Annotated in this window: 93 protein-coding genes, 4 pseudogenes and 1 riboswitch (2 of these 98 running past the window's edge); of the genes and pseudogenes, 72 read left to right on the top strand and 25 right to left on the bottom strand. The window is 71.1% G+C overall.

The window, feature by feature from the left end:
* The 7 genes from OG413_RS02205 to OG413_RS02175 all read left to right on the top strand — a co-directional run.
* On the top strand, positions 1-717 hold the 3' portion of the coding sequence (locus tag OG413_RS02205) for an Ig-like domain-containing protein (RefSeq protein WP_266802664.1). It extends 528 nt beyond the left edge of the window; only the last 717 of its 1,245 coding nucleotides appear in the window; its start codon lies off the left edge, out of view; the stop codon is at positions 715-717.
* Positions 718-806: 89 nt separating this feature from the next.
* Entirely contained in the window at positions 807-1,574 is a 768-nt protein-coding gene (locus tag OG413_RS02200; protein ID WP_266802662.1) for an enoyl-CoA hydratase/isomerase family protein, read from the top strand.
* Between the two features lie 250 nt (positions 1,575-1,824).
* Complete coding sequence (locus tag OG413_RS02195) at positions 1,825-2,340, top strand: ATP-binding protein (RefSeq protein ID WP_266802660.1); 516 nt, start codon at positions 1,825-1,827, stop codon at positions 2,338-2,340.
* Between the two features lie 395 nt (positions 2,341-2,735).
* Entirely contained in the window at positions 2,736-3,551 is an 816-nt protein-coding gene (locus tag OG413_RS02190) for a polysaccharide deacetylase family protein (protein ID WP_266802658.1), read from the top strand.
* A complete protein-coding gene (locus OG413_RS02185; RefSeq protein ID WP_266802656.1) occupies positions 3,551-4,750 on the top strand; it encodes a YncE family protein in 1,200 nt (399 codons plus the stop codon). Before OG413_RS02190 ends, OG413_RS02185 begins: the two co-directional genes overlap by 1 nt.
* Before the next feature lie 109 nt (positions 4,751-4,859).
* Positions 4,860-5,075, top strand: coding sequence for an EF-hand domain-containing protein (locus OG413_RS02180; RefSeq protein ID WP_073727097.1), 216 nt, complete (start codon positions 4,860-4,862; stop codon positions 5,073-5,075).
* 138 nt (positions 5,076-5,213) lie between these two features.
* Entirely contained in the window at positions 5,214-6,221 is a 1,008-nt protein-coding gene (locus OG413_RS02175; protein ID WP_266809827.1) for a CopD family protein, read from the top strand.
* Positions 6,222-6,375: 154 nt separating this feature from the next.
* Here OG413_RS02175 and OG413_RS02170 read toward each other — a convergent pair whose 3' ends face one another.
* From OG413_RS02170 to OG413_RS02160, 3 genes are all read right to left on the bottom strand, one after another.
* Positions 6,376-7,836 carry a carboxylesterase/lipase family protein gene (locus OG413_RS02170; protein WP_266802653.1) on the bottom strand — a complete coding sequence of 487 codons (1,461 nt, stop codon included), beginning with the start codon at positions 7,834-7,836 and terminating at the stop codon, positions 6,376-6,378.
* A gap of 8 nt (positions 7,837-7,844) precedes the next feature.
* Positions 7,845-8,429 carry a hypothetical protein gene (locus OG413_RS02165; protein WP_266802651.1) on the bottom strand — a complete coding sequence of 195 codons (585 nt, stop codon included), beginning with the start codon at positions 8,427-8,429 and terminating at the stop codon, positions 7,845-7,847.
* A gap of 162 nt (positions 8,430-8,591) precedes the next feature.
* Positions 8,592-10,085, bottom strand: coding sequence for a long-chain fatty acid--CoA ligase (locus OG413_RS02160; protein ID WP_266802649.1), 1,494 nt, complete (start codon positions 10,083-10,085; stop codon positions 8,592-8,594).
* Positions 10,086-10,248: 163 nt separating this feature from the next.
* Here OG413_RS02160 and OG413_RS02155 point away from each other — a divergent pair, with 163 nt between their 5' ends.
* Positions 10,249-11,643, top strand: coding sequence for a CdaR family transcriptional regulator (locus tag OG413_RS02155; RefSeq protein ID WP_266802647.1), 1,395 nt, complete (start codon positions 10,249-10,251; stop codon positions 11,641-11,643).
* On the opposite strand, the gene OG413_RS02150 is transcribed toward OG413_RS02155, so the two are convergent.
* Both OG413_RS02150 and OG413_RS02145 read right to left on the bottom strand, forming a co-directional pair.
* Positions 11,636-13,945: an N-acetylmuramoyl-L-alanine amidase gene (locus OG413_RS02150; RefSeq protein ID WP_266802645.1), complete on the bottom strand. Its 2,310-nt coding sequence runs from the start codon at positions 13,943-13,945 to the stop codon at positions 11,636-11,638. The genes OG413_RS02155 and OG413_RS02150 overlap by 8 nt on opposite strands.
* A 302-nt stretch (positions 13,946-14,247) precedes the next feature.
* A complete protein-coding gene (locus tag OG413_RS02145; protein ID WP_266809825.1) occupies positions 14,248-15,225 on the bottom strand; it encodes a terpene synthase family protein in 978 nt (325 codons plus the stop codon).
* Between the two features lie 711 nt (positions 15,226-15,936).
* Between OG413_RS02145 and OG413_RS02140 the strand changes: the two genes are divergently transcribed.
* Positions 15,937-17,031 (top strand): 3-deoxy-7-phosphoheptulonate synthase, encoded by a 1,095-nt coding sequence (locus tag OG413_RS02140; RefSeq protein ID WP_266802643.1) that lies wholly within the window; start codon positions 15,937-15,939, stop codon positions 17,029-17,031.
* A 45-nt stretch (positions 17,032-17,076) separates the two neighbouring features.
* On the opposite strand, the gene OG413_RS02135 is transcribed toward OG413_RS02140, so the two are convergent.
* Positions 17,077-18,291, bottom strand: coding sequence for a cytochrome P450 (locus OG413_RS02135; protein ID WP_266802641.1), 1,215 nt, complete (start codon positions 18,289-18,291; stop codon positions 17,077-17,079).
* Positions 18,292-19,182: 891 nt separating this feature from the next.
* Here OG413_RS02135 and OG413_RS02130 point away from each other — a divergent pair.
* Complete coding sequence (locus tag OG413_RS02130; RefSeq protein ID WP_266802639.1) at positions 19,183-19,437, top strand: hypothetical protein; 255 nt, start codon at positions 19,183-19,185, stop codon at positions 19,435-19,437.
* Between the two features lie 335 nt (positions 19,438-19,772).
* Here OG413_RS02130 and OG413_RS02125 read toward each other — a convergent pair whose 3' ends face one another.
* From OG413_RS02125 to gcvT, 4 genes are all read right to left on the bottom strand, one after another.
* Entirely contained in the window at positions 19,773-21,155 is a 1,383-nt protein-coding gene (locus OG413_RS02125; protein WP_266802637.1) for an L-serine ammonia-lyase, read from the bottom strand.
* Between the two features lie 153 nt (positions 21,156-21,308).
* A complete protein-coding gene (gene glyA, locus OG413_RS02120) occupies positions 21,309-22,568 on the bottom strand; it encodes a serine hydroxymethyltransferase (protein WP_266802635.1) in 1,260 nt (419 codons plus the stop codon).
* A gap of 18 nt (positions 22,569-22,586) precedes the next feature.
* On the bottom strand, positions 22,587-22,964 hold the full coding sequence (gene gcvH / locus OG413_RS02115) for a glycine cleavage system protein GcvH (RefSeq protein ID WP_266802633.1): 378 nt from the start codon (positions 22,962-22,964) through the stop codon (positions 22,587-22,589).
* A gap of 100 nt (positions 22,965-23,064) precedes the next feature.
* Positions 23,065-24,180: a glycine cleavage system aminomethyltransferase GcvT gene (gcvT, locus tag OG413_RS02110; protein WP_266802631.1), complete on the bottom strand. Its 1,116-nt coding sequence runs from the start codon at positions 24,178-24,180 to the stop codon at positions 23,065-23,067.
* Between the two features lie 156 nt (positions 24,181-24,336).
* Positions 24,337-24,434, bottom strand: a riboswitch (glycine riboswitch).
* Positions 24,435-24,591: 157 nt separating this feature from the next.
* On the opposite strand from gcvT, the gene OG413_RS02105 reads away from it, so the two are divergent.
* The 11 genes from OG413_RS02105 to OG413_RS02055 all read left to right on the top strand — a co-directional run bounded on the left by OG413_RS02105 (position 24,592) and on the right by OG413_RS02055 (position 36,683).
* Positions 24,592-25,266 (top strand): AAA family ATPase, encoded by a 675-nt coding sequence (locus OG413_RS02105; protein ID WP_266802629.1) that lies wholly within the window; start codon positions 24,592-24,594, stop codon positions 25,264-25,266.
* 207 nt (positions 25,267-25,473) lie between these two features.
* Positions 25,474-26,244: an enhanced serine sensitivity protein SseB gene (locus OG413_RS02100; RefSeq protein ID WP_266802627.1), complete on the top strand. Its 771-nt coding sequence runs from the start codon at positions 25,474-25,476 to the stop codon at positions 26,242-26,244.
* 251 nt (positions 26,245-26,495) lie between these two features.
* Positions 26,496-27,260, top strand: coding sequence for an enhanced serine sensitivity protein SseB C-terminal domain-containing protein (locus tag OG413_RS02095; protein ID WP_266809824.1), 765 nt, complete (start codon positions 26,496-26,498; stop codon positions 27,258-27,260).
* Between the two features lie 412 nt (positions 27,261-27,672).
* The gene (locus OG413_RS02090; RefSeq protein WP_266802625.1) at positions 27,673-28,665 is read left to right on the top strand and encodes an ABC transporter permease; all 993 of its coding nucleotides are present in this window, start codon (positions 27,673-27,675) and stop codon (positions 28,663-28,665) included.
* 44 nt (positions 28,666-28,709) lie between these two features.
* Positions 28,710-30,470: an ABC transporter substrate-binding protein gene (locus OG413_RS02085; RefSeq protein ID WP_266802623.1), complete on the top strand. Its 1,761-nt coding sequence runs from the start codon at positions 28,710-28,712 to the stop codon at positions 30,468-30,470.
* A gap of 92 nt (positions 30,471-30,562) precedes the next feature.
* On the top strand, positions 30,563-31,573 hold the full coding sequence (locus OG413_RS02080) for an ABC transporter permease (protein WP_266802621.1): 1,011 nt from the start codon (positions 30,563-30,565) through the stop codon (positions 31,571-31,573).
* Positions 31,570-32,685 (top strand): ABC transporter ATP-binding protein, encoded by a 1,116-nt coding sequence (locus tag OG413_RS02075; RefSeq protein ID WP_266802619.1) that lies wholly within the window; start codon positions 31,570-31,572, stop codon positions 32,683-32,685. The genes OG413_RS02080 and OG413_RS02075 overlap by 4 nt, the downstream gene beginning before the upstream one ends.
* Before the next feature lie 5 nt (positions 32,686-32,690).
* Entirely contained in the window at positions 32,691-33,944 is a 1,254-nt protein-coding gene (locus tag OG413_RS02070) for an ABC transporter ATP-binding protein (protein ID WP_266802617.1), read from the top strand.
* An 18-nt stretch (positions 33,945-33,962) separates the two neighbouring features.
* Positions 33,963-34,634: a trimeric intracellular cation channel family protein gene (locus OG413_RS02065; RefSeq protein WP_266802615.1), complete on the top strand. Its 672-nt coding sequence runs from the start codon at positions 33,963-33,965 to the stop codon at positions 34,632-34,634.
* Between the two features lie 85 nt (positions 34,635-34,719).
* Positions 34,720-35,613 carry a thioesterase family protein gene (locus tag OG413_RS02060; protein WP_266802613.1) on the top strand — a complete coding sequence of 298 codons (894 nt, stop codon included), beginning with the start codon at positions 34,720-34,722 and terminating at the stop codon, positions 35,611-35,613.
* 86 nt (positions 35,614-35,699) lie between these two features.
* Entirely contained in the window at positions 35,700-36,683 is a 984-nt protein-coding gene (locus OG413_RS02055) for a YafY family protein (protein WP_266802611.1), read from the top strand.
* A 106-nt stretch (positions 36,684-36,789) separates the two neighbouring features.
* Here OG413_RS02055 and OG413_RS02050 read toward each other — a convergent pair whose 3' ends face one another.
* Positions 36,790-37,458 carry a TetR family transcriptional regulator gene (locus tag OG413_RS02050; RefSeq protein WP_266802610.1) on the bottom strand — a complete coding sequence of 223 codons (669 nt, stop codon included), beginning with the start codon at positions 37,456-37,458 and terminating at the stop codon, positions 36,790-36,792.
* Positions 37,459-37,572: 114 nt separating this feature from the next.
* Here OG413_RS02050 and OG413_RS02045 point away from each other — a divergent pair, with 114 nt between their 5' ends.
* The 3 genes from OG413_RS02045 (at position 37,573) to OG413_RS02035 (ending at position 39,597) form a co-directional block, all read left to right on the top strand.
* Positions 37,573-37,728, top strand: a complete 156-nt coding sequence (locus tag OG413_RS02045; RefSeq protein WP_266802608.1) for a hypothetical protein — start codon at positions 37,573-37,575, stop codon at positions 37,726-37,728.
* A gap of 52 nt (positions 37,729-37,780) precedes the next feature.
* Entirely contained in the window at positions 37,781-38,275 is a 495-nt protein-coding gene (locus OG413_RS02040) for a DUF4190 domain-containing protein (protein WP_266802606.1), read from the top strand.
* 152 nt (positions 38,276-38,427) lie between these two features.
* Complete coding sequence (locus tag OG413_RS02035) at positions 38,428-39,597, top strand: cysteine desulfurase family protein (RefSeq protein WP_266802604.1); 1,170 nt, start codon at positions 38,428-38,430, stop codon at positions 39,595-39,597.
* Between the two features lie 33 nt (positions 39,598-39,630).
* Here OG413_RS02035 and OG413_RS02030 read toward each other — a convergent pair whose 3' ends face one another.
* Positions 39,631-40,329 (bottom strand): N-acetylmuramoyl-L-alanine amidase, encoded by a 699-nt coding sequence (locus OG413_RS02030; protein ID WP_266802602.1) that lies wholly within the window; start codon positions 40,327-40,329, stop codon positions 39,631-39,633.
* Between the two features lie 61 nt (positions 40,330-40,390).
* Here OG413_RS02030 and mnmA point away from each other — a divergent pair, with 61 nt between their 5' ends.
* Positions 40,391-41,524, top strand: coding sequence for a tRNA 2-thiouridine(34) synthase MnmA (gene mnmA / locus OG413_RS02025; RefSeq protein ID WP_266802600.1), 1,134 nt, complete (start codon positions 40,391-40,393; stop codon positions 41,522-41,524).
* A 79-nt stretch (positions 41,525-41,603) separates the two neighbouring features.
* Here the strand turns inward: mnmA and OG413_RS02020 are convergent, their stop codons facing one another.
* Positions 41,604-42,425 carry an alpha/beta fold hydrolase gene (locus OG413_RS02020; protein WP_266802598.1) on the bottom strand — a complete coding sequence of 274 codons (822 nt, stop codon included), beginning with the start codon at positions 42,423-42,425 and terminating at the stop codon, positions 41,604-41,606.
* A 123-nt stretch (positions 42,426-42,548) separates the two neighbouring features.
* On the bottom strand, positions 42,549-42,893 hold the full coding sequence (locus OG413_RS02015; RefSeq protein ID WP_266802596.1) for a DUF427 domain-containing protein: 345 nt from the start codon (positions 42,891-42,893) through the stop codon (positions 42,549-42,551).
* A 95-nt stretch (positions 42,894-42,988) separates the two neighbouring features.
* On the opposite strand from OG413_RS02015, the gene OG413_RS02010 reads away from it, so the two are divergent.
* The 16 genes from OG413_RS02010 (at position 42,989) to OG413_RS01935 (ending at position 65,297) form a co-directional block, all read left to right on the top strand.
* Positions 42,989-43,528 (top strand): TIGR00730 family Rossman fold protein, encoded by a 540-nt coding sequence (locus OG413_RS02010; protein ID WP_266802594.1) that lies wholly within the window; start codon positions 42,989-42,991, stop codon positions 43,526-43,528.
* 46 nt (positions 43,529-43,574) lie between these two features.
* A complete protein-coding gene (locus tag OG413_RS02005; RefSeq protein ID WP_266802592.1) occupies positions 43,575-44,264 on the top strand; it encodes an SDR family oxidoreductase in 690 nt (229 codons plus the stop codon).
* A 35-nt stretch (positions 44,265-44,299) separates the two neighbouring features.
* Positions 44,300-45,325, top strand: coding sequence for a methionine synthase (locus OG413_RS02000; protein ID WP_266802590.1), 1,026 nt, complete (start codon positions 44,300-44,302; stop codon positions 45,323-45,325).
* 32 nt (positions 45,326-45,357) lie between these two features.
* Complete coding sequence (gene ligA / locus OG413_RS01995) at positions 45,358-47,553, top strand: NAD-dependent DNA ligase LigA (RefSeq protein WP_266809822.1); 2,196 nt, start codon at positions 45,358-45,360, stop codon at positions 47,551-47,553.
* Positions 47,554-48,030: 477 nt separating this feature from the next.
* Positions 48,031-50,238 (top strand): bifunctional diguanylate cyclase/phosphodiesterase, encoded by a 2,208-nt coding sequence (locus OG413_RS01990; RefSeq protein WP_266809821.1) that lies wholly within the window; start codon positions 48,031-48,033, stop codon positions 50,236-50,238.
* A gap of 184 nt (positions 50,239-50,422) precedes the next feature.
* Entirely contained in the window at positions 50,423-50,719 is a 297-nt protein-coding gene (gatC, locus tag OG413_RS01985) for an Asp-tRNA(Asn)/Glu-tRNA(Gln) amidotransferase subunit GatC (protein ID WP_003966094.1), read from the top strand.
* A 5-nt stretch (positions 50,720-50,724) separates the two neighbouring features.
* Positions 50,725-52,227 (top strand): Asp-tRNA(Asn)/Glu-tRNA(Gln) amidotransferase subunit GatA, encoded by a 1,503-nt coding sequence (gatA, locus tag OG413_RS01980; RefSeq protein ID WP_266802588.1) that lies wholly within the window; start codon positions 50,725-50,727, stop codon positions 52,225-52,227.
* Positions 52,224-52,463, top strand: a complete 240-nt coding sequence (locus OG413_RS01975; protein WP_266802586.1) for a hypothetical protein — start codon at positions 52,224-52,226, stop codon at positions 52,461-52,463. Before gatA ends, OG413_RS01975 begins: the two co-directional genes overlap by 4 nt.
* A 16-nt stretch (positions 52,464-52,479) precedes the next feature.
* Positions 52,480-53,988 (top strand): Asp-tRNA(Asn)/Glu-tRNA(Gln) amidotransferase subunit GatB, encoded by a 1,509-nt coding sequence (gene gatB, locus OG413_RS01970; RefSeq protein WP_266802584.1) that lies wholly within the window; start codon positions 52,480-52,482, stop codon positions 53,986-53,988.
* Positions 53,989-54,118: 130 nt separating this feature from the next.
* Entirely contained in the window at positions 54,119-55,363 is a 1,245-nt protein-coding gene (locus tag OG413_RS01965) for an SLC13 family permease (protein WP_266809819.1), read from the top strand.
* A gap of 151 nt (positions 55,364-55,514) precedes the next feature.
* Entirely contained in the window at positions 55,515-57,626 is a 2,112-nt protein-coding gene (locus OG413_RS01960; RefSeq protein ID WP_266802582.1) for a phosphocholine-specific phospholipase C, read from the top strand.
* 303 nt (positions 57,627-57,929) lie between these two features.
* The gene (locus OG413_RS01955; RefSeq protein WP_266802580.1) at positions 57,930-60,149 is read left to right on the top strand and encodes an MMPL family transporter; all 2,220 of its coding nucleotides are present in this window, start codon (positions 57,930-57,932) and stop codon (positions 60,147-60,149) included.
* Between the two features lie 127 nt (positions 60,150-60,276).
* Positions 60,277-60,831 carry a GNAT family N-acetyltransferase gene (locus tag OG413_RS01950; RefSeq protein ID WP_266802578.1) on the top strand — a complete coding sequence of 185 codons (555 nt, stop codon included), beginning with the start codon at positions 60,277-60,279 and terminating at the stop codon, positions 60,829-60,831.
* 61 nt (positions 60,832-60,892) lie between these two features.
* Complete coding sequence (locus OG413_RS01945; protein ID WP_266802576.1) at positions 60,893-61,552, top strand: hypothetical protein; 660 nt, start codon at positions 60,893-60,895, stop codon at positions 61,550-61,552.
* 240 nt (positions 61,553-61,792) lie between these two features.
* Complete coding sequence (locus OG413_RS01940) at positions 61,793-61,966, top strand: hypothetical protein (RefSeq protein ID WP_266802574.1); 174 nt, start codon at positions 61,793-61,795, stop codon at positions 61,964-61,966.
* Positions 61,967-62,153: 187 nt separating this feature from the next.
* Positions 62,154-65,297 (top strand): helix-turn-helix transcriptional regulator, encoded by a 3,144-nt coding sequence (locus OG413_RS01935; protein WP_266809817.1) that lies wholly within the window; start codon positions 62,154-62,156, stop codon positions 65,295-65,297.
* On the opposite strand, the gene OG413_RS01930 is transcribed toward OG413_RS01935, so the two are convergent.
* The 3 genes from OG413_RS01930 to OG413_RS01920 all read right to left on the bottom strand — a co-directional run bounded on the left by OG413_RS01930 (position 65,294) and on the right by OG413_RS01920 (position 67,998).
* The gene (locus OG413_RS01930) at positions 65,294-65,629 is read right to left on the bottom strand and encodes a DUF6191 domain-containing protein (protein ID WP_266802572.1); all 336 of its coding nucleotides are present in this window, start codon (positions 65,627-65,629) and stop codon (positions 65,294-65,296) included. The genes OG413_RS01935 and OG413_RS01930 overlap by 4 nt on opposite strands.
* Positions 65,630-65,708: 79 nt before the next feature.
* Positions 65,709-66,866: a sorbosone dehydrogenase family protein gene (locus tag OG413_RS01925; RefSeq protein WP_266802570.1), complete on the bottom strand. Its 1,158-nt coding sequence runs from the start codon at positions 66,864-66,866 to the stop codon at positions 65,709-65,711.
* Positions 66,867-67,041: 175 nt separating this feature from the next.
* Positions 67,042-67,998 (bottom strand): aldo/keto reductase, encoded by a 957-nt coding sequence (locus OG413_RS01920; protein ID WP_266809815.1) that lies wholly within the window; start codon positions 67,996-67,998, stop codon positions 67,042-67,044.
* Positions 67,999-68,195: 197 nt separating this feature from the next.
* Between OG413_RS01920 and OG413_RS01915 the strand changes: the two genes are divergently transcribed.
* The 9 genes from OG413_RS01915 to OG413_RS01875 all read left to right on the top strand — a co-directional run bounded on the left by OG413_RS01915 (position 68,196) and on the right by OG413_RS01875 (position 82,208).
* The gene (locus OG413_RS01915) at positions 68,196-69,146 is read left to right on the top strand and encodes a 2-hydroxyacid dehydrogenase (protein ID WP_266802568.1); all 951 of its coding nucleotides are present in this window, start codon (positions 68,196-68,198) and stop codon (positions 69,144-69,146) included.
* Between the two features lie 445 nt (positions 69,147-69,591).
* Complete coding sequence (locus OG413_RS01910) at positions 69,592-72,420, top strand: bifunctional diguanylate cyclase/phosphodiesterase (protein ID WP_266809813.1); 2,829 nt, start codon at positions 69,592-69,594, stop codon at positions 72,418-72,420.
* A 217-nt stretch (positions 72,421-72,637) separates the two neighbouring features.
* On the top strand, positions 72,638-74,509 hold the full coding sequence (locus tag OG413_RS01905; RefSeq protein WP_266802566.1) for an acetolactate synthase large subunit: 1,872 nt from the start codon (positions 72,638-72,640) through the stop codon (positions 74,507-74,509).
* Between the two features lie 22 nt (positions 74,510-74,531).
* On the top strand, positions 74,532-75,059 hold the full coding sequence (gene ilvN, locus OG413_RS01900; protein WP_073727039.1) for an acetolactate synthase small subunit: 528 nt from the start codon (positions 74,532-74,534) through the stop codon (positions 75,057-75,059).
* A 116-nt stretch (positions 75,060-75,175) separates the two neighbouring features.
* Positions 75,176-76,177, top strand: coding sequence for a ketol-acid reductoisomerase (gene ilvC / locus OG413_RS01895; protein WP_266802563.1), 1,002 nt, complete (start codon positions 75,176-75,178; stop codon positions 76,175-76,177).
* 296 nt (positions 76,178-76,473) lie between these two features.
* Complete coding sequence (gene serA / locus OG413_RS01890; RefSeq protein WP_073727037.1) at positions 76,474-78,066, top strand: phosphoglycerate dehydrogenase; 1,593 nt, start codon at positions 76,474-76,476, stop codon at positions 78,064-78,066.
* Between the two features lie 255 nt (positions 78,067-78,321).
* Positions 78,322-80,859 carry a Tox-REase-5 domain-containing protein gene (locus OG413_RS01885; RefSeq protein WP_266802560.1) on the top strand — a complete coding sequence of 846 codons (2,538 nt, stop codon included), beginning with the start codon at positions 78,322-78,324 and terminating at the stop codon, positions 80,857-80,859.
* Between the two features lie 69 nt (positions 80,860-80,928).
* Positions 80,929-81,651 (top strand): hypothetical protein, encoded by a 723-nt coding sequence (locus tag OG413_RS01880; protein WP_266802559.1) that lies wholly within the window; start codon positions 80,929-80,931, stop codon positions 81,649-81,651.
* On the top strand, positions 81,648-82,208 hold the full coding sequence (locus OG413_RS01875; RefSeq protein ID WP_266802557.1) for a hypothetical protein: 561 nt from the start codon (positions 81,648-81,650) through the stop codon (positions 82,206-82,208). The genes OG413_RS01880 and OG413_RS01875 overlap by 4 nt, the downstream gene beginning before the upstream one ends.
* Before the next feature lie 124 nt (positions 82,209-82,332).
* On the opposite strand, the pseudogene OG413_RS01870 reads toward OG413_RS01875, so the two are convergent.
* Positions 82,333-82,416 (bottom strand): annotated as a pseudogene (locus OG413_RS01870) (TetR/AcrR family transcriptional regulator); the annotation flags it as partial.
* Positions 82,417-83,041: 625 nt separating this feature from the next.
* Here OG413_RS01870 and OG413_RS01865 point away from each other — a divergent pair.
* Positions 83,042-83,557 (top strand): EF-hand domain-containing protein, encoded by a 516-nt coding sequence (locus OG413_RS01865; RefSeq protein WP_266802555.1) that lies wholly within the window; start codon positions 83,042-83,044, stop codon positions 83,555-83,557.
* 490 nt (positions 83,558-84,047) lie between these two features.
* Here the strand turns inward: OG413_RS01865 and OG413_RS01860 are convergent, their stop codons facing one another.
* Positions 84,048-85,196 carry a CdaR family transcriptional regulator gene (locus tag OG413_RS01860; protein ID WP_266802553.1) on the bottom strand — a complete coding sequence of 383 codons (1,149 nt, stop codon included), beginning with the start codon at positions 85,194-85,196 and terminating at the stop codon, positions 84,048-84,050.
* A 181-nt stretch (positions 85,197-85,377) separates the two neighbouring features.
* Here OG413_RS01860 and OG413_RS01855 point away from each other — a divergent pair, with 181 nt between their 5' ends.
* Together OG413_RS01855 and pruA are read left to right on the top strand one after the other, a co-directional pair.
* On the top strand, positions 85,378-86,304 hold the full coding sequence (locus OG413_RS01855; RefSeq protein ID WP_266802551.1) for a proline dehydrogenase family protein: 927 nt from the start codon (positions 85,378-85,380) through the stop codon (positions 86,302-86,304).
* A gap of 51 nt (positions 86,305-86,355) precedes the next feature.
* Positions 86,356-87,987, top strand: coding sequence for an L-glutamate gamma-semialdehyde dehydrogenase (gene pruA, locus OG413_RS01850; protein ID WP_266802549.1), 1,632 nt, complete (start codon positions 86,356-86,358; stop codon positions 87,985-87,987).
* Between the two features lie 223 nt (positions 87,988-88,210).
* Here pruA and OG413_RS01845 read toward each other — a convergent pair whose 3' ends face one another.
* On the bottom strand, positions 88,211-88,924 hold the full coding sequence (locus OG413_RS01845) for a nitroreductase family protein (RefSeq protein ID WP_266802547.1): 714 nt from the start codon (positions 88,922-88,924) through the stop codon (positions 88,211-88,213).
* 197 nt (positions 88,925-89,121) lie between these two features.
* Here OG413_RS01845 and OG413_RS01840 point away from each other — a divergent pair, with 197 nt between their 5' ends.
* Positions 89,122-90,213, top strand: coding sequence for a S1 family peptidase (locus OG413_RS01840; protein WP_266802545.1), 1,092 nt, complete (start codon positions 89,122-89,124; stop codon positions 90,211-90,213).
* 67 nt (positions 90,214-90,280) lie between these two features.
* Here the strand turns inward: OG413_RS01840 and OG413_RS01835 are convergent, their stop codons facing one another.
* Genes OG413_RS01835 through OG413_RS01825 form a run of 3 tightly spaced genes read right to left on the bottom strand, consistent with a single transcriptional unit; the run spans position 90,281 to position 92,918 of the window.
* The gene (locus OG413_RS01835) at positions 90,281-91,486 is read right to left on the bottom strand and encodes a 1-acyl-sn-glycerol-3-phosphate acyltransferase (protein ID WP_266809812.1); all 1,206 of its coding nucleotides are present in this window, start codon (positions 91,484-91,486) and stop codon (positions 90,281-90,283) included.
* Positions 91,487-91,488: 2 nt separating this feature from the next.
* Positions 91,489-92,349: a phosphatidate cytidylyltransferase gene (locus tag OG413_RS01830; protein ID WP_266802543.1), complete on the bottom strand. Its 861-nt coding sequence runs from the start codon at positions 92,347-92,349 to the stop codon at positions 91,489-91,491.
* On the bottom strand, positions 92,346-92,918 hold the full coding sequence (locus OG413_RS01825; RefSeq protein ID WP_266802541.1) for a CDP-alcohol phosphatidyltransferase family protein: 573 nt from the start codon (positions 92,916-92,918) through the stop codon (positions 92,346-92,348). Before OG413_RS01825 ends, OG413_RS01830 begins: the two co-directional genes overlap by 4 nt.
* Before the next feature lie 99 nt (positions 92,919-93,017).
* Here OG413_RS01825 and OG413_RS01820 point away from each other — a divergent pair, with 99 nt between their 5' ends.
* From OG413_RS01820 to OG413_RS01810, 3 genes and pseudogenes are all read left to right on the top strand, one after another.
* The gene (locus OG413_RS01820) at positions 93,018-93,557 is read left to right on the top strand and encodes a GNAT family N-acetyltransferase (RefSeq protein ID WP_266802539.1); all 540 of its coding nucleotides are present in this window, start codon (positions 93,018-93,020) and stop codon (positions 93,555-93,557) included.
* A gap of 172 nt (positions 93,558-93,729) precedes the next feature.
* Positions 93,730-94,005, top strand: a pseudogene (locus OG413_RS01815) (LysR substrate-binding domain-containing protein); the annotation flags it as partial.
* A 222-nt stretch (positions 94,006-94,227) separates the two neighbouring features.
* Positions 94,228-94,359 carry a hypothetical protein gene (locus OG413_RS01810; protein WP_266802537.1) on the top strand — a complete coding sequence of 44 codons (132 nt, stop codon included), beginning with the start codon at positions 94,228-94,230 and terminating at the stop codon, positions 94,357-94,359.
* A gap of 137 nt (positions 94,360-94,496) precedes the next feature.
* Here the strand turns inward: OG413_RS01810 and OG413_RS01805 are convergent, their stop codons facing one another.
* Positions 94,497-96,077 carry a metallophosphoesterase family protein gene (locus tag OG413_RS01805; protein ID WP_266802535.1) on the bottom strand — a complete coding sequence of 527 codons (1,581 nt, stop codon included), beginning with the start codon at positions 96,075-96,077 and terminating at the stop codon, positions 94,497-94,499.
* A gap of 130 nt (positions 96,078-96,207) precedes the next feature.
* On the opposite strand from OG413_RS01805, the gene OG413_RS01800 reads away from it, so the two are divergent.
* The 7 genes from OG413_RS01800 (at position 96,208) to cimA (ending at position 104,848) form a co-directional block, all read left to right on the top strand.
* On the top strand, positions 96,208-97,251 hold the full coding sequence (locus OG413_RS01800) for a 3-isopropylmalate dehydrogenase (RefSeq protein WP_266802533.1): 1,044 nt from the start codon (positions 96,208-96,210) through the stop codon (positions 97,249-97,251).
* A 258-nt stretch (positions 97,252-97,509) separates the two neighbouring features.
* Positions 97,510-98,613: a branched-chain amino acid aminotransferase gene (locus tag OG413_RS01795; RefSeq protein ID WP_266802531.1), complete on the top strand. Its 1,104-nt coding sequence runs from the start codon at positions 97,510-97,512 to the stop codon at positions 98,611-98,613.
* Positions 98,614-98,778: 165 nt separating this feature from the next.
* A complete protein-coding gene (ureA, locus tag OG413_RS01790) occupies positions 98,779-99,597 on the top strand; it encodes an urease subunit gamma (RefSeq protein WP_266802529.1) in 819 nt (272 codons plus the stop codon).
* Positions 99,597-101,279, top strand: a complete 1,683-nt coding sequence (locus OG413_RS01785) for an urease subunit alpha (protein ID WP_266802527.1) — start codon at positions 99,597-99,599, stop codon at positions 101,277-101,279. Before ureA ends, OG413_RS01785 begins: the two co-directional genes overlap by 1 nt.
* Positions 101,280-101,288: 9 nt before the next feature.
* Positions 101,289-102,314, top strand: coding sequence for an agmatine/peptidylarginine deiminase (locus tag OG413_RS01780; RefSeq protein ID WP_266802525.1), 1,026 nt, complete (start codon positions 101,289-101,291; stop codon positions 102,312-102,314).
* A gap of 5 nt (positions 102,315-102,319) precedes the next feature.
* The gene (locus OG413_RS01775) at positions 102,320-102,931 is read left to right on the top strand and encodes a TetR/AcrR family transcriptional regulator (protein WP_266802523.1); all 612 of its coding nucleotides are present in this window, start codon (positions 102,320-102,322) and stop codon (positions 102,929-102,931) included.
* A gap of 309 nt (positions 102,932-103,240) precedes the next feature.
* A complete protein-coding gene (cimA, locus tag OG413_RS01770; RefSeq protein ID WP_266802521.1) occupies positions 103,241-104,848 on the top strand; it encodes a citramalate synthase in 1,608 nt (535 codons plus the stop codon).
* A gap of 152 nt (positions 104,849-105,000) precedes the next feature.
* Here the strand turns inward: cimA and OG413_RS01765 are convergent.
* Positions 105,001-106,473, bottom strand: a pseudogene (locus tag OG413_RS01765) (glycoside hydrolase family 30 beta sandwich domain-containing protein); the annotation flags it as partial.
* 324 nt (positions 106,474-106,797) lie between these two features.
* Here OG413_RS01765 and OG413_RS01760 point away from each other — a divergent pair.
* The 8 genes and pseudogenes from OG413_RS01760 to OG413_RS01725 form a co-directional block, all read left to right on the top strand.
* Positions 106,798-107,772 (top strand): LacI family DNA-binding transcriptional regulator, encoded by a 975-nt coding sequence (locus tag OG413_RS01760; RefSeq protein WP_266802519.1) that lies wholly within the window; start codon positions 106,798-106,800, stop codon positions 107,770-107,772.
* A gap of 213 nt (positions 107,773-107,985) precedes the next feature.
* Positions 107,986-109,662: an ABC transporter substrate-binding protein gene (locus tag OG413_RS01755; protein WP_266802517.1), complete on the top strand. Its 1,677-nt coding sequence runs from the start codon at positions 107,986-107,988 to the stop codon at positions 109,660-109,662.
* Between the two features lie 19 nt (positions 109,663-109,681).
* Positions 109,682-110,737, top strand: coding sequence for an ABC transporter ATP-binding protein (locus OG413_RS01750; RefSeq protein WP_266802515.1), 1,056 nt, complete (start codon positions 109,682-109,684; stop codon positions 110,735-110,737).
* Positions 110,734-111,714, top strand: coding sequence for an ABC transporter permease (locus tag OG413_RS01745; RefSeq protein ID WP_266802513.1), 981 nt, complete (start codon positions 110,734-110,736; stop codon positions 111,712-111,714). The genes OG413_RS01750 and OG413_RS01745 overlap by 4 nt, the downstream gene beginning before the upstream one ends.
* Before the next feature lie 5 nt (positions 111,715-111,719).
* Positions 111,720-112,712 (top strand): ABC transporter permease, encoded by a 993-nt coding sequence (locus tag OG413_RS01740; protein WP_266802511.1) that lies wholly within the window; start codon positions 111,720-111,722, stop codon positions 112,710-112,712.
* Positions 112,709-113,746 (top strand): ABC transporter ATP-binding protein, encoded by a 1,038-nt coding sequence (locus tag OG413_RS01735; protein WP_266802509.1) that lies wholly within the window; start codon positions 112,709-112,711, stop codon positions 113,744-113,746. The genes OG413_RS01740 and OG413_RS01735 overlap by 4 nt, the downstream gene beginning before the upstream one ends.
* A 108-nt stretch (positions 113,747-113,854) precedes the next feature.
* The gene (locus OG413_RS01730; RefSeq protein ID WP_266802507.1) at positions 113,855-115,276 is read left to right on the top strand and encodes a GH1 family beta-glucosidase; all 1,422 of its coding nucleotides are present in this window, start codon (positions 113,855-113,857) and stop codon (positions 115,274-115,276) included.
* Between the two features lie 20 nt (positions 115,277-115,296).
* Positions 115,297-115,343 (top strand): annotated as a pseudogene (locus OG413_RS01725) (discoidin domain-containing protein) (its annotated part continues 451 nt past the right edge of the window); the annotation flags it as partial.

The raw sequence follows: 115,343 nt of genomic DNA, 5'->3' as shown, positions 1-115,343 counted from the left end.
ATCCACTTCACCCGGGGCATCACCGACCCGGACGCCGTGAAGAACGCGATCAAGGTGACCGCGGAGCCGGCCGTCGAGATCGCGGGCCACTGGTTCGGCAACGACCGTCTCGACTTCCGCCCGGAGAATTACTGGGCCGCGGGCACCAAGGTGACCGTGGAGCTCGACCTCGACGGCGTCGAGGGGCGGCCGGGCGTCTACGGCAAGCAGGCCAAGACGGTGAAGTTCACCATCGGCCGCAGCCAGGTCTCCACGGTCGACGCGAGTTCGCACCGGATGAAGGTGGTCCGGGACGGCAAGCAGATCAAGGACATCCCGATCTCCGCGGGCGCCCCGGCGACGACCACGTACAACGGGCAGATGGTCATCAGCGAGAAGCACAAGGTGACCCGGATGAACGGCGACACGGTCGGCTTCGGCGGGGAGTACGACATCAAGGACGTGCCGCACGCGATGCGACTGTCCACGTCGGGCACCTTCCTCCACGGCAACTACTGGGGCAGCTCGGGCATCTTCGGTACGACCAACACCAGCCACGGCTGTGTCGGACTGCGCGATGTGCGCGGCGGCTACGACGGCCAGACCCCGGCCGCGTGGTTCTTCAACAAGTCACTCATCGGCGACGTGGTGATCGTGAAGAACTCCAAGGACAAGACGATCGCTCCGGACAACGGCCTCAACGGCTGGAACATGGACTGGTCGGAGTGGACCAAGTAGGTCCCCGTCACGAAGAGAGTTGAGCGGGCCCGGTGCTGTGACCAACAGCACCGGGCCCCTCCGCGTTAGCGACGGTTAACCTGCTCCCCATGACCGTAACCCTCGAAGTACGCGACAACGTCGGCACGATCCGGCTGGACCGGCCGCCGATGAACGCCCTGGACATCGCCGTCCAGGACCGGCTGCGCGAGCTGGCCGACGAGGTGGCCCGGCGCGACGACGTGCGCGCCGTCATCCTCTACGGCGGTGAGAAGGTGTTCGCGGCGGGCGCGGACATCAAGGAGATGCAGCGGATGGACCACCCGGCGATGATCGTCCGGTCCAAGGCGCTCCAGGACTCCTTCACCGCCGTCGCCCGCATCCCCAAGCCCGTCGTCGCCGCCGTCACCGGCTACGCGCTCGGCGGCGGCTGCGAGCTGGCGCTCTGCGCCGACTTCCGGGTCGCGGCGGACAACGCCAAGCTCGGCCAGCCCGAGATCCTGCTCGGTCTGATCCCGGGGGCCGGCGGCACCCAGCGTCTCGCCCGGCTGGTCGGCCCGTCCAAGGCCAAGGACCTCATCTTCACCGGTCGTCAGGTGAAGGCGGACGAGGCCCTGGCGATGGGGCTGGTGGACCGTGTGGTGCCCGCCGGCGAGGTGTACGAGCAGGCGCACGCCTGGGCCGCCCGGCTGGCGAAGGGCCCCGCGCTGGCGCTGCGCGCCGCGAAGGAGGCGGTGGACGGCGGACTGGAGACGGACATCGACACCGGGCTCACGATCGAGCGGAATTGGTTCGCAGGTCTGTTCGCCACGGAGGACCGCGAGCGCGGTATGCGCAGCTTTGTGGAGGAGGGTCCGGGCAAAGCCAAGTTCCTCTGATCGAAAGCCAGTTGGGTACGCAGGGGCGACGGTTCATTCGTGCGAGCGGATTATCCGGGCCTTAAGGCAGCCTTAAGTCCCGGACGCCCTCGGTAGCGGTATTTCCCGGTCGAGGGTGCGTTCTCCCAGCTCAGCGGGGTTGTGCGCGGTGACATCTTGCCTTTGGCATATGCCAATACACCCCTTCGGAATGATGCATTCCGGGGGGCGGATTCCCTCGGAACGGCCCCGGAATCCGTCGTGTGCGGCCATGATGGTGGACATGGCGGGCCTGGAGGGTGTGGAACAGCCGCGACCGTGCAGCAACGCGGCCGCGGCGCGCTTGACGTCGACCGTTGAGGACGAACAGGCGTTCAAAGCGCTGGAGTTGTTCGGAAATCCGACCGAGGGTGAGGTCCGGCTGCCCTCGCGTCCGGAGTCCGCGGCCACCGCCCGCCGGCTCACGTCCTGTGTGGTGCTGCGCCAGTGGGCGCTCTCGCCGCAGACCGCCGAGTACGCGGTCCTGCTCGTCTCGGAGCTCGTCGGCAACGCGGTACGGCACACCGGCGCCCGGGTCTTCGGGCTGCGGATGCTGCGCCGCCGCGGCTGGATCCGGATCGAGGTGCGCGACCCCTCGCGCGGGCTGCCCTGCCTGATGCCCGTGCGCGAGATGGATGTCAGCGGGCGCGGTCTCTTCCTGGTCGACAAGCTCTCCGACCGCTGGGGGGTGGATCTGCTGCCGCGCGGCAAGACCACCTGGTTCGAGATGCGGATCTCCGACCGCTGACACACAGAAGCCCCCGGTCGGCCGTGGTGCGGCGCTGCGGGGGCTTCTGTGGGAGGCCGTGAAATGGGGGGTGTTCTCACGGCCGCTTATGACGACCTGGCCCGGGTCAATGGGGGTCGTGACACCGACTATGGCAGACGGGCGACCCCGGCGCCAAAGTCGCATTTCTCTTCATTCTCGACATAACCGGACAGTTCATAGGTGAATCGTAGGTGTGTTGAGTCACTCGCCTGGTATTTAGTGAATCCTTATGGCGTCCGATGAATGATTCATAGACCGTCCAGAGGGTCGGTCAATCGGTATATTTCGCACATTTCGCCTCTACTGTGATGCGGGGATCCGCCGTCCTGCCGGACAGCCGGATCCGTCACGCCGATCCCGCGAGGTGGACGTGCATGAACGGTCGCGAATCACCGGTGCGCCGCCGGGAAGCCCTGCGCGCGGGCGCCGGGGCGCTCACGGCGGCAGCGCTCGCCGCAGGCTGCGCGGACGGCGGGGACGGCGCACCCCGCGCGCCCGCCGCCCGCCCCGCCGCCACTCCCGTCCCCGCCGCGAGCCCGGCGAAGAACGCGCAGAACGCCGCGGCCCCCGCACCCCGCCGCTTTCCGGGGCAGCCGGTCCAGGTGACCCACGGCCCCCGCGACCGGGCCCGTGTCGCGCTCACCTTCCACGGGCAGGGTGACCCCGCCGTCGCCGAGTCCGTACTCGCCGCGGCCGAACGGGCCGGGGCCCGGATCACCGTGCTCGCCGTCGGCAGCTGGCTCGACGAGCACCCCGGCATGGCCCGCCGCATCCTCGACAGGGGCCATGACCTCGGCAACCACACCGAGCACCACCTCGACATCAACGCGATGGGCGAGAGCGAGGCGTACGCGGAGATCACCGCCTGCGCCCGGCGCCTGCACCGGCTCACCGGGTCCATCGGTACCTGGTTCCGCCCCTCGCGCACCCAGTACGCCACCCCGCTCGTCCAGCGGCTCGCCCGCCGGGCCGGTTACCCCCACGTCCTCTCGTACGACGTGGACTCCCTCGACTTCACCTCGCCCGGCGTCGCGGCCGTCACCCGCAAGGTCGCCGGGGAGATCCGCAACGGGTCCGTGGTGAGTCTGCACTTCGGCTACGCGGACACCGTCGCCGCGCTGCCGCTCCTCCTCACCGAAATCGACCGGCGCCGACTGCGCGCGGTGACCACCACGGAGCTGTTGACCTGATGCCTCCCCTCAGCCGCACCACCACCACTACCGCCGCCACCGCCCTGCTCGGGGGCCTCCTCCTCGTCGCGCTCGCCGCCTGCGGCACTCCCGCGGACCGGGAGAGTCCCCGGGCGCGGAACACCGAGGCCGCCGCGCCCGGCGAACCGGTCCGCGCCGCGGCCCCGCCGTCGCTGCCCGGTATGCCCCCCGTGCTCGACCCGAAGGACGTCTACGCGGCCGACCGGGCGGGCAAGCTGGCCCCGGCCGTCAAGAACTTCCCGCCCCGCGTGTACGTCCCCAACACCAGCTCCAACACGGTGTCGGTGATCGACCCGAAGACGTACAAGGTCATCGAGACCATCCCGGTCGGCAACCAGCCGCAGCACGTGGTGCCGTCGTGGGACATGAAGACGCTCTGGGTCAACAACGACCTCGGCGACAGCCTCACCGCCATCGACCCGGCCACCGGGAAGGCCGGCCGGACCGTCGAGGTCTCCGACCCGTACAACCTCTACTTCACCCCGAACGGCAAGTACGCCATCGTCATGGCCTCGATGGACCGCGAGCTGGTCTTCCGGGACCCGCGGACCATGGACCGGGTCAAGACGGTCCCGGTGACCTGCGCGGGCGTCAATCACGCCGACTTCTCGGCGGACGGCCGGTACTTCATCGTCTCGTGCGAGTTCTCCGGCGAACTCCTCAAGGTCGACACGGAGAAGATGAAGGTCGTCGGTCAGCAGAAGCTGCCGCTGAAGGGCGCGATGCCGCAGGACGTCAAACTCTCCCCGGACGGGAAGACCTTCTACATCGCCGACATGATGGCGCACGGCATGTGGGTGCTGGACGGGCTGAAGTTCACCGCCCCGAAGCTGCTGCCCACCGGCAAGGGCTGCCACGGGCTCTATGTCAGCCGCGACTCCAAGGAGATGTACATCTCCAACCGGGGCGAGGGCTCCGTCTCCGTCTTCGACTTCGCGCGGAACGAGCTGACGAAGAAGTGGCATCTGCCGGACGGCGGCAGCCCCGACATGGGCGGCGTCTCCGCCGACGGCAAGGTGCTGTGGCTGTCGGGGCGTTACGACGCCGAGGTGTACGCGATCGACACCAGCAGCGGCAAGCAGCTCGCCCGTATCCCGGTCGGCAGCGGGCCGCACGGACTCGCCGTGTACCCGCAGCCGGGCCGCTACTCGCTCGGCCACACCGGCATCTTCCGCTGAACCGGCCCGGCAACGGCGACCGCCGCCGTCGCGCCCCGGCCGCCGCACGGGTCGCCGGGGCAGCCCGATAATCTGACCCCGACAGTTGGCATGACGAAGGGGCGGAACAGTGGCGGACATCGAGTCGGCGCGCAAGGCATTCGAGCGGTTCGACCAGGACGGCGACGGCCGGATAACGGCGACCGAGTACAAGAGCGCCATGGCGCAGCTGGGCGACCCCTACGTCACCGAGACGGTGGCGCAGGCGGTCATCAACTCCCACGACACGAACGGTGACGGCCGGCTCAGCTTCGACGAGTTCTGGGCAGCGCAGAACAAGGGCTGACCGCAGGGGAACCCCCGGCCGGACCGGTCGGGGGGCCGTTGTTACGTCCCCGATGAGCCCTTCGGGTGAACTTCGGGCGTTCCCATGGACAGTGAGCGGTTTGCTGTGCGTATGTCCACCGGCAAGGATCGGGCCGTGATGCTCTCCGGTCCCCCCGCCGAATCCGCCGATCCCGCCGCGCCCGTCGGACCCGATGACGCCGCGCCGGATCGCCGCCGGATCGCCGTGCCCGTGCTGCTCACCGCGCTCGTGGCCGGGGCCCTGGCAGTCCTGGTCGCCCTGTCCGGCGCCGGATTCATGGCACGCGACACCGGAGAGCTGCGGATACCCGGCGCAGGGCTCACCACCCTGCTCCGTGCCGTCCTGTTCGCCGCGCTCGCCCTCCACCTCGGCGAACTCGCCGCGACGGGCCTGATCAGACCGGTCCGCGGCCGGCCCGGGACCGCCGTGCGCGGCTGGTCCACGCACGCCTCGCTGGCCGGGGCCGCCGCTGCCGCCGGGCAGATCGTCCTGCTGGCCGCCGTCAGCGACCTCGGGATCACCGAGACCTACGGCACCCGTGAGGGCGGCCTGCTCCTCCTCGTCGCCAACGGCCTGGTGCTCGCCGCGGGATGCGCCGCGACCAGGCGCCCCCGGCTGGCCCTCGCCCCGCTCGCCGTCGTCATCGGCGCCGAGGCGCTGCGGGCGCACCCGGAGGCGTACAGCCCGGTGGCCGGGGCCGCGCTCACCGTCGTCCACCTGACCGCCGCGTCGCTGTGGACCGGCGGCCTGCTGTACGTCCTGCGCACCATGTGGCTCTGGCGGGACTCCCCGGTCGCGGCCCGCGCCCTCCTCGGCCGGTACGCGCGCCTCGCGGTCTGGCTGTACGTCGCGCTCGCGGTGACCGGTACGCTCAGCGCGCTGCGCAGGCTGCCGGTGGACGTGGTGTTCACCTCCGCCTACGGGCGCACCCTGCTGGTCAAGCTGGCGCTCATGGTGGTGGTGAGCGCGCTGGCGGTGGCGGCCCGGCGGCGGCTGTCACGGGACGCCGACCCGGCCGTCACCCGCCGCCTGGCCCGCCGGGAGCAGGCCGTACTGGCCCTGGTCGTCCTGGTGTCGGCGGTCCTGACCGTCGTCCCCGACCCGCACTGGCTCAGCACGCGGTAGCGCCGGGTCCGCGAAGCCCGGCTTGGCGCCGGGCCGTTGTGCCGGGCCATCGCGACGGGCTGATGTGCCGGCCCTTTGCGACGGCCCTTTTGCGACGGCCCCTTTGCGACGGCCCTTTGCGACGGCCCTTTGCGACGGGCCGGGGACCGGGTCCCTACCGGGGCCAGCCGCTCAGCTCGTCGTCGCGCGGGGCCAGGACCACCGTGGGCGCGCCGGGGCCGAAGCCCATCACCGGCCGGGTCGCGTCCCAGGACGGCCAGCCCGGGTCGCCCGAGACGGCGAACCGCACCCACGCGCCGTGCATCGCGTCCGCCAGTTCCCGCGGGGCGTCCGGGCCGGTCAGGGCCACCGTGTCGGGGTGGGCCAGGGTGTCGAAGACGAAGCCGATCTCCAGGGCGTGACAGGCGCCGAGCCGCCGCACGGGGGAGGGCCAGCCGAACTCGTACAGATACGTGGCCCCGGCGGCGTCCGTGCGGGCGTCGGCCAGCCGGTTGAGCGGGACCCGCAGCAACAGGTCCGTGGCGATCGCGCCCAGCAGCTCGCCCGGCGTGGCACCCGGCCGGTTGGCCCGGTACGGGCGCGCCACGGCGGCGGACACCTTGAACTTCAGCAGAGCGAGGCGGAGCTTGACCTTCCCCAGCTTCTCGATCAGCCCGCTGGGGACGAACCAGAGCCGGTACTCCTCACTGTTCGTCCCCATCAGCAGATCGACGTCGGACGCGACGCCGTCACGCAGCGCCTCGGCCGGATCGCGGGGCAGAAGATCGCCGTCCACCACTATCTGGAAGGAGTTCCCACCGGTCAGCGGCGATCCGCCGCCCGTCACCGCGGTCTGCGCGGCGAGCAGCGCCGCCGGGTCCGCGGCGGCCAGCGCGGCGGCCGTCGCCGGGAGGCCCATCCGCTTCGCGATCCGCTCGGTCGTGCCTCGCCCGGCCGCCACGGAGAGAGCGGTGGGCGCACCGCTCTGGAGGACCGCCCGCCGGAACAGCCCCGCCGCCCTCGGCGCGGCCAGCAGCGCCCCGATGCTGATCGCGCCCGCCGACTCACCGGCCACCGTCACCCGGCGCGGATCGCCGCCGAACGCCGCGATGTTGTCCCGTACCCACTCCAGCGCCGCGAGCTGGTCCAGCAGCCCCCGGTTGGCGGGCGCGTCCGGGAACACCCCGAAGCCCTCCATCCCCAGGCGGTAGTTGACCGAGACGAGCACCACCCCGTCGCGGGCGAACGCCGCCCCGTCGTACACCGGCACGGCGGAGGAGCCGTGCAGCAGCGAACCGCCGTGGATCCAGACCAGGACGGGCAGCCCGGCCGGGCCGGTCGACGGGGTCCACACATTGAGGTTGAGACAGTCCTCGCCCGCCACCTCCGGGTCCGGCAGCAACTCGTCCAGCGGCGGGGCGTAGGGGCGCTTGGGCGCCGTCGGGCCGTACGCGACTGCCTCCCGGACGCCCTGCCACGGCTCCGGCGGCTCCGGCGCCCGGAACCGGCGCGCGCCCACCGGCGGCGCCGCGTACGGGATGCCCCGGAAGACCGCCACACCGTGCTCCAGCGTGCCGCGGACGGCGCCGTGGGCGGTGGCCGCCTGCGGGGGTATCTCCACCTGGGTCTCGGACATGGTGCGCATCAGCCCTTTCGCAAGTCGACGGTCGAGGTGCCGTACGGATGGTGGGTGAGGGAGCCGTCGGGGTGCAGAACCTCGACCGGAACCGGTGATTCGATACGTACCCGCTCCGGCGTCGCGTCGACCTGGACCAGGCCCCCGGGGGTGGGCACCGCCCCGCGCGCCCAGGAGAGCCCGCCGAGCCGAGGGGCGACGCGTACCCGCAGGCAGCCGGGCTCGGCCGGGGTGACGCCGAGCGTGTGCACCAGCAGATCACGGCTGGGCGTGGCCGACCATCCGTGGCAGTACGAACCGCCCTCCCAGCACTCGCGGAACGCCGAGCCACCGCTCTCCAGCAGGGCCGTCCGGTCGTGGCAGAGCCCCTCGATACGGTCGGCCGCGCCCAGCGGCGCGAGCGCGTCGTGCACGACGTACCGGAAGAACGGCTGGGCGCCGAGATGGAGCAGCAGGAACGAGCTGATCGCGGTGGACAGCAGGATGTTGCCGAAGTTGCCCGCGAAGAAGCTCAACTCCTCTTTGGTGGAGGGGCGTTGCGATGCGGCCGGTGGCGCCGGGGCGGTGGTGGGAGGTCTGACGGGGACGGTCATGGCGGTGCGTACCTCCGGGGAGCGGCACGGGGGTGGGGGAGGCCCGGACGCGGTGCGGTCAGGTGGTGGCGGTGACGGCGGTGGTGGTCGTCGGGAAGCGGTGGGCGTCGGGCCCGGTTTACGCGCTCGGGTTCCGGCGGCCGTCAGGGGCCGGTGGCGCGCTCAGGACGTGGTGGCCGTCAGGGCCCGCTTGAGGACCTTGCCGGTCGGGCCGAGCGGCAGCCGCTCGGTGAACCGGACGATGCGCGGGTACTTGTGCCGCCCGAGCCGCTCCTTCGACCAGGCGATCAGCTCGTCCCCGGTGACCGGCTCCGCGTCCGGCCGGACCACCACGACCGCGCAGATCTCCTCGCCCCGCGCGTCGTCGGGCACCCCGATCACCGCGACCTCGCCGACCGCGGGATGCCGGATCAGGATCTCCTCTACCTCGCGCGGGTAGATGTTGAACCCGCCCCGGATGATCAGGTCCTTCTTCCGGTCCACGATGCTCAGGAAGCCGTCCGCGTCCCGCACTCCGAGGTCCCCGGTGCGGAACCAGCCGTCCACGATCGCCGCCGCCGTCGCCTCCGGGTCGTCCAGATAGCCCGCGAAGACACAGTGGCCGCGCACCACGACCTCGCCGGTCTCCCCGTCCGCCAGCAGCCGCACCGCCTCGTCCACCGCCGCGTCCGCGATCCCGATCTCCACGCCCCACACCGGATGCCCGACCGTGCCGGGGCGCCGGCCCAGATGCGGCTGGTTGAACGTGGCGGCCGGGGACGTCTCGGTCAGCCCGTACCCCTCCAGGACCTGCGTGGAGAAGGCCGCCTCGAACCGTTCCAGGACCGCCACCGGCAGCGCCGCACCGCCCGAGACCGCCGCCCGCAGCGTCAGCCCCCGTGCCGCCTCCCCGCTCAGGGCCGCCGCTTCGACCAGGGCGTGGTACATCGTCGGTACGCCCATGAAGACGCTCACGCTCTCGGCCGCCAGCGCCGTCAGGGCCGCCGTCCCGGTGAAGCGCGGCATCAGGACGAGCGTCGCTCCGGCCCGCAGCGTCGCGTTCATCGCGCACGTCTGGCCGTAGCTGTGGAACAGCGGCAGACATCCCAGCACCACGTCGTCCGGGCTCAGGTCCAGCAGGTCCGAGGTGATCACGGACGCGTTCATGACGATGTTGAGATGGGTCAGCCGCGCCCCCTTGGGGCGGCCCGTCGTCCCGCTGGTGTAGAGGATCACCGCGGTGGCGGCGGCCTCGGCGGGCTTGGCGGCGGTCAGCGGCTCACCGTCGGGGGCCCCGTTCAGGGCCCGCACCCCGGCCGCCCGCGCGGCCTCCTCGGCCACCGGCCACAGCGGCCCGGCACTGATCAGCGCCACCGACCGGCTGTGCCGCAGCACGTACGCCACCTCGTCCGCCACGAGCAGCGCGTGCACCGGGACCACCGTCGCCCCGGCGGCCAGCGCCCCGTAGTACGCGTACAGGAAGTCCGCGGAGTTCGGCAGCAGGACCGCCACCCGGTCGCCCGGCCGCACCCCGGCGGCCCGCAGCGCCCCGGCGCAGCGCAGGGACCGCGCCCACAGCTCCGCGTAGGTCAGACGCACCTCGCCGTCCACCACGGCGGTACGGCCGGGATACCGGCGGGCGGACTCGCCCAGGACAGAGGCGACGCTGAGAGACATGGCACGCTCCGGGAAACATGGAGTCAACACGGCTGATGTCCCTCAGAATCAGCCGTCCGTCCGTCTCCGCACAATGTGCAGGTGCCCACCATCCGCCCCGCTCACCTGGGCAGCGGCACCCGCAGTCGTGCGCCGGGCGCGGCATTCGCCTAATCTCCTGGCCATGGCGTCCGCGAAAGTCCCTCAGGGCCCACAGAGCCCGCAGGGCCCCCCGAGCTCCCGGACCTCGCAGGGGCCGTTGTCCGGCGGTGGCGAGGACATCGGTCTGCGGCACGACCTGGCCGCCGCCCTGCTGCCGGAGCTCGACGAGCTGACCCGCAGGGTCGTCGACGACATCCACGCGCACAGCGGTACGTACGCGGCGCAGAACCCCGTCAGCCGCGAGGACCTGTGGCGGATCTGCCGCGACAATCTGCTCAGCGCCCTGGAGGACTTCGGCGGACTGCCGCCCACCGGCGGCGACTTCGAGCAGGCGGCCCGCGAGACCGGACGGCGCCGCGCCGAGCAGAACCTCCCGCTGGACACCGTCCTCCAGGCGTACCGGCGCGGCGGGCGGGTGATGTGGCAGGTCATGGCGGAGTACCTGCGCGCGGGCACGGGACGCCGGGAGCAGGGACCCGGACACCGGGAGCCGGGGCCCGGACACCGGGAGCCGGGGCCCGGACACCGGGAGCCGGGCACGGTGGACCGCCGCGATGTGGAGCTCGATGTGGCGGGCGCCGTCTGGGAGACCATCGACCGGTACTCCCTGGTCATGGCCGAGTCGTACCGGCTGACCCAGCTGGAGATGCAGGGCCGCCAGGACACCCGCCGCGTCGCCCTCTTCGAGGCGCTGCTCGACGGGCGCGGCTCCGATCCGGCCGTCGCCACGGCGGCTGCCGCCGCGCTCGGCGTACCGCTGCACGACCGGTACGTGATCGTGGTCGCCGCCCAGGACCCGGCTGCCCCGCCCAACCCGGGACCCGTACTCGACGAGCACGGCCTCTGGTCCTTCTGGCGGCCGCGCTCGGGGCGGTACGCGGGCATCGTGCGCCTGGCGGCGGGGGAGTCGGGCATGCTGCTGGAGCTGCTGCGCGGGCGGACCGGGGCGACCGCGGGGGTGTCCCCGGAGTTCGACCGGCTCGACGGTGCGGGACGGGCGCTGCGGCTGGCCGAGCAGACGCTGCGCACGCTGCCCGCCAAGAGCGGTGAGGCGGCGGCGTTCGACGACCGGCTGACGGAGGTCCTGCTCACCGGGCGCCACGAGATCGCCGCCCGGATCGTCTCCCGGTACCTCGGCCCCGTACTGGACACGGCGGCCGAACGCGACGCGCTGCTCGACACCTTGCGCAGCTGGCTCGACAACGGCTGTTCGGCGGCGCGGGCCGCCGAACTCCTCTACTGCCACCGCAACACGGTCCTCAACCGGATCGGCCGGGTCGCCGAACTCACCGGCAGATCGGCCGAGTCGGGTGAGGACCGGCTGGGGTGGGCACTGGCGCTGCGCGCGCTGCCGCTGTCGGGCACCGGTGACGAACCGGCACCCGACGACGACTACTGGGACGGGACGCCTACTTGAGGTAGAGGAGCCCGTCCGTGGTGACGGTCGGGCGGCCCTTGGTACCGGCCACCACGATCTTGACGGTGTGCTTCGCACTGGAGGACCAGGACTTCGTCCAGATCGCGTCGCGGTACTTGGTGCTGGAGGACTTCAGGTCCACCGTGGCCACCTTGACGCCGTCCACATAGACGTACGCCATACCGGAGGTCGAGGCCCGGGAGACCACCCAGGCGGCCGAGCGGCCGGTGAACGTCCAGGTGAGGGCGGCGTTCTTGGTGCCGCTCGCGTACGACTTGCCGCCCAGGTAGCTGGACGAGGACTTCGTCGACCAGCTGCCGGACTTCTTCGCCGAGGACTCCTTGAGGATGACCGGAGTACCGGTGACCGAGGCGGCCGTCGTGTTGCCCGCGTGGTCGTACGCCGTCATCCTCCAGGCGGTCGCCACGCCGGACTTCGCGGTGTGCGAGGCGCTGACCGTCGTCGGACCGTACGTCTTCGCCGTGGGCGCGGTGAGCCTGACCTCCTTGAGAGAGGCCGTGTCGGTGGCCTTCCACTTCAGCGTGAGCGGGACGGCGGTGGCGTTCACCGTGCCTGTGCGCAGCGACAGGCTCGGCCCGGCCGGGAAGGCGGGCGGCGTACGGTCGGCGACGACGGTCGCTATCGGGGAGAGGCTGGTCCTCCCCGACTGGTGGGTGGCCCGGACCTGGATCCTGTGGCTGCCCGCGGCGAGCGTGGTCCCGGCCGAGGTGACGCTGCCCTTGGTGGTGGCCACGGACTTCCCGTCGACCAGCAGGTCGTACGCGGTGATGAACGCGGCGGGAGTGGATGCCGCCCAGCCGACGGTGATGTCCGACTTGGTGTAGTACGTGTCACCGGAGGCGCTTGCTCCGGTCACCGACCTGATGGCCAGACCGGTGACGGGACCTGCGGCGAGGCCGCGGATCGCGGAGAGCTGACCGTAGAGCTTGCCGCCGGGGCACACGGTGTTGAACCCGTCCCGGTGGCCGGAGATCCGCTGGAAGGAGTACTTCTTCCCGGCGGTGAACTTCGTACCGGCGTAGTTGTTGCCCGCCGCGCCCGCGGTCAGTGAGACCGTACCGGCGGGGTCGCCGCCGTACTGGCCGAGCTTCCACGCGGCGATCCGGGCGACCGAGGCGGTCGCGGCGCTCGCGGCCTTCGTGTCGGTGTACATCCCGATCACGGCGATACCGGCGGTGTCGCGGTTGAAGCCGTAGGTGTGCGCGCCCTGGACCGCCCGGTCCACACCGCCCGTACGGCCTTCGAAGATCTTTCCGCACTTGTCGACCAGGAAGTTGTAGCCGAGGTCCTTCCAGCCGTTCGACTTCACATGGAAGGCGAGCAGGCCGCGCACGATGGCGGGCGAGTCGGCGCAGGAGTAGCTGTTGGTCTGCGCGGTGTGGTGCACGAAGACGGCCTTGACCGAGGGCATGTACTCCGGGGACTCGTTGTTCAGCGACTCGTCCGCGCCCCACCCGGCGCGCGGGACGACCGGCGGTCGCGGCACCGTGGACGGCGGGGCGGGCGGCAGGGTCGCCGACGGCTCGGCGGTCACGGACGGCGGCTGCGAGGGAACCGGGGACGTCTCGCTCGGGCCCGGGTCGGAACTGGGCGTTCCGGGAGTCTCCGTCGTCGCGGAGGGGTCCGGTCCGGTGGTGTCGGTCTCGGACGGATCGGGCGGCGGCGGAGTGTCGTGCGTCTCCGTCGGCGCCGGGGCCCCGGTGGCCGTCGGGTCCTCGGAGGGCTCGACCGGTGCGGTGTCGACGGCGACGTACGCGGCCGGTTCGGCGGCCGGGGACGAACTCCCGCCGGGGTCCACGGTGTCCAGCCGCAGCCCCTTCGGGAGCCCCGCGGCCGCCCTGCCCTCCCCGGCGGTGACGCGGACCTCCACGCCGTTGGACGGACCGACCCAGCGGGGTTCGGTGGTGCCCCGGACGCCGGGGCGGCCCGCCTCGGTACGCCCGTCGATCTCCGTGTCCAGCGGCAGCCAGCCGGTCCAGCTGCCCGTGGCGGCGGACCGGGTACGTGCCTCGACCTCGCCCGGCACCTTGGCGGCCGGGTCGGTCCAGGTGACGCCGAGCATGCTGAACGGTTCGGTGCTGCGCTGCCGGAGGGAGGCGGAGCCGCCGTCCTCGGACACCTTCAGCGCGGTCTTGCGCACATCGGCCTGTGCGGGACCGGACTTGGCGTCGGGGTCCTCGCCCGTGGTGGGTGTGCCGGTCACCCCCTGGACGACCAGGACACCCGCCACGGCTGCCGTCGTGACGGCAGCCGTGGCCCATACTCTTCGCTTCGATCTCACGTGATTCCCCGGGAAACGTTGGTGAAAGGAGCGGCATTCCAGCAGGTCAGGTGCTGTGTGGGGGAACAGCGGTTCCGTCGGCCCGGCCGACGGCGACCTGTGGTTGTGCCGGTTTCAACAGTCTTCCATGCGATCGTCCCTGATCTGCCCTGTCCTGTCCCGACATTCAGGACTCGATCCGATCACCAGGGGAAAGGGCCCGGGATTTCCTCGGCGGGAAGTCCTCGGGCCCGTGAACGGCCGATGTCGCGCCCTCGGACCTTCAGGTCCTCCGGTCCACAGCTCCTCCGGTCCTCCGGTCCTCAGGCGGCGAAGTACCGCGACAGCGAGTCCCGCTCGTCCAGTTCCACGAGATCGGGACGGGTGTACCGCTCGGCGCGCGCGTGGTAGTCGAAGTCGCCCCGCACGAGCCCCCGGTAGTCCTGTACGCAGCGTTCCAGCGCGGCGCGGGTCCCGCCGCCGATGTCCGCCGCGTCGATTTCCTCGGCCAGTTCCTTTTCCGCCCGCTGTACCCGCTCGACGATCCGGGCAAGTTGAATCCCGGCCTCGTCCACGGCCTCCTGGAGGCTGGTTCCCCGGTCCCGCTGGATGAGCCGTACGGCGTTGTGCTCATAGCCGAGGGCGGCTTCCTTCTCGAACGAGCAGATGTCATTGCACAGCCCTGAATGATCGGTCACCGCGTTGCGCAGGGCGATGTAGGCGGGCAGGCTCCGGGCGGAATCCGGGAGGTCGATTCCGGCGGTGATCTCGTGCAGGCACAGGAAGGGCTGCATGGCCACCGAGTCCCGGCGGTGCTTCACGAAGTCGGCCCGGCTCGGGACCTGTCCGGCGGCCCGCTCCACCGCCTCGGCGTAGTACGTCCACAGCCAGGCGACGGTGTCCCGGCGGAACTGCCGTACCCAGCGCGGCGAACGGTCCCGGCAGGTCCGCTCGCGCAGTCCGTCCAGGGCGTGCTCCATGCGCCCGACCGGTACGGCTCCGTCGAACACGTCGACGAGCCGGGCGATCGCCTCCTCGCACATCCGCGGATCACGCCCGGCCGGACCGTCGTCGAACTCGTCGTCGACCAGGAACGCCCAGAACAGCCATTGGCAGAAGAGGTCGAGGTGACGCTGGGAGGCCCTGGGGAAAATGAGGGAAATCCAAAGTTCGGGGCGGGTCCGGATCATCTTTTTCCGGGCCGGCGGGGAAAGGAACAAGCCATGGGATTCCGCCCACTCCCAGGCGGCCCTCCTGGTTTCCGCGATGCCCGGATTGCACCCCGTGCTCTCGAACGGCATATGAAACGTCGGTAAAGCGATCTGGCTCATTTGGTGCCCCTCTACGGAACGGTAAGGAAGAACGGTGAGAGCGGGGGATTTCTCATGATCGCGCATGGGGCCGGCCCGGCGGAATGCGGGCGCCGGGCGCCCGCCACTCGTGGCCAAAGGCTCACTGTCCGAGGTGAGGCGGTCATCGCTGTCCTCTTTCCTCCGCCGGGGCCGGAGCATCGGAGCCGGATCCGCGAGCCGGTGGAGGCAATCGCGTCACCATGCGTGACCCCCAGTCAACCCCCTGTGGGTGATTGTGGGAAGCCTATATGTGACCGAAATCGCTTGATCGCCGCGAATCTCTGAACGTCTCTGAGCGGTTGGTGAACTTCTGAAACCCTTCAGGGCGCCGGGACCGGTGAGCCGCAAACCGGTCCGGCGGGCCCGTGGCTCACCGGTCGGGCAGGCTCGTGCTCATCGGTCCGGCGGGCCTCTGACCGGCCGATAACCCGTGTTAGGGTCCTCCGCATGTCTACGTTGTTCGGTTGGTATCGGCGCTTTACGCCGGCTCCGGGTGGAGCCGGTGGTCACATGCGCTGACCACCGACCAACCATCCGGAGCCAGCAGGGCAGAGACGATCCGTCTCTGCCTTTTCGTCGTTGAGGCGGCTGGTAGCGGGTGATGCGGACGTAGCACCGCAGGACCGGGACCCTGCCTCGGCACAGAGACAGGATCACCCCATGACCACGCCCACCACGGGCCCCCTGCGCACCAATGACCTGCGCGTCACCGGTTTCCAGCCCCTGATCGCCCCGTCCGCCCTGCTCGGCGACCTGCCGCTGGGCCCCACCCGCGCCGCTCTGGTCCAGGACAGCCGACGCGCCGTCGAGGACGTGCTCACCGGGGAGGACGACCGCCTGCTGCTGGTCGTCGGCCCCTGCTCCGTCCACGACCCGGCCGCCGCCCGGGATTACGCCCGACGCCTCGCCGCGGCCGTCGCCCCGCTCCACGAGGACCTGTGCGTGGTGATGCGGGTGTACTTCGAGAAGCCCCGTACGACACTCGGCTGGAAGGGGCTCATCAACGACCCCCACCTGGACGGGACGCACGATGTCCAGCACGGGCTGCGGATCGCCCGCCAGGTGCTGCTCGATGTGCTCGACACCGGACTCCCGGTGGGCTGCGAGTTCCTGGAGCCGACCAGCCCGCAGTACATCGCGGACGCGGTGACCTGGGGAGCGATCGGCGCGCGTACGCCGGAGAGCCAGGTGCACCGCCAGCTCGCCTCGGGCCTGTCGATGCCCGTCGGCTTCAAGAACGCGACCGACGGCGCGGTGCAGCCCGCCGTCGACGGATGCCGGGCGGCGGCGGGCGACCATGTCTTCTTCGGTGTGGACGAGCAGGGCTGCGGCTCCATCGTCTCCACGAGCGGCAACCCCGACTGCCACGTCATCCTGCGCGGCGGGCGCGGCGGCCCCAACTACGGCCCCCAGGACATCCGCGACGCCCTGAAGCTGCTGGCCGGGGCGGGCATGCCCGAGCGGCTGGTCATCGACGCCAGCCACGCCAACAGCGGCAAGGACCACCACCGGCAGGCGGAGGTCGTCGGCGAGATCGCCGACCGGATCGCCGGGGGCGAGGAGGGGATCGCCGGGCTGATGGTGGAGAGCTTCCTGCGCGAGGGCCGTCAGGAGCCGGGCCCCCTCGACACGCTCACCTACGGGCAGAGCGTGACGGACGCCTGCATCGGATGGGAGCGGACGGAGGCGTTGCTGGGCGAGTTGGCGTCGGCGGTGCGCCGTCGCCGGGCGGCACGGCGCACGTCCGCCGCATAGCGTCCGGCCGGGCGTGCGGGACCGGGCCGCCGGTTCGCCGAGCGGTCACAGGGTGACGGGCAGGGCCCGGAACCCGTTCGAGATGAACGACTCCAGGGGCACCAGGTCCCGCGGTTCCCCGGCGAGCGCCAGGCCGGGGAACCGTTCGAAGAGGGCGGGCAGGGCGATGCGCGCCTCGAGACGGGCGAGGGGCGCGCCCAGGCACATGTGTACGCCGTGGCCGAACGCCAGATGCCCGGGGGCGGGCCGGGTGATGTCGAAGTCGTCGGCGTCGTCGCCGTGCTGATCCGGGTCCCGGCCCGCCGCCGCGTAGGCGGGGAGGATGGCCTCGCCCCTGGCGATCGTCCGGCCGTCGGGGAGCGCGATGTCGTCCACGGCGAAGCGCAGGGGCAGGCTGGCCACGCTCGGCGCCCAGCGCAGGGTCTCCTCGACGACATCGCTCCAGGACGCCTCGCCCGCGGTGACGAGACGGAGCTGCTCGGGATGGGTGAGCAGGGCGTGCACGGCGTTGCCGATGAGATTCACGGTGGTCTCGAACCCGGCCGAGATCACCAGCCACAGGGTGTGCAGCAGTTCCTCCTCGCTCAGCCGGGTCCCGTCCTCGTCCCGGGCGGCGATCAGCACGCTGGTCATGTCCTCGCCGGGATGCGGGCGCTTGAGCGCGACCAGTTCGGTCAGCACCTCCTGGATCTCCCGCCACGTGGACGCGGACTCTTCCGGACCGATGTCGGTGTCGAAGATGCGGGCGATGACCGCCGCGGTACGGGGCCGCAACTGTTCGGGAATCCCGAAGAGGCTGCACATGACCCGCATCGGCAACGGGTGCGCGTACCCGGCGCGCAGATCGACCTCCCGCCCGGCCGGGACCGCCTCCAGGGTGTCCAGCAGCCGGCCGGCGATGCTCTCGATGTCACCGGTGAGGGCCTCGGTGCGCCGGGCGGTGAACGCCGGGGCGACGAGTTTGCGCAGCCTGCGGTGGTCCTCCCCGTACGCCGTGAACATGCTGACCACGCCGAGCCAGGTGTGCAGCCAGGAATCCGGGGTGATCTCCCCGCGCTGCCAGGTCGGCCAGTGGGTACGCGGGTCCTTGCTCACCCGGTCGTCGGTGAGCAGTTGCTTGAGCAGCGAGTGATGGGTGACGGCCCACGCGGTGATGCCGCCGGGCAGCGTCACGAGGGTCGCGGCTCCGGCCTTGCGGAGTCGTGCGCCCTCGGTGGGGATATCGCTGCCTGCCGGGTCGATGGCGAAAGGCACGTCCACGGAGTGGCTCCTGTCCCGGTCGTGGGGGGACCGGCGAAGGGGAAACGGGGAGGGGAGGGCTGGACGCCCGTCGATGACGGAGCGTCAATGTTCAGGCTACTGATCGGTTGCCCATCCGGCCGCGCTCGCCGGTGCATCGAGCACGATCGAAGAAGTGCCTCACCGCGGGCGAGGCTACGGGAGCGGGGCGTAACGGAGGGACGCGGAAAGGCATTGAGGGCCGGGGCACTCCCCCCACCGGCGGCCGGTACGGGGCGTCGTCCCCGACACGGCGGCGGACGCCGTCATGCCGATGAGCGGCACCGGAGCAGGTCGGGCGGCGCGCCCCGGCCCTTCGGCGGGCCGTGGACGCGACGGAGCCGTACGGACCGCCGAAGCCCGTCGCCCGACGGCCGGTCCGGCCGCGCGCCGTATGCGGAACCACCGGCCGACGGACGGCTTCGGACGGCTTCGGACGGCCGGAGCGAGTCTTCCCCACCGCCGCGCGCACGGATCCGGACCCGGCGGCCCGGAACGGGGGTGACGGACAGTCAGGGCCGTGAGGTTGCCTGGACATCGTGAGTCCGCCGCTCTCACTGCAAACACCGAGGCCAGATCCCCCGGATGCGGTCGCAGTACTGGCGCTGCGGGGAGTCTGCACCGCCCGCTTTGCACGGGTGAGCATCGAGACCCACTCGCCAGGACACGAGGCAGGCCGAGTGCGGCGGGGGGAGCCAACAACGCTCCCGCTCCAGCGAGTTGAGTCTTCAAGCGCCTTGTTCGGCAATCCCGGGTTCTCGTACATTGCGGCCCCTCAGAGGTAGCCCCGGGTGACCCGCCAACGAATGTCGTGATAGGAGGCGGGATTACGTTCCGGTCTCTCGGGCGACGCCTCACAACAAGGGATGCGACATGGCAATCGGAACCACCGACAGCCCTGCGACCCTCTATGGGCCGGTCTCGCTCGGCTTTGGCGTCGTCGCGTTGATCGCCGCGTTCGCCCTGGGCCTCTTCGGCATTCTTGCCGGCAGCCTCGCGATCACCTTCGGCGCCCTCGGCCTGATCGGCAAGGCCGACCGGACTCAGTGCGCCATCGGCCTCGCCACTGGCGCCGTCGGTGTGCTGTATCCGCTTTCTTTCCTCCTCGTCTTCACCGGCGGCTTCTGACTACCGCATCCTCCTTTGGTTCCAGCGGTTCCAGAACGTTGCACGTAGGCAGCGTTCACCGCATCGAAAATATCCGACAAGCTCGGCGGCGGACTGAAGGACGTAACCGGCTTCAGTTCGACGAGCGCCCAGGGCAAGATCCTTGAGGCCCAGGGCATTACCGCGGCGGTTGGCAAGGGCTTCGTGGAATTGTCCCGGAAGGGCTACGGCAACCGGCCCGCGCGACCCGTTCAGGTATTCCGACGCCCGCTCGCGGGGCTCCTGCCTGCCGAAATGATGAGGGAAGGCCCCGACCGCGCCGAAAGAAGCAAACGCGCTGGTCAGGGCCTATTTCCTCAGCACTCGATGATGTTCACCGCGAGCCCGCCGCGTGCGGTCTCCTTGTACTTGACGCTCATGTCGGCGCCCGTCTCCTTCATGGTCTTGATGACCTTGTCGAGGGAGACCTTGTGGCTGCCGTCGCCGCGCAGCGCCATCTTCGCCGCGGTGACCGCCTTGACCGCGGCCATGCCGTTGCGCTCGATGCACGGGATCTGGACGAGGCCGCCGACCGGGTCGCAGGTCAGGCCCAGGTTGTGTTCCATGCCGATCTCGGCGGCGTTCTCGACCTGCTCGGGGGAGCCGCCGAGGACCTCGGCCAGCGCGCCCGCGGCCATGGAGCAGGCGGAGCCGACCTCGCCCTGGCAGCCGACCTCGGCGCCGGAGATGGAGGCGTTCTCCTTGAAGAGCATGCCGATGGCTCCGGCGGCGAGCAGGAAGCGGACGACGCTGTCTTCCTTCTCGGCCTCGGTGCAGCCGCCGGCCGCGAAGTTGATGTAGTAGTGCAGGACGGCGGGGATGATGCCCGCGGCGCCGTTGGTGGGGGCCGTCACCACGCGGCCGCCCGCCGCGTTCTCCTCGTTGACCGCCATCGCGTAGAGGGTGATCCACTCCATCGCGTGGGCCTGCGGGTCGCCCTCGGCGCGCAACTGGCGGGCCGAGTTCGCGGCGCGGCGGCGGACCTTCAGGCCGCCGGGCAGGATGCCCTCGCGGGACATGCCGCGCGAGACACACGCCTGCATGACGCGCCAGATGTCCAGCAGACCGGAGCGGATCTCGTCCTCGGAGCGCCAGGCCCGCTCGTTCTCCAGCATCAGGGAGGAGATGGACAGGCCGGTGTCCCTGGAGAGCCGCAGCAGTTCGTCGCCGGTGCGGAAGGGGTGCTTGAGCACGGTGTCGTCCAGGACGATGCGGTCCTCGCCCACCGCGTCGTCGTCCACGACGAAGCCGCCGCCGACCGAGTAGTACGTCTTCTCCAGGACCGGGGCGCCCTCGTGGTCGTACGCGAAGATCGTCATGCCGTTGGCGTGGTACGGCAGGGCCTTGCGGCGGTGCAGGACCAGCTGTTCGTCGGCGTCGAAGGGGATCTCGTGCATGCCGAGCAGGTTGATCCGGCCGGTGGCGCGGATCTGCTCGACGCGGGCGTCGGCGCTCTCCACGTCGACGGTGCTGGGCGACTCGCCCTCCAGGCCGAGCAGCACGGCCTTGGGCGTGCCGTGGCCGTGGCCGGTCGCGCCGAGGGAGCCGTACAGCTCCGCCCGTATGGAAGCGGTGTGGGCCAGCAGGCCCTCGTTCTTCAGGCGGCGCGCGAACATCCGGGCGGCCCGCATGGGGCCCACCGTGTGGGAGCTGGACGGGCCGATGCCGACCGAGAACAGGTCGAAGACCGAAATGGCCACGGGATGACTCCTAAGGGTTGGTGGACGCCGTTGTCCGCCGGGTGGTGCGGTACGGGCCGGGTGGGCCCGAAGAGCGAGGACAAGGGTGGGGGCACCGCGCTCACTGTCCAGTGTGCGCGGTGCCCCGCCCGAAACGTGACTACTGGTGCCGGACTACTTCAGACCGGGGTACAGCGGGAACTTCTCGGCGAGCGCGGTGACGCGTGCCTTGAGGTCGTCGGCGTCGTACGACGGCTTCAGGGCGGCGGCGATGATCTCCGCCACCTCGGTGAAGTCCTCGTTGCGGAAACCGCGGGTCGCCAGGGCCGGCGTACCGATCCGCAGACCCGAGGTGACCATCGGCGGCCGCGGGTCGTTCGGGACGGCGTTCCGGTTGACCGTGATGCCGACCTCGTGGAGGCGGTCCTCGGCCTGCTGGCCGTCCAGCTCGGAGTCGCGCAGGTCGACGAGGACCAGGTGCACGTCCGTGCCGCCGGACAGGACGGAGACGCCGACCTCGGTGACGTCCGGCTGCACCAGACGCTCGGCGAGGATGCGGGCGCCGTCCAGGGTGCGCTGCTGGCGCTCCTTGAACTCCTCGCCCGCCGCGATCTTGAACGAGACCGCCTTGGCCGCGATCACGTGCTCCAGCGGGCCACCCTGCTGACCGGGGAAGACCGCCGAGTTGATCTTCTTGGCGAGCTCCTGCGTCGACAGGATGACGCCACCGCGCGGACCGCCGAGGGTCTTGTGCGTGGTGGTCGTGACGACGTGGGCGTGCGGCACCGGGTTGGGGTGCAGACCCGCGGCCACCAGGCCCGCGAAGTGCGCCATGTCGACCATCAGGTACGCGCCGACCTCGTCCGCGATGCGGCGGAAGGCGGCGAAGTCGAGCTGACGGGGGTAGGCGGACCAGCCCGCGACGATCAGCTTCGGCTTGGACTCCTTGGCCAGGCGCTCGACCTCGGCCATGTCCACGGTGCCGGTGTCGTCGACGTGGTACGGGATCACGTTGTAGAGCTTGCCGGAGAAGTTGATCTTCATGCCGTGGGTCAGGTGGCCGCCGTGGGCCAGGCTCAGGCCCATGATCGTGTCGCCCGGCTTCAGCAGCGCGAACATCGCGGCGGCGTTCGCCTGCGCGCCCGAGTGCGGCTGGACGTTCGCGGCCTCGGCGCCGAACAGGGCCTTGATCCGGTCGATCGCGATCTGCTCGACCACGTCGACGTGCTCACAGCCGCCGTAGTAGCGGCGGCCGGGGTAGCCCTCGGCGTACTTGTTGGTGAGAACGGAGCCCTGGGCCTCCATGACGGCGACCGGAGCGAAGTTCTCCGACGCGATCATTTCGAGGGTGGACTGCTGACGGTGGAGCTCGGCGTCGACGGCGGCGGCGACGTCCGGGTCCAGCTCGTGGAGGGAGGAGTTGAGAAGCGACATCAGGGGTTCCCTAGGGTCTCAGTTGCCGGAGAACGCGGTGTACTCGTCTGCGGAGAGCAGGTCGCCCGGCTCCTCCGCCACACGTACCTTGAACAGCCAGCCGCCCTCGAAGGGAGCGGAGTTCACCAGCGACGGGTCGTCCACGACGTCCTGGTTCGCCGCGACGACCTCACCCGTGACCGGGGAGTACAGGTCGCTGACCGACTTGGTCGACTCCAGCTCGCCGCAGGTCTCGCCCGCGGTCACCGTGTCGCCGACATCGGGGAGCTGGGCGTAGACGACGTCACCGAGCGCGTTGGCCGCGTACTCGGTGATACCGATCGTGGCCACGCCGTCCTCGACGGCCGACAGCCACTCGTGCTCCTTGCTGTACCGCAGCTGCTGGGGGTTGCTCATGACCTGAATTCTCCTGTACGCGGGGGAGTGCTGATGAACGGTGGTCTTACGGTGTGAGACGCGAATGTGTCACTTCCGGGGCGGTGGAATGCCCCGGATGTCACTTCTCGCGCTTGTAGAACGGCAGCGCGACGACCTCGTAGGGCTCGTGCGTGCCCCGGATGTCCACGCCGACGCCCGCGGTGCCGGGCGTGGCGAAGGCCGCGTCCACGTACGCCATGGCGATCGGCTTGCCCAGGGTGGGCGACGGGGCGCCGGAGGTGACCTCGCCGATCACCTTGCCGTCGGCGACGACCGCGAAACCGGCGCGGGGGACCCGGCGGCCCTCGGCGATCAGGCCGACGAGCTTGCGCGGCGGGGCGGTCTCGGCGCGCTCGGCGGCGGCCGTGAGAGCCTCGCGCCCGACGAAGTCGCCCTCCTTCTCGAACTTCACGACCCGGCCCAGACCCGCGTCGAACGGGGTCAGCGCGGTCGTCAGCTCGTGCCCGTACAGCGGCATGCCCGCCTCCAGGCGCAGCGTGTCGCGGCAGGAGAGCCCGCAGGGGATCAGGCCGTGCGGGGCGCCGGCCTCGGTGAGCGCCCGCCACAGCTGCTCGGCGTGCTCGGGGGCGACGAACAGTTCGAAGCCGTCCTCGCCGGTGTAGCCCGTACGGGCGATGAGCGCGGGCACCCCGGCGACCGTGCCGGGCAGACCCGCGTAGTACTTCAGGCCATCCAGGTCGGCGTCCGTGACGGCCTTCAGGATGGCGGGCGACTGCGGGCCCTGGACGGCGAGCAACGCGTACGCGTCCCGGTCGTCGCGCACCTCGGCGTCGAAGCCGGCCACCCGGTCCCGCAGCGCGTCCAGCACGATCTGGGCGTTGCCCGCGTTGGCGACGACCATGTACTCGCTCTCGCCCAGGCGGTAGACGATCAGGTCGTCCAGGATGCCGCCGTCGCTCCCGACGATCATCGTGTAGCGGGCGCGGCCGGTGCCGACGGTCGCGATGTTGCCGACCAGCGCGAAGCTCAGGAAGGCGGCGGCCTGCGGCCCGGTGACCGTGATCTCGCCCATGTGTGACAGGTCGAAGAGACCGGCCCGGGTGCGTACGGCGTTGTGCTCGTCGCGCTCACTGGCGTACCGCAGCGGCATGTCCCAGCCCGCGAAGTCGGTCATGGTCGCGCCCAGCGAACGGTGCAGGGCGTCGAGGGCTGTGTGACGGGGGGCATTGCTCATGGATTCGGCTCCAGGGCATGACGACAGAGGGCGATCCCTCCCCATCTGTCATCGGAACCTGAGAGGTTCGCCGAAAGGCCCTGAAGGGGTCAGCCCTCGCCGGGTTCGGCTTGCACCTTGGGTGGAGCCGCCGGGCGGCTCGCTTTTCAGATCTGCCTCATCCACGCGGTACGGGGCCTGAGAGATTCAAGGGAGGAACTTGCTCCTTCGGCGCCCGGCACACACAGTGGCCGGAACTCTCCCGCGCGGATTCAAACGGCCGGTATGCAGTTGGCGGGCTCATCATCGCATGCCGTACGGGAGAGTGGGGCGTCCGGTCCCCACCGACTTGGGCGGCGGGCCCAGTTGTGCCGCATTACCTTTTCTTTACACTTCTTGGGCAGGTGTGGGTGACCCGACAGGGGGAGGGCGATGACGTTGCAGCGGTACGCGACGACCGCGGGGGTGGCGCACGGCGCGATGCCCGCGCAGCCGGGCGCACCCGCCCGGGAAATGCTGGGCACGCACGCGCCGGTGGTGCGTGATCTGCGGGACCGGGCCGGGCGCAGCCCGCACAGCCTGGACTTCGCGGCGGGCGATCTGGTGGTGGTCTCCGGGCTGCCCGGCAGCGGAAAGTCGACACTGATCAGGCGGGCCGTGACGGACCGCGCCATCGATTCCCAGGACACCCGGGACACCTGGGCCGGCGCGCTGCCCCGCTTACTCCCGTACGCCCTCTACCGCCCGCTGGTCCGGGCGGCCCACTATCTCGGGCTGTGGCGGGTGCTGCGCTCCGGCGAGTCCGTCGTCGTGCACGACTGCGGTACGCAGGCGTGGGTACGGCGCTGGCTCGCCCGGCATGCCAGGCGCCGGGGCCGCATCCTCCACCTCGTCCTGCTCGACGTCACGCCCGAAGTGGCGCGCGAAGGGCAGCGCGAGCGCGGCCGGGGCGTCTCCGGCTACGCCTTCGCCCGGCACCGGCGCTCGGTCGGCCGGCTGCTGCACGACACGGAGCTGGGTCTGCTGCCCCCGGGGTGTGCCTCGGCGGTGCTGCTGGACCGTGAGGCGGCCGGGGTGCTCGGCCGGATCTCGTTCGCGGACGTGTAGGGGTGGGCGTGCGGAAATGGACGTCCGGGGGCGGGCCGGTCGGAGCAAACGGGCGGAAGCGGATGTTCCGGAGCGGGCGTGCCAGGCCCGTTCGCGGACGCACAGCCCTCGGGCTCCCGGTCGTCCGTCCGGCAGCTGGACGGACGACGTCCCGGGGAGGCTAGGGTTTCCGCCGGAACGCACGGTCGAGAGAGGGACACCGAGCCAGTGGACATTTCGGTACCGGCACAGACGCATCCGCAGCAGGGGTGGCCGGCCAACGAGCTCGAAGACGTGCTCGTCGCCTCGATCGGCGTCCCGGAGGCGGGCGGGCGGCTCGTCGAGGTGCTCGGGCGCAGCGCGGTCTGGGTGCCGCTGCCCAACGGAGGCAGCCCGGAGAGCGCCGACCTCGACCTGCCGATGATGGAGATCGAGGGCGTCGCCTACGTCCCCGTGTTCAGCTCCGAGGCGCAGTTCCTGGCCTGCGTCGGCACCCAGATGTCCTTCACCGTGGCACCCGCCCGCGACTTCGCCCGCGGCCTGCCCCCGCAGGTCGGCATCGCGGTGAACCCCGGCGGCGCCGTCGGTCTGCCGCTGCCGCCGCCCGCCGTCGCCGAGCTCTGCCGGGCCGGCCGCACGCCGCTGGACGGCCCCTCCACCGGAGGCCGGGTCCGGCTGTTCGAGCCGGACTGGCAGCAGGAACCGGTCGACTTCCTCGCCGCGGTCGCCGGTGAGTTCCAGGAGAGCGGCGTCGTGAGCACCGCCCGCCGGGCACTCGCCAGCATCGAGGGCGGCGACCCCGTCCTCTTCATCGGCGTCGAGTTCGCCACCTGGGACGGCGCCGGGCAGAGCGCCCCGATGGACGCGCTGGGCCGGGCGCTGGGCCGGGTCCAGGTGCCGTGGCCGGTCAACCTGGTCCTGCTCGATGTCGCCCAGGACCTCGTCGGCGACTGGATGCGGGAGAAGGTCCGGCCGTTCTACCGGCGCGAAGGGCACTGACGACCGGTCCGAGGGCATTGACGACCGGTGCGAAAGGTACGGAACGTGCCGGTGGCGGGGGCAGCCGCCGTTGCCGGGTGGCGGACGCCGGCCCGCGACGTCAAGTCGGTGTCAGGATCGGCGCATAAGCTGGTTTGATGGCGGGGTCGCTCCCGTGTGCCCGGGAGCGGCGGCGCGACACAGCGGATCGACGAGGGGCGGAACCCAGGGTGAGTGCGTCAGGCACTGCGGCGGCCGGACAGGTCGAGCACATGCTGCGCCAGGTGACACCCGGGCGCTACGACGCCTATGAGGCGCTGCTGGCGGCCCTCGCCGACGGCCGGATCTGGATGCTCCTCTGGCACGGCACGGCCGGTTCGCCGGACGCCCAGTACGGGAACATGGAGATCGACGGCCTCGGATACGCCCCGTGTGTGACCTCCGCCCAGGAGCTCTCCGTCAGCGGCTGGAACCGGGCCCACGAGCTCGTCACCGGCCGCGACATCGCCCGCGCGCTGTTCCCCGACCGCTGGGGCATCTGGCTCAACCCGCACGCCCCGGGCGGCGGTGTCGGGATCCCCTGGCTGGACCTGCGCCGCATCGCCACCGGCCTCGACCGGCTGCCCGCGGGGCCGCTGCGGCTCTCCGAGCCCGCCGTCGAGATCCCCCAGTTCTACGCACTGCTCACGCAGAACGCCCACCGCACCCCGGCGATCCGCTCGCTGCGCCGTGCCTGGGTGCACCCCGCCATCGGCGTCCCGTACCTCGCGATCGGCCTCGACCTCTACGACACGGGCCGCGCGTCCGTCGACGCGGTCCGCGAGATGATGCGGCAGTCGATCGGCGCGGTCCCCGACGGGCTGCCCGTCTCCACCGTCGCCATGTCGGACGAGTACGACCCGGTCGCGATGTGGCTGCGCGCCAACTCCCGTCCGTTCTATGACCGTGAGGCGCACGCCCCGGCAGGCCCGCCGCCCGCGGCCGTGCCCGGCTACGGATACCCGCCGGCCACGGGCCCCGCCCCCCGCGCGTACTGACCGGGCCCTGTCCCGCACATCCCGCCCGGTCCGCGACGCCCGGCCCGCCGTCCTGCGCCCCGCCCCGTACACCGCCCAAATAGCCACCCAATCAGCAGGGTTGGGCGGCATGTCCGTTCTGGTGGACTAGTGGCCGAGACCTCCGCTCAGAAGATCAAGGCGTCCGGATAACGGAAGCCCTCTGACCGCATCACGTTTGAGCAAACATTCCCCTTGGGGTCTGGCGGGTGATCGCAAAGTCGCTGAAGACTCCACGCAGCAGGTGGTCCCGGCCTGGCGCGCGCTGCTCTGAACAGACGCTCACAGCAGTGGGTTCCGCCGCAACGCGACCACATGCGTCACGTGTTTGTACGAGCCGCTACAGCGGCGGTCATGGGCCGGCCACCGTCGGCCGAGAGGGGTCTCCAGCGTAATGACGGCACCTATCGAGACCACCGGGGCGGATGCGAAGCCCGAAGCGGTGCTGGAAGGCGCCGGGCGCAAGCAGATCGAAGGCCGGTCGCTCGGCCGGATCGCCTGGACCCGCTTCAAGCGGGACAAGGTGGCCATGGCCGGTGGCATCGTCGTGGTGCTGCTGGTCCTCGTCGCCGTCCTGTCCAAGCCGCTCCAGTCCCTCCTCGGACTCGATCCCAACGCGTTCAACCAGGACCTGGTCGACCCCACGCTGCTGGCGCCCAAGGGCAGCTTCGGCGGCATCAGTTGGGATCACCCCCTCGGTGTCGAGCCGCAGACCGGCCGCGACATCCTGGCGCGGATCATCGAAGGGTCCTGGGTCTCGCTGGTGGTCGCCGCCGGGTCCACGCTCCTGTCCGTCGTCATCGGCGTCGTGATGGGTGTCGTGGCGGGCTTCTACGGCGGCTGGGTGGACAGCTTCATCAGCCGGCTGATGGACACCTTCCTGGCGTTCCCGCTGCTTCTCTTCGCGATCTCCATCTCCGCGTCCCTCCAGGGCAGCGCGTTCGGCCTGGAAGGTCTCACGCTCCGGATCGCCGTACTGATCTTCGTGATCGGCTTCTTCAGCTGGCCCTACATCGGCCGCATCGTCCGCGCGCAGACCCTGTCGCTGCGTGAGCGGGAGTTCGTGGAGGCGGCCAGGTCGCTGGGCGCGCGCGGCCCGTTCATCCTGTTCCGGGAGCTGCTGCCCAACCTGATCGCGCCGATCCTCGTGTACGCGACGCTGCTGATCCCCACCAACATCCTCTTCGAGGCGGCGCTGAGCTTCCTCGGCGTCGGCATCTCGCCGCCGCAGGCGTCCTGGGGCGGCATGCTCACCCAGGCGGTCGATCTCTACGAGGTCGACCCGATGTTCATGGTCATTCCCGGTATGGCGATCTTCATCACCGTGCTGGCCTTCAATCTGCTGGGGGACGGGCTGCGCGACGCACTCGACCCTCGTGGCAAGTAATCGCGGCCTTGCCGCACCCGACAAACGAGGGGGCTTTCCTCAGCATGCAGAACAGAAAGACAGCGACGGCCATAGCCGTTGCCGTGGCGGTCGCACTCGGCGCCTCGGCCTGCAGCAGCAGTGATTCGAAGAGCGGCGGCAGCGGCGGCGGGGGCGACGCCAAGGCGGACGCCGGTCTGACCAGCATCGTCAACAAGAGTGACAAGAAGGGGGGGACGGTCACCTACGAGCACTCCAGTGGTCCCGACTCCCTCGACCCCGGCAACACGTACTACGGCTGGGTGCAGAACTTCTCCCGTCTGTACGGCCGTTCGCTGGTGACCTTCAAGCCGGCCGCCGGCAAGGAGGGCCTGCAGGTCGTTCCCGACCTCGCGACGGGCCTCGGCAAGGCGAGCACGGACGCCAAGACCTGGACGTACACGCTCCGCAAGGGCGTCAAGTTCGAGGACGGCACCGAGGTCACCGCCAAGGACGTCAAGTACGCCATCGAGCGCTCCAACTTCGCCCCGGAGGCCCTGTCCAACGGCCCGACGTACTTCAAGGCCTATCTTGAGGGCGGCGACAAGTACAAGGGTCCGTACAAGGACAAGTCGGCCGAGGGCCTGAAGTCCATCGAGACCCCGGACGACTACACGATCGTCTTCCACCTGAACAAGCCGTTCGCGGACATGGACTACCTCGCCGCCTTCTCGCAGACCGCTCCGGTCCCGCAGAAGGCCGACAAGGGCGCCACCTACGTCCAGAAGATCGTCTCCTCGGGCCCGTACAAGTTCTCCTCCTACAGCGAGAGCCGCGGCGCGACGCTGGTCCGCAACCCCGAGTGGGACCAGAAGAGCGACCCGATCCGCAAGGCTCTGCCGGACAAGATCGAGCTCAAGTTCAACGTCAACGCGACCACGGTCGACGAGCACCTGCTGAGCGACACGATCACCGCGGACATCGCGGGTACGGGTCTGCAGTCCAAGACCCAGCCCAAGGTCCTGGTGAAGGCCGACGAGAAGGCCAAGACGGACAACCCCTACGCGGGCGCGCTCCAGTACCTGGCGCTGAACGTCAACGTGAAGCCGTTCGACAACATCGAGTGCCGCAAGGCCGTTCAGTACGTCACCGACAAGCGGAGCATGGTCGACGCGATCGGCGGCTCCGTGAAGGGTGACCCGGCGTCCACGGTCATCCCGCCCACCGTCGCCGGTTACAAGAAGTTCGACCTGTACCCGACCGCGGACAACAAGGGCGATGTCGCCAAGGCCAAGGAGCACCTGGCCAAGTGCGGTCAGGCGAAGGGCTTCTCGACCACGCTGACGGCGCGGTCCGACCGCCCCGACGAGGTCACCGCGGCCACGCAGCTCCAGAACAGCCTGAAGCAGATCGGTATCGTCGCCGAGATCAAGCAGTTCCCGGCGGACAAGTACTTCACCGACTTCGCCGGTGTCCCGGCCTGGGTCCACAAGAACAACGCGGGCATGATGATGATGGCCTGGGGCGCCGACTGGCCGACCGGCTTCGGCTTCCTCGACCAGATCGTCAACGGCTCGGCCATCAAGCCCTCCGGTGGCACCAACCTGATGGAGCTCAACGACAAGGGCGTCAACGAGGCCCTGGTCAAGGGCATCGGCACGGTGGACACCACGGCGCGCAACGCCGCCTGGGGCGAGGTCGACCAGAAGGTCATGGAAGGCGCCTCGGTCGTGCCGCTCTACTACCGCAAGAACCTGCTCTACCGCCCGGACTCCGCGGCGAACGTCACGGTCACCGACGCGTACCTCGGCATGTACGACTACGTGCTGATGACCTCGACCAAGTAGCACCTGTTCCTCAACAGCATCCCTCGAAAGGCAGGTGAAGGCGCCGGGACGTCGGGCGTTACCCCGCCCGCTCGCCCCGGCGCCGCACGGCTGTGGCTGCGTACATCATCCGACGCGTATTCGCCGCGGTGTTGCTGCTGCTGGTGGTCAGCGCAGTCACGTTCGCGATCTTCTTCCTGGTGCCCCGCCTCGGCGGGCAAACGATCGACTCGATGGCCGCCCAGTACGTCGGGAAGAGCCCCGACCCGGACGTCATCGCCGCGGTCAAGAAGAACCTGGGGCTCGACCAGCCCCTGTACCTCCAGTACTGGCACTTCATCAAGGGCATCGTTGTCGGCGCCGAGTACCAGTTCGGTCCGGACCCCGTGACCTGCAACGCGCCCTGCTTCGGCTACTCCTTCAAGACGCACTCCGAGATCTGGCCGGAGATCGTCCAGCGAATACCCGTGACGCTGTCCCTGGCGGTCGGCGCGGCCGTTCTCTGGGTCATATCGGGTGTCGCCACCGGTGTGCTCTCGGCTCTCAAGCGGGGATCGATCTTCGACCGCCTCGCGATGGGCATCGCCCTGGCCGGTGTCTCCCTGCCGATGTTCTTCACCGGCATGGTCTCGCTCGCCCTCTTCGCCTTCAACTGGAAGATCTGGGACGACGTCCACTTCGTACCGTTCAGCGAGAATCCCGGCGAGTGGGCCTGGAACCTGATCCTCCCCTGGTGCACGCTCGCCTTCCTGTACTCCGCGCTCTACGCCCGGCTCACCAGGGCCGGAATGCTGGAGACCATGGGCGAGGACTACATCAGAACCGCCCGCGCCAAGGGCCTGCGAGAACGCCAGGTGGTCGTCAAGCACGGCCTGCGCGCGGCCCTGACCCCCCTCGTCACCATCTTCGGCATGGACTTCGCGCTGCTCCTGGGCGGCGCGGTCATCACCGAGAGCGTCTTCTCGTTCCAGGGGATGGGCGAGTACGCCATTCAGGGCGTGACCCGCAGCGACCTGCCCATCGTGATGGGCGTGACGCTGGTCGCCGCCTCCTTCATCGTTGTCTGCAATCTGCTGGTGGACCTCGTGTACGCCGCGATCGACCCCCGGGTGAGGCTCTCATGAGCGACGTACGCAAGACGGACCCACCGGTCTCCGGGGCCGGCTTCGACGCCGGTTCCGACGCCCGTTCCGACGACCGTTCCGCAGCCGACGAAGAGCAGTTCCTCTCGGTACGGGACCTCACCATCCACTTCGACACCGACGACGGTCTGGTCAAGTCCGTCGACGGTGTCAGCTTCGACCTGAAGGCCGGGGAGACCCTCGGCATCGTCGGCGAGTCCGGCTCCGGCAAGTCCGTGACCTCACTGGGGATCATGGGACTGCACACCTCGGAGCGGGCCCGGATCTCCGGTGAGATCTGGCTGGAGGGCGAGGAGCTGATCGGCGCCGGGCCCGAGCGCGTACGTAAGCTGCGCGGCCAGAAGATGGCGATGATCTTCCAGGACCCGCTGTCGGCCCTGCACCCGTACTACAGCATCGGCTCGCAGATCGTGGAGGCCCACCGGGTCCACAACCACGTCGACAAGAAGACCGCGAAGAAGCGCGCGATCGAGATGCTCGACCGGGTCGGCATCCCCGAGCCGCGGCGCCGCTACGACGACTACCCGCACCAGTTCTCCGGCGGTATGCGCCAGCGCGCGATGATCGCGATGGCGCTGGTCAACAATCCGCAGCTGCTGATCGCCGACGAGCCGACGACCGCCCTGGACGTGACCGTCCAGGCGCAGATCCTCGACCTGATCCGCGACCTCCAGAAGGAGTTCGGCTCGGCGGTCGTCATGATCACGCACGACCTCGGGGTCGTCGCGGAGATCGCCGACAAGCTGCTCGTGATGTATGCGGGCCGCTGCATCGAGCGCGGCAGCGCGGAGAAGGTCTTCTACCAGCCGCAGCACCCCTACACCTGGGGTCTGCTCGGCTCGATGCCGCGCATCGACCGGGAGCAGACCGAGCGCCTGGTGCCCGTCAAGGGCTCGCCGCCCAGCCTGATCAACGTCCCGTCGGGCTGTGCCTTCCACCCGCGCTGCCCGTACGCCGACGTGCCGGCCGACAACGTCACCCGCACCGAGCGTCCGGAGCTGCAGCTCGTCAGCGACGGGCACTACTCCGCGTGCCACATGTCGCCGGAGCAGCGCGAACAGATCTGGACCGAAGAGATTGCGCCGAAGCTGTGACTGATATGGGCAAGAAGACTCCCCGGCCGGGGTCGGACGGGTCCGGGTCCGAGCCGCTCCTCAAGGTCACCGGCCTGGTCAAGCACTTCCCGATCACCAAGGGATTGCTCAAGCGCAAGGTGGGCGCCGTCCAGGCGGTCGACGGGCTCACCTTCGACGTGCGCCCCGGCGAGACCCTCGGCGTCGTCGGCGAGTCCGGCTGCGGCAAGTCGACGATGGGCCGGCTGGTCACGCGCCTGCTGGAACCCACCGGCGGCAAGGTCGAGTTCGAGGGCCGCGACATCACACATCTGTCCGCCGGGAAGCTGCGGCCGATGCGCCGCGACGTGCAGATGATCTTCCAGGACCCGTACGGTTCGCTGAACCCGCGCCACACCGTCGGCGGGATCGTGGGCACCCCCTTCCGGCTCCAGGGCGTCACGCCCGAGGGCGGTCTGAAGCGGGAGGTCCAGCGGCTGCTGGAGATGGTCGGCCTCAACCCCGAGCACTACAACCGCTATCCGCACGAGTTCTCCGGCGGCCAGCGCCAGCGCATCGGCATCGCCCGCGCGCTCGCGCTCAAGCCCAAGCTCGTGGTGGCCGACGAGCCGGTCTCCGCGCTGGACGTGTCGATCCAGGCGCAGGTGGTGAACCTGCTGGACGACCTCCAGGACGAGCTCGGGCTCACGTACATGATCATCGCGCACGACCTCTCGGTCATCCGCCATGTCTCGGACCGGATCGCGGTCATGTACCTCGGCAAGATCGTGGAGCTGTCGGACCGCAAGTCGCTGTACGAGGCGCCGATGCACCCGTACACCAAGGCGCTGATGTCCGCGGTGCCGGTGCCCGACCCGCGTCGGCGCGGTGCCAAGAGCGACCGCATCCTGCTCAAGGGCGATGTGCCCTCGCCGATATCGCCGCCCAGCGGCTGCCGGTTCCACACCCGGTGCTGGAAGGCGACGCAGATCTGCAAGACGCAGGAACCGCCGCTGATCGCGCTCAAGACCGGCCACCAGGTCGCCTGCCACCACCCGGAGAACGCGCCGGACCAGGCCCCCGGCGACGCGCCGCTGCCCGGGGCGGGGGACGCGGTGGAGGTCATCACGGTGAAGGCGGCGCCCGTCGCCTCCGGGAAGTCCACCGAGACGCCCGCCGAGACGCCCGCCGAGAAGTCCTCCGGGGAGTCCGCCGAGACGCCCGCCGGGAAGTCCGCTGGGGAGCCCTCCGGCGACGACCCGGCCCCGTCCGCCACCTCGGAGGACAGCCCGAAGGAGTAATACCGGCACAATTGCCCGGTGCTCAACGAACTGTTCACGCCCTCCGTCCAGCATGCGCTCGACATCGTCGGAATCTTCGTCTTCGCGATCTCGGGCGCACTGCTCGCCGTACGCAAGAACTTCGATGTCTTCGGCATCGCGGTGCTCGCCGAGGTGACAGCGCTGGGCGGGGGGCTGTTCCGTGACGTGATGATCGGCGCGATCCCGCCGGCCGCGTTCACGGATCTCGGCTACTTCACGACGCCGCTGCTCGCCGCCGTCCTGGTGTTCTTCCTGCACCCCCACGTCGAGCGCATCCAGGTCGGGGTCAACGTCTTCGACGCGGCGGGGCTCGGCCTCTTCTGTGTCACCGGGACGGTCAAGGCGTACGACTACGGCCTCGGCCTCACCGCGTCGGCGGCCCTGGGCCTGGCGACCGCGGTCGGCGGCGGTGTGCTGCGGGACGTGCTGGCCAACGAGGTGCCGTCCCTGCTGCGCTGGGACCGCGATCTGTACGCGGTGCCCGCGATCGTCGGCGCGGTCATGGTCGTACTGTGCATCCGCTTCGACGCCCTCAACGCGTTCACCAGCGGCGCGGCCGTGCTCACCGCGTTCGTCCTGCGGCTGCTGGCGATGCGCTTCCACTGGCGGGCCCCGCGCGCCTACAACAGGCGCTCCGCCACGGCGGAGGAAGGCTCGGCGGCGACCTGAGGCGGTCCCGAAAGGCCGCCGCCCGGCAGAAGTGCGACCAGTAGAAGCTACCGCTTAGTAATACGATCGGTGTACGGTGCATGGCATGGCACAGTCAGCAGCGCGGGCGGCGCACAGCACGCAGACGACGCGGACCGCGCAGGTGACGCGGGCGATCATCGGGGACAGCGAGTTCGACCGCGACACCGCTGTCACGCTCCGCGAGGAGGGCGTCTACGACGCGGAACTCTCCGCGGGCTGGACCATCATCCGTGCCGTCAACGGCGGCTATCTGCTGGCCCTGATCGGCCGGGCCCTCGGCGAGGCGCTGCCGCACTCCGACCCGTTCTCGGTCTCCGCGCACTACCTCACCGCGTCCGTCCCCGGCCCCGCGGTGGTCCGGACCCAGGTCGTGCGCGCCGGCCGCACCCTCTCCACCGGCCAGGCGTCCCTCTTCCAGTTCGCCGACGACGGCACCGAGGTCGAGCGCATCCGGGTCATCGCCACCTACGGCGACCTGGACGAGCTCACCGACGAGATCCGTACGTCGGCCACACCGCCCGCCATGCCGGCCAGGGAGCACTGCCTCGGTCCGGGCGACGGCCCGGCCCCGATCCCCGGAAGCTCCGCCATCACCGAACGCATCGACATCGCGCTCGATCCCGCGACGGTCGGCTGGGCCGTCGGCGCACCGTCCGGCAAGGGCGAGATGCGCGGCTGGTTCGGCCTGGCGGACGGCCGCGACGCGGACCCGCTGTCCCTGCTGCTCACCGTCGACGCGCTGCCGCCGACCTCGTTCGAGCTGGGCCTCAAGGGCTGGACCCCGACCGTCGAACTCACCACCCACATCCGCTGCCGCCCGGCACCGGGTCCGCTGCGGGTCTCCATCACCACCCGTAACCTCGCGGGCGGCTTCCTGGAGGAGGACGCGGAGGTCTGGGACAGCGCGGACCGCCTGGTGGCCCAGTCCCGCCAACTGGCCAAGGCCCCGCGCGGCTAGGTTCGCTCGCCCGGGGTCGCCGTGGGGCCGGGGTACGGTGCCCCCGGCCGACCCGGTGGCCGGGCGGCCCCGGCCATCATGGTGACGTGAAATCCGACCGGCTGCTCTCCATCCTGCTGCTGCTCCAGACGCGCTCACTGGTCCCCGCCACCGAGCTCGCCGACCGTCTCGAAGTCTCCGTACGGACCATCTACCGCGACGTCGAGGCGCTCTCCGCCTCCGGCGTCCCTGTCTACGCCGAGCGCGGCCGCCACGGCGGCATCGCCCTGCTCCCCGGCTTCCGTACCGATGTCACCGGCCTCACCGCCGACGAGGCGCGCGCCCTCTTCGTCCTGGCCGCCGACGGCGCACACACCGCGCTCGGCCTCGACGCGGCGCTCGGCTCGGCCCTGCGGAAGGTGATGGCGGCGCTCCCGGCGCCGCACCGCCCCGCCGCCGAGCAGACCAGCCGACGGTTTCTCGTCGACCCGGTCCGCTGGATGAGCGGACCGCGGGCCGCCGTGGACATCGCCGAGCTCCACGATGCCGTCCTCGCCGACCGGCGGCTGCGGATCGGCTACCGGCACAGCGGCACCGACACCCCGCGCGCCTACACCGTCGACCCGTACGGACTCGTCGTGAAGGCGGGCGTCTGGTACCTCGTCGCGGACCTCGACGGCGCGCCCCGGCTCTTCCGCGCGGACCGGGTGCGGGACGCGGTCCTCGGCGAGGAGGGCGTGGTGCGCCGGCCGGGCGTGGAACTGGCCGAGGTGTGGGCGGTGTTGCGCAGGAAGGTCGAGGAGCGCCCGGCGGACGTACGGCTCCGGGTCCGGGTGCACCGTTCCCGTCGCGACCTCTTCGTACGCCTCAACGCGGGCGTGCTCACCGGCGAACCCCGGCCCGGTGAACCCCGGGCGGGCGAGAAGCGCGGGGAGTGGCTGCTGGCCGAACTCGCGGTACCCGAAGCGGCCTGGGCCCGCTCCCTGCTCTCCTTCGGGCCGAACCTGGAAGTGCTGGAGCCGCCCGAGGCGCGGGCCCTGCTCGCCCGTGCCGCGGCGCAGGTCGTGGAGGTGTACGCGACGGACGGCTGAGTGCGCGGCGGTGTACGCGAAGGACGGCCGAGTGTACGGCGGCTGAGTACGGCGGTGGCTGAGTGTGCGGCGGTGGCCGCGACGGCCGGTGGTGGGGCCTGCCCGGTCATGCCGGGCGGGGGGCGTCGCGGCGGGCGTCCGCGCCCGCGTCCTCCCCGTCGTCCAGCCAGTGCGCGCGGCCGAGGGAGACCAGGCGCAGTCGGCGCCGGGCCACCCGGACGACCTCACGCTCACCGCCGGGGCCCGCGTCCAGCAGCGCCGACGCGGTGATCACCATGTGGTCGACGTAGAGGCCGCCGAGCATCAGCAGGTCCTCCCGGTTCCACCCCGCCGACTCCGGTTCCCCGCCGAGCGCCGCGGCCACCTCGTCCGCGAACCGGCGGAGCTGGGTGGCGATGGCCTCGCGGACCGGGCCCACGCCGCCGTGCTGTTCGCGGGCGATGAAGCGGAAGTGGGCGGGCTGCGCGGCGACATGGCGTGCTATCAACTCCACGCTGCGGTCCAGGCGTTCGTCGCTGTCACCGGTCTCCGCGAGAACCGCGCCGATCATGCCGTGCAGGCTGCCCAGTGTCTCCTCCACGAGGGCCACGCCGAGTGCCGCTGTGCCGTCGAAGTGCCGGTAGAAGGCGGTGGGGGTGACACCCACGGCCCGGGTGACCTCGCGCAGGCCCAGGCTGCTCAGGCTCTGGTGCTCCAGCAGCTGGAGCGCGGCGTCCAGGAGTGCCTGACGCGTCTTCAGCTTCTGGGTCTGGCGGATACCGGCGGTGTGACTCATGCCATTCAGTAAACAACCGTTCTCCGGGTCAAGGAAGGGAGGTGAGGTTTAGACTCAAGAGTCAGTGAACAGTCGTACTCTCAATTGTTCCTGCCCCACGTGGAAAGGCCGCACATGCTCGTCCTTGTCGCCGCCCTGTTCCTGCTGGGGATCGCCCTCGGGGCGGTCGCCCAGATCCCGCTGTCGTCGACCCTGGCCGTCGCCGCCGTCATCGGTGGCTGGCTTCTCCTCTTCGCCGTCCGCGAGCGCCTCGCGCGCCGCTCCCGATAAGGGCCGACCGGCAAAGCCTGCCGACTCCGGCCGATCCGAAGGAGCTCGCACCATGACACTCACCGATACCGTCCGTCGCGCCGAGCGCGCCGTCGGCTTCGCCGGCCTCACGGGCCGCACCGCCCGTACCGGAAGCACCGCCCGTACCGGAAGCACTGCCCGTACCGGAAGCACTGCCCGTACCGGAAGCACTGCCCGTACCGGAAGCACTGCCCGTACCGAAGGCACCGCCCGTACCGAAGGCACCGCCCGTACCGGAAGCGCCGCCACCGACACCTCCGCACCGAAGAAAGCGCCCCGGAGCCCCGCCACCAGGGAGGCGGACGGGCTGGCCGTCGCCTCCTTCGTGCTGGGGCTCGTCGGACTCCTCGTGATGAACATCCTGCTCGGGCCCGCCGCCATCGTCATGGCGCTCCTGGCCCTCGCCCGCTCCACCGGCCGCCGCGGCCGCGCCCTGCTCGGCCTCGTACTCGGCGTCGCCGACCTCGTCGTCCTGGCCGTCCTGGTCTCCGCGAACGGCGCCGTCATCTGGAACGTCGGCGGCTGATCCGACGGCCGGCACGGGCGGGCGCGAAGCTCTCCCGGTCCCGGACCGGGCCGGCGAGCACCTCCCATGAACCGCAGGTGAACCGCGTGCGGGGGCCGGACCGTGACGCACCGGCGTACGTCCCGCCGGGGGCTCGTAGAATCGAGCCCACCATGGCATACCTCGACCACGCCGCGACCACGCCGATGCTTCCGGAGGCGATCGGGGCGATGACCGCCCAGCTCGCCGTCACCGGTAACGCGTCCTCCCTGCACGCCGCCGGGCGCCGGGCCCGCCGTACCGTCGAGGAGTCCAGAGAGACCCTCGCCGACGCCCTCGGCGCACGCCCCAGCGAGGTGGTCCTCACCTCCGGCGGCACCGAGGCCGACAACCTCGCGGTCAAGGGCCTGTATTGGGCCCGCCGCGACGCCGACCCCCGGCGCACCAGGGTCCTCGCGGGCCCCGTCGAACACCACGCCGTCCTGGACGCCGTCGACTGGCTGGCCGAACACGAGGGCGCGACCGTCGAATACCTCCCCGTCGACCACTACGGACGGGTGCACCCCGGGGACCTGCGCGAAGCCGTCCTCCGTAACCCCGACGACATCGCGATGATCACCGTGATGTGGGCCAACAACGAGATCGGCACCATCATGCCGGTACGTGAACTGGCCGACATCGCCCGCGAGTTCGGCATCCCCATGCATGCCGACGCGGTACAGGCCGTCGGTCAGCTGGAGGTCGACTTCGCACGGTCGGGGCTGGCCGCGATGACCGTCAGCGGACACAAGATCGGCGGTCCGTTCGGTATCGGCGCGCTGCTCCTGGGCCGCGAATACACCCCCGTACCCGTGCTGCACGGCGGCGGGCAGGAACGCCATGTGCGCTCCGGCACCCTGGACGTGCCCGCCGTGGCCGCCTTCGCGGTCGCCGCCCGGCTCGCCGCCGAGGGGCGCGAGGACTTCTCCCGCCGGATCGGTGCGCTCCGGGACGACCTGATCACCGCCGTGCGGCGGGCCGTACCGGACGCCGTGCTCGGGGGCGACCCGGATCCGGCGGGGCGGCTCCCGGCCAACGCCCACTTCAGCTTCCCCGGCTGCGAGGGCGACTCGCTCCTGCTGCTGCTGGACGCCCAGGGCATCGAGTGCTCCACCGGCTCCGCCTGCACCGCCGGGATCGCCCAGCCCAGCCACGTCCTGCTGGCCACCGGAACCGACCCGGACCTGGCCCGCGGCACGCTGCGCTTCTCGCTCGGCCACACCTCCACCCGGCAGGACGTCGAGGAACTCACGCGCGCCATCGGTCCGGCGGTGGAACGCGCGAGGACGGCCGGACTCAGCTGAGGGCCGGTCCCGCGGAGGCTGCCCCGTCCGGGATCACGCGGGTTTCGCCGAGCCCGAGGGCTTCGCCGTCGCGGCCCGCCGCACCAGCTTCAGATACCGGTCCCAGTCCCAGTGCGGCCCGGGGTCGGTGTGGTCCGTGCCCGGCACCTCGACGTGCCCGATGATGTGCTCGCGGTCCATCGGTATGCCGTGGCGCCCGCATATCGCGGCCGTCAGCCGGGCCGACGACTCGTACATCGCCGCCGTGAGGTCCTGGGGGCGGTCCACGAAGCCCTCGTGCTCGATGCCGATGCTGCGTTCGTTGTACGACCTGTTCCCCGCGTGGTACGCCACATCCAGCTCACGGATCATCTGCGCCACATGGCCGTCCTTGCGCACCACGTAGTGCGCGGCGGCGCCGTGGCCGGGGTCCTGGAAGACCCTCACCGCACTGGCGAAGCTGCCCTGCGTGACATGGATGATCACGCGGTCGATCCGGTAGTCGTCGGGGCGGTCCGCGCGCCGCCAGTTCGCGTCCGAGGCGGCGACCCACTGGGCGCCCGCGTAGTCCAGTTCGCCCGGCTTGCGCGGCTTCTCGACGCCGGGAACCCGCCACCAGACCTGCCTGAGCTCGTCGCGGGCGAGCACGGCGGCACCCGCCGCCGTCACACCGCCGCCGATCAGCAGTGCGCGCCGGCTGATACCCCGCGCGGGCTCCTTCTTCGAAGCCCGGCCGCTTCCCTTGGTCCCCATATGATCGTCAACGCATATCCGCGAGCGTTCGGTTCCCGGCGACCCGTACCCTGGAGAAGCTATGACTCAGACTTCCCAGCGCCCCCTCCGTGTCCTCGCCGCGATGTCGGGCGGTGTGGACTCCGCCGTCGCCGCCGCGCGCGCCGCCGAGGCAGGCCACGAGGTGACCGGTGTGCACCTCGCCCTGTCCGCGAACCCGCAGTCCTTCCGTACCGGCGCACGCGGCTGTTGCACCATCGAGGACTCCCGCGACGCCCGCCGCGCGGCGGACGTCATCGGCATCCCCTTCTACGTCTGGGACCTGGCGGAACGCTTCCGTGAGGACGTCGTGGAGGACTTCGTCGCGGAGTACGAGGCGGGCCGCACCCCCAACCCGTGCCTGCGCTGCAACGAGAAGATCAAGTTCGCCGCGCTGCTCGACAAGGCACTCGCGCTCGGCTTCGACGCCGTGTGCACGGGGCACTACGCCACGGTCGTGCTCGCCGAGGACGGCAGCCGCGAGCTCCACCGCGCCTCCGACATGGCCAAGGACCAGAGCTACGTCCTCGGTGTCCTGGACGAGAAGCAGCTCGCCCACGCGATGTTCCCGCTCGGTGACACCCTCACCACCAAGGACGAGATCCGGGCCGAGGCGGAGGCCCGGGGCCTCGCCGTGGCCAAGAAGCCCGACAGCCACGACATCTGCTTCATCGCGGACGGCGACACCCAGGGCTTCCTGGCCGACCGTCTCGGCGGCCGGGCCGAGGGCGACATCCTCGACGAGTCCGGCACCAAGCTCGGCACCCACGACGGCGCCTTCGGCTTCACCATCGGCCAGCGCAAGGGCCTGCGGATCGGCCACCCCGCCGCCGACGGCAAGCCGCGCTACGTCCTGGACATCTCCCCGGTGAACAACACCGTCACCGTGGGCCCCGTCGAGGCCCTCGATGTCACCGAGCTGACCGCGATCAAGCCCCGCTGGTGCGGAACGCCCCCCACCGGACCCGGCGCGTACACCGCCCAGCTCCGCGCCCACGGCGGTGAGACGGAGGTCGGCGCCGAACTCGTGGACGGCACGCTGCACGTCACCTTCACCGAGCCGGTACGGGGCGTGGCCCCCGGCCAGGCCGTCGTGCTGTACGACGGGACCCGGGTGGTCGGCTCCGCGACGATCGCGACGACGGCGCGCCGCGAGAGGGTGTCCGCGCCCTCCTGAGGCCCTCGTCCGGCCCGGGTCACGACGACGCGGGCCGGGTCATCACAACGCGGCCCCGGTCATGACGACGCGGCCGGGGTCACGACGCGGCCCGGCCGACGAACACGTCCTTGGCGAAGAACTCCGCCAGCACCGGGGCGATCACCTGCGGTGCCACCTCGCGCGTCTGGCCCGTCAGGGTGCGGTGGCGGGCGCGCGGCACCGTGTCCGCGAGGGTGCGGGCCGCGTTGCGGGCCTGGAGGGGGCTGAAGCCGCCGCAGACCACCATCGTGCGCGCGGTGACGGCAGCGAACCGCTCGGCAGGGACCGCCCCGTCGCCCAGGAGCGCGTCGTCGTAGGCGAGGGTGTGCGCCAACGACTCCAGGCCCCGCCACAGCGGGGCGCGCCGCATCCGGGCGATCGTCCCGGCCTCGACGCCGGTCGCGGACAGGAACAGCTCCACGGCCCCGCCGAGGTCCCCGGTGGACAGCAGCCGGTGCAGCCGGGCCGTGCGACGGGCCTTGTGCAGGAGGCCGGACGGGTCGGGGGTGTACGGGGGTTCGTAGACCGCGAGCAGATCCACCGGCAGCCCGGCCGCCTGCGCCTCCAGGGCGAGCGCCCCGCCGGACGACATGCCGAACACCGAGACCCGCCCGCCCACCGCGCCCGCGACGGCGGTCAGGTCCTCGATCTCCCGCGGCACCGCGTAGCCGCCACCGACGCTGCCATCGCCGCCGTCACCGCTGGCGCCCCGCCCCCGGCGGTCGTACGTGACGACCGTGAAGCGCGGCGCCAGCAGGGCGGCCAGGGATGCCTCGGTCGCGGAGGTACTGAGGGCCCCGCCGACCAGCACCACGGGCGGCCCGTCGCCCTGGCGGCGGTACGCGATCGGGGTGCCGTCGGCGGAGAGAGTCGTGTCCATGTGACGGCTGACTGGACCGGCCGCGAAAACTCATCGCTGCCGCCGGACAATTCTTGGAAATCTCTCAGAAGCTCCCCGGCGAAGGGCTTCTGACGCCCGGTCGGCCACGGGCAAGAGGTTGTCTCAGGCCGCGTCCCCGGTCACGGTCTCGGTCTCGTAGAAGCAGAAGTGGTCCTTGATCGCGGCGACTTCGGGCTTCGGGTCCGGGTAGGCCCAGACGAGATCGGCGGCACCCGGTACCGACCAGTAGGAGGCGTCGCCCTTGAACGGGCAGTGGGTGCTGGTGTCCGAAGCCGTGAGCAGTTCGGTGCGGACGTCCTCGGGCGGCAGGTAGTAGCGGACCGGGCAGCCGGTCTCGCGCAGCACGAGCGGGCGGCGGCTCTCGGCCAGTACCCGCCCGTCGCGCACCGCCCGGACATGCTCGGAGCCGGGCTCGACGGTGATGCGGTGTCCTGTGAGGGAAGTCATGTCAGGTACAGCGGTACGGCGGCCCGGATTCTTCCCGTGTCCGGAACGGATCGGCCGCGGACCGCGCTGTCCGAGGCGGGTCGTACGGTGGCTTCATGAACATCTGCGTCTTTCTCTCCGCCGCCGACCTCGACGACCGCTACACCGTGCCCGCCAGGGAGTTCGCCGAACTGCTGGGCAGGGGCGGTCACACCCTGGTCTGGGGCGGTTCGGAGAGCGGCCTGATGAAGGTGGTGGCCGACGGGGTCCAGGAGACGGGCGGGCGGCTGGTCGGGGTGTCGGTGGACTTCCTCGCCGACAGGGCCAGGACGAACGCCGACGAGATGGTGATCGCGCGTGATCTGGCCGAGCGCAAGGCGCTGCTCCTGGCGAAGGCCGACGCGGTCGTGATCATGGTCGGGGGGACCGGGACGCTCGACGAGGCCACGGAGATCCTGGAGCTCAAGAAGCACGGCAAGCACGCCAAGCCGGTCGTCCTGCTGAACACGGCGGGCTTCTACGACGGGCTGCGCCAGCAGTTCCAGCGCATGGAGGACGAGGGCTTCCTGCCGCTGCCCCTCACCGACCTGGTCTTCTTCGCCAAGGACGCGGTCGGCGCGCTCGCCCACCTGGAGGAGTCCGCCGGACATCAGTGACCGGGCCGCCCCGGTGCGCCGGGCCCGGTGATGGGATCATCGGTACATGTCTACCCACCTCATCACCGGTGCCGGTTCCGGCATCGGAGCAGCCGTCGCCCGCCGCCTTCTGGAGCGCGGTGACGAGATCGTGCTGCTGGCCCGGGACGCGGGCCGCGCCAAGGAGCTCGCGGACCTGTACCCCGGTGCCCGTACGCTCGTCGGCGACCTCGGCAACCCCGACCGGCTCTCCTGGGCGTTCGGGCAGCAGACGATGCCCGAACGGCTCGACTCGCTGCTCCACGTCGCGGGAGTCGTCGAGCTCGGCCGCGTCGGCGAGCTGACCCCCAAGGCATGGCACTTCCAGCTCAACGCCAACCTCGTCGCCCCCGCCGAGATCACCCGCCTCATGCTGCCGCAGCTGCGCGTCGCCCACGGCCACGTGATCTTCGTGAACTCGGGCGCCGGGCTCCAGGCGCACGCCGAGTGGGGCGCGTACGCCGCGAGCAAGCACGGCCTCAAGGCCCTCGCCGACTCGCTGCGCCACGAGGAGCACGGCAACGGGGTCCGGGTCACCTCCGTCTACCCCGGACGCACCGCCAGCCCCATGCAGGCCAAGGTCCACCAGCAGGAGGGCAAGGAGTACGACCCCGCCAAGTGGATCGACCCCGAGTCGATGGCCACCACGATCCTGATGGCACTCGACCTCCCGCGCGACGCCGAGGTCAACGACCTCACCGTCCGCCCCGGCCGCTGACCTCGCCGGTCCGCTCCCACCCGTAGGCTTCCCGGGTGAGCGAGAAGAGCAAGTTCAGCGGGTGCCCGGCGACCGGGATCGGCTCTATGCCCGGGGGAGACGCACGGGAGGCGGCCAGGACCGTCACCGGTTCCTTCGCCGACGGTCAGGGCATGCCGTATCTGGCGGAACTGCCCGCCCGCGGTCCGGGCGCGGACATGATCGGGCGGACCATCGGGCTGCTCGTCGAGATGTACGGCCACGTCGAACCGAGCGGCTGGCGGATCAGCGACCGGCCGGGCCGTGACACCAGGAGGGCCCGGTCCTGGCTCGGCGAGGACCTCGACGCCCTGGAGGAGTTCACCCAGGGGTACGAGGGGCTGCTCAAGGTCCAGGCCGTGGGCCCGTGGAGCCTGGCCGCCGCCCTGGAGCTGCGGGGCGGCGAGGCCATGCTCGGCGACCCCGGCGCCTGCCGCGACCTGGCCGGTTCGCTGGCCGAGGGGCTGCGCGCGCACCTCGCCGAGGTACGCCGCAGGATGCCGGGCGCACAGATCGTGCTCCAGCTCGACGAGCCGTCCCTGACCGCCGTACTCCTGGGGCGGGTCAGATCGGCGAGCGGCTACCGCACCTACCGGGCCGTGGACCGCCAGGTCGTCGAGGCGACCCTGCGCGACGTGCTCGCCGTGAACGGGGACGGGGCCACGGTCGTCCACTCCTGCGCACCCGAGGTGCCGTTCGCGCTGCTGCGCAGGGCCGGTGCCGACGGGATCTCGTTCGACTTCTCCCTGCTCACCGAGCGTGAGGAGGAGACGATCGGGGAAGCGGTCGAGGGCGGCACCCAACTGTTCCTCGGTGTGCTGCCCGGCACCGATGCGGCCTCGGCCGGATTGTCGGACCCGGGCGGTAGCGTCATGGGTGTCAGGACGCTGTGGAGCAGGTTGGGGCTGAATCCGGGGACTCTCACCGAGTCCGTCGTGATCACTCCGTCGTGCGGGCTCGCGGGGGCATCGCCCACGTACGCGCGCGCCGTGCTCGCCCACTGCGCCAGGGCGGCGAGATCGCTCGCGGACAACCCTGAGTGATGGGGACGACGGGCTAACGGGAGGACGGGATGATGGCCGGCGAACACCGGGCAGAGCAGTCGGGCACGGTTCCGGCGCAGGCGCAGGAGGAGCACGCGCGGCTCTCCGAACAGATCGAGGAGCACCGCTTCCGGTATTACGTGAACGACCAGCCGGTCGTCAGCGACGCCGAGTTCGACCGGCTGCTGCGCGCGCTGGAGGGCCTGGAGGACCAGTACCCCTCGCTGCGTACGCCGGACTCCCCGACCCAGAAGGTCGCCGGCCCGTACCGCACGGAGTTCACGTCCGTCGAGCACCGCGAGCGCATGCTCTCCCTGGACAACGCCTTCGACGACGCGGAGCTGGCGACCTGGGCCGAGCGCGTGGCCAAGGACGTCGGCACCACGGACTACCACCTCCTGTGCGAGCTCAAGGTCGACGGACTCGCCGTCAACCTCACGTACGAGCACGGCCTGCTCACCCGCGCGGCGACCCGCGGCGACGGCCGCACCGGCGAGGACATCACCCCCAACGTCCGGACCATCGCCGAGATCCCGCACCGGCTGAAGGGGGAGCGGATCCCGGCCCTCGTCGAGATCCGGGGCGAGGTCTTCTTCCCGATGGACGCCTTCGAGGAGCTGAACGCCCGGCTGGTCGCGGCCGAGGACAAGCCCTTCGCCAACCCGCGCAACGCGGCGGCGGGCTCACTGCGGCAGAAGGACCCCAGAGTCACCGCGACCCGCCCGCTGCACATGGTGGTGCACGGCATCGGCGCCCGCGAGGGCTTCGACATCGACCGCCTGTCGCACGCCTACGAGCTGCTGCGCGAATGGGGACTGCCCACGGCCGGGCACAACAAGGTCGTGGACTCACTCGACGGCGTACGGGAGTTCATCGCGTACTTCGGGGAGAACCGGCACTCCGTGGAGCACGAGATCGACGGTGTCGTCGTCAAGCTCGACGAGATCCCGCTCCAGGGCCGGCTGGGCTCCACCTCGCGCGCACCGCGCTGGGCGATCGCCTGGAAGTACGCGCCGGAGGAGGTCAACACCAAGCTGGTCAACATCCGCGTCGGCGTCGGACGCACCGGCAGAGTCACCCCGTACGCCCAGGTCGAACCGGTCGAAGTGGCGGGCTCGGAGGTCGAGTTCGCCACCCTGCACAATCAGAACGTGGTCCGGGCGAAGGGCGTCCTGATCGGCGACACGGTGGTGATCCGCAAGGCGGGCGAGGTCATCCCGGAGATCCTCGGCCCGGTCGTCGATCTCCGCGACGGCACGGAGAAGCCGTTCGTGATGCCCGACGTCTGCCCCGAGTGCGGCACGGAACTGCGCGCCATGAAGGAGGCCGACATCGACCTCCGCTGCCCCAACGCGCGCTCCTGCCCGGCCCAGTTGCGGGAGCGGATCTTCTACCTCGCCGGCCGCAAGAGCCTGGACATCGACCACTTCGGGTACGTCGCCGCCGCGGCCCTGACCAAGCCGCTGGAGCCCGCCGAGCCGCCGCTGCTGGACGAGGGCGACCTCTTCGGGCTGACCGTCGATCAGCTGCTGCCCATCCGGGCCTATGTCCTCGACCAGGACAGCGGACTGCCCAAGCGCGACCCGAAGACCGGCGAGGAGAAGATCGCTACGGTCTTCGCCAACCAGCAGGGCGAGCCGAAGAAGAACGCCCTCGCGATGCTGGAGGGCATCGCCGCGGCGAAAAAGGCCCCGCTGGCCAGGATCCTGACGGGGCTCTCGATCCGTCATGTCGGCCCGGTGGCCGCAGCGGAGCTGGCCCGTCAGTTCCGTTCCATCGACCGGATCGACGAGGCGACCGAGGAGGAGCTGGCCGCCGCCGACGGGGTCGGCCAGATCATCGCCGAGTCGGTCAAGCGCTGGTTCGCGGAGGACTGGCACCGCGAGATCCTGCGCAAATGGCGGGAGGCCGGGGTCCGCATGGAGGACGAGGGGGCGGGTCAGGACGAAGGGCCGCGCCCGCTCGAAGGACTCACCGTCGTCGTCACCGGCACGCTGACCACGTACACCAGGGACGGCGCGAAAGAGGCGTTGCAGAGCCAGGGCGCGAAGGTCACCGGATCGGTGTCGAAGAAGACCGCCTTCGTGGTGGTGGGCGACAACCCCGGCTCCAAGTACGACAAGGCGATGCAGCTGAAGGTGCCCGTGCTGGACGAGGACGGCTTCGCCGTGCTGCTCGCGCGGGGGCCGGACGCGGCGGCGGAGGCGGCCCTGCCCGTCGCGGAGTAGCGGCACGGGCGGCGGGACGCGGCCCCGCCCGTCGAGGAACGGCGGTGCTCCCCGGCCGGGGACATCTCGTTTCCGGGCGCGATCGAGACATCTTCGAGATGTCTTCGAGACAACGCCCAGGCGTGGCGCCGGATCAGGGGGGAAGAAACGGGCCAGAGGGGGCGAGAGGGGCCCGCGAGGCCCGAATGGCCGACCACGGCCACCCGTTCGGCGCATAGCAGAAGGTGACGGGTGGTCGGTTCGCATTCGGGCAAGAGCTGTAGAGCGCTGCCCGTGGAAGCCTTTCGCGGCCTACTGTTGAGACGTGCGCCTGCCGTGCGCGGTCTCCCGGTGGGAGGCCGCGGTGGCATGAGAGCGGGGGCCGTCGGCCCCGCCGGCTGTGAGAGGGACGGAATGAAACCGACCGAGAGCGCCGCACCTGTGGCGCGGCTGCAAGGTTTCGTCGGCTTCACACCCAAAGTGGGTGCCGTTGTCGTGATGATCGCCACGCTCCAGCTGGCGACCGGTCTCTACCTGACGGTGCGCGAGGGCGACGCGCTGTTCCCGGACGGCTCCGTGGGCTGGTCGCTCGCCCTGCTCACCGGAATCATCGTCGGCCACCTGGTCGCGCTGGGGCGCGACCGGTGGTGGGGCGGCACCGGCTCCGGGGCCGCCCTCACCCTCGCCGTGCTGCTGCTCTACGGCTGGGTGCCCGCGGGCCTGGTCAGCACCGTCGTCGTGGTCCTCGTCGGGATGGCCAGACGCCACCGCTGGTGGCAGGGGCTGCTGCACGGCGCGGTCGACATCCTGGGCATCGGGGCCGCCGCCCTCGTCCTGGCCGCCTTCGGCGAGGTCCCGACCGTCGCGACCCCCTGGCAGCCACTCGACTGGGGCATCGAAGCCGTTCCGGAAGTGCTCCTGGCGGCCTCCACATATCTTCTCGTCACCCGGGTCCTGCTGTGGTACGCGCGGGCACCCCAGGGCGGCGGGCTGCCGACCATCGCCCGCACGGCGCTGCTGCGCCAGGGGCTCGTCGCCGTCGCCCTGCTCGGCATCGCGCCGCTGATCTGCGTCGTCGCGACGGTCATGCCCGTACTGCTGCCGCTCTTCGCGGTTCCGCTGATCGCCCTGGACTCCACGCTCTGGATCGCCCGCGCGCGGGCGGAGGAGCAGTTGCGGGACCCGCTGACCGGGCTGCCCAACCGGCAGTGGCTGCTGGAGCGGACCTGGTCGGCGCTGGCGGACGCCGAGAGCGTGGGCACCAGGTCCGCGCTGGTCCTGATAGACCTCGACCGCTTCCGCGCCGTCAACGACACCCTCGGCCACCTGGCGGGGGACCGGCTGCTGTTGCAGATAGCGGAACGGCTTCGGCTCGCCCTGCCGCGCGGCGCGGAGGCGGCCCGCCTCGGCGGCGACGAGTTCGCCGTACTGCTGCCCCAGGCCGACTCCACCACCAGCGCCCAGCGGGTCGCCCGCCACCTGGTCGCGGAACTCTCCTCGCCGCTCGACCTCGACGGCCTCACGTTGGTGCTGGAGGCGAGTGCCGGGGTCGCCGTCTACCCCGACCACGCGCTGGACGCCGAAGGGCTGCTCAGGCGCGCGGACGTGGCCATGTACCAGGCCAAGCGGGACCGTACGGGCGTCGAGGTGTACGAGTCGAAGCGGGACAGCAACACGCCGGACCGGCTCGGTCTGCTCGGCGATCTGCGGCGCGCGCTGGACGCGGGCGAGGTGGAGCTCCACTACCAGCCCAAGGTCCGCTTCGACGGCCAGGTCGCCGGTCTCGAAGCCCTGGTGCGCTGGGTGCACCCGGAGCGCGGTCGGGTCCCCCCGGACGAGTTCATCGCGATCGCGGAGTCGTCCGGCCTGATGCCGCACCTCACGGAGTACGTCCTGGAGACGGCGCTGGCACAGGTCGCCAGGTGGCGGGCGCAGGGGCTGTTCGTCCCCGTCGCGGTCAATGTCTCCCCGCGCGACGTCCACACTCCGGGCTTCGCGGGCAGCGTCGCGGCCAGGCTGGCCCGGCACGGGGTGCCGGCCGGTGCCCTTCAGCTGGAGATAACGGAGCACGTGCTGCTGGAGGACCCGCAGCGCGCCGCCGACACGCTCGCCGGGCTGACCGGGCACGGCGTGAAGATGTCCCTCGACGACTTCGGCACCGGCTACTCCTCCCTGGTCCATCTGCGCAAGCTGCCGGTCAGCGAGCTCAAGATCGACCGGTCGTTCGTCGCCCGGCTGGCCATCGATCACGAGGACGCGGAGATCGTCCGCTGCACGATCGACCTGGCCCACTCGCTCGGCCTGCTCGTCGTCGCCGAGGGTGTCGAGGACGACGAGACCTGGGAGCGGCTGCGGGATCTGCGGTGCGACGCGGTGCAGGGCTGGCTGGTCGCCGCCGCGATGCCGCCGCAGGAGGCGACGGCCTGGCTGCGGGCGCGCGGCGAGCACGGCTGGCGACGGCCGGCGGAGCTGGCGGCAGCAGCCGCGGCAGCGGCGGCCGCCGCTGCCGGCGCGGCGGTGAACAGCGCGGTGGCGAACGGAGCGGTGGTGAACGGCGCGGTGAACGGAGCGGTGGCGAACGGCGCGGCGGTGAATGGAGCCGCGGTGAATGGAGCCGCGGTGAACGGGGTGGCGGTGAACGGGGTGGCCGACGTGGAGCAGCGGCCGTCCGGCCGCGCCGTGAACTCGGGCCCGGCCACGGCCTGAGCGGGCGGGGCGAGGCGGGCGGTCCGTCCGCGGTCTCCACGCTGGCCCGGGCCGCCGACGTGGTCCGGGCCGCCGACGTGGTCCGGCGTGATCGGGCCGGGTGAAGGGGCCGGTGGGGAACCGGGCTGCGGGCGACCCCATAGGATTGGGCCAAAACCACACACCAACCCCTGAGGATCGCTGCATGCCTGGCATCACGCGCGAGGAGGTCGCCCACCTCGCCCGGCTGGCGCGTCTGGAGCTGAAGGGCGAAGAGCTCGATCACTTCGCCGGTCAGCTCGACGACATCATCGGCGCGGTCGCCCGCGTCTCCGAGGTCGCCGACCAAGACGTACCGCCGACCTCCCACCCGCTGCCGCTGACCAACGTCATGCGGGCGGACGAGGTCCGTCCGTCGCTCACCCCCGCGCAGGCGCTCTCCGGCGCCCCTGCCCAGGAGCAGCAGCGTTTCAAGGTGCCGCAGATCCTGGGGGAGGACTAACAGCCATGACGGACATCAGCACCATTATCAAGCTCACCGCCGCCGAGACCGCCGCGAAGATCGCTTCCGGCGAGCTCACGGCCGTCGAGGTCACCGAGGCCCACCTGGCCCGGATCGACGCGATCGACGAGAAGGTCCACGCCTTCCTGCACGTCGACCGGGAGGGCGCGCTCACGCAGGCCCGTGCCGTCGACGCGAAGAGGGCCGCGGGCGAGAAGCTCGGCCCGCTGGCCGGCGTACCGCTCGCGCTGAAGGACATCTTCACGACCAAGGACATGCCGACCACCGTCGGCTCCAAGATCCTTGAGGGCTGGGTCCCGCCGTACGACGCGACCCTGACGCAGCGGCTCAGGGCCGCCGATGTCGTCATCCTCGGCAAGACCAACATGGACGAGTTCGCCATGGGGTCCTCCACCGAGAACAGCGCCTACGGCCCGACCGGCAACCCGTGGGACCTCACCCGCGTCCCGGGCGGCTCGGGCGGCGGCTCCGCCGCGGCGCTCGCCTCGTTCGAGGCCCCGCTCGCCATCGGCACGGACACCGGCGGCTCCATCCGCCAGCCCGCCGCCGTCACCGGCACCGTCGGCGTCAAGCCCACCTACGGCGGCGTCTCGCGCTACGGCATGGTCGCCTTCTCGTCCTCCCTCGACCAGGGCGGGCCCTGCGCCCGTACGGTCCTGGACGCGGCCCTGCTGCACGAGGCGATCGCCGGGCACGACCCGCTCGACTCGACGTCCATCGACGCCCCGGTCCCGCCGGTCGTCGAGGCCGCCCGCAACGGCTCCGTACAGGGCATGCGGGTCGGCGTCGTCAAGCAGTTCTCGGGCGAGGGCTACCAGGCCGGTGTCGTCCAGCGCTTCAACGAGTCGGTCGAGCTGCTGAAGTCGCTCGGCGCCACGATCGTCGAGCTGGACTGCCCGTCCTTCGACCTGGCCCTCTCGGCGTACTACCTGATCGCGCCGTCCGAGTGCTCGTCGAACCTGGCCCGCTTCGACGCCATGCGCTACGGCCTGCGGGTCGGCGACGACGGCACGAAGTCCGCCGAGGAGGTCACCGCGCTCACCCGTGAGGCCGGCTTCGGCGACGAGGTCAAGCGCCGCGTCATCCTCGGTACGTACGCGCTCAGCTCCGGCTACTACGACGCGTACTACGGCTCGGCCCAGAAGGTCCGTACCCTCATCACCCGGGACTTCGAGAAGGCGTTCGAACAGGTGGACGTCATCGTCTCCCCGACGACGCCCACCACCGCCTTCCCGATCGGCGAGCGCGCCGACGACCCGATGGCGATGTACCTCGCGGACCTGTGCACCATCCCGACCAACCTCGCGGGCAACTCCGCCATGTCGCTGCCCTGCGGCCTGGCCCCCGAGGACGGTCTGCCGGTCGGGCTGCAGATCATCGCCCCCGCCATGAAGGACGACCGTCTGTACAAGGTCGGAGCCGCCGTCGAGGCCGCCTTCGTGGAAAAGTGGGGGCACCCGCTGCTGGAGGAGGCTCCGTCACTGTGAGCGCACTGACCAAGGCCAAGGGCTTCAAGAAGTCCAAGACCGGTACGTACCTGTCCATCGGCACCACCGCTTTCGGCGCGCTCAGCGTCATCAAGCAGGCCAAGAAGGCCCGCTTCGAAGGCGACACGCTCCGGCTGCTCGACGCTGTCGTCTCCGCCGCCGCGATCGCCACCGGTGTCGCCCTGCTGCTGCGCGAGCTGAAGCGCATCGGCGACGACGACGTCCTGCTGGGCTGAGAGGGAAAGTTTCACCGTGACTGTCACTGACCTGGTGTCGTACGAGGACGCGCTCGCGTCCTACGACCCCGTCATGGGCCTCGAAGTCCATGTCGAGCTCGGCACCAAGACCAAGATGTTCTGCGGCTGCTCCACGGAGCTGAAGCAGGACGCCAACTCGCAGACCTGCCCGGTCTGCCTCGGACTGCCCGGCGCGCTGCCGGTCGTCAACGAGATCGGCGTCGAGTCCGCCATCAAGATCGGTCTCGCGCTGAACTGCGAGATCGCCGAGTGGTGCCGCTTCGCCCGGAAGAACTACTTCTATCCGGACATGCCGAAGAACTTCCAGACCTCCCAGTACGACGAGCCGATCGCCTTCAACGGCTATCTGGACGTCCAGCTGGAGGACGGCGAGATCTTCCGCGTGCAGATCGAGCGCGCCCACATGGAGGAGGACACCGGCAAGTCGACGCACGTCGGCGGCGCCACCGGCCGTATCCACGGCGCGTCCCACTCCCTGCTGGACTACAACCGCGCGGGCATCCCGCTCATCGAGATCGTCACCAAGCCGATCGAGGGCGCGGGCGCGCGGGCACCCGAGGTCGCCAAGGCGTACGTCGCCGAGCTGCGCGAGCTCATCAAGGCGCTCGGCGTGTCGGAAGTCCGGATGGAAATGGGCCAGATGCGCTGCGACGTGAACCTGTCGCTGCGCCCGCACGGCATCGAGAAGTTCGGTACGCGCTCCGAGACGAAGAACGTGAACTCGCTGCGTTCCGTCGAGCGTGCCGCCCGCTTCGAGATCCAGCGGCACGCCGCCGTACTGAACTCCGGCGGCACGATCGTGCAGGAGACCCGGCACTTCCACGAGGAGGACGGCTCCACCACGGCCGGCCGCATCAAGGACAACGCCGAGGACTACCGCTACTTCCCGGAGCCCGACCTGGTGCCGGTCGCGCCGGCCCGCGAGTGGGTCGAGGAGCTCGGCAGGAGCCTGCCCGAGCTGCCGCGGCTGCGCCGCGCGCGGCTGAAGGAGCAGTGGGGCGTCTCCGAGCACGACATGCAGTCCATCCTCAACGCGGGCGCGGTCGACCTGATCGTGGCCACGACGGACGCGGGCGCCCCCTCGGACCAGGCCCGCAAGTGGTGGATGGGCGAGCTGGCCCGTAACGCCAACGAGACCGGCCGCGGCCTCGACGAGCTCCCCATCACCCCGGTGCAGGTCGCCAGGGTGGCCGAGCTCGTCACCTCGGGCGACCTCAACGACAAGCTGGCACGCCAGGTCATCGAGGGTGTCCTCGCGGGCGAGGGCGACCCGGACACCGTCGTCGAGAAGCGCGGCCTGAAGGTCGTCTCCGACGAGGGCGCGCTGGGTACGGCCGTGGACGAGGCCATCGCCGCCAACGCGGCCATCGCGGACAAGATCCGCGGCGGCAAGGTCGCGGCGGCGGGCGCGCTCGTCGGCGCGGTCATGAAGGCCACCCGAGGCCAGGCGGACGCGGCCCGCGTGCGCGAGCTGATCCTGGAGAAGCTCGGCGTCGAGGGCTGATCCCGGAGAAGCTCGGCGTCGAGGGCCGAGCCCGTCTCGTACGTCCTCGTAGGGGCGGTGCACCCGTGATGCGGGTGCACCGCCCCTTTCTCCCCGCTCGGAGACTCCGCTGAACACCGTCACCACCGGAATCCTCTCCGTCGCGCTGCTCCTCGCGGTGCTGGCGTTCGCCGTCCTGCGCCCCAGAGGGCTGCCGGAGGCGACCGTGGCCGTCCCCGCCGCGGTGCTGGTGGTCGTGGTCGGCGCGGTGCCGCTCGACGGGGCCCGGGACCGGATCGACAGCATGCTGCCGGTCGTCGGGTTCCTCGCCGCCATCCTGGTCCTGGCCCAGCTCTGCGCCGACGAGGGACTGTTCACCGCGGCCGGGGACCTGGTGGCCCGCGCCTGCGGGGGCCGGACCGGGCCGCTCCTGGGCGGGGTCTTCGCCGTCGCCGCGCTGATCACCGCCGTCCTCAGCCTGGACGCGACGGTGGTCCTGCTCACCCCGGTCGTCCTCGCGACGGCCGCCCGCGTCGGCGCCCGCCCCCGCCCGTACGTCTACGCCTGCGCGCACCTCGCCAACTCGGCGTCCCTGCTGCTCCCGGTCTCCAACCTGACCAATCTGCTGGCGTTCACCGCGAGTGGGCTCTCCTTCACCCGGTTCGCGGCGCTGATGGCTCTGCCGTGGCTGGCCGCCATCGCCGTCGAGTACGTGGTCTTCCGCCGCGCCTTCGCCGCGGACCTGGCGGCCGGGGCGCATCCGCCGGAACCGCTGCCGGAGCGGGAGCGGACCCACGTTCCCGTGTTCACGCTGGTCGTGCTCGCGCTCACCCTGGCCGGTTTCGTCGTCACCTCGTTCGCGGGCGCGGAACCGCTGTGGGCGGCGCTGGCCGGTGCGGCGGTGCTCGCGGTACGGGCGCTGGGGCGGCGCAGGACGACGGTCAAGGGACTCGTGCGGGCCGCCAACCCGCTGTTCTGCCTGTTCGTCCTGGCGCTGGGCGTCGTGGTCGAGGCCGTCGTCGACCACGGGCTCGGCACCGGCATCGGCGCGCTGCTGCCGGACGGCTCCTCGCTGCCCGATCTGCTCGTGGTCGCCGCGGTGGCCGCCGTGCTGGCCAACCTGATCAACAACCTGCCCGCGATCCTGGCGCTGCTCCCGGTCGTCGCGGCGGCCGGTCCCGGACCGTTGCTGGCCGCGCTGATCGGGGTGAACCTCGGCCCGAACCTCACGTACGTCGGCTCGCTCGCGACGCTGCTGTGGCGCCGCATCCTGCACGCGCACGGCGAGGAGCCGGAGCTCGGCCACTTCACCCGGCTCGGGCTGGTGACCGTACCGGCGACGCTGGTCGTGTCGACGGTCGCGCTGTGGGGCGCGCTGCGGCTCATCGGGGTGTGAGGGACGACGGCAGGGCCGGTTCGCGGGGGGTGCCGCTTGGACTTTCGGTGACCACCTGTTGGACGTTCACCGCCATGCCGTGCAACGGCCTTCCCGCAGCCACTTGGCTTGACTAACTTCCCCGCCGTACCACCGGAATCGGGAGGCTCACTTGACCACGGACATTTCACGACGGCGGCTCTTCGCGCTCGGCGGCGGCGCGCTCGGCGCCGCGGCGGCGGGATCGTTCCTGCCACCGTCGCTCCAGGCCGCGATGGCCGCACAGCCCGCCGCCTCGGGGGCCGGTCGTGACGGTCTGGGCGCCATCAAGCACGTGGTGATCCTGATGCAGGAGAACCGTTCCTTCGATCACTACTTCGGGACGCTGCGCGGGGTGCGGGGCTTCGGTGACCGCAACGCGATCGAACTCCCCTCGGGCAAAGCCGTCTTCGAGCAGCCGGGCCCGCTGGGCACCACCGTGCTGCCGTTCCCGGTGCGCGGGGCCGCCGAGACCCAGAAGAAGGACCTCCAGTACATCGGGGCCCTCGACCACTCCTGGAGCGGTGGCTCCAAGGCCTGGGCCGGGGGCTGGATGAACGGCTGGATCACCGCGAAGACGGCCGCCACGATGGCGTACTACGACCGCCGCGACATCCCGCTGCACTACGAACTCGCCGACACCTTCACGGTCTGCGACGCCTACCACTCCTCGATCCACACCTCGACCAGCCCCAACCGCAACCACCTGTGGAGCGGGAAGACGGGCAACGAGCCGAACGGCAAGCGGGCCGTCGGCAACGACGCGTACAACGAGGGCACCCACCCCGGCTACGACTGGAGCACCTACGCGGAGCGGCTGGAAAAGGCCGGGCGCAGCTGGAAGACGTACACGGAGTGGGAGAACTTCACCGACAACCAGATCGAGTTCTTCGCCACCTTCAAGGCCGTCGCCCGCAAGGCACTGGCGAAGACCGGCGGACACACGTACATGGAGTCCTTCTACGCCGCCGTCCGCGACACGGACGACGCGGGGGAGCGGGAGCGGCTGCTGGGGCTCCTGGAGGAGGGCGTCGCCACGCTGACGAAGTCCGAGCGCAGCCTCTTCGAGCGGGCGCTGCGCCGGGTCGAGACCGGCACCCTGGCCGATGAGTTCGCCAAGGACGTGGCGGCCGGGACGCTGCCCGAGGTCTCCTACCTGGTGCCCTCGGCCCTCGACTCCGAGCACCCGAGCGTCTCCTCGCCGGTGCACAGCGCCACGATCGTCTACAAGGTCCTCGACGCGCTCGGCAAGCACCCCGATGTGTGGCGGCACACCGCCGTACTCATCAACTACGACGAGAACGACGGCTTCTTCGACCACGTACCGCCGCCGGTCGCCCCTCCCGAGGTGGCCGAGGAGCAGTGGGAGGGCAAGCCCACCGGCCTCGGGGTACGGGTGCCGCTGCTGGTCGTCTCGCCGTGGACGGTGGGCGGATACGTCTGCTCCGAGGTCTTCGACCACACCTCCGTGATCCGCTTCCTGGAGCGCTGGACGGGCGTGCGGGAGCCGAACATCAGCGACTGGCGGCGCCAGGTCACCGGCGATCTCACCTCGGCCTTCGACTTCAAGAAGGCCCGGCGGCAGCCGAAGGTGGCGCACCCCGCCGCCATTCCGCCGTTGAGCGGCCGCTGGCAGCCGAAGCCGCCGGCCGTCCAGCACCTGCCCGTGCAGGAGCGGGGCGCACGCCCGGCCAGGCCCCTGCCGTACCAGCCCGACGCCCAGGCGCGGCGGGTGGACGGGCAGCTGCGGGTGGCACTCAGCAACAGCGGCCGGTCCTCCGCGCACTTCGCGCTGTACCCGTACGCGGGGGAGTTCACCGCCCCGCAGCATCGCGATGTAAGGAGCACCGCGCAATGGACGGTGCCCCTTACCGGTAAGGGCTACCGGTTCACGGTCACCGGGCCGAACGGCTTCCGGCGGGAGTTCGAGGGAGCGGCCGACGGCGCAGCCGAGGTCGCGTCCCGGATCGACGCGCACGAGCGCGACCTGCACCTCACCCTGCGCAACACCGGCAGGCGGACCCTGACGTTCACCGTCCGGCCGCTGGCGTACGTCGACGAGGACGATCTGCGGGACTGGACCCGCACGGTCAAGGTCAAGCCGGGACGGAGCCGTACGGTCGTGCACTCGGCGTCCGACGCCCGCGGCTGGTACGACCTCGCCGTGACCGCCGAGGGGGAGGCCACCTTCCGGCGCCGTCTGATGGGGCACATCGAGAACGGCAGGGCGAGCGTCTCCGGCTGACCGGGGGAGGGGACGCGGGCCGGGGCGCGGGCCGGGGCCTCGGGGGTGGGCACCGGAGAGCAGCGCCCCCGAGGTCCCGGAGCGCTCCGGAGGCCCCGGAGCGTTCGGGGGCGCGCCCCAGAGGTCTCGGCAGTGGGTGACGGTGGCATGTAGGGGCGAGATCAAGCCATGTGACCATGGCCACGAAAGGGGCAAAGGATCACAGTTGGCTGTCAGAGTGACGGTTCTCAGGTCCTGTGACGTTTACCGGAAGTTCCCACTATCTCCGGATAAGGGTCCACGAGCCCGCAGGGAGCCCGTCCGTTGGCCGCCATCGCCCGCTGGTGCATCAGGCACCGCCTCGTCGCCGTCCTCATCTGGCTGTTCGCCCTCGGCGGCGCGGCGACCGCGGCGGGCTTCGCGGGTTCCGCGTACTCGAACGACTACGAGGTGCCGGGCACCGAATCCGGCCGGGCCACCGAACTCCTGCGAAACGGCTTCACGGACCTCGGCGGGGACACCGACACCGTCGTCTGGCACACCAACGGCTCCACCGTCCTCGCCGCCGACGTCGAGCAGACGATGACCCGGACCCTGCACGCGATCGAGGAACTGCCCGGCATCGGCGACGTCACCGGCCCGTACGGTGCCGCCGGGACCGGGCAGATCAGCGCGGACGGCCGCACCGCGTACGCCACGGTCACCTTCGACCACCAGGCCGACGACATCCCGAAGGAACAGGCGCAGGCGCTCGTCGACACCGCGAAGGCGGCCGGGAGCGACGGGCTGCGGGTCGAGCTGGGCGGCACCGCCGTCGCCCTCACCGAAGCCCCCGCCCTCCACCTCAGCGAGGCCATCGGGGTGGTCGTCGCCGCGGTCGTCCTCTTCCTCGCCTTCGGCTCGCTCGCGGCCAGCATGCTGCCCATCGCCACCGCGCTCGTCTCCGTCGGCACCGCCTACGCGGGCATCGTGCTGCTCGGCCATGTGATGACCGTCGCCGACTTCGCGCCGATGCTGGGCATGCTGATCGGGCTCGGTGTCGGCATCGACTACGCGCTGTTCATCGTCACCCGGCACCGCAGAGGGCTGCGACAGGGGATGACGGTCGCCGACGCGGCGCGGAACGCCGTCACCACGACCGGGCGCGCGGTCGTGTTCGCCGGGGCCACGGTCTGTATCGCCCTGCTCGGCATGCTGGTCCTGCGGCTCGGCTTCCTCAACGGCGTCGCGATCGCCGCCTCGCTCACCGTCGTACTGACCGTGGCCGCTTCGGTGACCCTGCTGCCCGCGCTGCTCTCCTTCATCGGGATGCGGGCACTGAGCCGGCGCCAACGCGCGGAGCTCGCCGAGCGGGGACCGCGGCCCGAACCGCCCACCGGCTTCGCCGCCCGCTGGTCCGCGTTCGTCGAACGGCACCCCAAGCTGCTGGGGGCGATCGCCGCCGCGGTGATGCTGGTCCTCGCCCTGCCCACCTTCGGACTCCACCTGGGCACCTCCGACCAGGGCAACAACCCCACCTCCTCCACCACCCGGCAGGCGTACGACCTGCTGGCCGACGGCTTCGGGCCCGGCGTCAACGGGCCGCTGACGATCGCCGCTCAGCTCGACGGCGCCGACGACCGGCTCGCCCTCGACAGCCTGCCCGCCACGTTGCGGGACACCGAGGGCGTCGCGGCGGTCGGACCCGTCACGTACAACAGCGGTGGCGACACGGCGTTCCTCACCGTGGTCCCCACGTCGGCACCGCAGTCGAAGCAGACCAGCGAGCTGGTCGACCGGCTCCGCACCGACGTCCTGCCGCCGGTGCGGGACGGCACCTCGCTGCGGGCCCATGTGGGAGGGGTGACGGCGAGTTACGACGACTTCGCCGAGATCATCATCGGCAAGCTGCCGCTCTTCGTCGGTGTCGTCATCGCGCTCGGCTGTCTGCTGCTGCTTCTCGCCTTCCGCTCCATCGGCATCCCGCTGAAGGCCGCCGTGATGAACGTGGCGGCCGTGGCCTCCTCGTTCGGGGTCGTCGTCGCGATCTTCCAGTGGGGATGGGGGAGCGAACTGCTGGGACTCGGCAGCGCGGGCCCGGTCGAGCCCTTCCTTCCGGTGATCATGGTCTCGGTGCTCTTCGGCCTCTCGATGGACTACCAGGTCTTCCTGGTGGGGCGGATGTACGAGGAGTGGCTGGAGACCGGGGACAACCGACGGGCGGTCCGGGTCGGCCTCGCCGAGACCGGCCGGGTGATCAACTCCGCCGCGGTGATCATGATCTCGGTCTTCCTCGCCTTCGTGCTCAGCGGCGACCGGGTCATCGCGATGTTCGGCATCGCCCTGGCCGCCGCCGTCGCCCTGGACGCCTTCGTCCTGCGCACCCTGCTGGTGCCCGCCCTGATGCACCTGCTGGGCGGGGCGAACTGGTGGCTGCCCGCCCGGCTGGAGCGGTGGCTGCCGCGGATCAGCATCGAGCCGCCGGACTGCCGCGTACCGCGTGCGAAAATCCCGGGGACGCGCGTGAACGAGGAGACCGGACCGCTCGAACAGCGCGTTCGCTGAGACACCGGCAGTGACAGCGCGAGCCGCTCCCCGAGCCGCTCCCCGGGGAGCGGCGTGGGAAGCAGCGTCTGCCACAGCACGGACACAGCACGGATACAGCGCGAGAAGCCGTACGAGAAGGAGCACGATGTTCGCCATAGCCCTGGGTGACGACGGAGCCGAACTGCGCCCCCTGGAGGTCTGGCGGGCGCCGGAGTTCCTGGCCCATATGGACCGGGCGCGGGACCTGGTCGACCCCTGGATCCCGTTCGCCGCGGGCGCCACGGACCTCACATCGGCGCGGGCCCTGCTCCAGCGGTACGCGGACAAGCAGGCGGCGGACACGGGGCGGCTGTACGGCATCTGGCTGGACGGCACGCTCGTCGGCGGCGTCCTGTTCCGGATCTTCGACGCGGCGGCCGGCAACTGCGAGGTGGGCTGCTGGCTGGAGCCCGCCGGGCAGGGCCGCGGCCTGATCACCCGCGCGATGCGGCCCCTGATCGACTGGGCGGTCGACGAGCGCGGGATGCACCGTGTGGAGTGGGACGCCTCCGCCGCCAACACCCGCAGCATCGCCGTGGCGAAGCGGCTCGGCATGACGCGTGAGGCGGTGCTGCGCGAGAACTACCTGTACCGGGGGACGCGGCACGACTCGGAGATCTGGTCCGTTCTGGCACCGGAATGGCGGGCGCGGCGGGGCTGACGGACGGGTCGGCGCCGGAACGTTAAGAAGGTTCTCATCCGGGCCCCCTAGCGTGCGGCGAATGAATACCACCCCCTCCAAGACCTCCACCGCTCCCGCCGTCGACGACGACCGCGAGGAGAAGACGGCCGCCGCGGACGCGGGCGCCGAGCAGGACGCCCCGGTCACGGCCGATGACCGGGACAAGGCGGCGGACGACGGTACGGCCGCGGACGACGACACGGCCGAGGCCGCGGACCGGGCGGCGGACGACGAGTCGGACCTGGACGACGAGGACCTGGAGCCCGACGCGTTCGCCGAGGCCTCCCGCGGCGTCGGAGTGGGCGCCGCGGCCGTCGTCGCCGCCGGACTCGGCATCGTCTCCCTGACCGGCGCCTGGACCGGCCGCGTCGCCGCCGAACGCGAGACCCTGATCGGCCAGATCAGCACGTCCGGCGGCGGCAGCGCGGCCCAGCAGATCTCCGAGATCTACGGGGACGCCTGGCACACCACCGCCTTCGTCAACGGCCTGTTCGCGGTGCTCGCCCTGCTCGTCGGCCTCTTCGTCCTCGTACGCCCCGCCTTCGGCGCCCCCGCCGACCGCCCGCAGCCCGGCTGGATCCGTGCCGTGGCGCTGGCCGGTGTCGCCCTCGGCGTAATCGGCGTGCTGATCTCGGCGGGCATGTACTTCGACCTGTTCGTCTCCCTGCCCAGCGCGGGCGCCCCGACCAGCGGCGGCTGAGCCGGCCCACGAGGTCCTGCGGGTGCGGGGCGGTCCGGGCGCGTACGGCGTCCGGGCCGCCCCGCGCGCGTATCCCTAAGGCATCCTTCCCCGCGTCTAGGGCGTCCCGCCCCGCGGAGATGCGGCACTCGCCCGATGCGGCGGCACCCCCGGCGGACGACAGTGGAGACACGGCGCGAACGGAGCACCGGCCGACCGGCCGGTCCCCGCCCGCCACCTGTCGTCACCGGGGAGAAGCACATGTACGACTACGAGCTGCACCAGGTCAACGCCGCCGAACTGATCCGCCGGGCCGACGCCCAGCGCACCGTCCGCCAGGCCGTGCTCGCCCGCCGGGCCGCCCGTCGTTCCGGGCGCGAGGATCCCGAGGGGCGGGTGAGCACGGACCAGGACCGCTTCGCGCACGCCGCCTAGGCCGGGCCCGGCGATGGACGCTCCGGGCGCGGTCGTCACGGGGGTGGCGGTACGGGAGGTGGCGGTACCGGGCGAGGCTGTTCCGGGCCCGGTCGTCACGAGGGTGGCCCGACCGCGGCCCGTCGTACCGGAGGTGGCCGCAGCGCGGCCCGTCCTACCGCAGGCAACCGTGCCGGACGCGTGTGCGATGCTCGGCGACGTGGAGAACAGGTCCGTCAGCCCCGAGTTCGTCGGCCGAGCCGAGGAGCTCGCCTCGCTCACCGACGCGCTCGCCCGCGCCACCGCGGGCGAGCCGCAGGCGTTGCTGATCGGCGGTGAGGCGGGCGTCGGGAAGACCCGCCTGGTCGAGGAGTTCCTTGCCGCGGCCGGACGCCGCGAAGCCGTCGTCGCCGTGGGCGGCTGCGTGGAGATCGGCGCGGACGGGCTCCCGTTCGCCCCCTTCTCCACGGCCCTGCGCGCACTGCGCCGTACCCTGCCCGGGGAAATGGCCTCGGCCTGCGCCGGACAGGAGGGCGAACTGGCCCGGCTCCTGCCCGAACTCGGCGAGGCCGACCGGGACGCGACCGACGAGCACAGCACCGCCCGCCTCTTCGAACTCACCGCGCGACTTCTGGAGCGCATCTCCACGGACCGTACGGTCGTCCTCGTCCTGGAGGACCTGCACTGGGCCGACGCCTCCACCCGGCATCTGCTCGCCTATCTCTTCCGCACCCTGCGCAACGGCCGCCTCGTCGTGATCGGGACCTACCGCGCCGACGACATCCACCGCCGCCACCCCCTGCGCCCGCTCCTGGCGGAACTGGACCGGCTCCGTACCGTCCGCCGTATCGAACTGGCCCGGTTCAGCCACGCCGAGGTGCGCCGCCAGCTCACCGGCATCCTCGTCGTGACACCCGAGGCCGCCCTGGTCGACGACATCTTCGAGCGCTCCGACGGCAACGCCTTCTTCGTCGAGGAACTGGCCCGCAGCCTGGAGTGCTGCGGCGACAGCTCCGGCCTCTCCGACTCCCTGCGGGACCTCCTCCTGGTCCGCGTCGAAGCCCTCTCCGACGATGCGCAGAAGGTCGCCAGGATCGTCGCCGAGGGCGGATCGACCGTCGAGCACGAACTGCTGGCCGCCGTCGCCGGGCTCGCCGAGGACGAACTCAACGAGGCCCTGCGGGCAGCCGTCGGCGCCAACCTGCTGCGACCCGCACCGGACTTCGACGGCTACCGCTTCCGGCACTCCCTGGTCCGCGAGGCCGTCAGCGACGACCTGCTGCCCGGCGAGCGCTCCCGCCTCAACCGCCGTTACGCCGAGGCGCTGGAGGCCGACCCCGCCCTCGTCCGGGCCGACGAACGGGCCACCCGCCTCGCCAGCTACTGGTACGCCGCACACGACGCGGCCAAGGCCCTGCCCGCCGTACTCAAGGCATCCGTCGAGGCCCGCCGCCGGTTCGCCCACTCCGAGCAACTGCGCCTGCTGGAGCGGGCCATGGAGCTGTGGGACGACGTACCCGACGACGTACGCCGCACCCTGCGCCCCCTCGACTACGCCGAGGTCTACCCGGCCTGCGGGTGTGACCCCGAGACCACCCCGCTGCGCTATCTCGACCTGATGGCCGAGGCCACCGTCGCCGCCCGTTTCGGCGGCGACCGCGAACGGTCTCTGGCCATTTCGAAGAAGGCCATGCGGGTCCTGGACGCCGAGGGCGACCCGTTGCGCGCCGCCTGGTTCTGGGTGCAGCGCTCCCGGCTGATGCAGGACCTCACCCGGGGCGACGGTTGGCAGGAACTCGCCACCGCCCAGGACCTGGTCCGCGGACTGCCCCCGTCCGCCGTGCACGCCGACGTCCTCACCAACGTCGCGAGCTGGGGAGCCCTGCACCGCCCGGGGCCGGAGACGCTCTCCGCAGCCGACCGGGCGGTGGAGTACGCCCGGCTCGTCGGGGACGAGTACATCGAACTGCACGCACGTCTCACCCGGGGGTGGCTCACCGCCGACGCGGGCGGGGTAGACGAGGGCCTGGCCGAGATGTACGCCGTCCGGGACCGCGCCGACGAACTGCACCTGGTCCACCTGCTGGGCCGTGCCAGCGTCAACCTCCCCTCCTCGCTGGAGTCCATGGGCCGCTCCCTGGAAGCCGTGGCCGCCGCAGACCACGGCATCGAGGTCTGCCACAGCCACGGCATCGCCGACGCGGAGGCATGGGTCCTCTCCAACCAGTCCCAGTCCTATTTCTCCCTCGGGTACTGGGACGAGAGCCTGGCGGCCGCCGACGCGGCGGCCCTGCTCGCCCAGTCCCGCAAGTCCCGCGGTCTCGTCGCGACCCGTCGCACCGAACTGGCCATCGCTCGCGGCGACCTTGCCGAGGCCGAGCAGCAACTCGCGCTGTCCCGGCGCCTGTTCGGGCCGCACGACCCGCAACCCCAGCATCTGATCACCCCGGTCCGCCACGCCGTGTCCATCGCCGCCCGGCAGGGGCGCCTCCCCGAGGCGCGGGCCGCGTTCGAGGCGCTGGCCGAGCGGGGCTTCCCGCCCGGTACGCAGCGGTACGCCCTGCCGCTGCTCCATGTCGCCGCGGCCGTCGAGGCGGACGCCCGGGGGCTGCCCGCCGCCGACCCGGGCCGCCCCGCCGCCCTCGAACGCATCCGCGGCCACCTCAAGCGGCTGCCGATGCTCATCCCCGTCTGGGCCGCCCACGGGGTGCTGATCGAAGCCGAACTGGCCCGCGCGGAGGGCGCCGACACCCCCGGCCACTGGTCCCGCGCCGCCGAGGCGTTCGCCCCGCTGCACCGCCCCTACGAACTGGCCCAGATCCGGCATCGCTGGGCCGAGGCACTCCTCATCGCCCCCGGCGACCGGACCGCCGCGACGGCCCTGCTGCGCGAGGCCCACGCCGTCGCGCACCGGCTGGGTGCCAAGCCGCTGGCCGAGACCGTGGAACTGCTCGCCGGCCGGGCCCGGATCACGCTGGACGCCCCCGGCCGGGCTCCGGGCCGGGGCGGTGAGTCCGAGATCCACGCCGCGGTGCTGGTCCCGTCCGCCGAGGGCCGTACCGGCCGGGACGGCGCCGTCGGCACCGTCGGCGCCGAGCGGGCGGGCGCCGCGGAACAGGACCCGGCGGTGGCCGCCGTCGAGTCGTTCGGGCTGACCCCACGCGAACAGGACGTGCACCAGTTGGTCGCGGCCGGTCACACCAACCGCAGGATCGCCGAGGAACTGTACATCTCACCGAAGACGGCGAGCGTGCACGTCTCCAACATCCTGGCCAAGCTCGGCGTCTCCAGCCGGGGCGAGGCGGCCGCGCTCGCGCACCGGCTGCGGCTCTACCCGGTGCGGCAGGGCTAAGGTCTCTCGTCCGGAACAGCCGGGTCCGGAACAGTCGGGCCCGAAGCGGCAGCGCCCGTCACGCCGCCGCCCGTAACCTCGCTGCCCCGAACGCCTGCGTCCGGGGTGTCTCCGTCCGGAACGTCTTCGTCCGGAACGTCTTCGTCCGGAACGTCTCCGTCCGGGGCGGGCGCCTCCGGCGCGCGGACCGTCACCTTGCCGGAGGACAGGTCTATCGGCCCCCGGCCCGGATCGCCGACGCCGAGATCCACCCGGCTCAGCTCCAGCCGCTTCTGCTCCTCGGACGTGTGCTTACGGCCCGGGGCGAACAGCTCCTCGAAGAAATTGAACACCGGCCGTGCTCCCTCCGACACACTGCGGCATGGCGCCTTCGGCCCTGGCCAGGTCCTGGCCGGGCCGTGCGGGCGCGACCTAGCGCACCTCCAGCAGCATGATCCGGTCGTCCCCCGGCTTCGGGCTCCCGCGCCCGTCCGTATTGCTGGTGACCAGCCACACCTTGTCGCCCCCCGCGCTCACCACGGTGCGCAGGCGGCCGTACTTCTTGTCCAGGAACGACTGGGGAGCCGCCAATGGTTCCTTGCCCGTCGTCCCGGACAGCGGGATCCGCCAGAGCCGCTCACCCCGCAGAGCCGCCATCCAGATCGAGCCCTCGGCGTACGCGATCCCGCTCGGGGACGCCTGGGACGGCTTCCACTGGGCCACCGGATCGACGAACCCCTTCTTGCCCTTCCTGCCCTCGACGTCGGGCCAGCCGTAGTTCCGGCCAGGCTCGATCAGGTTCAGCTCGTCCCAGGTGTCCTGGCCGAACTCGGACGCCCACAGCCGCTTCTCCCTGTCCCAGGCCAGCCCCTGCACATCGCGGTGCCCGTACGAATACACCACCGAGTCCGCCGCCGGATTCCCGTGCACCGGCTCGCCGTCCGGAGTCATCCGCAGGATCTTGCCCGCCAGCGACTCCTTGTCCTGGGCCAGCTCGGCGTCCCCGGTCTCACCCGTGCCCGCGTACAGCATCCGGTCCGGGCCGAACGCGATCCGGCCACCGTTGTGGATGGTGCCCTTCGGGATGCCCCGCAGGATCGTGTCCGGTGCGCCCAGCTGCTGACCGGCCGGGCGCCCCTCGTCGTACTGCATCCGCGCGATGCGGTTGTCGGACTCGGTGGTGAAGTAGGCGTACACCTGATGGTCAGCGCCGTACGTGGCGGAGACCGCGAGGCCCAGCAGTCCGCCCTCACCGGCCGGTGACACCCCGGGGACGGAGCCCACGAGTGTCTGCTTCCCGCTCCTGCCGTCGATGCGGCGGATCGTGGCCTTGTCGCGCGAGGCGACCAGCAGGTCACCGCCCGGCAGGGCCGCCAGTCCCCAGGGGGAGGCGAGATCCTTCGTGAGCGTCGACACCACCTTCACGGAGCCTTTGGCCGGGGGCGGCTCGGGCGACGGGGCGGCCGGGGGAGCGGACGCGGCGTTCGCCGGCGGGGACGCGTCGCCGTCCCGCCCCTTCGGGCCCGCCGAACCGTCCCCGGACGAGCACGCGGCGGACAGCAGCAGCGAGGCCGTGGCCAGGACGGCCATCGCCCCCCTGCGCACCGCGGGGACTTGGACAGATCCGAACACAGCACCGCGCACAGTACTGATCCCTTCCGACGGCTGCATGACTACTGTTCTTACACCGCGGGCCCGCCCAGGGTTCCCGATGCCGTCGTTTCTCCGGCCGTTTCTCCGGCCGTTCACCCAACGGCCGTCCCGCTCAGTCCCACGAGCCGCGCGCCCGCGGCAGGGCGGCGATCTCCGCCAGATCCCGGTCCTGGAGCCGCAGCCCCGCCGCCGCCGCGTTCTCCACGGCCCACCGCTCCCGCTTCGCACCGGGCACCGGCACCACATGCGGACCCTGCCGCAGCACCCAGGCCAGTGCCACCTGCGCCACCGTCGCCCCGTGCCGCTCCGCGATCCGCCGCAGCCCGGCCACCACCGGCTGGTTCGCGGCCATCATCTCCGCCGTGAACCGGGGGTGCCTGGCCCGCAGATCGTCCGGCTCGAAACCCTGCCCCGGCTTCAGCGTTCCCGTCAGGTAGCCGTTCCCCAGCGGCATCGCGGCCAGCAGCCCCACACCCCGCGCCGCACACCAGGGCAGCAGTGTCTCCAGCGCCTCGGGGGACCACACGGACAGCTCCGCCTCGACCGCGCTGACCGGGAAGACCTGCTGCACCCGCTCCAGTTGCCGGATCGTTCCGTCATGCACCCCCGCACCGGACCGGCGCGGAGCGCGCGCCCCCACGGCGCACAGGCCGAGCGCGCGCACCTTGCCCGCGGTCACCAGGTCGGCCATCGCACCCCAGGTCTCCTCCACCGGGACCTCGGGGTCGGCGCGGTGCAGCTGGTAGAGGTCGATCACATCGGTCTGGAGCCGCCGCAGCGAGGCGTCGCAGGCCCGCCGTACGTAGCCGGGCCGGCCGTTGGCCACGATGTGCTGATCACCCACCAGCAGCCCGCACTTGGTCGAGACGAACGCCTCCGAACGGCGCCCCTTGAGCGCTCGCCCGACCAGCAGCTCATTGGTGAACGGGCCGTACATGTCCGCGGTGTCGAGCAGCCGGACACCCGCGTCGAGCGCTGCGTGCACGGTTCGCAACGAACGGTCACCGAGCCGCTGCGACGCGCTGTACCCCCAGTTCATCGGCATACAGCCCAGCCCGACCGCGCCCACGGCGAGCCCCGCCGCACCGATAGTCCTGCGCTCCAACTCCCCGAACCCTCCCTCGGTCCCGCCGATGCGGGACCACACCGGACCCCAAAGTAACCTCTGGCGCCGCGCCACCTCCGGGCAGCCGTCACAGAGCCGCCGACAACCCCTCACGGAGCCGCCGCAGCGCCCCCTCGCCGCCGTCGCATAGCCTCCTGACCATGACTTCCGCGACGAATACCGACGTATGGCTGCCTTTTCCCGCCGAGGAGATCGACGGGCTCCCCGAGGGTCTCAACTACCGCTTGTGGGACGGCGGCCGGGACTACCCCGCCGATCCCGCGGACTGCGCCTTCTACGTCGTCCCGTACATGAAGGGCCCCGAGGCCGCGGTCCGCCCGCTCGCGTCCATGGGCGCGGTCCAGGTCGTCCAGACACTTTCCGCCGGTATCGACCATGTGGAGCCGGCCCTCGGCCTGCTGCCCTCCGGGACGCGGCTGTGCAACGCGAAGGGGGTGCACGAGGCGTCCACCGCCGAGCTCGCCCTGGCGCTCGTCCTGGCCTCCCTGCGCGGCTTCCCCGGATTCGTCCACGGGCAGGACAACGAGCGGTGGCTCTCCGGCTTCTACCCGGCGCTCGCCGACAAGTCCGTCCTCATCGTGGGATACGGATCCATCGGATCGGCCATCGAGGACCGGCTCGAACCCTTCGAGTGCGCGCGGGTGGCACGCGTCGCGCGCTCCGCCCGGACAACGGCGCGCGGCCCCGTACACACACTGGACGACCTGCCCGCGCTGCTGCCCGAGGCCGATGTCGTCATACTCTCCACCCCGCTGAACCCTTCCACGCAGGGACTGGTGGGAGCCGAGTTCCTCGCCGCGATGCCGGACGGCGCCCTGCTGGTGAATGTCGCACGGGGCGGCGTGGTCGATACCGGGGCACTGCTGTCCGAGCTCGCGTCCGGCCGGCTGCGGGCAGCGCTCGATGTCACCGACCCGGAACCGCTGCCCGCCGGCCATCCTCTCTGGCATGCTCCGAATGTGCTGATCACTCCGCATGTGGGCGGCAGCACCTCGGCGTTCGAGCCCCGGGCCAAGCGCCTGCTGGCCGCTCAGCTCACCCGGTTCGCCGCCGGAGAGCCGGTACGCAACGTCGTACGCACCATCGGCTGAAGCGGGCGTCCGGACGGCGTCCGTCGGCGCCCCGTCGGCGCCCCGTCGGCGCCCTGCCGACGCGGTCGGCACCGCTGTCGACGGGCGTCCGGCGGGGCGCTCCGCCACGCTGTGAAGCGCTACGGACGCGTCGTGTGGCGACGAAACCGCAGGTCGTCACGGAGCGTAGAGGAACTATGGCCCTGTGTAACGAGTCTGGTGTATCGTCCAGACCGGGGGGCTGCGCCGTGGAAGGGACGGCGCGGGGGGAGCACCGGAACGCGAGGGGGCGACGGGCGATGTGCTGGCCATGGAGAGACGATCCGACGCGGGGCGGGCGACGGCGGTCATCGGTGCCACCGGAGCGCGGACGCCGTACCCGCCCGAGGGTGGAATCGCGGTGCCGGACAGGTCCGGCGAAGGGGTCGTCGCCGGGGGTGCCGGGCCCGATCCCCGGAGCCTTCCGGTGAGCGCCTTCGGGGCACTGCTCGCCCGTCCGCCGCTCGCCGGCAGCCGGGCGGGGCTGCTGCCCCAGATCCTGCTCGTCATCGTCTGCGGGGGCTACGCCGTGGGCGCGGCCACCGGCTGGGGCTCGCCGGAACTGGCCCTCTTCATGGGGGACTTCGGCCTCAGCGTCGCCGCGACGATCGCCGCCGTCTCCTGCTTCCTCTACGCACGCGCCAGCGGCCGGCGGCTGCGGCCCGCCTGGCTGCTGTTCTCGTTCTCCTCCCTGATGGCCGCCGGAGGGAACGCGGTCTGGGGCTGGTACGAGGTGGTGCTGGGGCTCCCGGTGCCCACGCCGTCGCTGGCCGATCTCTTCTACCTCTGCTTCGCGCCGCCCGCGATCGTCGGGCTGCTCGTCCTCGCCAAGCGCCCCGTCACCCGGGCCGGGTGGGTGTGCCTTGCCCTGGACTCCTGGCTGATCGGCGGCTCGCTGCTCACGCTCTCCTGGAGCCTCGCCCTGGCCCACACCGCGCAGGTGGCCAACGTCGAGGACGCCAGCGTGGCCCGTGCGGCGCTTTCGCTGGCCTACCCGTTGCTCGACATCGTGCTCGTCTCCATGGTGCTCGCGCTCCACTTCCGCCGGGTCAACGCCAACCGCTCCGCGGTCAACCTGGCCATCGCCGCGCTCGCCCTGACCGTCCTGAGCGACGCGGTGTTCACCTCACCGCTGCTGCGCTCCACCTACCGGTCGGGCCAACTGCTCGACGCGGGCTGGTTCGCCGGCTCGCTGCTCCTCGCGTACGCGCCCTGGGGGGCCCGGCGCGTCGCGAGCCGCTCCGACCGGCCCTTCGGTCCGCCGCGGGCCACCACCAGCCGGCCGATCGCCGGGTCCCTGGCCGCCCTGACCCCGTATCTGGCCGCCGCCGTCTGCACCCTCGGCATCCTGTACAACGTGGTCGAGGGCCGCCGGGTGGACCAGGTCGTGGTGCTCACCGGCTGCGCCGTCGTTCTCGCCCTGGTCGTCCGGCAGGGCATCATGCTGCTCGACAACATCACCCTCACCCAGGAACTGGCCCAGAAGGAGAACCACTTCCGCTCCCTGGTGCAGGGTTCCAGCGACGTCATCATGATCGCCGCACCCTCCGGCATACTCCGCTACGTCAGCCCCGCCGCGGCCGGCGTGTACGGGCGCGAGGCGGACGATCTCGTCGGCTCCGAGCTGGCCTCGGTCATCCACCCCGAGGACCTCGGCGGGGTGGTCCACGAGCTGCGGCGGTTTCTCGCCACCCCGCCCCACGAGGAGCCCACCACCCGGATCGAGTGCCGCTTCAGATCCGGCACCGGTGACTGGCTCAATGTCGAGTCCACCGTCAACCGGCACCACGGCGGCCTTCTGCTCAACAGCCGGGACGTGACCGAACGGGTCCGCCTCCAGGCGCAGTTGCAGCACAACGCCGAGCACGACCCGCTCACCGACCTGCCCAATCGCGCCCTCTTCACCAAACGGGTCCGCCAGGCACTCGGCGGACGCCGCTCCGGTGACCCGGGCACCGCCGTGCTCTTCATCGACCTCGACGGCTTCAAGGCGGTCAACGACACCATCGGCCACCAGGCGGGCGACGAACTCCTCATCCAGGCCGCCCGCCGCCTGGCGGAATCCGTCCGGGCCGGGGACACCGCGGCCAGGCTCGGCGGCGACGAGTTCGCCGCGCTCATCATCGGCGACGGCACCCGCGACCAGGCCGCCCGGGAGTATCAGGTCCACGACATCGCCGACCGGCTGCGCCTCACGCTCTCCCAGCCGTACCGGATCGGCGCCAGCGAGGTCCGGGTGGCGGCCTCCATCGGCGTCGCCTTCGCCGAGCCCGCCATCACCCCCACCGACCTCATGCGCAACGCGGACCTCGCGATGTACCGCGCCAAGGCGGGCGGCAAGGACCGGGTCGAGCTGTATGCCCCGCAGATGCAGGCCGACGTCGTCCGCCGCTCCGAGCTGGCCGCCCGGCTGCGCACCGCCCTGCGCGACGGGGAGTTCGCCCTGCTGCACCAGCCCGTCGTCCATCTGGCCAGCGGGTCCGTCGCCGCCGTCGCCGCCCAGGCCCGCTGGCGCTCGGCGCAGGGCATCCTGTTCACCCCCGCCGAGTACCTGCGCGTCCCCGACGACAGCGACCGCACCGCCGAGCTCGGCCGCTGGCTGCTCGAAGAGGCCGTCGCGCAGGCCGCCGACCGGGCCAGGGCCGGACACCCCGTCTCTGTCTCCGTACGGCTGTCCGCCGGCCGGCTGCTGGACAAGACCCTGCCCTTCGGCTCCATCGAAGCGCTCCTCACCCGGCACGGGCTGCCCTCCGGGGCGCTGATGATCGAGGTGGCCGACAGCGACCCACGGGTCTCCTTCGACGATCTGGAGCAGCGGCTGGTCGCGCTGCGCCGTATCGGCGTACGTATCGCGCTCGACGGCTTCGGCAGCGGTTACGCGGCGATCAACGCCCTGCGCCGGCTCCCCATCGACGTACTGAAACTGGACCGCGGGCTGGTCGAGGGAGTGGTGGAGTCCGCCCGGCTCCACAAGATCACGAGCGGGTTGCTGCGGATCGCCTGCGATCTCGGCATGCAGTCCGTGGCCGACGGCGTCGACGTGCCGGAACAGGTCCTCGCGCTGCGCGCCATGGGGTGTACGCACGGCCAGGGGATGGCCTTCTCCGGGCCGCTGGACGAGTACCGGCTGCGCCGCGCGCTGGTCCGCGGAGAGTTCCCGGTGCCCGGCGCTACCGCCGCCCGGCCGGTCCTCGCGGGCGGCTCGATTCCGCTCCTCGCCGGATCACATGCTGAGACGCCCATCCCACCCACTTGACACCTCATGCGTGCCGGAGAGAGGGTCAATGCCATGCGCACCCGAATTCTCGTACTTGGAAAGCGCGTCGGCTGAAGCAGAGTCACTCCACGACACTCTGCAGACCGCACCGGCGCGCTCCCCTCGCTTGCCTCACGGCACGAGGGGTTTTTTGTTGCACCGGCACCCCGCAAAACGCTGCAAAACACCCGCGAAAACCCTCAGCTTCGAGAAGAGAATGTCGATGACCGAGCAGGCCACCGGGGCCCACCACCCGCAGCCGCGCGCCCGTAACGGCGGACCGTCGTCCGTCACCGTTGAGCACGTCACGGGCGCGCAGTCCCTCATCCGTTCTCTTGAGGAAGTCGGCGCCGACACGGTATTCGGCCTCCCCGGCGGTTGCATCCTTCCGGCGTACGACCCGCTGATGGACTCCACCCGGGTCCGCCACATCCTGGTCCGCCACGAGCAGGGTGCCGGTCACGCGGCCACCGGGTACGCGCAGGCCACCGGCAAGGTCGGTGTCTGCATGGTCACCTCGGGCCCCGGCGCCACCAACCTGGTCACCCCGATCGCCGACGCGCACATGGACTCCGTGCCGCTCGTCGCGATCACCGGCCAGGTCGCCTCCAAGGCCATCGGCACAGACGCCTTCCAGGAAGCCGACATCTGCGGCATCACGATGCCGATCACGAAGCACAACTTCCTGGTCACCAAGGCCGAGGACATCGCGCACACCATCGCCGAGGCCTTCCACATCGCCTCCACCGGCCGCCCCGGACCGGTCCTCGTCGACATCGCCAAGGACGCCCTGCAGGCGCAGACCACCTTCAGCTGGCCGCCCACCCTGGACCTGCCGGGCTACCGCCCGGTCACCAAGCCGCACGCCAAGCAGATCCGCGAGGCCGCCAGACTCATCACCCAGGCCAGGCGCCCGGTGCTGTACGTCGGCGGCGGCGTCCTCAAGGCGGGGGCCACCGCCGAGCTGAAGGTCCTCGCGGAGCTCACCGGAGCGCCCGTCACCACCACACTGATGGCGCTCGGCGCATTCCCCGACAGCCACCCGCTGCACGTCGGAATGCCGGGCATGCACGGTGCGGTCACCGCCGTCACCGCGCTGCAGAAGGCCGACCTGATCGTCGCCCTCGGAGCCCGTTTCGACGACCGCGTCACCGGCAAGCTGGACAGCTTCGCCCCGTACGCCAAGATCGTCCACGCCGACATCGACCCGGCGGAGATCGGCAAGAACCGCGTCGCCGACGTGCCGATCGTGGGCGACGCCCGCGAGGTCCTGGCCGATCTGGTCCAGGCGGTCCAGGCGGAGCACACCGAGGGCCACGTCGGCGAGGCCGCCCGAACGGGATACGCCGCCTGGTGGAAGGACCTCAACCGCTGGCGCGACACCTACCCGCTCGGCTACGACCTGCCCGAGGACGGCAGCCTCTCCCCGCAGCAGGTCATCCAGCGCATCGGCAAGCTCGCCCCCGAGGGCACGATCTTCGCGGCGGGCGTCGGCCAGCACCAGATGTGGGCCTCCCACTTCATCGACTACGAGCAGCCCGCCACCTGGCTGAACTCCGGCGGTGCCGGGACGATGGGGTACGCGGTCCCGGCCGCGATGGGCGCCAAGGCCGGCATGCCGGACCGTACGGTCTGGGCCATCGACGGCGACGGCTGCTTCCAGATGACCAACCAGGAACTCACCACCTGCGCGCTCAACAACATCCCGATCAAGGTCGCCATCATCAACAACGGCGCGCTCGGGATGGTCCGCCAGTGGCAGACCCTGTTCTACAACCAGCGCTACTCCAACACCGTGCTGCACTCCGGCGCCGACACGGACGGCCTCCCGGCGAAGGGCACCCGCGTGCCGGACTTCGTCAAGCTGTCCGAGGCCATGGGCTGCTACGCGATCCGCTGCGAGGACCCGGCGGATCTGGACAAGGTCATCGAAGAGGCCAACTCCATCAACGACCGCCCCGTCGTCGTCGACTTCATCGTCCACGAGGACGCCATGGTGTGGCCGATGGTCGCCGCCGGCACCTCCAACGACGAGGTCATGGCCGCCCGCGGTGTCCGCCCCGACTTCGGCGACAACGAAGACGACTGAGAGACAGAGAGAGACCGACTCCATGTCCAGCAAGCACACGCTCTCCGTCCTGGTCGAGAACAAGCCCGGTGTCCTCGCCCGGATCACGGCCCTGTTCTCCCGGCGCGGCTTCAATATCGACTCGCTCGCGGTCGGTACCACCGAACACCCCGACATCTCCCGCATCACCATCGTCGTGAATGTCGAGGACCTGCCCCTGGAGCAGGTGACCAAGCAGCTCAACAAGCTGGTCAACGTCCTGAAGATCGTCGAACTCGAGCCCTCCGCTGCGATCCAGCGCGAGCTCGTCCTGGTGAAGGTCCGCGCCGACAGCGAGACCCGCTCCCAGATCGTCGAGATCGTCCAGCTGTTCCGCGCCAAGACCGTGGATGTCTCCCCGGAGGCCGTCACGATCGAGGCGACCGGAGGAGCCGACAAGCTGGAGGCCATGCTCAAGATGCTGGAGCAGTACGGCATCAAGGAGCTGGTCCAGTCCGGCACCATCGCCATAGGGCGCGGCGCGCGCTCGATCACCGACCGGTCCCTGCGCGCACTCGACCGCACGGCGTAGCCCGGCCGGCGGCCCCGGCCGCCGGCCCGCCGCTCGCATGGCGAGACCCGAGAACGTATACGACGCACCCCGCCGTACGGTGGGACGCAACACCTGCACACCAAGGAGAAGACCCAGTGGCCGAGCTGTTCTACGACGACGATGCCGACCTGTCCATCATCCAGGGCCGCAAGGTCGCGGTCATCGGCTACGGCAGTCAGGGCCACGCCCACGCGCTGTCGCTCCGTGACTCCGGCGTCGACGTCCGCGTCGGTCTGCACGAGGGCTCGAAGTCCAAGGCCAAGGCCGAGGAGCAGGGCCTGCGTGTGGTGACCCCCGCCGAGGCCGCCGCCGAGGCCGACGTGATCATGATCCTCGTCCCGGACCCGCTCCAGGCCCAGGTCTACGAGGAGTCCATCAAGGACAACCTCAAGGACGGCGACGCGCTGTTCTTCGGCCACGGCCTGAACATCCGCTTCGACTTCATCAAGCCGCCGGCCAACGTCGACGTCTGCATGGTCGCCCCGAAGGGCCCCGGCCACCTCGTCCGCCGCCAGTACGAGGAAGGCCGCGGCGTCCCGTGCATCGTGGCCGTCGAGCAGGACCCGACCGGCAACGGCCTGGCGCTCGCCCTCTCGTACGCCAAGGGCATCGGCGGCACCCGCGCCGGCGTCATCAAGACGACCTTCACGGAGGAGACCGAGACCGACCTGTTCGGTGAGCAGGCCGTCCTCTGCGGTGGCACCGCCGCCCTGGTCAAGGCCGGTTTCGAGACCCTGACCGAGGCCGGCTACCAGCCGGAGATCGCGTACTTCGAGTGCCTGCACGAGCTGAAGCTCATCGTGGACCTCATGTACGAGGGCGGCCTGGAGAAGATGCGCTGGTCCATCTCGGAGACCGCCGAGTGGGGCGACTACGTCACCGGCCCGCGGATCATCACCGAGGACACCAAGGCCGAGATGAAGAAGGTGCTCGCCGAGATCCAGGACGGCACCTTCGCCAAGGCGTGGATGGCCGAGTACCACAACGGTCTGCCCAAGTACAACGAGTACAAGAAGGCCGACAGCGACCACCTGCTGGAGACCACCGGCCGTGAGCTGCGCAAGCTCATGAGCTGGGTCAACGACGAGGACGCGTAGGTCCTTCGCCGGGGCGGGTCCATCGGGCCCGCCCCGGCACCGCAGCCGTCTCACACCCCCGTGTCACTGCGGGAGAGGCGGTGGGGAAGGGGGGGCACCGCATGGGTGGACACCACGTCCACCCTCGTGCGGGTGATCCTTCCACCGGGGCGCAATATGCGCTCCGTCGCATGACTACACTTCTCCACACATACACGCGTCAGGGCCCACAGTGTCGTGCGTCTACCACGCGGCTAGCCCCTCCACCGCCTGCGGCCGTCGGGACGGCCGTCCGCACTGGACTTGTGAGGACTCACGTGAGCTCGAAACCTGTCGTACTCATCGCTGAAGAGCTGTCGCCCGCCACGGTCGACGCTCTGGGTCCGGATTTCGAGATCCGGCACTGCAACGGCGCGGACCGCGCCGAACTCCTCCCCGCGATCGCCGATGTCGACGCCATCCTGGTGCGCTCCGCCACCAAGGTCGACGCCGAGGCCATCGCCGCCGCGAAGAAGCTCCGGGTCGTCGCCCGGGCCGGGGTCGGACTGGACAATGTCGACGTCTCCTCGGCCACCAAGGCCGGTGTGATGGTCGTCAACGCCCCGACGTCCAACATCGTCACCGCCGCCGAACTGGCCTGCGGTCTGCTGGTCGCCACCGCGCGCAACATTCCGCAGGCCAACACCGCCCTGAAGAACGGCGAGTGGAAGCGCTCCAAGTACACGGGCGTCGAGCTGAGCGAGAAGGTCCTCGGCGTCGTCGGTCTCGGCCGCATCGGTGTCCTGGTCGCGCAGCGCATGTCGGCCTTCGGCATGAAGATCGTCGCGTACGACCCCTATGTACAGCCGGCCCGCGCCGCGCAGATGGGCGTCAAGCTCCTCAGCCTGGACGAGCTGCTGGAGGTCGCCGACTTCATCACGGTGCACCTGCCCAAGACCCCCGAGACGCTCGGCCTGATCGGTGACGAGGCGCTGCACAAGGTGAAGCCCTCGGTGCGCATCGTCAACGCCGCGCGCGGTGGCATCGTCGACGAGCAGGCCCTCGCCTCCGCCCTCAAGGAGGGCCGCGTCGCGGGTGCCGGTCTGGACGTGTACACGAAGGAGCCCTGCACGGACTCCCCGCTGTTCGAGTTCGACCAGGTCGTCTGCACCCCGCACCTCGGCGCCTCCACCGACGAGGCCCAGGAGAAGGCGGGCATCGCGGTCGCCAAGTCCGTGCGCCTCGCCCTCGCCGGGGAGCTCGTGCCGGACGCGGTCAATGTGCAGGGCGGTGTGATCGCCGAGGACGTACGTCCCGGACTGCCGCTCGCCGAGAAGCTCGGCCGGATCTTCACCGCGCTCGCGGGCGAGGTCGCGGCCCGGCTCGACGTCGAGGTGTACGGCGAGATCACCCAGCACGATGTGAAGGTGCTGGAACTCTCGGCGCTCAAGGGTGTCTTCGAGGATGTCGTCGACGAGACCGTGAGCTACGTCAACGCCCCGCTCTTCGCGCAGGAGCGCGGTGTCGAGGTCCGCCTCACCACCAGCTCCGAGTCGCCCGACCACCGCAATGTGGTGACCGTCCGCGGCACGCTGTCGAGCGGCGAGGAGGTCGCGGTCTCCGGCACGCTGGCCGGCCCGAAGAACCTCCAGAAGATCGTGGCCATCGGCGACCACGACGTCGACCTGGCGCTGGCCGACCACATGGTCGTGCTGCGCTACCAGGACCGTCCCGGCGTCGTCGGCGCGGTCGGCAAGATCCTCGGCGAGGCCGGGCTGAACATCGCGGGCATGCAGGTCTCGCGGGCGGCCGTGGGCGGCGAGGCACTGGTCGTCCTCACCGTGGACGACACCGTCCCGCAGCCCGTGCTGAACGAGATCTCGGTGGAGATCGGCGCGGCCTCGGCCCGTTCGGTGAACCTGACCGCGTGACCGCATAACCGCCGCACCGGTCGGACACCGTACCCGGCAGTTGGACGCACGTTCTCCGCGAGCGTCCAGCTGCCGGGTACGGTGCTGTCCGGGGCCGGACAGGGCCGGACAGGGCCGGACGGAGCCGGTCCGGCCGTTCCGGGCCGGGGAGGGTGGGCCCTGTGTTGGGCCCTGGGACCCACGACGGGACAGGGGTCCCGGCCCTAGCGTGAGCCATTGTCATGTCGCTACTGACAGCGGGGGTTGGGGTCACGTATGTCTGCGATCGGTGGCATACCCATTCCTGGAGCGGCCGCTCCCGTACCTGTCCCCGGGCGGCGTGATCTGCCCCGTCCGCTCGCCACGGCACGCGTGCTGCTCCTCGTACTGTTCGGCGCGACGGTACTCGGCGGGCTCGGGCTCTTCGGCTCGGCTCTCGCCGTGGACGCGATGGGCGCGCAGGTCCTCGGAGTCATGCTCTACGCCTCCGCTCCCGGCGTCCTGGGCCTGCTGCTCGCGCGGCACGTCCGGACCGGCGGAAAACGGGTGTGGTGGGGACTGGTCGCCGTACAGGTGTGGCTGGTTCTCGGGGGCGTCGCCAACATCGGTGACGGTTCGGCGGACGGCTTCAGCCAGCTGCTCCTGCCGACGCTGATCCTCGTACTCCTCCTCCGGCCGCGGAGCCGCGCATGGTTCCTGCTGCCGTCGGGGGAGCGGGGGGAGAAGCCCAAGTTCTCGCTCCCGCACATGATCACCTGGCGCCGCGACCGGGGTCAGTCGGCCCTGGAGTACCTGGGCCTGGTGCTGATCGTCGTCGCGCTCATCGGGGCGATGACGGTGGGCGGCCTGGGCGGACGTATCACCGAGGGCCTTCAGTCGGCGATCTGCTCGCTCACCGGTTCGTCGTGCCCGGTGTCCCCGGGCGGCGACGGCAGCGGATCGGTCGAGGCGGGCGGCGGCAAGGACGGCGGCGCCACGGCGGGCGGCTCGATCGGGGGCGCGGACGGCGACTCGACGGGTGGTACGGAGGGCGGCTCGACCATCACGGGCGGTACCGGTTCCACGGGCGGCACGGGTTCCACGGGCGGCACGGGCTCAACCAGCGGTACGGAAGGCGGTTCCACCGGCGGTACGGGTGGCAGCGGCGGCTCGACCGGCGGTGATACGACCGGTGGTTCCACGGGCGGCGACACCACGGGCTCCACGGGCTCCACGGGCTCCAGCGGAGGCACCGGCGGTCCCGACGACGACGGCCGTCCCGGCACCGGTGAGGACACCTTCCCCGAGGCGGGCGAGGAGCCCGAGGCCGACTACGACCAGCCCGCGTCCGCCGAGGGTGAAAGCGAGAACGGCGGCGACGGCGGCAACAAGGCCGAGGAGAAAGAGGACTGCGGCGGCTGGGGCTTCTTCGGATGCGCCTGGGACCGCACGACCCAGGTCGTCAAGGGCGTGGCCGTCGACGGGATCTGGGGCGACGTCACCGGCATCGTCGACCTCTTCAAGCCCGAGACCTGGTCCGGGATCGCCGACTACGGCAGCCAGCTCGGCGACAAGTGGATGCAGGACTCCAAGGGCGCGGGCGACAAGTGGGACGACGGCGACTACCTCGGCGCGGTCTGGGACTGGACCAAGGCTTCCGGCAACACCGTGGGCACGGTCGGCGACACCGTTTTCGTCGGTGACGAGGTCCGCGAGCGCTGGAACAACGGCGAGAAGACCCGGGCCGTCACCGATGTCGTCTGGAACATCGGGTCCATGTTCATCCCCGGCTACGACGTGGCGAAGGTCGTCGGCAAGGTCGGGGTGCTCGGCAAGGTCGGCAAGGTCGCCGAGCAGGTGGCCGAAGCCGCGGGGGACGCGGGGGCTGCCGCACGCCGGGCCCGCAAGGCCCTCGAAGCCGGCGACATCGACGGGGTCCGCAAGGCGGCGAAGGAGGCCGACGACGCCGCGGACGCCGCCGAGGACGCCGCACGCAGGACCGGCTGTGTCATCGCGTCCGGGCCGCCGCTGGTGCGGTACGGAGGTTCCGGCGGCTCGGGCGGCCCGGGAGGTTCCGGCGGCCTCACCGGAGTCGGCGGTTCCGGCATCGGTGTGCTGGCCTCCGGGTCCACCGGCCGGGTGATCCTCGCGGACGGCGGGTGCGACGAGGCGGCCAAGGCGAAGGCTAAGGAAGCCCGCGACCAGGAGCGGGCCGCCCACCTGGACCAGAAGCGGCTGGAGGAGCCGGAGCGGGCGCGCAAGGCCGAGCTGGACAAGAAGCAGTACCCCGAGGCCAACCGCAACGACACGTCAGACCCGCGCAACTACAACCCGCCGTCCTGGGCCGACGATCTGAAGGACCGCAAGCTCGGTGACGCGGACCTCGGCGACGGCTACTGGGCCAGCCGCGACCGCAACCCCGCGCCCAACTGGAAGAACGAGTCCTGGCTCCGCTACCAGGAGCAGGTCACCGGGACGAACCGCGGCCAGGAGTACGTCGTACCGCACCCCAAGGACGGCAAGCCGGCCGTGGAGTACGACGGCTGGGACTCCGGCCGGCAGACCTTCCTGGAGGCCAAGAACGGCTACGGCAGCTACCTCTCGAAGACGGACAGCGGCACCCTCACCCCGTCCGGCAAGGACAAGTTCGTCACCGAGGCGCGGTCCCAGGTGGAGGCGTCCGGCGGCCGTGCGGTCGAATGGCACTTCTCCGACCCGGACGTGGCCAAGGCCGCCCGCAAGGCGTTCCGCGACGAAGGACTGCCGATCAAGGTCGTCTACAGCAAGCCGAAGGTGAACGACAGCACCAGGAAACCGGGTGCGTTCGACGAGTAGCCTGCACGGCGTGGCCCCCGGCCGGACCGGGGCCACGCCGACGGACGACGGTCGACGGAGGAAGAGCGGATGCGACGTGTAGTGCGGGGTTTCTGGGGGCCCAGGCCGGAGTCGGCCGAGGCGCTGGCCGGTCGCTGGAAACACACCCTCGACCAGCTCACGGCCCTGCTTCCCGAGGCCGGTTCACCGGCCGGGGCGGGCCTGACCGGTCCGTGGCGGCAGGTCCACGCGTCGGGGCCCGACACCGGACTCCCGGCGGACGAGGACGCGCTGCTCGCCGCCCTGCGTGTGGTGCGGACGGCCGACGACTGGTCCGACGTCACGGGCACCGGACTGCGGATCGCCCGCGGTGACGGGTCCGGTTGGAAGGCGGAGATCAGCGGTCTGGCGGGCGGCGCGCCGGAGTTCCTGCTCCAGTCGCTCGTGATCGTCCTCCACGCGCCGGACGACGCGGAGGTTCCGGAGGCCGCACTGCTCGCGGCCCTCGCCCGGGTGTGGGAGCCGGACTTCGGGGACGTGAGCGACGACGACGTGCTCGACGCCCTGGAGGACGACGCCGGTTTCTCCGTGGGGGACCCCGTGGTGGGCCGGGTCGGCTACCTCTCCCCGGGCCGCGCGGCCCTGTTGCCGGACGACCTGAAGGCGGCCCGCGAGGAATTGCCGGGCGGCGGTGTGCTCCTGCGCATCGCGGCCCCCGGCGACACCGACGCGGTGGTCCGGGCCTACGAGCGGCTGAGCGGGGCCGGGGCGCTGCGGCCGCTGCCGCGCCCGATGGACCGGGCCGCGCTGTGAGTGCCCGGACCGGTGAGCCGTTCGCGACGGAGCGGGCCGTGTCCGATGTCGAGGACCTGCTCGTGGGCCCCCTACCGGCCACCGGGCCCACCGTGGGGGAGGGCGACCCGGACACCGGCGAGTGGACCGCCACCAGCGGTGCGGGCTTCCGGATCGTCCCGCTCTGGGAGGGCGACCCGCTGACCGGTGTGTACGCCCCCGAGTGGAACGACGCCGAGGAGGCGGCCGAAGCCCATCTCGCCTCTCTCGTCGCGGAGTTGGACGCCCGGTGGGGTGCCCACCGGGCGGTGGCCACGCATGTGCCGCTCCTCCGGAAGCAGGAGGGCGCGCCGCTGCCCCCGCTGTTCGAGGCGCTGCTCGGACAGGACCTCTACGGCGACCTGACCGTCTGGGGGCCGGTGCCGGTTTCGGCGTCGGCGTCGGTGGCTGGACCGGTGGGCGCACCGGGCCGCTGGATCGCGGTGTGCGTCGGGCACAGTGACGGGGACGCGCCGCTGGTGATGGCGGCCCTGGTCAGCGACCGGCCGGTCACGGAGCTGCCGTCGGGGGAGCGCTGACCGACCGGGGTACCGCGTCCTGACGAACTAGCCGGCCGGGTGCTCCGGGTCCTCAGGGTGCTCCGGGTACACCGCCTGGAGCTGGCCGCGTACGAAGCCGTCCGGGCCCGCCGCCGCCAGGGTGTCGGGGAGTCGGACCGCGATTGCCCGCGTCGGCCAGTACCTCGATCGCCGCGTCACGCAGCCGGTCCCGCCGGTCCGGATTCACCGTCGGTTCTCCTTCTCCCGGGGTGCCTTGCGCGCATGGGGCCTCTTGCTCGCCCGGGGTGTCTTGCTCACACGCAGCTGGACACCAGCGGGAGCCGACTGAACTATCGCGATCAGCAAAGGGCGACAAAGAACTGCGTGCTGTATCTCAGGCGATACTGCACCGGGCATTCCAAGTGCAGTCTCACCTGGCGCCTGAAGCTGAAGAGTATATGGAAGAAGTACGGCTCCGTGAAACTGGTGTTCAGTATCACCATTCCGGGAAAGCGGATTGTGTCGAATCAGAGCTACGGTCACGCGGAGGCAGGGGATTACTTCTTCCATGCCTCCCGGGGGGCGGAACGGGAGAGGCAGATCGGATTCCGAGCGAGGAAAGTGCAGCGTCCTCGGATTCGCGAGATGGTTCGGCTGGACGGACAATGCTGAATGGTCCGGCACCGTCACTGTCCAGAACATTTTCGTGAGAAACCCGAGGGTGAGCGTTTGGGCCCTGTTTACCCGAGGATCTTCGGGTCGATCCAGGTGAACGCGTAAATCGGCATATCGCCGGAAGGAATCCTTCCGGCGATATGCTATTTTGTGGGGCGGACTTTCAGCAGGTGAATTCGATCGGAAGGCTGGCGAGGGTGTCGAATTTTCTGGACTGGCGGGACAGGATGCTGCAAGCAGTCCGGCGGCAGGGGGAGCCGATGCCGGAGGAGGTGCTGGCGTGGATGTCCGAGGTGCATGATGAATTCGGAGAAATTTCCGGAGAAGAATTCTGTGAACTCTGGACCACGCGAACCTTTTCCATGGCGAGATCGGCCTTCGATGTGATCCAGAAGTCCGTGCTCGACGAAACGGGGAAAAGGGTTGTCGGGGAGGAGTTCAGCTACGTCAACTATTTTCGCGACCCGGAATTTGAGCCGGTCGGCGCGGTTCGCTTCAAGTCCGCAGAAGTCTCGACACCGGATTGGGCGGAAGTCCTTGGTGTCGTAGCGGAAGGGGTGCAGGAATTTGTTATGGATTATTATGTCACGGTCTGGCCGGTCTGTGGTTGCCACTCCTTCGGTCTGCACGTGGATTATTTCCGTGAGACCGCAGTTTGGAAATGTCATGGAGGGCCCGCAGGTGGTCATGTGGTAAGGGCGCTTGATACATAGCGAAACGCGGTGACATGCCACGAGGGGGCGTGGTGGCCGCTGCGCTGCGCGAATGGGATTTCGGTTGTTTCGCGCTCGTGTCGGTTGATGGGGTGACTTGGCCTCGGGGCTTTCGTACGCCCAGCGAAAATTGGAGGTTGGCCATGTAGGTTGTTGATTGAAGTTCTCCAAGGCCGGGTGGTTGGCGTTCACGCAGGTCGCCGTGCCGGCTCCGAGCGGCTCTCATGGACCACGGGCCCGGCCATCGTTGCCGACGAGTACCGCCCTGAGTAGTGGCCTGGCCGTGGACGGAGCGAAACTTCCGCCATGGCACCGACCGTGTGAGATCCGCCAACCGCAGATCCTTGAACGGGACCTTCCGTACCGACGCATCGTCGTAGCGGACTGACGCCATCGGCTGTTCGTTCTTCCTGCGTACCCGGGCTGGACTCTGAATGCCCTTAGTTGCCGTGCGGAGTCAGTGCGCACCGAGTCGCGGAACCCGCGCCGCTCACAGCCGTGCCCGTTTCAACGCCATGTGCAGCAGCAGCCGGTCCTCGCCGTCGTTCAGGTCGAGTCCGGTGAGCTGCTGGACGCGGGAGAGGCGGTAGTACAGCGTCTGGCGGTGGACGCCCAGCTCCGCCGCCGTCCGGCTCGCCTGGCCCGCGCAGTCGAGGAACGCCTCGGCGGTCCGGGCCAGCTCGGTGTGCGGCGGGGTCAGCAGCGTGGTCACCGCCGGGTCCGGGGCGGCGTCCGGGGTCCGGGGGAGTGCGGTCAGCAGGCGGTACGGGCCGATGGCCGCCCAGTCGGCGACCGGGCCGAAACGGGCCTCCGCCGTCGCCGCGCGGGCCGCCGACACCGCCTCGTGCCAGGAGTCGCCCAGCTCGGCCAGACCGCGGCGCGGGAGCGCGATCCCGGCCGTGGCGGCGGGGGCCGCGGCGGTGCGCAGCCGGTCCGCGGCGCTCGTGGCCGGGTCCAGCTGACCGGCCGAGCGCAGCCGTACCAGGGCCGCCAGCGACAGGGCGCCGGCACCGGCGGGGGAGGCCACCGCGGCCAGCGCCGCCGCCGACGGGACCGTACGTACCGAGGGGGTGTCGTCCTCCCACGGGGTCACGCACACCACGGTGTGCAGGCCGTCCGCGTCCGGGCCGAGGGCCTCGCGCAGGGCGGCCACCGCCATGTCGCGCTGCCAGCCGCGCCCGGCCGCCAGGACCGCGCCGAACTCCCGCGTCAGGTCCGCGCCCGCCCGCGCCTCGTCGGAGAGCAGGGCCCCGATCCGGGCCGCGACGTCCATCGCGGCGCTCAGCCGCTCGTCGGTCGGGGCGGGCTCGGCGTCGAGCAGCCAGACGTAACCGAGCACGACACCCCGATGGCGTACCGGAAGGCAGATCCGGTCCCGGAACACCCCGGCCTCCGGGGCGGCCGGAATCCGGACCGGGCCGGTCGCCCGCGCGATGCCGAAGCCCTCGAACCAGGCCCGGACCGCCGGGGTGGAGCGCCGGGTCAGGATCGAGCGCGTCCGGACGGGGTCCATGGCCGTGTCGTCGTCGCTGTCGTGGGCGCCGAAGGCGACCAGGCCGAAGTCCCGGTTCTCCAGGGTGGCGGGGGCGCCGAGCAGCGTGGAGATCTCGTCGACCAGTTCCTGGTAATCGCCCTTCACTCGCACATTCTCGCACCTCTTCAGACATATGTCTGAGGTCCCGGCCACAGATGCGTGACAGCTGTCGATGGCACACGATCGGAGTGATCCATAGATTTCACGGTGGTTCTCCGTGCCGTACCGGTTCGTTTCCCTTCCTACCGCTACGGCCGTTCGTACGTACTTTCCGTGGAGGTGCCCCGTGCTGGGTCCCGTGATTCTCGCCGCGTCGCGCAGCGACCGCATGCGCCGGTTCGTCTCCGCCGCGCCCGGCACCAAGCAGGTCGTCGACCGCTTCATCGCCGGTGAGACCGTCGATCAGGTCGTCCCGATCATCCAGGACGCCGCGGGCAAGGGCCTTGAGGTCACCCTGGACGTCGTGGGCGAGGACATCACCAGCGCCGACCAGGCCGCCGCCGCGCGCGACGCGTACCTGGAGCTGGTCGGCCGGCTCAAGGAACTGGGCCTGGGCACCAGGGCCGAGATGTCCGTGAAGCTGTCGATGTTCGGCCAGGCCCTGGAGGGCGGCCACGAGCTGGCGCTCGCCAACGTCCGCCCGGTCGTCGAGGCCGCCGCCGAGATCGGCACCACGGTCACGCTGGACGCCGAGGACCACACCACCCTCGACTCGATGTTCGCCATCCACGAGGAGCTGCGGAAGGACTACCCGCAGACCGGCTGCGTGATCCAGTCCTACCTGTTCCGCACCGAGGACGACGCCCGTCGCCTGGCCGCCGCCGGCAGCCGCGTCCGCATCGTGAAGGGCGCCTACAAGGAGCCCGCCTCCGTCGCGTACCAGGACAAGGCCGAGATCGACCGGGCGTACGTTCGCATCGTCAAGATCCTCATGGACGGCGACGGCTACCCGATGATCGGGTCCCACGACCCGCGGCTCATCGCCATCAGCCAGGAGCTCGCCCGCAAGGCCGGGCGCAAACTGGACGAGTACGAGTTCCAGATGCTGTACGGCATCCGCAGCGAGGAGCACATCCGGCTCGCGGCCGAGGGCCACCGGATGCGCGTCTACACGGCGTACGGCACCGACTGGTACGGATACTTCATGCGCCGCCTCGCGGAGAAGCCGGCCAACCTGCTGTTCTTCGCCCGCTCCATCATCACCAAGGGCTGACCCACACCCCGGCCGACCCCCACCCCGCCCAACCAAGGAGACAAGGCACTCATGGACGCTGTGACCCAGGTCCCCGCGCCGGTCAACGAGCCGGTCCGCTCCTACGCCCCGGGCTCCCCGGAGCGCTCCCGCCTCGAAGTGAAGCTCAAGGAGCTCGCCGAGAACCCGATCGACCTGCCGATGACCATCGGCGGCGAGAAGCGGATGGGTGGCGGCGAGCGCTTCGACGTCGTGCAGCCGCACAACCACCGGGCCGTCATCGGTACGTTCGCCGGGGCCACCGAGCAGGACGCCCAGGACGCGATCGACGCCGCGCTGGCCGCCGCCCCGGCGTGGCGCGCGATGGCGTTCGACGACCGCGCCGCGATCATCCTGCGCGCCGCCGAGCTGCTGTCGGGCCCCTGGCGCGAGACGCTGGCCGCCTCGACCATGCTCGGCCAGTCCAAGACCGCCCAGCAGGCCGAGATCGACACCCCCTGCGAGCTCGTCGACTTCTGGCGCTTCAACGTGCACTACGCGCGCCAGATGCTCGCCGAGCAGCCCCCGGCCAACTCGCCCGGCGTGTGGAACCGCATGGACCACCGCCCGCTGGAGGGCTTCGTCTACGCGATCACGCCGTTCAACTTCACGGCCATCGCGGGCAACCTCCCCACCGCCCCCGCCCTCATGGGCAACGTCGTGGTGTGGAAGCCGTCCCCGACGCAGACCCACGCCGCCGTGCTGCTGATGCGGCTGCTGGAGGAGGCCGGTCTGCCCAAGGGCGTCATCAACCTGGTGACCGGCGACGGCATCGCCGTCTCCGAGGTGGCCCTGAACCACCGGGACCTGGCCGGTATCCACTTCACCGGCTCGACCCCGACCTTCCAGCACCTGTGGAAGACGGTCGGCAACAACATCGCCAGCTACCGGACGTACCCGCGTCTGGTCGGCGAGACCGGCGGCAAGGACTTCGTCGTCGCACACCCCAGCGCCGACCGCGCCGTGCTGAAGACCGCGCTGACCCGTGGCTCCTTCGAGTACCAGGGCCAGAAGTGTTCGGCCTCCTCGCGGGCGTACGTCCCGGCCTCCATCTGGAACTCCGGTTTCCAGGAGGAGTTCGCGGCCGAGGTCGACGGCATCAAGATGGGTGACGTCACCGACCTGACGAACTTCATCGGCGCCGTCATCGACGAGCGTTCGTTCGCCAAGAACAAGGCCGCGATCGACCGCGCGAAGTCCGACCCGACGTGCACGGTCGTCGCGGGCGGCACGTACGACGACTCGGTCGGCTACTTCGTCCGCCCGACGGTCATCGTCTGCACCGACCCGGCCAACGAGGTCTTCACGACCGAGTACTTCGGCCCGATCCTCGCGATCCACGTGTACGAGGACGAGAAGTACGACGCCATGCTGGAGCAGATGGAGTCGGCCTCCGACTACGCGCTGACCGGCGCGGTCATCTCCAACGACCGTGCGGCGGCCGCGTACACGATGGAGAAGCTGCGGTACGCCGCGGGCAACTTCTACATCAACGACAAGTCGACCGGCGCCGTCGTCGGCCAGCAGCCCTTCGGCGGTGGCCGTGCCTCGGGTACGAACGACAAGGCGGGTGCCCCGCAGAACCTCCAGCGCTGGACGCTGACCCGGGCCATCAAGGAGACGCTGGTCCCGCCGACCGACTACACCTACCCCCACCAGGGCTGACCCCCTCCCGGGGCGCCGCAGCACGGCGCCCCGGCCCAGAGTCCCGCCCCCCGACCGGCCCCCCTGCCGGCCGGGGGGCGGTTTCCATGTCCGGGGCCGTGAAGGGGGCGGTGTCCGGGGTCGTGACGGGGTCGGTGTCCGGGTCCGTCGCCGGGTCCGTCACCGCGGCTATGTCCGGTCCGTCACCGGGACCGTGGCCGGTCCGTCACCGGGTCCGTCCGGCTCAGATCTCCACCATCACCTGGTCCAGCGACTTGCGGACCAGGTCCGGCACCTCGCAGTCCTCGGCCGGATAGCCCACCGGGATCACCGCGAACGCCTTCTCGTTCTCCGGGCGGTCCAGGACCTCGCGCAGGAAGCGCATCGGGCTCGGGGTGTGGATCAGGGCCGACAGGCCCGACAGGTGCAGGGCCGACAGCAGCATCCCGACCGCGATGCCGACGGACTCGTCGACGTAGTAGTGCTTGCGCTTCGTGCCGTCCTCGCCCAGCCAGTAACGCTGCTGGAACACCACGATCAGGCCCGGGGCGTCCGTCATATGGGACTTCACCGCGTCGGTGCCCAGCGGGCGCAGCGCCGCCAGCCACTCCTCGCCGAGCCTGCCGTCGTAGCTGATCTTCTCCTCGTGCTCGGCCGCCTCCCGGATGCGGCGCCGCACCTCGGGGTCCTTGACCAGGACGAAGGTCCACGGCTGCTGATGGGCTCCGGAGGGTGCGGTCGCCGCGCAGGCGATGGCGTCCCGCAGCACCTGCTCGGGCACAGGGTCGGTGGAGAACCGGCGTACGGTCCTGCGCCCGTCCATCCGGTGCCGCAGACGGTCGGCCTGGTCCAGGGACTCCTCGGCCGGCATCCGCTCGGGGCGGTACGGGACCGATCGGTACGGGTCGCCGTGGACCGGGGTCCACTGCTGGGGTGCGTCAGTCGTGTTCTCGGGCATGGCGGCAGTGTGCGGCCCGCGCCCGCTCCGCGAACAGAGGGCCTTCGGACAAGGGCGGGCCGCCCGTCCCGGTCAGTGTCCGGTCACCGGGCCCGCGAAGGGCCTTCCGGGTAACGCGCTCTTGCGGGTTAGGTAATGAGCATGCCAAATTCCTTGCTCGGTACGTCCCCACGCGTCACCCGAGAAGGAGCACCCCCATGAGACGCACTACCCGTGCCCGCGTCGGCGTTTCCCTTCTGCTCGTCATCGGCACCCTCGGCCTCGGCGCGACTCCCTCCGGGGCGGCGCCCGTTCCGGAGCCCGCCCCCACCGCGCCGCCCACCTCCACCGCGCTGTCCGCCCCCACCCCCGCCGCCTACGCCCTGGACGCCGCCCTGGAGCGGCGGCTCGGGGCCGGAAGCGCCGGGAGCTACCTCGACCGGAAGACCGGTGACCTCGTCGTCACCGTCACCACCGACCGTGCCGCCGAACAGGCCGTGGCCGCCGGGGCCACCGTGCGCCGGGTGGCGCGCAGCGCCGCGCAACTGGGCGCCGCGATGGACACCCTGGAGGCCGAGGCGAAGATCACCGGCACCTCCTGGGGTGTCGACCCCAGGACCAACCAGGTCGCGGTGGAGGCCGATCAGTCGGTCTCCGCGCGGGACCTGGCCCGGCTCGGAGCCGTCGCCGACCGGCTGGACGGTGCCGTACGCATCACCAGGGTGCCCGGCGTCTTCCACCGCGAGGTGCTGGGCGGCGGCGCCATCTACGGCGGCGGGAGCCGGTGTTCGGCCGCCTTCAACGTCACCAAGGGCGGCGCCCGGTACTTCGTCACCGCCGGGCACTGCACCAACATCTCAGCCAACTGGTCGGCCACGTCCGGAGGACCGGTCGTCGGGGTCCGTGAGGGCACCAGCTTCCCGACCAACGACTACGGCATCGTCCGGTACACCGACGGCTCCGCGCCCGCCGGGGACGTCGACCTCTACAACGGCGGCTCCCAGGACATCGGCTCGGCCGCCGACGCCGTCGTGGGCCAGACCCTCAGTAAGAGCGGCTCCACCACCAAGGTGACCAGCGGCACCGTCACGGCCGTCAACGTCACCGTCAACTACGGCGACGGGCCCGTCTACAACATGGTCCGCACCACCGCCTGCTCCGCGGGCGGCGACAGCGGCGGCGCCCACTTCGCAGGCTCCGTCGCCCTCGGCATCCACTCGGGCAGCTCCGGCTGCACCGGCACCAGCGGCTCCGCCATCCACCAGCCGGTCAAGGAAGCCCTGGCCGCCTACGGCGTGACCGTGTACTGACCGTCCTCGCCCCCCGGACCGCACGGTCCGGTCTCCGCCCCGGGCCACGCCGCCCGGGGCGGGCAGTTCACGCCCAGCCGTGCACGATCAGCGAAAGCCCCGCCGTGAAGCCGCCGCCCAGCAGCGCCAGATAGCGCCCGTAGTGCCTGCGGTGGCGCCGCATCAGCAGCCCGAACGCGGCGAACCCGAGCCCCACCGACAGCGTCCGCGCACCACGCGCCGTCGCGGAGGCGGCGGCCCAGTCACCGGCCGGCACCCCGGCGCGCCCCGCCTCGGCGCCGTACACCTTGAACGGGATGCCGTTCCACGGCTGCCGCCGCACCGCCGACGCCCCCTCCAGCGCCAGCCCCCGGCGGACCTCCGCCCGCATCCGGTCGGTGGTCAGCGGCGCGGGCAACTGCGGCCCCGCCGAGGCAAGTTGCAGGGCGAGCAGGCCGCCCGCCAAGCTCCCCGCCAGTGCCCCCAGCGACATCTTCCACGCCGCACGCGGCACCGCCACACACACCACCCCGAGCAGCAGCTCCGGCATCAGCGGCCAGCTCAGTGCCTCCGCCAGCGCCCAGACGAAGGCCAGCGGCACACCCCACCGGGACGTCACGACCGACGCCACCCGGCGGCGCGCCGCCGAGTCCCCGAGCGGTTCGGCGACCGTACGGGAGTGCAGCGCCACGACCGCGTCGCGCGCCCCGGCCGGGGTGACGGCCGAAGGCAGCGGCTCCCCGATCGTCACCCGTACCAGGGCCGAGCGCAGCCGCCCGTGCTTGGGCAGCAGCCGGTCCGTACCCGCGATGCCGACCGGCACCACCGGCACCCCCGCACGCTCGGCCAGGACCAGCGCACCGCGGTGGAAGGAGCCCAGCTCGCCGTCCTTGCCCCGGGTGCCCTCGGGGAACAGCACCACCGCCCGGCCCGCCCGCAGCTCGTCCGCCATGGAGAGCAGATCGTCCATGCCGCCCCCGCCGCGCCGCACCGGGAACCCGGCCGCGAGCCTGCGGCAGATCCGGCGCCGCCACGGCGAGGCGAACCAGTAGTCCGCCGCCGCCCCGATCACCGGGATGTGCCGCGCGTCCAGCGCCGCGAGGAGCGCCGCGGTGTCGGCGTGCGAGGAGTGGTTGGCGACGACGACACAGCCGCCGCGCGGCAGCCGCCCGCGCCGCTCCACCCCACCGGTCAGGCTCAGCACCGCCCACCACAGACCGCGGCGCAGTGCCGCGGTGAAGCGGGAGCGTGCCGGGAGGTCCACCCGGCCGGGCGTGGGCAGCGGGGTCGTCATCGTCACGTCATCACCATCGCCAGGAGAAGAGCCACCAGCAGGGAGTCGATCCGGTCGAGGAGGCCGCCGAACCCGGGCAGCCAGCTGCCCGCGTCCTTCACCCCCGACTCGCGCTTGACCATCGACTCGATCAGGTCACCCAGGACACAGCCGCCGAGCACCGCGGCCCACAGCGCCACCGAGAACGAACCGAGCACCAGCAGGAGCAGCGCCGTGGCGAGGGCCGCGCCCAGCACCCCCGCCCAGGTCTTGTTCGGGGAGAGCGGGGAGAGCCGCCGGGCGAGCGGACCCCGGCGGCCCAGCGCCGTACCGCCGCACCAGGCACCGACATCACCGAGCGCCACCGCCAGGCCGACCGCCGCCCCCGTCCCGCCCAGCGTCACCAGACCCGTCAGCGCGACCGGAATCCACAGCAGCCCGAAGGCCGTCCGGGCGCCGCGGGTGAAACCGCGCGCGTCGTCACCCGACAACACCGGGGGCAGCGCCGCCGCGAGCAGCAGCAGGACCGCCGCCCGCGGGTCCAGGACCTCCGGCGTCAGCCACGCCAGGGCCGGCCCGAGGACCGCCGCCGCGACCAGCACCGCGTGGTCGCCCCGCGTCAGCCCGGCCATCCGGACGAACTCGGTCACGGCGACCACCCCGAGCCCGGCGGCCAGCACGAACGTGCCCCCGCCACCCAGGAAGTACGCCCCCAGGAAGACCGGCGCGACCAGCGCCCAGGTCCGCCACCGCTTGCGCAGTTCGGCCCGCGTCCGGACCTTCGACGGCAGTACGGCTACGGCCACGCCGCCCGCCCCCAGCACACCCGCGACCAGCGGTACGGCTCGCGCCGCCGCCTCCTCGGCGATCAGTACGGCGCTCATGCCAACTCCCGCCACAGCCGGGCCAGCCGGAGCGCGGCGGTGAGCAGCGAACCGGCGGCGATCACGATCAGTACGGGCACGGCCCAGCCGCTCGCCGCCGCGACCACGGCCAGCAGACAGCGTTCGGTCTTGCCGACCGGGCCGCCGTTGTGCCGGGGCGCACCGGCCGCCGCGCCCGCCAGCGACACCCAGGACGGCAGCGTCGCCGCGAGCGCGGCCACCGCCACCAGCCACAGCGGGGCGAGCGCCAGGAACCCGGCGAGCACGACCAGGTCGGCCGCCCGGTCGCCCAGTTCGTTGAGGACCGCGCCGCGCCGGGTGGTCCGGCCGGTGTCGCGGGCCAGCGCCCCGTCGAGGTTGGCGAAGGCGAGCCGCGCCGCGAGCAGCACGGCGACCGGGAGCGCGGCGGGTCCGGCGGGCAGCCAGGCCAGCGCGGCGGCTCCACCGGCCGCCGCGACGACGCCCGCCGCGGTGAGGGTGTCGGGCGACACCTCACGGCGGACGAGGCGGGCACGGACACCGGCGAGCCGGTTCGCGTACCAGGGCTTGAGAGCGTAGAGGCCGTTCATAGGGGCAACTCTCGTGCGACGCACATCCTTTCGGCACGGCCCGGGTACTCAAATGGATACTGAGTACCGGGTGAGGGCCGCGCCTGGGACCCTGGGTACATGACCGAACCGGCAACCCTGCACCTCGCCCACACCTACGAGCTGACCGCGCCGGCCCTCGCCGGGATCCGCGACCTCCTGGACACCGCGTTCGACGGGGATTTCTCGGACGGCGACTGGGATCACACCCTGGGCGGCGTCCACGCCTGTGTGCGCGACGGCAGCGGACTCCTCCTCGCCCACGGCAGCGTGATCCAGCGGCGGGTGGTCCACGGGGGACGTTCGTACCGCGTCGGCTACGTCGAGGGCGTGGCCGTCCGCGCCGAGCACCGCCGGGAAGGGCTCGGCGGACGCGTGATGGCCGCACTGGAACGGGTCATCGACGGGGCGTACGCCTTCGGGGCGCTGTCCGCGTCCGACGCGGGGGCCGCGCTCTACGTGTCCCGGGGCTGGGAGCCGTGGCCGGGGCAGCTCGCCGCGCAGGGGCCCGAGGGCGTCGAGCCGCTGCCCGACGAGGAGGGCAGCACCTACGTACGCGGCACGCTGCCCGCCCGGTCCGGGACGCTGGCCTTCGACTGGCGCGACGGGGACGTGCTGTGAGGCGGGGTTCCTCGGGTCGGTGTTTCGACGGGCGCCGTTTCCACGGGCAGTGCTTCTCCGCGCGCTGTTTCCCCTGGGGGTGATGCGCGGCCGAACCCGCGCCCCCGATGATCCGTCGGTGGGCGGCGCGGGAGTTGATCCCGCGGGCGATGGTGGATCCTGCGGGCGACGGTGGATGCCGAGGACGACGGTGGATGCCGAGGACGACGGAGCGGTGCTCTCGATGGTGTCCGGTGGTCTCGGCATGGCGATCATGCCCGGACTGTCCCTCTATGGAGCACCCGACGGAATCGAGATCACTGCTCTTGGACCGGATCGCCCCACGTGGTCGATCGGCCATGTCACCACCCCTGAGCAGGCACGATCCCTCGCCGTGCGGGCGCTGATCCGCGAACTGCGCGCCGAACGCCGAGGGGCGGCCGTCTCAGATAGTAGGAAGTCCGAGTAATTGTGGAGACAGAGCGGCCCGGCTGTCCTAGCTTGGTAGGAGCCGAACGACTCGCTCGATCCAGCGATTGGTGGTCGTGAGCGCCCGCCACGAAGCAGGCAACCCCTGCGGCGACGCTCCCCGCCCCTTCCGGCACCTCGAAATCCCGCTCTTGACTGTCGACATCCGGATTCCCCGGAATCCGGTCCCGGCATCCACGCGATCTCAAGGAGTCGATCCATCATGGCCGAGACGACTGTCCGCCGCCGCGTCCGTCACACCCCCCGCCCGACCGAGTCGGAGCGCCGGAACGCCGCCGCCGCCCTGCAGCGCGCACTGGACCGCAGGGACAACGGCGGCTCCACGGGCCACTGAGCCCGCACCGGAACCAGCACGGTCCGAACCGGCCCCGAAGCCGGACTCCGGCCGCACGGGACCCGGACCGACCCGGACCGACCCGGACCGAACCGACCCGGGACCAGCCCGGCCCGGCCCCGCCCCTGATCCCGGTCTCAGTGCCCCCGGGCGATCTCGAAGTGGTCGATGCGCTCGCCCGACTCGGCGAGCGCGGTGACCTTCATCCGGGCGTGCCGGCCCGGCAGCACCTCCACCGCCAGGAACGAGAAGCCGGTGTAGCGCACCCGGGACCACTCCACGGTCTCGGCCGCCTTACCGCCGCCCTTCGCCACGTGGTACGTCTTGACGCTGTCCAGATCCTTGACGTGTCCCTCGTAGCTGTCCGGCGCGGGGAAGTCGTACAGCGCCTTGCCCGCGCCGCCCGCCGTGACGTACACGATGCCGTCCCGCGTCGGGTCGGTGCGCTCGCCGATCGGCACCGGACGGGCGACCGCGTTGCGCAGGATCGCGTCGGTGCGCTCGTAGACGTGGTTGTGCCCGTTGATGACCAGGTCCACCTGGTGCTTCTCGAAGAGCGGCACCCAGGCGTCGCGCACCCCGCCGTCCGAGGCGTGCGCGTTCGTCGTGGAGAAGGCGCAGTGGTGGAAGAAGACCACCAGGAAGTCGATGTCGTGGCGGGCCCGCAGCTGGCCCAGCCGCCGGTCCAGCCACCGCGTCTGGCCGCCCCCGCTGATCCCGAAGTTGGCGGGGATCTCGTACGACACGTCGTTGGCGTCGAGGGCGATCACGCCCACGTTGCCGTGGACGAAGGAGTACGCGCCCGGCTGGTTCACCGGGTCCGGGCCGTTGTCCGGCAGGGTCCAGCGGGCGTTCTGGCCGCCGTACCCGTCCGGCGAGTACCACGCCTCCATGTCGTGGTTGCCGGTCGTCACCATCCACGGCACGGTCTTGGCGACGGTCTCCGTCTGTGCCAGGAACTGGTCCCAGGTGCGCGCGTCGTAGGAGTCCGTCTCCCGGCCGGAGCCCGACGGGTCGGCGTAGCAGATGTCGCCCGCGTGCAGGTGGAAGGCCGGGTTCTGGCCCAGGATCAGCTGGTCGTTGCCGAGCGCGTGGTAGCTGACGCCCTGGTCGCCGAAGGCGGTGAAGGTGAAGGGCTCGGCGTGCGCGGGCGCGGTGGTGAAGGTGCCGAGCGTGCCGAGGTTGCGGGTGTCGGCCGGGTCGAAGCCCTCATGGCCGACGCCGTAGTAGTACGTCGTCCCGGGCCGCAGCCGGTCCAGGCTCGCGTGGACGTAGAACTGCTCGGCGGCCGCGATCTTCCCGCCGTTCAGCTCGGGCGTGGTGAGGTGACGGACCTCGGCGTCGATCCGGCGGCTCAGCGCCCACGGCTTCGCGCCGATACGGAGGTACGGCCGCCGCACGGCGAACGGGACCTGCCAGGAGACGGCCATCTGCGTCCGCGGGTCCGCCCCGTACGCGAGGTGCCGGCCGAACGGCGCGACCAGCGAGCCGTCCACCTGGGTGGAGGTGCGGCGCGAGGTGATCACCGAGGGGACGGCGTACGCGGGAGAGGCGGCGCCCGCCCCCGCGGCCAGTCCGGCTCCGGTGACGGCCGCGGTCGCCACGCTCGTGCGCAGCACTCCGCGCCGGGTGAGACGGGTGCGCAGATAGTCGTGCTGTTCCGCCATGCTCATGCGGCCGGCGAGCTTCTCGGGGATTCCGAAACGAGGGATGTCCATGACGGAAAAGATCCACCGGCGGGCTGACCGCATACCGGCAAGTAAGTGAACGGTACACGTACAGCTCCCCATGTGTCCGTATAATGGACGGTGGATGTCATGGGATGGGACGCATGGTTAGGCTGCCGTTATGTCTCGCAGCATCAATCTCGCAGTGATCCCCGGTGACGGAATCGGCCAGGAAGTCGTGGCCCAGGGCCTCAAGGTCCTCAACGCTGTCCTCCCGCAGGATGTGAAGCTGGAGACCAAGGAGTACGACCTTGGCGCCCAGCGCTGGCACCGCACCGGTGAAACCCTCCCGGACGCGGAGCTGGAGGCGCTCAAGAGCCACGACGCCATCCTGCTCGGCGCGATCGGCGACCCCTCCGTGCCGTCCGGCGTCCTGGAACGCGGGCTGCTGCTGAAGCTGCGCTTCGCCTTCGACCACTTCATCAACCTGCGGCCGTCGAAGCTGTTCCCGAACACCGCGACCCCGCTGGCCGGCCGCCCCGACATCGACTTCGTCGTCGTCCGCGAGGGCACCGAGGGCCCGTACACGGGCAACGGCGGCTCGCTGCGCACCGGTACCCCGGCCGAGGTCGCCACCGAGGTCAGCGTGAACACGGCATACGGCGTCGAGCGCGTCGTCCGCGACGCCTTCGAGCGGGCGAACGCCCGCCCGCGCAAGAAGCTGACGCTGGTCCACAAGAACAACGTCCTCGTCTACGCCGGTCACCTGTGGAAGAACACCTTCGACCGGGTGGCGGCCGAGTACCCCGAGGTCAGCACCGACTATCTGCACGTCGACGCCGCGACGATCTTCTTCGTCACCCAGCCGGAACGCTTCGACGTCATCGTCACCGACAACCTCTTCGGTGACATCCTCACCGACCTCGCCGCGGCCGTGACCGGCGGCATCGGCCTGGCCGCGTCCGGCAACATCAACCCGACGGGCACCTTCCCGTCGATGTTCGAGCCGGTCCACGGCTCTGCCCCCGACATCGCGGGCCAGGGCAAGGCCGACCCGACCGCCACGATCCTCTCCGTCGCCCTCCTGCTGCGCCACCTCGGCTACGAGACCCAGGCCGCGCGCATCGAGGAAGCCGTCTCCGCCGACCTCGCGGAGCGCGACGGGGGCAGCACGCGTACCACCGACGAGATCGGTGACGCGCTCGCGGTACGCGTAGCGAGCTGACCCGACGACTCCACTTCGAAGCCGCCGGGTCGCGACCGCACCCGGCGGCTTCACCTGTGCGGCCTCCGGATGCCACCATCGACCACTGGACCGCATTCGCGCCATTTCGTCCACGGCCACCCACGAGCGATAATCGAACGCGGGGCCGTGGCTTGCGGTAAAGCTCGGACGTCCTAGGACCTGACCGGAAACCGCCGGGCAGAAACCGGGGCGTGAGCGCGGTCCATCACACACAAGACCGGTGAAGGACACGCACTCATGACGACGCCCACGATCGAGCTCAAGCCCTCCTCGAACCCGCTGTCCGACGCGGAGCGCGAGGCGATCCTGGTCAACCCCGGATTCGGCCGCCACTTCACCGACAACATGGTGACCATCAGGTGGACCGAGGGCCGCGGCTGGCACGACGCCCAGCTCGTCCCCTACGGCCCGCTGTCGATGGATCCGGCCAACATGACCCTGCACTACGCGCAGGAGATCTTCGAGGGCCTCAAGGCGTACCGCCAGGCCGACGGTTCGGTCGCCACCTTCCGCCCCGAGGCCAACGCCGAGCGCTTCCAGCGCTCCGCCGCGCGTCTCGCGATGCCGCAGCTGCCGGTCGAGACGTTCATCGAGGCGTGCGACGTCCTGGTCCAGCAGGACAAGGCATGGGTCCCGGCGCACGGTGGCGAGGAGTCCCTCTACCTGCGCCCGTTCATGATCGCGGCCGAGGTCGGCCTCGGTGTGAAGCCCGCCAACGAGTACCTCTTCCTGGTCATCGCCTCGCCCGCGGGCGCCTACTTCCCCGGCGGCGTCAAGCCCGTCTCGATCTGGCTCTCGGAGAACCGCGTCCGCGCCGTCCCCGGCGGCATGGGCGACGCCAAGACCGGCGGCAACTACGCCGCGTCCCTCCTCGCCCAGGCCGAGGCCGCCGCCCAGGGCTGCGACCAGGTCGCCTACCTCGACGCCGTGGAGCACAAGTGGGTCGAGGAGCTCGGCGGGATGAACCTCTACTTCGTGTACGGGCGGGAGGACGGCTCGAAGCGGATCGTCACCCCGGCCCTGACCGGCTCCCTGCTCGCCGGTGTCACCCGCGACTCGCTGCTCAAGGTCGCCCGTGACCTCGGTTACGCGTCCGAGGAGGGCCGCGTCTCCATCGACCAGTGGCGCGACGACACCGCGAACGGCACCCTCACCGAGGTCTTCGCCTGCGGCACCGCAGCCGTCATCACGCCCGTCGGCATCGTCAAGTCCGCGGGCGGCGACTGGACCCAGGGCGACGGTACGCCCGGCGAGATCACGCTGAAGCTGCGCGAGCGCCTGCTCGACATCCAGCGCGGAGTGGTCGAGGACACCCACGGCTGGATGCACCCGCTCGGCTAGGGGTCCGGCTCCCCAGCCGCACCACTCAGGCCGCGCCCGGCTCCCCGCCGGGCGCGGCTTTTTTGTGCCCATCCATTTGAGCGGCGCTCCAATCGACGAGTGATCGGCTTCCCTTTGCCTCGTATCTACCGTTAGAGTGCTGCTCTAACAAGGAGGTGCACGGACATGCGACTGACCCCGACGGAACGCGACCGGCTACTGCTCTTCGGTGCCGCCGAACTGGCCCGTGCCCGCCGCGCCCGGGGTCTGCGGCTCAACGTCCCCGAGGCGACCGCGCTGATCGCGGACACCGTCTGCGAGGCCGCCCGTGACGGGCGGCGGCTGGCCGAGGCGATCGAGGCGGCCCGCTCCGTGCTCGGCCCCGGCGATGTGCTGCCGGGCGTCGCCGACGTGGTCACCGAGGTCCATGTGGAGGCCGTCTTCGACGACGGCTCCCGGCTCGCCGTCGTCTCCCGCCCGCTGGGCGCCGGCCTCGGCGACCTGGCACCCGGCGCGCTCGTCCCCGGCCCCGCGACCCCCGAACCGGTACCCGCGCTCCGGCTGACCGTCCGGAACACCGCGACCGTGCCCGTCAGCGTGACGTCCCACTTCCACTTCTTCGAGGCCAACCCCCGGCTCGACTTCGACCGGGGCGCGGCGTACGGGATGCGGCTGTGCGTGCCCGCCGGGTCCTCGGTCCGCTTCGGCCCCGGCGAGCGCGTCGAGGTCGGCCTGGAGCCGATCGGCGGCGCCCGGATCGCGATCGGATTCGCCGGGCTCGTCGACGGCCCGCTGGACGCACCGGGCGCGAAGGAGGAGGCCCTGCGCCGTGCGGCGGCCTGCGGCTACCTCGGAGCGGCACGGCAGACGGAAGCGGAAGCCGAAGGTATCGGACCACAAGCCGAAGGTATCGGACCACAAGCCGAAGGCACCGGACCGCAAGCCGAAGGAGCCGGAGCCGACGAGCGGGCCGGAGCCGTGTCCGGCGGGGAGGAGAAGCGCTGATGGACCCGTACGCATACGCCGCCACGCACGGCCCGCGCGCCGGGGACCGCGTCAGGCTCGGGGACTCCGGGCTGACCGTCCGCGTCGAGTCCGACGCGCAGAGGCCCGGCGAGGAGTTCCTCGCCGGATTCGGCAAGACCGCCCGCGACGGGCTGCACCTCAAGGCCGCGGCCGTCCGCGACACGTGCGATGTCGTGATCAGCAATGTGCTGGTCATCGACGCGGTCCAGGGCATCCGGAAGGTGTCCATCGGTATCCGCGAGGGCCGGATCTCGGCGATCGGGCGGGCCGGGAACCCGGACACCCTCGACGGTGTCGACGTGGTCGTCGGCACCGGCACGTCCATCGTCTCCGGCGAGGGGCTGATCGCCACGGCGGGCGCCGTGGACACCCATGTCCATCTGCTCTCGCCGCGCATCATGGAAGCTTCGCTCGCCTCCGGCGTCACCACGATCATCGGCCAGGAGTTCGGCCCGGTCTGGGGCGTCGGCGTCAACTCGCCGTGGGCCCTGCGGCACGCCTTCAACGCCTTCGACGCCTGGCCGGTCAACATCGGCTTCCTGGGCCGCGGTTCGTCCTCCCACCGGGCGCCGCTGGTCGAGGCGCTGGCGGAGGGCGGGGCCTGCGGCTTCAAGGTCCATGAGGACATGGGCGCCCACACCCGCGCCCTGGACACCGCGCTGCGGGTCGCCGAGGAGTACGACGTCCAGGTCGCCCTGCACAGCGACGGGCTGAACGAGTGCCTGTCGGTGGAGGACACCCTGAGCGTCCTGGAGGGCCGCACGATCCACGCCTTCCACATCGAGGGCTGCGGCGGTGGGCACGTCCCCAACGTCCTGAAGATGGCGGGCGTGGCGAACGTCATCGGCTCCTCCACCAACCCCACCCTGCCCTTCGGCCGGGACGCGGTCGCCGAGCACTACGGGATGATCGTCTCCGTACACGACCTGAAGACCGACCTGCCCGGCGACGCGGCCATGGCCCGCGACCGCATCCGGGCGGGCACCATGGGCGCCGAGGACGTGCTGCACGACCTCGGGGCCATCGGGATCACCTCGTCCGACGCCCAGGGGATGGGCCGGGCCGGCGAGACGGTCCGCCGTACGTTCGCGATGGCCGGCAAGATGAAGGCCGAGCTGGGCCCGATGGAGGGCGACGGACCGGGCGACGACAACGCCCGTGTGCTGCGCTACCTGGCCAAGCTCACGATCAACCCCGCCATCGCGCACGGCCTCTCCCACGAGGTCGGCTCCATCGAGACCGGCAAGCTCGCCGACATCGTGCTGTGGCGCCCCGAGTTCTTCGGCGCGAAGCCCCAGCTGGTCCTGAAGTCCGGCTTCCCCGCGTACGGCGTCACCGGCGACCCGAACGCGGCCACCGACACCTGCGAACCCCTCGTCCTGGGACCGCAGTTCGGCGCACACGGAGCGACCCCGGCCGATCTCTCGGTGGCGTTCGTCTCCGGGGCGGCGACCCAGCTCGGCGCCGACCTGATGCCCACCCGCCGCCGCCGGGTCGGTGTCCGCGGCACCCGGGGCATCGGCCCCGCGGACCTGCGCCTCAACTCCCGTACGGGACAGGTCGCCGTGGACGCGGACAGCGGCCTCGTCACGCTGGACGGCGACCCGCTGCGCTCCGAGCCCGCCGACTCCGTCTCCCTCAACCGCCTCTACTTCCTCTAGGACCCCGTCATGACGACCTCCCCGACCTTCCGCATGCCCCCCGAGTGGGCCCCGCACGAGCGCACCTGGATGGCCTGGCCCGGCCCCAACCCCACCTTCGACAGCGACGCCGAACTCGACGGGGCCCGCCGCGCCTGGGCCGACGTCGCCCGCGCGGTGCGCCTCTTCGAACCCGTCACCATGGTCGTCGGCCCCGGCCAGGAGGACGGCGCCGCCGCCCTCCTCGGCCCGGACATCGAGCTGGTCGTCCGCCCCCTGGACGACGCCTGGATGCGCGACATCGGCCCCACCTTCGTCACCGACGGGCGCGAACTGGCCGCCGTCGACTGGACGTTCAACGGCTGGGGCGCCCAGGACTGGGCGCGCTGGGAGCACGACGCGCACATCGCCCGCGGCGTCGCGGAGCTGGCCGCCGTCCCCGTGCACAGCTCGCCGCTCGTCAACGAGGGCGGCGCGATCCACGTCGACGGCGAGGGCACCGTCCTGCTCACCGAGACCGTCCAGCTCGGCAAGGAGCGCAACCCCGGCTGGACCCGCGAACAGGTCGAGGCCGAGATCCACGCCCGGCTCGGCACCGAGAAGGCCATCTGGCTGCCCCGCGGCCTCACCGGTGACTACGGCACCTTCGGCACCCTGGGCCACGTCGACGTCGTCGCCGCCTTCGCCCGCCCCGGCACGGTGCTCGCCCATGTCCAGCCGGACCCGGCCCACCCCGACCACGAGATCACCCGCGAGACGCTGCGCATCCTGCGCGCCGCCACCGACGCCCGGGGCCGCCCCCTGGACGTGGTCGAGGTCCCGGCCCCCACGGTGCTGCGGGTGGACGGCGAGTGGGTCGACTACTCCTACATCAACCACTACCTCTGCAACGACGGCGTGATCCTCTGCGGCTTCGACGACCCGCGCGACCAGGAGGCGGCGGCCCTCTTCGGCCGGGTCTTCCCGGACCGCACGGTGACCCTGGTCGACGCCCGTACGATCTTCGCGGGCGGTGGAGGCATCCACTGCATCACCCAGCAGCAACCGAAGGTCTGAAGCCCATGCCCGCCTCCCCCCGTCGTCGCAACACCGCCCCGCCGCGCGAGGACGTGCTGGCCGCCGCCATGGCCACGATCGCCGAGCGGGGGCTCGACGGGCTCACCATGGCCGGGCTCGGGCGGGAGGTCCACATGAGCAGCGGGCACCTGCTCTACTACTTCCGCACCAAGGACGAGCTGCTGCTCCGGACCCTGGAGTGGAGCGAGGACCGTCTCGGTGCGGAGCGTCGCGCGCTGCTCGGCCTGCCCGGCACGGTCCGCGAGCGGCTGGACGCGTACATCGCCCTGTACGTCCCCGAAGGGCACCGCGACCCGCACTGGACCCTCTGGCTGGAGGTCTGGAACCGCTCGCGGGACGCGGACGACGACGCCCGCGTCCGGCAGGCCGCCATCGAGGGCGCCTGGCACCGGGATCTGGTGGCACTGGTCGCCGAAGGCGTCTCGCGCGGGGAGTTCCGGGCGGTGGACGCGGAACGGTTCGCGACCCGGCTGCGGGCGCTCCTCGACGGGTTCAGCGTCCATGTGACGGTGGGCATCCCCGGTACGGGCAGGGACCAGGTCCTGGATCAGGTGGCGGAGTACACCGACGAGGCACTGGCGCCCGCCCGCCCCTGAACGATGTCCCGAGAGCGGCGACCGCATCCTGAGACGGGCCGGGATCCGGGAGCGTGGTGTGCCAGACTGCTCCCGTGTCCTCGTTCGTCATGATTATTGGCAACAGGCGCGCCGGTCCGCAGTGACCGTCCCGTACCACCATGTACGGCACGGACATCGTGCCCCAGACCCGCGCGCAGACCTCTCGCACCCGCGAGGGGTTTTTTCGTTTTCCGGCCCTCACCTCGGCCGGGGCGAGGCACGCGGGATGATGGGGGCAAGTGGAGCCAGATCGTCCGGATCCACTCATCCGACAGGAGTCAGATCAGCATGACCACCAAGGCCAAGGCCACCGACGACAGCTTCCATGTCTTCGACACCACACTGCGCGACGGTGCACAGCGTGAAGGCATCAACCTGACGGTCGCGGACAAGCTGACCATTGCCCGGCACCTGGACGACTTCGGCGTGGGATTCATCGAGGGCGGCTGGCCGGGCGCCAACCCCCGCGACACGGAGTTCTTCTCCCGTGCCCAACAGGAGATCGAGTTCCAGAACGCCCAGCTCGTCGCGTTCGGCGCGACCCGCAGGGCGGGTGGCAAGGCTTCCGAGGACCCGCAGGTCAAGGCGCTGCTGGAGTCGGGGGCGCCGGTGATCACCCTGGTCGCCAAGTCCCACGACCGCCATGTGGAGCTGGCCCTGCGCACCACCCTGGAGGAGAACCTGGAGATGGTCCGCGACACCGTCTCCCACCTCCGGGAGCAGGGCCGCCGGGTCTTCGTCGACTGCGAGCACTTCTTCGACGGCTACCGCGCCAACCCCGACTACGCCAAGGCCGTGGTCCGGGCCGCCCACGAGTCCGGCGCCGATGTCGTGATCCTCTGCGACACCAACGGGGGCATGCTCCCCGCCCAGGTGCAGGCCGTCGTCGCCACCGTCCTCGCCGACACCGGCGCCCGGCTCGGCATCCACGCCCAGGACGACACCGGGTGCGCCGTCGCCAACACCCTGGCCGCCGTGGACGCGGGCGCCACCCACGTCCAGTGCACCGCCAACGGCTACGGCGAGCGGGTCGGCAACGCCAACCTCTTCCCCGTCGTCGGCGCGCTGGAACTCAAGTACGGCAGGACCGTGCTGCCCGAGGGCGCGCTCGCCGACATGACGCGGATCTCGCACGCCATCGCCGAGGTCGTCAACCTCACCCCCTCCACCCACCAGCCCTACGTCGGGGTCTCCGCCTTCGCCCACAAGGCCGGGCTGCACGCCTCCGCGATCAAGGTCGACCCCGACCTCTACCAGCACATCGATCCGGCGCTGGTCGGCAACACGATGCGGATGCTGGTCTCCGACATGGCGGGCCGCGCCTCCATCGAGCTCAAGGGCAAGGAACTCGGCATCGACCTCGGGGGCGACCGCGAACTGGTCGGCCGCGTGGTCCAGCGCGTCAAGGAGCGCGAACTCAAGGGCTACACCTACGAGGCGGCCGACGCCTCCTTCGAGCTGCTGCTGCGCGGCGAGGTCGAGGGCCGGGCCCGCCGCTACTTCCGTACCGAGTCCTGGCGCGCCATCGTGGAGAACCGCCCCGACGGTACGCACGCCAACGAGGCGACCGTGAAGCTCTGGGCCAAGGGCGAGCGGATCGTCGCCACCGCCGAGGGCAACGGCCCGGTCAACGCGCTCGACCGGGCCCTGCGCGTCGCCCTGGAGCGGATCTACCCGCAGCTCGCCAAGCTGGAGCTGGTCGACTACAAGGTCCGCATCCTGGAGGGCCGCACCGGCACCGAGTCCACCACCCGCGTGCTGATCACCACGGGTGACGGAACCGGTGACTGGGCGACGGTCGGGGTCGCGGAGAACGTCATCGCCGCGTCCTGGCAGGCGCTGGAGGACGCGTACACCTTCGGACTGCTGCGGGCCGGGATCGAGCCGACCGAGTAGCCGCCGCTGCCGGAGCCGCCTTTTCTGGTGGGCGGCTCCGGCGCGGGCGCGGATCCGGGCGGGGTCCGGGACCTCCGTATCGGGTCGGCGTATGCGTTGCAGGTGTACAGCGGCGCCTTTGCTCCGACGGTCCTGGGCCTGGTTCAGGCAGCGGACTGGGTGCCCGGCCAGGTGAAGGTCGCCGAGGTGCGGCCCGGGAGGGTGTAGGTGAACTTCTGCCCGCCCCAGTTGACCGTGACCGGCTGGGCGGAGCCCGAACCGTTGTACGCGATCAGCGCCTTGGAACCGTCCGGATTGCGCCAGGCCACGTTGGGCACCGCGGAACTGGCCGTCGAGGAGATCCGCGCGGCACCGGGCCGGACGAACTTCGTCAGATGGCCCATCGTGTAGTACTCGATCCCGTAGTCGACCTGACCGTGCCGGCCGTCCCCGTTGTGCACGGTGATCAGCCCGTCGCAGGTGCCGCAGCCGCCGTTGTGCGGGCCCCTGTTCTGGTCAACGGCCAGCGACCACTTGGTCACCGACTTCGCCCAGTTGCGGGTGTAGTCGATGATGTTGAGCATGTCCTCGCGCTGCTGGTCGGCGATCCAGGTGCCGCCCGAGTGCTCCGTCTGGAAGGCGTCGAGCTGCGGGTACTGGTTGTGCACGGCCGTCTGCTTGGCGACGTCGCCGCCGTAGCCGTGCCAGGCGATCCCGCCGAAGTTGGGGTGGCTGCGCACCGCCGCGTCGTTCACGGTGGCGGCCGCGTAGGCGTCGTAGGTGTCCCAGTTCCAGTCGTGGGCCAGCACCTTGGCGGGCAGGCCGGCGGACTGGAGCTTGGGCAGCAGCTCGCTCTTGGTGAAGTAGGCGAGCCCGGAGCCGTTCCAGCTCATCGAGGGATAGCCGGAGCAGCAGGTCGGCTCGTTCTGCGCGGTGACGTAGTCGACCGGGACGCCCTGGTCGCGCCACGCCTGGAGGTACTTCACGAAGTACGTGGCGTACGTGCCGTAGTACTCGGCCTTCAGCCAGCCGCCGTTCAGCTGACCGTTGTCCTTCATCCAGGCCGGAGCGGTCCACGGCGAGGCCACCGTGGTGAGCGCCGGGTTGAGCTGCTTGGCCTGCCTGGTCAGCGGCAGGACGTCCTGGAGATCATGTGCGATCGAGAAGTTGGTGAGGTTCGGGTCCGTCTGCCCGGCCGGCATGTCGTCGTACGTGTAGCCGAACCGGGCGAGGTCGGAACCGCCCATCGGATTGCGTACGAACGAGAGCCCGATGCCCTCCGTGGGGGAGAACAGCTTCTTCATCGTGGCGTCGCGGGTCGCCTGGCTCAGTGCGCCGCTGCCCTTCATCAGCCAGGCCGCCGTGTCGGTGAACGAGGCGCCGCCGCCGGTGAACGTCTGGTACCGGGTGTTCTCGTCCACCGTGATGGTGGTGCCCGAGCCGCCGTTCCCGGCGACGAAGGCGATCGGGGCCTGGGCCTGCAGGCCCCGGGTGACATGGCGGCCGCCGGAGTCGTCGGTGGTGGTCAGCGTGATGTTCACGCTCTCGCCCGTCGCCCGGGCCGTACCGGAGGTGAGACCGGTGAGGCCCGCCGCGGCGAGCGCGGTGGCGACGAGGACACGTGCCGCTCTGCTGGATCGGATCATGGGCTGCTGCCTCTCTCGGCAGGGTGTGTGGGGGTGATGCCGTCGATCGAGGCGTGAGTGAACTGCTGTTGTGGGCCGCCGTCAAGAGGGTGCACGTTCAGTACTTGAACGAATAACTCGCCCCGGCCGGTCAGGAGATGGGTACGGACCAATGTCGGTGTGAAGTATTGACGCTTCTGTTCCGGCGCGGTTAACTCCAGCCGCAACGCCGGTACCGGTTCCGGTACCGGTTGCGGAACCGGTACCGAAGCCGGCTGCCGTTGCCCGCCCCTGCCTGCCCCGTCTGCCGCCCTGACCTGTTCTGCCTTGTCCCTGGAGGCCCCGTTGCGTGTCACCATCGCCGATGTCGCCCGTGCGGCAGGCGTCAGCAAGACGACCGTGTCGCGGGTCATCAATCTCAAGGGCGAAGTGGACGGCTCCACGGCCGCCCGCGTTCGTGAAGTGATCGCCCGACTCGGCTATGTGCCGAGCTCGGGCGCCGTCGGACTGGCCCGCGGCAGCAGCCGTACGGTCGGGATGCTGGTGCCGTCGCTGACCTGGCCGTGGATGGGCGAACTGCTCCAGGGCGTGGTCGACACCGTCGAGGCCGCCGACTACGGGCTGCTGCTCTTCACCTGCAACCGCGGCGCCGAATCCGTCCAGCGCTTCACCAGCCAGGTGTCGGCGCGCGCCTTCGACGGACTCGTCGTCGTGGAGCCGGAGAACACGCTCGACCATCTGACCGAGCTGCACCGCAACGGCCTGCCGATCGTCCTCATCGACGACCGGGGCCACCACCCGGAATTCCCCTCCGTCGTGACCACCAACCACGAGGGAGGCGCGTCGGCGGCCCGCCATCTGCTGGCCGGGGGGCGCACCAGACCGCTGGTCGTCACGGGCCCGCAGAACTTCGGCTGCGTACGCGACCGGCTCAGCGGTTTCCGCTCGGTCCTGCCCACCGAACTGGTCGTGCACGGAGACTTCACCGAGGGGTGCGGCCGCCTCGCGGTGGAGGAACTCCTCGCCGCCGGGGCGGAGTTCGACTCGGTCTTCGCGCACAACGACATCAGCGCGGCGGGCGTGCTGCGGGCCCTGCGCGCCGCCGGGCGCCGGGTACCGGACGACATCGCGGTGGTCGGCTTCGACGACATCCCGATGGCCGAGCACACCGCGCCGCCTCTGACCACCGTGCGTCAGCCCACCCGGCGGATGGGGGAGACGGCGGCGCGGATGCTGCTGTCCCACCTCGGCGGCACACCCGTACCGGACGAACCGGCCGTGCTGCCCACCGAACTGGTCGTGCGCCACTCGGCGCCGTAACGGGACCGCCCCGCCGGGCACCCGTCCGCATCCCCGACCCCGCACCGCCCGCCCTGCCTGCCCCACCCGCACCATCGGGGCTCCCCGCACCGCCCGCCCTGCCCGCCACCCCCGCACCACCGGCGCTCCCTGCCCCACCCGTCACACCCGCACCGCCTGTTCCCCCTCCACCCGCCCGTACCCGCACCACCCGCAGCCCCTCCTGGAGTAGCTATGTCCGTACGCCGTCGCCACACGCTGAGAGCGCTCTCAGTCGCCACCGCCGTGGTCGCGCTCGCCGCCGGTTGCTCGTCCGCCAACTCGGGTGCCAACAAGGGCGGAGCCGGTGCCTCCGGCGTGCTGACCCTCGGCAAGCCGGACGGGCCGCAGACCAACAACAGCAACCCGTTCCTGAACACCTCGGCGAGCGCCACCCTCGGCTACCGCTACATGATCTACGAGCCGCTGGCGATGACGAACCAGATCCGCCCCACGGACAAGGCGGCCCCCTGGCTCGCCACCGACTGGAAGTGGGAGGGCAACTTCACCAAGGTCTCCTTCACACTCGACGGGCGCGCTAAGTGGGCCGACGGCAAGCCGCTGACCGCCGCGGACGTCGAGTACACCTTCAGCCTGCTGAAGAAGCACCCGGCGCTCAACGGCAACGGCATCCCCTTCGACGGGATCGCCGTGGAGGGCGGGAAGGTCGTCCTGACCTTCAAGGAGTCCCAGTTCGTCAACCAGAACAAGATCATCCAGACCTACATCGTGCCCAAGCACATCTGGGAGAAGGTCGACAACCCGGAGACCTGGCCCAACCGCACCCCGGTCGGCTCGGGCCCGTACAAGCTGAAGACCTTCACCCCGCAGACCACGACGCTGACGGCGACGCCGACGTACTGGAAGGGCGCGACGAAGGTCAAGGAGCTGCGGTACACCGCGTACAACGACAACAGCGCGGCGACCACGGCACTGGCGAGCGGCAAGGTCGAGTGGTCGTTCGTCTTCATGCCGAACTACAAGCAGCTGTACATCGCCAAGGACCCCAAGAACCACAAGCTCTGGTTCCCCTCCGGACTCGGCATCCACGGACTGTGGTTCAACACCGCCCGCAAGCCCTTCGACAACCCGGCGCTGCGCAAGGCGATGGCCATGGTCGTCGACCGCCGGGCGATCCACGTCCAGGCCCAGGCGACGCTGTACCCGGAGATCACCAACCCGACCGGCCTCCCGCTGCCCGCCGGTGAACCCTTCCTCGCGCCGGAGTACGCGGAAGCCACCACCGCGCCCGATGTGGCCGGGGCCAAGAAGGTGCTCACCGACGCCGGGTTCACGCTCGGCGGCGGCGTACTGAAGGACCCGGGCGGCAAGCCCGTGAAGCTGACCTTCACCGACCCGGCCGGCTGGAACGACTACATCACCGGGCTCTCGATCATCAAGGACAACATCAAGCAGCTCGGCATCGAGGCCAAGGTCAAGACGCAGACCGCCGAGGCATGGGGCGCGGACGTCGCCAACGGCAACTTCGACGCCACCCTGCACTGGACCAACAGCGGCGCCACGCCCTACGACATGTACCAGAACATCATGGACGGCTCGATCCTCCAGCCCGTCGGCAAGAGCTCCCAGCTCGGCAACTTCGGCCGCTTCAAGAGCCCGGAGGCCACCGCGGCGCTCAAGGAGTACGCGAACGCCACCGACGACGCCACCCGCACCAAGGCCATGAACACCCTCCAGAAGATCTTCGTGGAGCAGGCTCCCGTCATCCCGACGGCCGCCGCTCCCATCGGCGCCGAGTACTCCACGAAGAACTGGACCGGCTGGCCCACCGAGGCCGACCCCTACGCCCCGCCGCAGCACACCCAGCCCACCGCGCTGGAGATCGTGCTGAAGCTCAAGCCCACCAAGTAAGCACGGGGAAGAACCGGCCATGACCACCGAACAGTCCGAGAACGTGCGGACCACCACCGACGTGGTGCTCGAAGCACGCGGAGTCACCAAGCACTTTCCCGTCCGGCGCACCGCCCGCGACCTCGCCGCGCGCCGCCGCCGTACCGTCCACGCCGTCGACGACGTCTCGCTCGAACTCCGGCGCGGCACCGTCACGGCCCTGGTGGGGGAGTCCGGCTCGGGCAAGTCCACCGTCGCCCGGCTGCTCGCCCAGCTGTATCCGCTCACCTCGGGCGAGATACGGCTGGCGGGCACCGCGGTGAAGGCGGGACGTGGCCGGTCCTTCCGAAGTTACGTACGGCGGGTCCAGCTGATCTTCCAGGACCCGTTCGCCTCGCTGAACCCCGTGCACACCGTGCGCTACCACCTCACCCGGGCGCTGCGGATCCACGGCCGGGCGGGCAACGGGGACACGGAGCTGGAGAACAACCTCACCGATCTGCTGAACCGCGTCCAGCTGACACCACCGCACCAGTACCTGGACAAGTTCCCGCACGAGCTCTCCGGCGGCCAGCGCCAGCGCGTCGCCATCGCCCGCGCGCTCGGCGCCGACCCGCAGGTACTCCTCGCCGACGAACCGGTCTCGATGCTCGATGTGTCGATCCGGCTCGGTGTCCTCAACCTGCTGCGCGACCTCAAGGAACGCCTGCACCTCGCGATCCTCTACATCACCCACGACATCGCCTCCGCCCGCTACTTCGCGGACACCACCCTGGTGATGTACGCGGGCCGGATCGTGGAGGGCGGCGACAGCGAGACGCTCACCCAGCGCCCCGCCCACCCCTACACCCAGCTCCTCATCGCCTCCGCGCCCGACCCGGACCGGGTGGTCGCCGAGGAGGAACAGGAGGAGACCGGGACCGGCGAGCCCCCGTCGCTGATCGCCCCGCCGGCCGGCTGCCGTTTCCACCCCCGCTGCCCGAAGGCCATGGAGCGCTGCCGCACCGAACTGCCGCCGCGCTTCGACCTGGCGGACGGCCAGTGGGCCGCCTGCTGGCTCTACGACGGCGCCACGCGAGCGGAGGCCGGCCGGTGAAGTACGTAGCTCAGCGGCTTGTCTTCTACGCCATCACCGCGTGGGCCGCCATCACCATCAACTTCCTGATCCCGCGGCTGATGCCGGGCGACCCCGTCGAAGCGCTGATGAGCCGCTACCAGGGGCAGCTCGACACCACCGCCATCGCCTCCCTCAAGGCCCTGTTCGGCCTCGACAAGGAGCAGTCGCTCTGGCAGCAGTACACCGACTACTGGGCGCATCTGCTGGACGGCGACCTCGGACTGTCGTTCACCTTCTTCCCGACCCCGGTCGGCGAGGTGATCTCCCAGTCGCTGCCCTGGACACTCGCCCTGGTCGGCGTCACCACCCTGATCAGCTTCCTGCTCGGCACCGGCATCGGCGTCTACAGCGGCTGGCGGCGCGGCTCCTGGCTGGACGGGCTGCTGCCCGTCACCACCTTCATCTCCGCCATCCCCTACTTCTGGCTCGGGCTCATCGCCATCGCCCTGTTCGCCGTGAAGTGGCCGCTCTTCCCGGCCGCCGGAGGCTACGACAGCTCGCTCGTCCCGGCCTTCGACTGGCCGTTCATCTCCAGCGCGCTCTACCACGCCGTACTGCCCGGGATCACGATCGTGCTCAGCGCCATCGCGGGCTGGATCCTCGGCATGCGCAACATGATGGTGACCGTCTCCTCCGAGGACTACGTCATGGTGGCGCAGGCCAAGGGGCTCTCCGAGCGGCGCGTGATGTTCAGCTACGCCGCCCGCAACGCGGTCCTGCCCAACATCTCCGGCTTCGCCCTCTCCCTGGGCTTCATCGTCGGCGGCACGCTGCTGGTCGAGATGGTCTTCTCCTACCCCGGCATCGGCTACCAGCTCTTCCAGGCGGTCGGCGCCAAGGACTACCCGCTGATGCAGGGCGTCTTCCTGATCATCACGCTCTCCGTCCTCGCCGCGAACCTGCTGGCCGACCTCGTCTACGCCGCCCTCGACCCCCGCACCCGGAAGGAGGCGTAGGGCCCATGTCCGTCACCGCCACCGACACCGACGCTCCCGGCACCGCCGACGTACCGGCGCCCACGCCGCCCACCCGCCGGGCCCGGCTGAGGTTCCTGCGCGGCGGGAAGACCCGCACCGGCCTGATCATCCTCGGCTTCTTCGTGCTCCTCGCGATCGCCGGGCCCTGGCTCGCCCCGTACGACCCCGACGCGATGAGCGACCAGCTCCTCCAACCGCCCTCCGGCGACCACTGGTTCGGCACCACGCAGACCGGGCAGGACGTCCTCTCGCAGATCCTCGTAGGCACCCGGGGCGTCCTGGTCGTCGGCTTCGTCGCCGGATTCTTCGCGACCGTGCTCTCCGTACTGATCGGGGTCAGCGCCGGATTCCTCGGCGGAGCCGCCGACGAGATCCTGTCCGCGCTCTCCAACATCTTCCTGGTCATCCCCGGACTCCCGCTGATCATCATCATCGCGAGCTTCGTCCCGGACACCGGCGACCTGCTCATCGCCACCGCGATCGCCTTCACCTCCTGGGCCTGGGGCTCCCGCATCCTGCGCGCCCAGACCCTGTCGCTGCGCCGCCGCGACTATGTGGAGGCGGCCCGCGCCACCGGCGAGTCGACCTGGCGGATCATCCTGTTCGAGATCATGCCGAACCTCACCGCCGTCATCGCCTCCGGCTTCGTCGGCACGGTCATCTTCGCCATCCTCACCGAGATCACCCTCGCCTTCATCGGCGTCGCCGACATCTCGCACTGGAACTGGGGCACGGTCCTGTTCTGGGCCCAGTCCAACCAGGCTCTCGCCCAGGGCGCCTGGTGGTGGTTCGTCCCCGCCGGTCTGTGCATCGCCCTGCTCGGCTGCGCCCTCGCCCTCATCAACTTCGGCATCGACGAGTTCGTCAACCCCCGCCTGCGCACCGCGACCGGCGCCTCCCGCAAGGTCAGGATGCGGGTCGGCTTCACCCCGGTCGCCCGGACTGCCGACCAGCCCAGCAAGGAGCAGAGCACATGACGGCCGAGCCGGTCCTCACCATCAGCGGACTCAACGTCGACTACGGCACCGGCGACGACGCCGTCCACGCCCTGCGCGACATCGACCTCACCCTGCACCGGGGCGAAGTCCTGGGCCTGGCGGGCGAGTCGGGCTCCGGCAAGTCCACCCTCGCCTACGCCGTCACCCGGCTGCTCTCCCCGCCCGGAGTGATCACCGGCGGTGACGTCCACTACCACCGGCCGGGCGGGGACAGCGTCGACATCCTCTCCCTGCCCCCGGAGAAGCTGCGCGCCTTCCGCTGGCAGGAGCTGTCCATCGTGTTCCAGGGCGCGATGAACTCGCTCAACCCGGTCCACACCGTCCACAGCCAGCTCACCGACGTACTCAAGGCGCACCGCCCCGAACTGCGCGCGGCCCAAAGGACCGCTCGCGCCGAGGAGTTGCTGACGCTCGTCGGGATCTCCGCGGACCGGCTCGCCGCCTATCCGCACCAGCTGTCCGGCGGCATGCGCCAGCGCGTGATGATCGCGATGGCGCTGGCGCTGGAACCCGAGATCGTCATCATGGACGAGCCGACCACCGCACTCGACGTCGTCATGCAGCGGCAGATCCTGCGCCGGCTGGTCCAGCTGCGGGAGCAGCTCAACTTCTCGGTCGTGTTCATCACCCATGACATCTCGCTCCTGATCGAGTTCTCGGACCGGATCGCGATCATGTACGGGGGCCGGATCGTGGAGGAGGCGGGCGCGGCCGAGATCTACCGCGACCCCCGCCACCCCTACAGCGACGGGCTGCTCCACTCGTTCCCCGCGCTGCACGGCCCCCGCCGCGAGCTGACCGGCATCCCCGGCTCACCCCCGCACCTGTCCGCGATGCCCACGGGCTGCGCCTTCCACCCCCGCTGCGGCAAGGCGTTCGAGCCGTGCGACGAGCGGGTCCCGGTGCTGACCCCGCCCGCCGACGAACCGGGCCGCGCGGTCGCCTGCTGGCTGCACGCGCGGGACCCGCGAGCTCCGCACCAGGAACGGTCCGCGCGCACTCCGCCCGTCTGACGTCCTCAGGTCCCGCTGGACCCCACCAGGCCGCCCACCAGGAACCGTCCGCGCCTTCCCGACCGTCCGCGCCCCCGGCCGTCCGACGCCCCTTACCTACGGAGACCGATGAACCCCGTCACCACCTCGCAGAGCCGTCGCCTCCTGCGGCCCGCCGCCGTCCCCGGACTCCCGGCCGACTTCCGCTGGGGCGTCGCCACGTCCGCGTACCAGATCGAGGGCGCGGCGGCGACGGACGGCCGCACCCCGTCCATCTGGGACACCTTCTGCGACGTTCCCGGCGCCGTCGAGGGCGGCGAGAGGGGGGACGTGGCCTGCGACCACTACCACCGGATGCCCCAGGACGTGGAGCTGATCGCGGGCCTCGGCGTCGACACGTACCGCTTCTCGCTCGCCTGGCCGCGCATCCAGCCGGGCGGCCGGGGCCCCGCCAACGAGAAGGGGCTCGACTTCTACAGGCGGCTCGTCGACGAACTCCAGGGCCGGGGGATCACCCCCTGGGTCACCCTCTACCACTGGGACCTGCCGCAGGAGCTGGAGGACGCGGGCGGCTGGCCGGCCCGCGACACCGCCCTGCGCTTCGCCGACTACGCGATGCTCGCGTACGAGGCACTGGGCGACCGGGTCGCGCACTGGACGACGCTGAACGAGCCCTGGTGCTCGGCCATGCTCGGTTACGCCTACGGGGTGCACGCTCCCGGCCGCCGGAACCTCGGCGAAGGGCTCCACGCCGTCCACCACCTGCTGCTCGGCCACGGTCTGGCGGCCGGGCGCGTCCGGGAGGCGGCGGGCACGAACCCGCTGGAGCTGGGCATCACCCTCAACCTCGGCACCGCCACCCCGGAGACGGACAGTGAGGCCGACCGCGAGGCGTGCCGCCGCGCAGACGGGCTCGGCACCCGCCTCTACCTCGACCCGATCGTCCACGGCGCCTACCCGCGGGACATGGTCGAGGACCTGGCCGCCCAAGGCATCGAACTCCCCGTCCAGGAAGGCGACCTGGCCGCCATCGCCACCCCCCTCGACGTCCTCGGCGTCAACTTCTACCGCGGCGCGCTGTTCTCCGGCCTCACCGAGGACGGCTCGCCCACCGACGCCGACGGACTGCCCGTCACCCGCGCGGTCGAACGCGACCTTCCGCGTACGGCCATGGACTGGGAGATCACCCCGGGCGAACTCACCGATCTGCTGCTGCGACTGGAGCGCGACTACGCGCTGCCGACCGTCATCACCGAGAACGGCGCCGCCTTCGACGACACCGTCGCCGCCGACGGCTCCGTACCGGACACCGACCGCACCGCCTACCTCGCCGACCACATCGACGCCGTCGCCGAGGCCCGCGTCCGGGGCGCGGACGTCCGGGGCTACTTCGCCTGGTCGCTGATGGACAACTTCGAGTGGGCCTACGGCTACGACAAGCGGTTCGGCATCGTCCGGGTCGACTACGACACGCAGCAGCGGACTCTCAAGGACAGCGCGAAGTGGTACCGCGACACGATCCAGCTCACCAGGAACGCCCGCACCGATTAGCCGACTTGGAGCATCCTCGCATGCCCTCTCGTGCGACGTTGATCGCCGCCACCGCAGCCCTGATCGC

The sequence above is a fragment of the Streptomyces sp. NBC_01433 genome, assembly GCF_026340105.1.
GTDB lineage: Bacteria > Actinomycetota > Actinomycetes > Streptomycetales > Streptomycetaceae > Streptomyces.
This window is presented reverse-complemented; position numbering and strand designations above follow the sequence as displayed.

Excerpts from the sequence above, each read along its gene's own strand:
- OG413_RS02200 (WP_266802662.1), top strand. The coding sequence starts at position 807 with ATGACCGTAACCCTCGAAGTACGCGACAACGTCGGCACGATCCGGCTG.
- OG413_RS02195 (WP_266802660.1), top strand. The coding sequence starts at position 1,825 with ATGATGGTGGACATGGCGGGCCTGGAGGGTGTGGAACAGCCGCGACCG.
- OG413_RS02190 (WP_266802658.1), top strand. The coding sequence starts at position 2,736 with ATGAACGGTCGCGAATCACCGGTGCGCCGCCGGGAAGCCCTGCGCGCG.
- OG413_RS02185 (WP_266802656.1), top strand. The coding sequence starts at position 3,551 with ATGCCTCCCCTCAGCCGCACCACCACCACTACCGCCGCCACCGCCCTG.
- OG413_RS02175 (WP_266809827.1), top strand. The coding sequence starts at position 5,214 with ATGCTCTCCGGTCCCCCCGCCGAATCCGCCGATCCCGCCGCGCCCGTC.
- OG413_RS02170 (WP_266802653.1), bottom strand. The coding sequence starts at position 7,836 with ATGTCCGAGACCCAGGTGGAGATACCCCCGCAGGCGGCCACCGCCCAC.
- OG413_RS02165 (WP_266802651.1), bottom strand. The coding sequence starts at position 8,429 with ATGACCGTCCCCGTCAGACCTCCCACCACCGCCCCGGCGCCACCGGCC.
- OG413_RS02160 (WP_266802649.1), bottom strand. The coding sequence starts at position 10,085 with ATGTCTCTCAGCGTCGCCTCTGTCCTGGGCGAGTCCGCCCGCCGGTAT.
- OG413_RS02155 (WP_266802647.1), top strand. The coding sequence starts at position 10,249 with ATGGCGTCCGCGAAAGTCCCTCAGGGCCCACAGAGCCCGCAGGGCCCC.
- OG413_RS02145 (WP_266809825.1), bottom strand. The coding sequence starts at position 15,225 with ATGCCGTTCGAGAGCACGGGGTGCAATCCGGGCATCGCGGAAACCAGG.
- OG413_RS02140 (WP_266802643.1), top strand. The coding sequence starts at position 15,937 with ATGACCACGCCCACCACGGGCCCCCTGCGCACCAATGACCTGCGCGTC.
- OG413_RS02130 (WP_266802639.1), top strand. The coding sequence starts at position 19,183 with ATGGCAATCGGAACCACCGACAGCCCTGCGACCCTCTATGGGCCGGTC.
- glyA (WP_266802635.1), bottom strand. The coding sequence starts at position 22,568 with ATGTCGCTTCTCAACTCCTCCCTCCACGAGCTGGACCCGGACGTCGCC.
- gcvH (WP_266802633.1), bottom strand. The coding sequence starts at position 22,964 with ATGAGCAACCCCCAGCAGCTGCGGTACAGCAAGGAGCACGAGTGGCTG.
- gcvT (WP_266802631.1), bottom strand. The coding sequence starts at position 24,180 with ATGAGCAATGCCCCCCGTCACACAGCCCTCGACGCCCTGCACCGTTCG.
- OG413_RS02105 (WP_266802629.1), top strand. The coding sequence starts at position 24,592 with ATGACGTTGCAGCGGTACGCGACGACCGCGGGGGTGGCGCACGGCGCG.
- OG413_RS02095 (WP_266809824.1), top strand. The coding sequence starts at position 26,496 with ATGCTGCGCCAGGTGACACCCGGGCGCTACGACGCCTATGAGGCGCTG.
- OG413_RS02090 (WP_266802625.1), top strand. The coding sequence starts at position 27,673 with ATGACGGCACCTATCGAGACCACCGGGGCGGATGCGAAGCCCGAAGCG.
- OG413_RS02085 (WP_266802623.1), top strand. The coding sequence starts at position 28,710 with ATGCAGAACAGAAAGACAGCGACGGCCATAGCCGTTGCCGTGGCGGTC.
- OG413_RS02075 (WP_266802619.1), top strand. The coding sequence starts at position 31,570 with ATGAGCGACGTACGCAAGACGGACCCACCGGTCTCCGGGGCCGGCTTC.
- OG413_RS02070 (WP_266802617.1), top strand. The coding sequence starts at position 32,691 with ATGGGCAAGAAGACTCCCCGGCCGGGGTCGGACGGGTCCGGGTCCGAG.
- OG413_RS02060 (WP_266802613.1), top strand. The coding sequence starts at position 34,720 with ATGGCACAGTCAGCAGCGCGGGCGGCGCACAGCACGCAGACGACGCGG.
- OG413_RS02050 (WP_266802610.1), bottom strand. The coding sequence starts at position 37,458 with ATGAGTCACACCGCCGGTATCCGCCAGACCCAGAAGCTGAAGACGCGT.
- OG413_RS02045 (WP_266802608.1), top strand. The coding sequence starts at position 37,573 with ATGCTCGTCCTTGTCGCCGCCCTGTTCCTGCTGGGGATCGCCCTCGGG.
- OG413_RS02040 (WP_266802606.1), top strand. The coding sequence starts at position 37,781 with ATGACACTCACCGATACCGTCCGTCGCGCCGAGCGCGCCGTCGGCTTC.
- OG413_RS02035 (WP_266802604.1), top strand. The coding sequence starts at position 38,428 with ATGGCATACCTCGACCACGCCGCGACCACGCCGATGCTTCCGGAGGCG.
- OG413_RS02030 (WP_266802602.1), bottom strand. The coding sequence starts at position 40,329 with ATGGGGACCAAGGGAAGCGGCCGGGCTTCGAAGAAGGAGCCCGCGCGG.
- mnmA (WP_266802600.1), top strand. The coding sequence starts at position 40,391 with ATGACTCAGACTTCCCAGCGCCCCCTCCGTGTCCTCGCCGCGATGTCG.
- OG413_RS02020 (WP_266802598.1), bottom strand. The coding sequence starts at position 42,425 with ATGGACACGACTCTCTCCGCCGACGGCACCCCGATCGCGTACCGCCGC.
- OG413_RS02015 (WP_266802596.1), bottom strand. The coding sequence starts at position 42,893 with ATGACTTCCCTCACAGGACACCGCATCACCGTCGAGCCCGGCTCCGAG.
- OG413_RS02010 (WP_266802594.1), top strand. The coding sequence starts at position 42,989 with ATGAACATCTGCGTCTTTCTCTCCGCCGCCGACCTCGACGACCGCTAC.
- OG413_RS02005 (WP_266802592.1), top strand. The coding sequence starts at position 43,575 with ATGTCTACCCACCTCATCACCGGTGCCGGTTCCGGCATCGGAGCAGCC.
- ligA (WP_266809822.1), top strand. The coding sequence starts at position 45,358 with ATGGCCGGCGAACACCGGGCAGAGCAGTCGGGCACGGTTCCGGCGCAG.
- OG413_RS01990 (WP_266809821.1), top strand. The coding sequence starts at position 48,031 with ATGATCGCCACGCTCCAGCTGGCGACCGGTCTCTACCTGACGGTGCGC.
- gatC (WP_003966094.1), top strand. The coding sequence starts at position 50,423 with ATGCCTGGCATCACGCGCGAGGAGGTCGCCCACCTCGCCCGGCTGGCG.
- gatA (WP_266802588.1), top strand. The coding sequence starts at position 50,725 with ATGACGGACATCAGCACCATTATCAAGCTCACCGCCGCCGAGACCGCC.
- OG413_RS01950 (WP_266802578.1), top strand. The coding sequence starts at position 60,277 with ATGTTCGCCATAGCCCTGGGTGACGACGGAGCCGAACTGCGCCCCCTG.
- OG413_RS01945 (WP_266802576.1), top strand. The coding sequence starts at position 60,893 with ATGAATACCACCCCCTCCAAGACCTCCACCGCTCCCGCCGTCGACGAC.
- OG413_RS01940 (WP_266802574.1), top strand. The coding sequence starts at position 61,793 with ATGTACGACTACGAGCTGCACCAGGTCAACGCCGCCGAACTGATCCGC.
- OG413_RS01935 (WP_266809817.1), top strand. The coding sequence starts at position 62,154 with ATGCTCGGCGACGTGGAGAACAGGTCCGTCAGCCCCGAGTTCGTCGGC.
- OG413_RS01925 (WP_266802570.1), bottom strand. The coding sequence starts at position 66,866 with ATGGCCGTCCTGGCCACGGCCTCGCTGCTGCTGTCCGCCGCGTGCTCG.
- OG413_RS01915 (WP_266802568.1), top strand. The coding sequence starts at position 68,196 with ATGACTTCCGCGACGAATACCGACGTATGGCTGCCTTTTCCCGCCGAG.
- OG413_RS01905 (WP_266802566.1), top strand. The coding sequence starts at position 72,638 with ATGTCGATGACCGAGCAGGCCACCGGGGCCCACCACCCGCAGCCGCGC.
- ilvN (WP_073727039.1), top strand. The coding sequence starts at position 74,532 with ATGTCCAGCAAGCACACGCTCTCCGTCCTGGTCGAGAACAAGCCCGGT.
- OG413_RS01885 (WP_266802560.1), top strand. The coding sequence starts at position 78,322 with ATGTCTGCGATCGGTGGCATACCCATTCCTGGAGCGGCCGCTCCCGTA.
- OG413_RS01880 (WP_266802559.1), top strand. The coding sequence starts at position 80,929 with ATGCGACGTGTAGTGCGGGGTTTCTGGGGGCCCAGGCCGGAGTCGGCC.
- pruA (WP_266802549.1), top strand. The coding sequence starts at position 86,356 with ATGGACGCTGTGACCCAGGTCCCCGCGCCGGTCAACGAGCCGGTCCGC.
- OG413_RS01845 (WP_266802547.1), bottom strand. The coding sequence starts at position 88,924 with ATGCCCGAGAACACGACTGACGCACCCCAGCAGTGGACCCCGGTCCAC.
- OG413_RS01840 (WP_266802545.1), top strand. The coding sequence starts at position 89,122 with ATGAGACGCACTACCCGTGCCCGCGTCGGCGTTTCCCTTCTGCTCGTC.
- OG413_RS01835 (WP_266809812.1), bottom strand. The coding sequence starts at position 91,486 with ATGACGACCCCGCTGCCCACGCCCGGCCGGGTGGACCTCCCGGCACGC.
- OG413_RS01830 (WP_266802543.1), bottom strand. The coding sequence starts at position 92,349 with ATGAGCGCCGTACTGATCGCCGAGGAGGCGGCGGCGCGAGCCGTACCG.
- OG413_RS01825 (WP_266802541.1), bottom strand. The coding sequence starts at position 92,918 with ATGAACGGCCTCTACGCTCTCAAGCCCTGGTACGCGAACCGGCTCGCC.
- OG413_RS01820 (WP_266802539.1), top strand. The coding sequence starts at position 93,018 with ATGACCGAACCGGCAACCCTGCACCTCGCCCACACCTACGAGCTGACC.
- OG413_RS01810 (WP_266802537.1), top strand. The coding sequence starts at position 94,228 with ATGGCCGAGACGACTGTCCGCCGCCGCGTCCGTCACACCCCCCGCCCG.
- OG413_RS01805 (WP_266802535.1), bottom strand. The coding sequence starts at position 96,077 with ATGGACATCCCTCGTTTCGGAATCCCCGAGAAGCTCGCCGGCCGCATG.
- OG413_RS01800 (WP_266802533.1), top strand. The coding sequence starts at position 96,208 with ATGTCTCGCAGCATCAATCTCGCAGTGATCCCCGGTGACGGAATCGGC.
- OG413_RS01795 (WP_266802531.1), top strand. The coding sequence starts at position 97,510 with ATGACGACGCCCACGATCGAGCTCAAGCCCTCCTCGAACCCGCTGTCC.
- ureA (WP_266802529.1), top strand. The coding sequence starts at position 98,779 with ATGCGACTGACCCCGACGGAACGCGACCGGCTACTGCTCTTCGGTGCC.
- OG413_RS01785 (WP_266802527.1), top strand. The coding sequence starts at position 99,597 with ATGGACCCGTACGCATACGCCGCCACGCACGGCCCGCGCGCCGGGGAC.
- OG413_RS01780 (WP_266802525.1), top strand. The coding sequence starts at position 101,289 with ATGACGACCTCCCCGACCTTCCGCATGCCCCCCGAGTGGGCCCCGCAC.
- OG413_RS01775 (WP_266802523.1), top strand. The coding sequence starts at position 102,320 with ATGCCCGCCTCCCCCCGTCGTCGCAACACCGCCCCGCCGCGCGAGGAC.
- cimA (WP_266802521.1), top strand. The coding sequence starts at position 103,241 with ATGACCACCAAGGCCAAGGCCACCGACGACAGCTTCCATGTCTTCGAC.
- OG413_RS01755 (WP_266802517.1), top strand. The coding sequence starts at position 107,986 with ATGTCCGTACGCCGTCGCCACACGCTGAGAGCGCTCTCAGTCGCCACC.
- OG413_RS01750 (WP_266802515.1), top strand. The coding sequence starts at position 109,682 with ATGACCACCGAACAGTCCGAGAACGTGCGGACCACCACCGACGTGGTG.
- OG413_RS01740 (WP_266802511.1), top strand. The coding sequence starts at position 111,720 with ATGTCCGTCACCGCCACCGACACCGACGCTCCCGGCACCGCCGACGTA.
- OG413_RS01735 (WP_266802509.1), top strand. The coding sequence starts at position 112,709 with ATGACGGCCGAGCCGGTCCTCACCATCAGCGGACTCAACGTCGACTAC.
- OG413_RS01730 (WP_266802507.1), top strand. The coding sequence starts at position 113,855 with ATGAACCCCGTCACCACCTCGCAGAGCCGTCGCCTCCTGCGGCCCGCC.